General features: G+C 70.6%; 100 protein-coding genes, 1 tRNA gene, 1 pseudogene and 1 riboswitch (2 of these 103 running past the window's edge). Of the genes and pseudogenes, 50 read left to right on the top strand and 52 right to left on the bottom strand.

Annotated features, from left to right (window positions below; genetic code table 11):
- The 6 genes from AB0C46_RS03570 to AB0C46_RS03545 all read right to left on the bottom strand — a co-directional run.
- Positions 1 to 714 carry the 5' portion of a class I SAM-dependent methyltransferase gene (locus AB0C46_RS03570; RefSeq protein WP_362825382.1) on the bottom strand. Its footprint begins 45 nt before the window's first position, so only the first 714 of its 759 coding nucleotides appear in the window; its start codon is at positions 712 to 714; its stop codon lies beyond the left edge, outside the window.
- Positions 715 to 873: 159 nt separating this feature from the next.
- A complete protein-coding gene (locus AB0C46_RS03565; RefSeq protein ID WP_362825381.1) occupies positions 874 to 1,386 on the bottom strand; it encodes a GNAT family N-acetyltransferase in 513 nt (170 codons plus the stop codon).
- A 261-nt stretch (positions 1,387 to 1,647) separates the two neighbouring features.
- Entirely contained in the window at positions 1,648 to 2,124 is a 477-nt protein-coding gene (locus AB0C46_RS03560; RefSeq protein ID WP_362825379.1) for a peptidoglycan-binding protein, read from the bottom strand.
- A gap of 477 nt (positions 2,125 to 2,601) precedes the next feature.
- The gene (locus AB0C46_RS03555) at positions 2,602 to 2,940 is read right to left on the bottom strand and encodes a peptidase inhibitor family I36 protein (protein WP_362825378.1); all 339 of its coding nucleotides are present in this window, start codon (positions 2,938 to 2,940) and stop codon (positions 2,602 to 2,604) included.
- Between the two features lie 270 nt (positions 2,941 to 3,210).
- Positions 3,211 to 3,297, bottom strand: a tRNA-Ser gene (locus tag AB0C46_RS03550).
- A 52-nt stretch (positions 3,298 to 3,349) separates the two neighbouring features.
- Positions 3,350 to 4,822, bottom strand: a complete 1,473-nt coding sequence (locus AB0C46_RS03545; RefSeq protein WP_362825376.1) for a trypsin-like peptidase domain-containing protein — start codon at positions 4,820 to 4,822, stop codon at positions 3,350 to 3,352.
- A gap of 590 nt (positions 4,823 to 5,412) precedes the next feature.
- Between AB0C46_RS03545 and AB0C46_RS03540 the strand changes: the two genes are divergently transcribed.
- The 3 genes from AB0C46_RS03540 (at position 5,413) to AB0C46_RS03530 (ending at position 8,081) form a co-directional block, all read left to right on the top strand.
- A complete protein-coding gene (locus AB0C46_RS03540; RefSeq protein ID WP_362825375.1) occupies positions 5,413 to 6,258 on the top strand; it encodes a glycerophosphodiester phosphodiesterase in 846 nt (281 codons plus the stop codon).
- A gap of 140 nt (positions 6,259 to 6,398) precedes the next feature.
- Positions 6,399 to 6,998 carry an ATP-binding protein gene (locus AB0C46_RS03535; RefSeq protein ID WP_362825373.1) on the top strand — a complete coding sequence of 200 codons (600 nt, stop codon included), beginning with the start codon at positions 6,399 to 6,401 and terminating at the stop codon, positions 6,996 to 6,998.
- Between the two features lie 114 nt (positions 6,999 to 7,112).
- Positions 7,113 to 8,081, top strand: coding sequence for a DUF5926 family protein (locus tag AB0C46_RS03530; protein WP_362825372.1), 969 nt, complete (start codon positions 7,113 to 7,115; stop codon positions 8,079 to 8,081).
- Between the two features lie 250 nt (positions 8,082 to 8,331).
- Here the strand turns inward: AB0C46_RS03530 and AB0C46_RS03525 are convergent, their stop codons facing one another.
- Positions 8,332 to 8,943 carry a hypothetical protein gene (locus tag AB0C46_RS03525; RefSeq protein WP_362825370.1) on the bottom strand — a complete coding sequence of 204 codons (612 nt, stop codon included), beginning with the start codon at positions 8,941 to 8,943 and terminating at the stop codon, positions 8,332 to 8,334.
- Positions 8,944 to 9,148: 205 nt separating this feature from the next.
- Positions 9,149 to 9,898, bottom strand: coding sequence for a bifunctional DNA primase/polymerase (locus tag AB0C46_RS03520; RefSeq protein WP_362825368.1), 750 nt, complete (start codon positions 9,896 to 9,898; stop codon positions 9,149 to 9,151).
- Positions 9,899 to 10,620: 722 nt separating this feature from the next.
- Here AB0C46_RS03520 and AB0C46_RS03515 point away from each other — a divergent pair.
- On the top strand, positions 10,621 to 12,249 hold the full coding sequence (locus AB0C46_RS03515; RefSeq protein ID WP_362825366.1) for a PP2C family protein-serine/threonine phosphatase: 1,629 nt from the start codon (positions 10,621 to 10,623) through the stop codon (positions 12,247 to 12,249).
- Between the two features lie 255 nt (positions 12,250 to 12,504).
- A complete protein-coding gene (locus AB0C46_RS03510; protein WP_362825365.1) occupies positions 12,505 to 13,965 on the top strand; it encodes an aminopeptidase P family protein in 1,461 nt (486 codons plus the stop codon).
- Between the two features lie 34 nt (positions 13,966 to 13,999).
- Here AB0C46_RS03510 and AB0C46_RS03505 read toward each other — a convergent pair whose 3' ends face one another.
- Positions 14,000 to 14,647, bottom strand: a complete 648-nt coding sequence (locus tag AB0C46_RS03505; RefSeq protein ID WP_362825363.1) for a TetR/AcrR family transcriptional regulator C-terminal ligand-binding domain-containing protein — start codon at positions 14,645 to 14,647, stop codon at positions 14,000 to 14,002.
- Between the two features lie 324 nt (positions 14,648 to 14,971).
- Positions 14,972 to 15,469 (bottom strand): ATP-binding protein, encoded by a 498-nt coding sequence (locus AB0C46_RS03500; protein WP_362825361.1) that lies wholly within the window; start codon positions 15,467 to 15,469, stop codon positions 14,972 to 14,974.
- A gap of 245 nt (positions 15,470 to 15,714) precedes the next feature.
- On the opposite strand from AB0C46_RS03500, the gene AB0C46_RS03495 reads away from it, so the two are divergent.
- From AB0C46_RS03495 to AB0C46_RS03455, 9 genes are all read left to right on the top strand, one after another.
- A complete protein-coding gene (locus tag AB0C46_RS03495) occupies positions 15,715 to 16,557 on the top strand; it encodes a hypothetical protein (RefSeq protein WP_362825359.1) in 843 nt (280 codons plus the stop codon).
- Between the two features lie 145 nt (positions 16,558 to 16,702).
- Positions 16,703 to 17,491, top strand: coding sequence for a YcnI family protein (locus AB0C46_RS03490; protein ID WP_362825357.1), 789 nt, complete (start codon positions 16,703 to 16,705; stop codon positions 17,489 to 17,491).
- A 94-nt stretch (positions 17,492 to 17,585) separates the two neighbouring features.
- Positions 17,586 to 18,230 carry an SCO family protein gene (locus AB0C46_RS03485; protein ID WP_362825356.1) on the top strand — a complete coding sequence of 215 codons (645 nt, stop codon included), beginning with the start codon at positions 17,586 to 17,588 and terminating at the stop codon, positions 18,228 to 18,230.
- Positions 18,227 to 18,673, top strand: coding sequence for a copper chaperone PCu(A)C (locus AB0C46_RS03480; protein ID WP_362825354.1), 447 nt, complete (start codon positions 18,227 to 18,229; stop codon positions 18,671 to 18,673). The genes AB0C46_RS03485 and AB0C46_RS03480 overlap by 4 nt, the downstream gene beginning before the upstream one ends.
- A gap of 91 nt (positions 18,674 to 18,764) precedes the next feature.
- Positions 18,765 to 21,119, top strand: coding sequence for a copper resistance protein CopC (locus AB0C46_RS03475; protein ID WP_362825352.1), 2,355 nt, complete (start codon positions 18,765 to 18,767; stop codon positions 21,117 to 21,119).
- The gene (efeB, locus tag AB0C46_RS03470; protein ID WP_362825350.1) at positions 21,116 to 22,564 is read left to right on the top strand and encodes an iron uptake transporter deferrochelatase/peroxidase subunit; all 1,449 of its coding nucleotides are present in this window, start codon (positions 21,116 to 21,118) and stop codon (positions 22,562 to 22,564) included. The genes AB0C46_RS03475 and efeB overlap by 4 nt, the downstream gene beginning before the upstream one ends.
- 143 nt (positions 22,565 to 22,707) lie before the next feature.
- The gene (pheA, locus tag AB0C46_RS03465; RefSeq protein WP_362825348.1) at positions 22,708 to 23,634 is read left to right on the top strand and encodes a prephenate dehydratase; all 927 of its coding nucleotides are present in this window, start codon (positions 22,708 to 22,710) and stop codon (positions 23,632 to 23,634) included.
- 684 nt (positions 23,635 to 24,318) lie between these two features.
- On the top strand, positions 24,319 to 25,608 hold the full coding sequence (gene serS, locus AB0C46_RS03460; protein WP_362825346.1) for a serine--tRNA ligase: 1,290 nt from the start codon (positions 24,319 to 24,321) through the stop codon (positions 25,606 to 25,608).
- Positions 25,605 to 26,435 carry an HAD family hydrolase gene (locus AB0C46_RS03455; RefSeq protein ID WP_362825345.1) on the top strand — a complete coding sequence of 277 codons (831 nt, stop codon included), beginning with the start codon at positions 25,605 to 25,607 and terminating at the stop codon, positions 26,433 to 26,435. Before serS ends, AB0C46_RS03455 begins: the two co-directional genes overlap by 4 nt.
- On the opposite strand, the gene AB0C46_RS03450 is transcribed toward AB0C46_RS03455, so the two are convergent.
- Entirely contained in the window at positions 26,423 to 27,115 is a 693-nt protein-coding gene (locus tag AB0C46_RS03450) for a rhomboid-like protein (protein ID WP_362825791.1), read from the bottom strand. The genes AB0C46_RS03455 and AB0C46_RS03450 overlap by 13 nt on opposite strands.
- A 50-nt stretch (positions 27,116 to 27,165) precedes the next feature.
- The gene (locus tag AB0C46_RS03445) at positions 27,166 to 28,227 is read right to left on the bottom strand and encodes an AsnC family transcriptional regulator (RefSeq protein ID WP_362825343.1); all 1,062 of its coding nucleotides are present in this window, start codon (positions 28,225 to 28,227) and stop codon (positions 27,166 to 27,168) included.
- A 179-nt stretch (positions 28,228 to 28,406) separates the two neighbouring features.
- On the opposite strand from AB0C46_RS03445, the gene AB0C46_RS03440 reads away from it, so the two are divergent.
- Together AB0C46_RS03440 and AB0C46_RS03435 are read left to right on the top strand one after the other, a co-directional pair.
- The gene (locus AB0C46_RS03440) at positions 28,407 to 30,047 is read left to right on the top strand and encodes an MFS transporter (protein ID WP_362825342.1); all 1,641 of its coding nucleotides are present in this window, start codon (positions 28,407 to 28,409) and stop codon (positions 30,045 to 30,047) included.
- Positions 30,048 to 30,253: 206 nt separating this feature from the next.
- On the top strand, positions 30,254 to 31,195 hold the full coding sequence (locus tag AB0C46_RS03435) for a LysR family transcriptional regulator (RefSeq protein ID WP_362825341.1): 942 nt from the start codon (positions 30,254 to 30,256) through the stop codon (positions 31,193 to 31,195).
- Positions 31,196 to 31,438: 243 nt separating this feature from the next.
- On the opposite strand, the gene AB0C46_RS03430 is transcribed toward AB0C46_RS03435, so the two are convergent.
- Positions 31,439 to 32,359, bottom strand: coding sequence for a MerR family transcriptional regulator (locus AB0C46_RS03430; protein WP_362825340.1), 921 nt, complete (start codon positions 32,357 to 32,359; stop codon positions 31,439 to 31,441).
- A gap of 330 nt (positions 32,360 to 32,689) precedes the next feature.
- Here AB0C46_RS03430 and AB0C46_RS03425 point away from each other — a divergent pair, with 330 nt between their 5' ends.
- The 5 genes from AB0C46_RS03425 to mltG all read left to right on the top strand — a co-directional run bounded on the left by AB0C46_RS03425 (position 32,690) and on the right by mltG (position 38,073).
- Positions 32,690 to 33,004, top strand: coding sequence for an SAV_915 family protein (locus tag AB0C46_RS03425; protein ID WP_362825338.1), 315 nt, complete (start codon positions 32,690 to 32,692; stop codon positions 33,002 to 33,004).
- A gap of 16 nt (positions 33,005 to 33,020) precedes the next feature.
- Positions 33,021 to 34,424 (top strand): diaminopimelate decarboxylase, encoded by a 1,404-nt coding sequence (gene lysA / locus AB0C46_RS03420; protein WP_362825337.1) that lies wholly within the window; start codon positions 33,021 to 33,023, stop codon positions 34,422 to 34,424.
- Between the two features lie 308 nt (positions 34,425 to 34,732).
- Positions 34,733 to 35,443 carry a FadR/GntR family transcriptional regulator gene (locus AB0C46_RS03415; RefSeq protein ID WP_362825335.1) on the top strand — a complete coding sequence of 237 codons (711 nt, stop codon included), beginning with the start codon at positions 34,733 to 34,735 and terminating at the stop codon, positions 35,441 to 35,443.
- 179 nt (positions 35,444 to 35,622) lie between these two features.
- On the top strand, positions 35,623 to 36,894 hold the full coding sequence (locus AB0C46_RS03410; RefSeq protein WP_362825333.1) for an MFS transporter: 1,272 nt from the start codon (positions 35,623 to 35,625) through the stop codon (positions 36,892 to 36,894).
- 330 nt (positions 36,895 to 37,224) lie between these two features.
- Positions 37,225 to 38,073 carry an endolytic transglycosylase MltG gene (mltG, locus tag AB0C46_RS03405; RefSeq protein ID WP_362825332.1) on the top strand — a complete coding sequence of 283 codons (849 nt, stop codon included), beginning with the start codon at positions 37,225 to 37,227 and terminating at the stop codon, positions 38,071 to 38,073.
- A 92-nt stretch (positions 38,074 to 38,165) separates the two neighbouring features.
- Here mltG and AB0C46_RS03400 read toward each other — a convergent pair whose 3' ends face one another.
- From AB0C46_RS03400 to AB0C46_RS03385, 4 genes are all read right to left on the bottom strand, one after another.
- Entirely contained in the window at positions 38,166 to 38,885 is a 720-nt protein-coding gene (locus AB0C46_RS03400) for an ABC transporter permease subunit (protein WP_362825789.1), read from the bottom strand.
- A 79-nt stretch (positions 38,886 to 38,964) separates the two neighbouring features.
- Positions 38,965 to 39,876, bottom strand: a complete 912-nt coding sequence (locus AB0C46_RS03395) for an ABC transporter ATP-binding protein (protein ID WP_362825330.1) — start codon at positions 39,874 to 39,876, stop codon at positions 38,965 to 38,967.
- Between the two features lie 103 nt (positions 39,877 to 39,979).
- Complete coding sequence (locus AB0C46_RS03390; RefSeq protein WP_362825329.1) at positions 39,980 to 40,891, bottom strand: ABC transporter permease subunit; 912 nt, start codon at positions 40,889 to 40,891, stop codon at positions 39,980 to 39,982.
- 4 nt (positions 40,892 to 40,895) lie between these two features.
- Positions 40,896 to 41,951 carry an ABC transporter ATP-binding protein gene (locus tag AB0C46_RS03385; RefSeq protein WP_362825328.1) on the bottom strand — a complete coding sequence of 352 codons (1,056 nt, stop codon included), beginning with the start codon at positions 41,949 to 41,951 and terminating at the stop codon, positions 40,896 to 40,898.
- A 229-nt stretch (positions 41,952 to 42,180) separates the two neighbouring features.
- On the opposite strand from AB0C46_RS03385, the gene AB0C46_RS03380 reads away from it, so the two are divergent.
- From AB0C46_RS03380 to AB0C46_RS03370, 3 genes and pseudogenes are all read left to right on the top strand, one after another.
- Complete coding sequence (locus AB0C46_RS03380; protein ID WP_362825788.1) at positions 42,181 to 43,047, top strand: M24 family metallopeptidase; 867 nt, start codon at positions 42,181 to 42,183, stop codon at positions 43,045 to 43,047.
- A gap of 194 nt (positions 43,048 to 43,241) precedes the next feature.
- Entirely contained in the window at positions 43,242 to 45,002 is a 1,761-nt protein-coding gene (locus AB0C46_RS03375) for an SDR family oxidoreductase (RefSeq protein WP_362825326.1), read from the top strand.
- A 571-nt stretch (positions 45,003 to 45,573) separates the two neighbouring features.
- Positions 45,574 to 46,275: pseudogene (locus tag AB0C46_RS03370) on the top strand (MerR family transcriptional regulator); the annotation flags it as partial.
- A gap of 927 nt (positions 46,276 to 47,202) precedes the next feature.
- On the opposite strand, the gene AB0C46_RS03365 reads toward AB0C46_RS03370, so the two are convergent.
- Together AB0C46_RS03365 and AB0C46_RS03360 are read right to left on the bottom strand one after the other, a co-directional pair.
- On the bottom strand, positions 47,203 to 48,552 hold the full coding sequence (locus AB0C46_RS03365; RefSeq protein WP_362825325.1) for a carotenoid oxygenase family protein: 1,350 nt from the start codon (positions 48,550 to 48,552) through the stop codon (positions 47,203 to 47,205).
- Complete coding sequence (locus AB0C46_RS03360; RefSeq protein ID WP_362825324.1) at positions 48,549 to 49,139, bottom strand: hypothetical protein; 591 nt, start codon at positions 49,137 to 49,139, stop codon at positions 48,549 to 48,551. The genes AB0C46_RS03365 and AB0C46_RS03360 overlap by 4 nt, the downstream gene beginning before the upstream one ends.
- Positions 49,140 to 49,281: 142 nt before the next feature.
- Here AB0C46_RS03360 and AB0C46_RS03355 point away from each other — a divergent pair, with 142 nt between their 5' ends.
- Complete coding sequence (locus AB0C46_RS03355; RefSeq protein ID WP_362825323.1) at positions 49,282 to 49,890, top strand: PadR family transcriptional regulator; 609 nt, start codon at positions 49,282 to 49,284, stop codon at positions 49,888 to 49,890.
- Between the two features lie 96 nt (positions 49,891 to 49,986).
- Complete coding sequence (locus AB0C46_RS03350) at positions 49,987 to 50,529, top strand: RNA 2'-phosphotransferase (protein WP_362825321.1); 543 nt, start codon at positions 49,987 to 49,989, stop codon at positions 50,527 to 50,529.
- 30 nt (positions 50,530 to 50,559) lie between these two features.
- Here AB0C46_RS03350 and AB0C46_RS03345 read toward each other — a convergent pair whose 3' ends face one another.
- From AB0C46_RS03345 to AB0C46_RS03335, 3 genes are all read right to left on the bottom strand, one after another.
- Complete coding sequence (locus AB0C46_RS03345) at positions 50,560 to 51,123, bottom strand: hypothetical protein (RefSeq protein ID WP_362825320.1); 564 nt, start codon at positions 51,121 to 51,123, stop codon at positions 50,560 to 50,562.
- A 65-nt stretch (positions 51,124 to 51,188) separates the two neighbouring features.
- Positions 51,189 to 52,088 carry a zinc metalloprotease HtpX gene (gene htpX, locus AB0C46_RS03340; protein WP_362825319.1) on the bottom strand — a complete coding sequence of 300 codons (900 nt, stop codon included), beginning with the start codon at positions 52,086 to 52,088 and terminating at the stop codon, positions 51,189 to 51,191.
- Positions 52,089 to 52,380: 292 nt separating this feature from the next.
- Positions 52,381 to 53,280, bottom strand: a complete 900-nt coding sequence (locus AB0C46_RS03335; protein WP_362825318.1) for an LLM class flavin-dependent oxidoreductase — start codon at positions 53,278 to 53,280, stop codon at positions 52,381 to 52,383.
- Positions 53,281 to 53,436: 156 nt separating this feature from the next.
- Here AB0C46_RS03335 and AB0C46_RS03330 point away from each other — a divergent pair, with 156 nt between their 5' ends.
- Positions 53,437 to 54,366: a Cof-type HAD-IIB family hydrolase gene (locus AB0C46_RS03330; protein WP_362825317.1), complete on the top strand. Its 930-nt coding sequence runs from the start codon at positions 53,437 to 53,439 to the stop codon at positions 54,364 to 54,366.
- 112 nt (positions 54,367 to 54,478) lie between these two features.
- On the opposite strand, the gene AB0C46_RS03325 is transcribed toward AB0C46_RS03330, so the two are convergent.
- The 5 genes from AB0C46_RS03325 to hisC all read right to left on the bottom strand — a co-directional run bounded on the left by AB0C46_RS03325 (position 54,479) and on the right by hisC (position 63,963).
- Positions 54,479 to 56,158 carry a GAF domain-containing protein gene (locus tag AB0C46_RS03325; RefSeq protein WP_362825787.1) on the bottom strand — a complete coding sequence of 560 codons (1,680 nt, stop codon included), beginning with the start codon at positions 56,156 to 56,158 and terminating at the stop codon, positions 54,479 to 54,481.
- Positions 56,159 to 56,403: 245 nt separating this feature from the next.
- A complete protein-coding gene (gene cydD, locus AB0C46_RS03320; RefSeq protein ID WP_362825316.1) occupies positions 56,404 to 60,093 on the bottom strand; it encodes a thiol reductant ABC exporter subunit CydD in 3,690 nt (1,229 codons plus the stop codon).
- A gap of 40 nt (positions 60,094 to 60,133) precedes the next feature.
- The gene (gene cydB / locus AB0C46_RS03315; protein WP_362825315.1) at positions 60,134 to 61,135 is read right to left on the bottom strand and encodes a cytochrome d ubiquinol oxidase subunit II; all 1,002 of its coding nucleotides are present in this window, start codon (positions 61,133 to 61,135) and stop codon (positions 60,134 to 60,136) included.
- A 9-nt stretch (positions 61,136 to 61,144) separates the two neighbouring features.
- Positions 61,145 to 62,653, bottom strand: a complete 1,509-nt coding sequence (locus AB0C46_RS03310) for a cytochrome ubiquinol oxidase subunit I (RefSeq protein WP_362825313.1) — start codon at positions 62,651 to 62,653, stop codon at positions 61,145 to 61,147.
- 230 nt (positions 62,654 to 62,883) lie between these two features.
- The gene (gene hisC / locus AB0C46_RS03305) at positions 62,884 to 63,963 is read right to left on the bottom strand and encodes a histidinol-phosphate transaminase (RefSeq protein WP_362825311.1); all 1,080 of its coding nucleotides are present in this window, start codon (positions 63,961 to 63,963) and stop codon (positions 62,884 to 62,886) included.
- A gap of 402 nt (positions 63,964 to 64,365) precedes the next feature.
- Here hisC and AB0C46_RS03300 point away from each other — a divergent pair, with 402 nt between their 5' ends.
- From AB0C46_RS03300 to AB0C46_RS03290, 3 genes are all read left to right on the top strand, one after another.
- Entirely contained in the window at positions 64,366 to 65,466 is a 1,101-nt protein-coding gene (locus tag AB0C46_RS03300; protein ID WP_362825310.1) for a LacI family DNA-binding transcriptional regulator, read from the top strand.
- A gap of 263 nt (positions 65,467 to 65,729) precedes the next feature.
- Complete coding sequence (locus AB0C46_RS03295) at positions 65,730 to 66,833, top strand: metallophosphoesterase (protein WP_362825308.1); 1,104 nt, start codon at positions 65,730 to 65,732, stop codon at positions 66,831 to 66,833.
- 225 nt (positions 66,834 to 67,058) lie between these two features.
- Positions 67,059 to 67,949: a hypothetical protein gene (locus AB0C46_RS03290; protein WP_362825306.1), complete on the top strand. Its 891-nt coding sequence runs from the start codon at positions 67,059 to 67,061 to the stop codon at positions 67,947 to 67,949.
- Positions 67,950 to 68,149: 200 nt separating this feature from the next.
- On the opposite strand, the gene thiC is transcribed toward AB0C46_RS03290, so the two are convergent.
- Positions 68,150 to 69,928 (bottom strand): phosphomethylpyrimidine synthase ThiC, encoded by a 1,779-nt coding sequence (gene thiC, locus AB0C46_RS03285; protein ID WP_362825304.1) that lies wholly within the window; start codon positions 69,926 to 69,928, stop codon positions 68,150 to 68,152.
- A riboswitch (TPP riboswitch) is annotated at positions 69,922 to 70,078 on the bottom strand. Its footprint overlaps the gene before it by 7 nt.
- 70 nt (positions 70,079 to 70,148) lie before the next feature.
- Between thiC and AB0C46_RS03280 the strand changes: the two genes are divergently transcribed.
- Positions 70,149 to 71,573: a YibE/F family protein gene (locus AB0C46_RS03280; RefSeq protein WP_362825303.1), complete on the top strand. Its 1,425-nt coding sequence runs from the start codon at positions 70,149 to 70,151 to the stop codon at positions 71,571 to 71,573.
- 42 nt (positions 71,574 to 71,615) lie between these two features.
- Here AB0C46_RS03280 and AB0C46_RS03275 read toward each other — a convergent pair whose 3' ends face one another.
- From AB0C46_RS03275 to AB0C46_RS03260, 4 genes are all read right to left on the bottom strand, one after another.
- Positions 71,616 to 72,038: an SsgA family sporulation/cell division regulator gene (locus tag AB0C46_RS03275; protein ID WP_168480449.1), complete on the bottom strand. Its 423-nt coding sequence runs from the start codon at positions 72,036 to 72,038 to the stop codon at positions 71,616 to 71,618.
- 104 nt (positions 72,039 to 72,142) lie between these two features.
- Entirely contained in the window at positions 72,143 to 72,913 is a 771-nt protein-coding gene (locus AB0C46_RS03270) for an IclR family transcriptional regulator C-terminal domain-containing protein (RefSeq protein ID WP_362825785.1), read from the bottom strand.
- Positions 72,914 to 73,315: 402 nt separating this feature from the next.
- The gene (locus AB0C46_RS03265) at positions 73,316 to 73,540 is read right to left on the bottom strand and encodes a DUF5326 family protein (protein WP_362825301.1); all 225 of its coding nucleotides are present in this window, start codon (positions 73,538 to 73,540) and stop codon (positions 73,316 to 73,318) included.
- A 224-nt stretch (positions 73,541 to 73,764) separates the two neighbouring features.
- Complete coding sequence (locus AB0C46_RS03260) at positions 73,765 to 74,082, bottom strand: cupin domain-containing protein (RefSeq protein WP_362825300.1); 318 nt, start codon at positions 74,080 to 74,082, stop codon at positions 73,765 to 73,767.
- A gap of 48 nt (positions 74,083 to 74,130) precedes the next feature.
- On the opposite strand from AB0C46_RS03260, the gene AB0C46_RS03255 reads away from it, so the two are divergent.
- The 5 genes from AB0C46_RS03255 (at position 74,131) to AB0C46_RS03235 (ending at position 78,013) form a co-directional block, all read left to right on the top strand.
- Positions 74,131 to 74,508 carry a phage holin family protein gene (locus AB0C46_RS03255; RefSeq protein WP_362825299.1) on the top strand — a complete coding sequence of 126 codons (378 nt, stop codon included), beginning with the start codon at positions 74,131 to 74,133 and terminating at the stop codon, positions 74,506 to 74,508.
- Positions 74,509 to 74,511: 3 nt separating this feature from the next.
- Positions 74,512 to 75,153: a low molecular weight protein-tyrosine-phosphatase gene (locus tag AB0C46_RS03250; protein ID WP_362825297.1), complete on the top strand. Its 642-nt coding sequence runs from the start codon at positions 74,512 to 74,514 to the stop codon at positions 75,151 to 75,153.
- Positions 75,150 to 76,277 carry a cystathionine gamma-lyase gene (locus tag AB0C46_RS03245; RefSeq protein ID WP_362825296.1) on the top strand — a complete coding sequence of 376 codons (1,128 nt, stop codon included), beginning with the start codon at positions 75,150 to 75,152 and terminating at the stop codon, positions 76,275 to 76,277. The genes AB0C46_RS03250 and AB0C46_RS03245 overlap by 4 nt, the downstream gene beginning before the upstream one ends.
- A gap of 311 nt (positions 76,278 to 76,588) precedes the next feature.
- Positions 76,589 to 77,485: a LysR family transcriptional regulator gene (locus AB0C46_RS03240; protein ID WP_362825294.1), complete on the top strand. Its 897-nt coding sequence runs from the start codon at positions 76,589 to 76,591 to the stop codon at positions 77,483 to 77,485.
- Between the two features lie 48 nt (positions 77,486 to 77,533).
- On the top strand, positions 77,534 to 78,013 hold the full coding sequence (locus tag AB0C46_RS03235; protein ID WP_362825293.1) for an NUDIX hydrolase: 480 nt from the start codon (positions 77,534 to 77,536) through the stop codon (positions 78,011 to 78,013).
- Positions 78,014 to 78,058: 45 nt separating this feature from the next.
- Here AB0C46_RS03235 and AB0C46_RS03230 read toward each other — a convergent pair whose 3' ends face one another.
- The 3 genes from AB0C46_RS03230 to AB0C46_RS03220 all read right to left on the bottom strand — a co-directional run bounded on the left by AB0C46_RS03230 (position 78,059) and on the right by AB0C46_RS03220 (position 82,055).
- The gene (locus AB0C46_RS03230; protein ID WP_362825292.1) at positions 78,059 to 78,994 is read right to left on the bottom strand and encodes a pyridoxamine 5'-phosphate oxidase family protein; all 936 of its coding nucleotides are present in this window, start codon (positions 78,992 to 78,994) and stop codon (positions 78,059 to 78,061) included.
- Positions 78,995 to 79,043: 49 nt separating this feature from the next.
- Complete coding sequence (locus tag AB0C46_RS03225) at positions 79,044 to 80,969, bottom strand: globin domain-containing protein (RefSeq protein ID WP_362825291.1); 1,926 nt, start codon at positions 80,967 to 80,969, stop codon at positions 79,044 to 79,046.
- A gap of 450 nt (positions 80,970 to 81,419) precedes the next feature.
- Positions 81,420 to 82,055 carry an HAD-IB family phosphatase gene (locus AB0C46_RS03220; RefSeq protein ID WP_362825290.1) on the bottom strand — a complete coding sequence of 212 codons (636 nt, stop codon included), beginning with the start codon at positions 82,053 to 82,055 and terminating at the stop codon, positions 81,420 to 81,422.
- Between the two features lie 198 nt (positions 82,056 to 82,253).
- Between AB0C46_RS03220 and AB0C46_RS03215 the strand changes: the two genes are divergently transcribed.
- Positions 82,254 to 82,811: a DUF2269 domain-containing protein gene (locus AB0C46_RS03215; protein ID WP_362825289.1), complete on the top strand. Its 558-nt coding sequence runs from the start codon at positions 82,254 to 82,256 to the stop codon at positions 82,809 to 82,811.
- A gap of 30 nt (positions 82,812 to 82,841) precedes the next feature.
- On the opposite strand, the gene AB0C46_RS03210 is transcribed toward AB0C46_RS03215, so the two are convergent.
- Together AB0C46_RS03210 and AB0C46_RS03205 are read right to left on the bottom strand one after the other, a co-directional pair.
- Entirely contained in the window at positions 82,842 to 83,348 is a 507-nt protein-coding gene (locus AB0C46_RS03210; protein WP_362825288.1) for a heme-binding protein, read from the bottom strand.
- Positions 83,349 to 83,437: 89 nt separating this feature from the next.
- On the bottom strand, positions 83,438 to 84,658 hold the full coding sequence (locus AB0C46_RS03205) for an MFS transporter (protein ID WP_362825287.1): 1,221 nt from the start codon (positions 84,656 to 84,658) through the stop codon (positions 83,438 to 83,440).
- 133 nt (positions 84,659 to 84,791) lie between these two features.
- Here AB0C46_RS03205 and AB0C46_RS03200 point away from each other — a divergent pair, with 133 nt between their 5' ends.
- Both AB0C46_RS03200 and AB0C46_RS03195 read left to right on the top strand, forming a co-directional pair.
- Positions 84,792 to 85,328 carry a MarR family transcriptional regulator gene (locus AB0C46_RS03200; protein ID WP_362825285.1) on the top strand — a complete coding sequence of 179 codons (537 nt, stop codon included), beginning with the start codon at positions 84,792 to 84,794 and terminating at the stop codon, positions 85,326 to 85,328.
- Positions 85,329 to 85,423: 95 nt separating this feature from the next.
- On the top strand, positions 85,424 to 85,876 hold the full coding sequence (locus AB0C46_RS03195) for a GNAT family N-acetyltransferase (protein ID WP_362825284.1): 453 nt from the start codon (positions 85,424 to 85,426) through the stop codon (positions 85,874 to 85,876).
- Between the two features lie 32 nt (positions 85,877 to 85,908).
- Here the strand turns inward: AB0C46_RS03195 and AB0C46_RS03190 are convergent, their stop codons facing one another.
- Complete coding sequence (locus tag AB0C46_RS03190; RefSeq protein WP_362825282.1) at positions 85,909 to 86,655, bottom strand: helix-turn-helix domain-containing protein; 747 nt, start codon at positions 86,653 to 86,655, stop codon at positions 85,909 to 85,911.
- Positions 86,656 to 86,747: 92 nt separating this feature from the next.
- On the opposite strand from AB0C46_RS03190, the gene AB0C46_RS03185 reads away from it, so the two are divergent.
- Positions 86,748 to 87,644: an NmrA/HSCARG family protein gene (locus tag AB0C46_RS03185; RefSeq protein WP_362825281.1), complete on the top strand. Its 897-nt coding sequence runs from the start codon at positions 86,748 to 86,750 to the stop codon at positions 87,642 to 87,644.
- Positions 87,645 to 87,855: 211 nt separating this feature from the next.
- On the opposite strand, the gene AB0C46_RS03180 is transcribed toward AB0C46_RS03185, so the two are convergent.
- From AB0C46_RS03180 to AB0C46_RS03160, 5 genes are all read right to left on the bottom strand, one after another.
- On the bottom strand, positions 87,856 to 89,001 hold the full coding sequence (locus AB0C46_RS03180; protein ID WP_362825280.1) for an aminotransferase class V-fold PLP-dependent enzyme: 1,146 nt from the start codon (positions 88,999 to 89,001) through the stop codon (positions 87,856 to 87,858).
- A 92-nt stretch (positions 89,002 to 89,093) separates the two neighbouring features.
- Positions 89,094 to 90,542: a serine hydrolase domain-containing protein gene (locus AB0C46_RS03175; protein WP_362825279.1), complete on the bottom strand. Its 1,449-nt coding sequence runs from the start codon at positions 90,540 to 90,542 to the stop codon at positions 89,094 to 89,096.
- A gap of 50 nt (positions 90,543 to 90,592) precedes the next feature.
- A complete protein-coding gene (locus tag AB0C46_RS03170; protein WP_362825278.1) occupies positions 90,593 to 91,297 on the bottom strand; it encodes a tetratricopeptide repeat protein in 705 nt (234 codons plus the stop codon).
- Positions 91,298 to 91,341: 44 nt separating this feature from the next.
- Positions 91,342 to 92,568, bottom strand: a complete 1,227-nt coding sequence (locus tag AB0C46_RS03165) for a MerR family transcriptional regulator (protein ID WP_362825276.1) — start codon at positions 92,566 to 92,568, stop codon at positions 91,342 to 91,344.
- A gap of 91 nt (positions 92,569 to 92,659) precedes the next feature.
- A complete protein-coding gene (locus AB0C46_RS03160; RefSeq protein WP_362825274.1) occupies positions 92,660 to 93,634 on the bottom strand; it encodes a helix-turn-helix domain-containing protein in 975 nt (324 codons plus the stop codon).
- Between the two features lie 142 nt (positions 93,635 to 93,776).
- Here AB0C46_RS03160 and AB0C46_RS03155 point away from each other — a divergent pair, with 142 nt between their 5' ends.
- Entirely contained in the window at positions 93,777 to 94,742 is a 966-nt protein-coding gene (locus AB0C46_RS03155) for an NADP-dependent oxidoreductase (protein WP_362825273.1), read from the top strand.
- A gap of 96 nt (positions 94,743 to 94,838) precedes the next feature.
- On the opposite strand, the gene AB0C46_RS03150 is transcribed toward AB0C46_RS03155, so the two are convergent.
- Positions 94,839 to 95,378 (bottom strand): GNAT family N-acetyltransferase, encoded by a 540-nt coding sequence (locus AB0C46_RS03150; RefSeq protein ID WP_362825272.1) that lies wholly within the window; start codon positions 95,376 to 95,378, stop codon positions 94,839 to 94,841.
- Between the two features lie 59 nt (positions 95,379 to 95,437).
- On the bottom strand, positions 95,438 to 96,895 hold the full coding sequence (gene dnaB, locus AB0C46_RS03145) for a replicative DNA helicase (RefSeq protein WP_362825783.1): 1,458 nt from the start codon (positions 96,893 to 96,895) through the stop codon (positions 95,438 to 95,440).
- A 476-nt stretch (positions 96,896 to 97,371) separates the two neighbouring features.
- On the opposite strand from dnaB, the gene AB0C46_RS03140 reads away from it, so the two are divergent.
- A complete protein-coding gene (locus tag AB0C46_RS03140) occupies positions 97,372 to 98,709 on the top strand; it encodes an MATE family efflux transporter (protein WP_362825271.1) in 1,338 nt (445 codons plus the stop codon).
- Positions 98,710 to 98,774: 65 nt separating this feature from the next.
- Positions 98,775 to 99,620, top strand: coding sequence for a trypsin-like serine protease (locus tag AB0C46_RS03135; protein WP_362825269.1), 846 nt, complete (start codon positions 98,775 to 98,777; stop codon positions 99,618 to 99,620).
- Between the two features lie 79 nt (positions 99,621 to 99,699).
- On the opposite strand, the gene rplI is transcribed toward AB0C46_RS03135, so the two are convergent.
- The 4 genes from rplI to rpsF all read right to left on the bottom strand — a co-directional run bounded on the left by rplI (position 99,700) and on the right by rpsF (position 101,476).
- The gene (gene rplI / locus AB0C46_RS03130) at positions 99,700 to 100,146 is read right to left on the bottom strand and encodes a 50S ribosomal protein L9 (protein WP_327225632.1); all 447 of its coding nucleotides are present in this window, start codon (positions 100,144 to 100,146) and stop codon (positions 99,700 to 99,702) included.
- A gap of 18 nt (positions 100,147 to 100,164) precedes the next feature.
- Positions 100,165 to 100,401, bottom strand: coding sequence for a 30S ribosomal protein S18 (rpsR, locus tag AB0C46_RS03125; RefSeq protein WP_003978893.1), 237 nt, complete (start codon positions 100,399 to 100,401; stop codon positions 100,165 to 100,167).
- A gap of 111 nt (positions 100,402 to 100,512) precedes the next feature.
- Positions 100,513 to 101,103 (bottom strand): single-stranded DNA-binding protein, encoded by a 591-nt coding sequence (locus AB0C46_RS03120; RefSeq protein ID WP_362825268.1) that lies wholly within the window; start codon positions 101,101 to 101,103, stop codon positions 100,513 to 100,515.
- Positions 101,104 to 101,185: 82 nt separating this feature from the next.
- On the bottom strand, positions 101,186 to 101,476 hold the full coding sequence (gene rpsF / locus AB0C46_RS03115) for a 30S ribosomal protein S6 (RefSeq protein WP_006604399.1): 291 nt from the start codon (positions 101,474 to 101,476) through the stop codon (positions 101,186 to 101,188).
- A gap of 228 nt (positions 101,477 to 101,704) precedes the next feature.
- Between rpsF and AB0C46_RS03110 the strand changes: the two genes are divergently transcribed.
- The 3 genes from AB0C46_RS03110 (at position 101,705) to AB0C46_RS03100 (ending at position 104,356) form a co-directional block, all read left to right on the top strand.
- Entirely contained in the window at positions 101,705 to 102,019 is a 315-nt protein-coding gene (locus AB0C46_RS03110) for a hypothetical protein (RefSeq protein ID WP_362825266.1), read from the top strand.
- A gap of 123 nt (positions 102,020 to 102,142) precedes the next feature.
- The gene (locus tag AB0C46_RS03105) at positions 102,143 to 103,261 is read left to right on the top strand and encodes a peptidoglycan bridge formation glycyltransferase FemA/FemB family protein (RefSeq protein WP_362825265.1); all 1,119 of its coding nucleotides are present in this window, start codon (positions 102,143 to 102,145) and stop codon (positions 103,259 to 103,261) included.
- Positions 103,262 to 103,324: 63 nt separating this feature from the next.
- Positions 103,325 to 104,356: an alanine racemase gene (locus tag AB0C46_RS03100; RefSeq protein ID WP_362825263.1), complete on the top strand. Its 1,032-nt coding sequence runs from the start codon at positions 103,325 to 103,327 to the stop codon at positions 104,354 to 104,356.
- A 94-nt stretch (positions 104,357 to 104,450) separates the two neighbouring features.
- On the opposite strand, the gene AB0C46_RS03095 is transcribed toward AB0C46_RS03100, so the two are convergent.
- Positions 104,451 to 105,932 (bottom strand): glycosyltransferase 87 family protein, encoded by a 1,482-nt coding sequence (locus AB0C46_RS03095; RefSeq protein WP_362825261.1) that lies wholly within the window; start codon positions 105,930 to 105,932, stop codon positions 104,451 to 104,453.
- A gap of 120 nt (positions 105,933 to 106,052) precedes the next feature.
- Positions 106,053 to 108,482, bottom strand: coding sequence for a transglycosylase domain-containing protein (locus tag AB0C46_RS03090; RefSeq protein WP_362825781.1), 2,430 nt, complete (start codon positions 108,480 to 108,482; stop codon positions 106,053 to 106,055).
- Positions 108,483 to 109,074: 592 nt separating this feature from the next.
- Between AB0C46_RS03090 and AB0C46_RS03085 the strand changes: the two genes are divergently transcribed.
- The 4 genes from AB0C46_RS03085 to AB0C46_RS03070 all read left to right on the top strand — a co-directional run bounded on the left by AB0C46_RS03085 (position 109,075) and on the right by AB0C46_RS03070 (position 112,950).
- Entirely contained in the window at positions 109,075 to 109,755 is a 681-nt protein-coding gene (locus AB0C46_RS03085; protein WP_362825260.1) for a PadR family transcriptional regulator, read from the top strand.
- 46 nt (positions 109,756 to 109,801) lie between these two features.
- Positions 109,802 to 110,884, top strand: a complete 1,083-nt coding sequence (locus AB0C46_RS03080; protein WP_362825259.1) for an inositol-3-phosphate synthase — start codon at positions 109,802 to 109,804, stop codon at positions 110,882 to 110,884.
- Positions 110,885 to 110,963: 79 nt separating this feature from the next.
- Positions 110,964 to 112,223: an MFS transporter gene (locus AB0C46_RS03075; protein WP_362825258.1), complete on the top strand. Its 1,260-nt coding sequence runs from the start codon at positions 110,964 to 110,966 to the stop codon at positions 112,221 to 112,223.
- A 112-nt stretch (positions 112,224 to 112,335) separates the two neighbouring features.
- Positions 112,336 to 112,950, top strand: a complete 615-nt coding sequence (locus AB0C46_RS03070; RefSeq protein ID WP_362825256.1) for a hypothetical protein — start codon at positions 112,336 to 112,338, stop codon at positions 112,948 to 112,950.
- 89 nt (positions 112,951 to 113,039) lie between these two features.
- Here the strand turns inward: AB0C46_RS03070 and AB0C46_RS03065 are convergent, their stop codons facing one another.
- On the bottom strand, positions 113,040 to 113,808 hold the 3' portion of the coding sequence (locus tag AB0C46_RS03065) for a CCA tRNA nucleotidyltransferase (protein ID WP_362825254.1). The gene runs 707 nt beyond the window's last position; only the last 769 of its 1,476 coding nucleotides appear in the window; the start codon falls outside the window, past its right edge; it ends in the stop codon at positions 113,040 to 113,042.

Raw genomic sequence — 113,808 nt, 5'->3', positions numbered from 1 at the left:
AAAGGCCCCCTCCCTGCGAATCAGCTCGTCCAACTCCCGCAACCGGTCCCGGTATTGAGCAACCGTGAAGCCGGGGACCATCCACACCACCTTCCGCAGGAAGTAGATGACCGCCCCGATGTCGAAGAACTCGGTCCGCAGCGACTCCGCGCGCAGATCGACCACCTCAAGGCCCGCGGCCTCCGCCGCCCGGCGCGCATCCTCGGAATGACGGGCGCGCCGTATGTGCTCCGGCTGCGGCCCCAGGAAGTACTCCACCAGCTCGAACACACTGGCCGGACCGACCTGTTGGGAGAAGTAGGTGCCGCCGGGCCGCAGCACCCGGGCGATCTCCTCCCACCACACGGTCACCGGATGACGGCTCGTCACCAGGTCGAAGGCCTCATCGGCGAACGGCAGCGGCGGCTCGTCCGCATCGGCCACCACCACCGCGCCGAGCGGATGCAACAGCGCGGTGGCCTTGGCGACATTCGGCGGCCAGGACTCCGTGGCCACCATCACCGGCGGCAGCTTCGCCGCCCCGGCGAGCACCTCACCGCCGCCCGTCTGGATGTCCAGCGCCGCCGACGCGCGCGCCAAGCGCTCACCCATCGCCCGCTGATATCCCCACGAGGGCCGCTCCTCCGTGGCCCGCCCCGCCAGCCACGAGAAGTCCCACCCCTCGACCGATACGGCCTCGGCCTCGGCCACCAGCTCCTCAAATGATCGCGTCATACCAACACAATCACCGCACAAGGCCCTGCCTGGCCAACGATTTACGCCGCCCCTGCCGGGGGCCTGCCACCTGGCCCCTCGCTCGCTCGCGCCCCACCCCGCCTCGTCCCGCCCCGCGGTCACGGGGTCACGGGGTCACGGGGTCACGGGGTCACGCGGTCATCCTTCCCCGTCGGGCCCCACCGGGAAGGCGAACTCCGGCCGGTCCCACATCACCGCAGGTGGATTCGCCGGCACCGTTCCGACCGGCCGGGCTCCCATGCTGCGGTAGAAACCCTCGGCGGGCGGATGCGCCACCACCCGCACGCTGTCGAGTCCGGCGCGCCGCGCCTCGTCCCGCAGATGCGCGACCAGCCGGCGCCCGATGCCGTACCCCTGGGCCTGATCCGCCACAAACATCAGGTCCAGCTCGGCCGGCTCCACCATGAGCGCATAGAACCCCAGCACCCGCTCGGCCTCCCGCTCACCCGGGCCCGCACCGCCGGCACCGTCCTCCACGGCGACGAACACCCGATGCGCTTCGATGTAGTCCGGCCCCACTCGATAGCCCTCGACCATCGACGAATACCGGCCCTCGTAAGCGCGAGAATTCCGTACCAGCCGAGTGAGCCGCCCGGCATCCCGCCCCTCGGCCCGCCGGATCAGCACAGACCCACGCCGGGCCCCACCCATTCCCCCTGCCCGCCGCGCACCCACCGTGACCACTGCCCACTTTCCGCATCATGTCTGGAATTCAATTCCAGATTCCACCACCACTTTACCGTGCCACCCTGACAGTAATCTCCACCCCGACAGCAATCCCCCCGACACCAATCCCCACCCCGCGGCCGTCACATTGCCCGACAGCCGCACGGCAGGGATTCCACGCTATGCAAAAGCGGGTCGACCGGCATACCGGCTGGGACGGGCGGCATACCGGCGCACCGGCTTGCCTCACTCGCCGCCCCAGTCCTCCTCCGGGAACGGAACACGCAGCTGATCCCAGGACTTCCGCCCCGGCCAGCCGTCCGCATCCGAGCCCGAGTATCCCAGGGCGCTCTGGAAGGAGGCATAGGCCTGACGGTGCTTGTCATTCCACTTGGGCCCGGGGCCGCTGAACCCGTAAGGGGCGCCGCACCCTTCCTCCACGAGGCGCAGCCCCATCATCTGGATGATCGGGCTGGTCGGCAGGGTCTTGAACCATTCGCCCCCGGGGAACGGAACGAAGCTGGGATCGCCGGGCTGCGGCTCTCCCGTCGAGGCCTTTGCAACAATCAGCCGCTGCCCCACCTTGATAACGTTCGGATCCGAAATGCTGTTCCAGATCTGAAGCTGCTTCACAGTGGTATGGAAGCGAGAGGCGATACCGGAAAGCGTGTCACCGGCCACCACGATGTAGTACCTGTCCTGTGTTGTCTGTTGAGTGCTCATGACACTCACGCTAGAAGCGTTCCCAGGCACCCGCACGTTTTCCCCACGGCCGCCATTTACCGCACAACTCCCAACTTCACCGGGGTCATTTTACCGCCGAAACACACCACCTGCATGACAGAATCCCGACTCCCCCAGGACCACCGAACGAAAGGAAAGAATGCCTCAATAAAAAGTGGCCCAATAAACCAACTCGGACGGCTGACGAGCCGGGGACGCGGGACGCGGGGCGCGGGGCGCGGGGCGATGTTGCTCGCACCGCCCCCGAAGGGCCGAATCGGGGTGAGACGCCCCAAACGCAGAAGGGGCGCCCGATCCTCTCGGGCACCCCTTCTGACCAGCTAAGTCGCTGACCACTACTAACTCGACGTCAACCCCGCAGCGGTCGCCCCGGCAGATACACGGCCCCGGGTCGGGATGCGACGGCCGGGACTGTGTCTCGCTTTCTGCGGGTGCTGTGTAACTCCTAGCCGCAGGTCACGGGCCCAGGACCGCGATGGACTTGATCGTCGCCCCCGGCTTGGTCTGCCCCCAGTGGCCGGGCTTGATGTCGACCTGCTTGCCGTTGCAGGAGACGTCGCTGTACACCCGGATCTTCTTCTTGGTCTGGTTGGAGACGGTCTTGCCGCCCCACGGGTAGCAGCCCGGCGAGGGGTTCAGGCCGCTGGTGCTCTTCTTGCCGCCGAAGTCATTCTTCGACCACGTGCAGACCGAGCCCTTCCGGCAGACGGACGAGGCGGATGCGGTGTCGGTGGCGAGCAGCGGCAGCGTCGCGATGAGCGCAGCGCCGCCGAGTGCGATGAGCTTCGTCCTCAAGGGTGGTACTCCTGATTCCCCGATTTTGATCATGGTCAGAAACGAGCATCCCAGCGCTTAATCGCCACGGACAATCGTTTTTCAGCCAAGCTCCGCGACGCCGCGCCCGGCGCTACCGCAGCAACAACGGGAATGATCATCCGCTCCCACCTGGCCCGTACGTCCTGGCCCGTGCCGGGATACGGGCGAACCGAGGCGCGTCAGCGCACACAAAAGGGGCGCCCGATCCTCTCGGGCACCCCTTCTGACCAGCTAAGTCGCTGACCTCTGCGGAGGCTGTGGGATTTGAACCCACGGTGACGTTGCCGCCACGACAGTTTTCAAGACTGTTCCCTTAGGCCGCTCGGGCAAGCCTCCCCGCGGCACCTGTGCGCGGGGCGCGTGGGTGTCGCGGGATCAGACTAGCGCGTCACTTGTCGCCTGTGCGCTGGCCCAGGGTGACCTGGGTCGTCTGCTCCTTGCCGCCGCGCTTGTAGGTGAGGGTGACCTGGTCGCCGGGCTTGTGCTGCCAGATCTCGCTGATGAGGGTGGGGCCGCTGTCGATCACCGTGTCGTCGAGCTTGGTGATCTTGTCGCCGGGGCGGAGGCCTGCCTTGTCGGCGGGGCCGTTGGGGGCGACGGCCTTGGAGCCGTTGCCGCCGGTCTCGGCGATGGTCGCGCCGTCGCCGGCGTCCCGCAGGCTCACCTGGACGCCGATCTGGGGGTAGACCGGCTTGCCGGTCCTGATCAGGTCCTGGGCGACCCGCTTGGCCTGGTCGATGGGGATCGCGAAGCCCAGGCCGATGCTGCCGGACTGCTGGGACTCGCCGCCCAGACCGCCGCCGTTGCCCGCCGACTGGATCGCGGAGTTGATGCCGATGACATTGCCGGCGGCGTCCATCAGCGGGCCGCCGGAGTTACCGGGGTTTATCGACGCGTCCGTCTGCAGGGCGCTCATGTACGAGGCGCTGTTGCCGCCGCCGTCGCTGGAGGCCACCGGGCGGTCCTTGGCGCTGATGATGCCGGTGGTGACCGTGCCGGACAGGCCGAAGGGGGCGCCGATGGCGATCGTGGCGTCGCCGACCTGCACATGGGAGGACTTGCCGAGCGGGAGCGGGTTGAGCGGGGCGCCAGAGGCGTTCTTCAGCTTGATCACGGCGACGTCGTAGCCCTTGGCGTTGCCGACGACCTCGGCGTCGTACTTCTTGCCGTTGGAGAACGTCGCGGTGAGCTTGCCGCCGCCGGCCGCGCTGGCGACGACGTGGTTGTTGGTGAGGATGTGGCCCTGCTTGTCGTAGATGAAGCCGGTGCCGGTGCCGCCCTCGCCGGTGGCACCCTGCGCCTCGATCGTCACGACGCTCGGCAGCGCCTTCTGCGCTATCCCGGAGACGGAGGTGGGCTTGCGGTTCAGCGCGCCGGGGTCGCCGGACGCGGAGACCGTCGTCGAGGCGCTGTCGTTCTGGCCCGCGGCCCAGAAGCCGATGCCGCCGCCGACACCGCCGGCCACCAGCGCGGCCGCCAGGACGGCCACGATCAGGCCGCCGTTACGCCGCTTGGGCGCCGGGCTGCCGGTCACGCCCCAGGGGTCACCGCCGTACGGAGGCTGCTGGCCCCAGCCGCCGCCCGCTCCGGCGGCGCCATGACCGGTGCCCGGGTACGGGGGGATCTGGGCGGTGTGTTCGGTGGTGGGTTCGTCGCCGGGGTGGCCGAAGCCGGGCTGCGGAGGGTGTCCGGCGCCCGGGGCCGAGCCGACGGTCGGGGCGAAGCCCGGCGGCGGGGGCGGCGCGTACGGCGCGTCGGGAGCCTGGGCGCCGGAGGCGGACGCGGGGGCACTGTCCGGCTGCGGCCCGGTCGGCGGCTTGGCCTCCGACGGGACGGCGGCTCCCTCGTTCTCGGTGCTCACAGCTCTCTCCTCAGCTTCATGACTATCAGCGTCCACGGCCCTGGCAGGCTGCTTCCCTGCTGCCTCGGATCTCATCCATGACCAGATCCGGGGCGGGCCGCTTCTTCCGGGGCTTGCAATTCGGCCGGACCCTGGGGGTGCGTCCGGGTGGTGCGGTCCTTCTGGGTCCGGCGGGCCTCGCGGTCCGCCGGGGGGTGGTGCGGTTCTTCCGGCCCGGCGGGCCTCGGGCCCTCCGGGTCGTACAGCTCCTCGTGCCGGTGGACGGGCATCCCGGTACCAGGATTAAGGATCCCGGCGATACGGGCGAGTCCCGGTCCGCCGGTCCGGGGGCCGCCGGCCGTGGTCCGCAGGTCCCGTCCCGCACACCCCGGCCGTGCGCGAGCCCCGTCCGCAGGTCCGGTCCGGTGGGCCGGGCCGGGCGATACGGGCGAGTCTCCCCTCCACCCTTTCCCACGGCGCGTCAGGGCACCGTAAGCCGAGGCTGTGACTGTCCCCTCATCCTTTATGCCGGACAAAACCGGCGCAGCCCCTGTTCCGCGCCTTGGGTACGCACCCGGCGGCCCTTCAGCGGTGGATGGCACGATAACGCGGTGACCTATGTACGCCCCGCCGAGGACGCCCGTCCGGACCGTCCCGCCATTTCCGTCATCGCCCATCGCGGTGCCTCCGAGGACGCCCCGGAACACACCCTCGCGGCCTACCGCAAGGCGATCGAGGACGGGGCGGACGCCCTGGAGTGCGATGTCCGGCTGACCGCGGACGGGCATCTGGTCTGCGTACACGACCGGCGGGTGAACCGCACGTCCAACGGGCGCGGCTCGGTTTCCGCCCTGGAGCTCGCCGATCTCGCCATGCTCGACTTCGGCTCCTGGAAGGACGACGGGTTCGCGAACGAGGCGCCGGACCGGCAGCACGAGGACCCCGAGCGGACCTCCGTACTGACGCTGGAGCGGCTGCTGGAGCTGGTCGCCGACGCGGACCGCCGGGTCGAGCTGGCCATCGAGACCAAACATCCGACGCGCTGGGCCGGACAGGTGGAGGAGCGGCTGGTCGAGCTGCTGACCCGATTCGGGCACACGAATCCGGCCACGCGTACGGACTGGACCCCTTCGGTGCGGGTCATGAGCTTCTCGGCGCGCTCACTGCATCGCGTGCGGGCCGCGGCGCCCGACATTCCCGGCGTCTACCTGATGCAATTCCTCACCCCGCGGCACCGGGACGGCCGGCTCCCGCCCGGGGTCGGTATCGCGGGGCCCGGGATACGCATCCTCCGCTCGCACCCCGACTACGTCGCCAAGGCGCATCGCGCGGGCCATCGCGTCCATGTATGGACCGTCAATGACACCGCCGATGTCGAGCTCTGCCAGGAATTGGGCGTGGACGCGGTGATTACAAATCGCCCCAAGCAGGTACGAAACCAACTCGGCCTTACCTAGAGCCCATCACAGGGTGTGCACCGGCGCATTCGGCCCGTATTCGATTGTGTCCAATGCGTCACCATGTGCGGCTTGGCCGGTTTCCGGTCCAGTCCATTGGGGCATTCATCCCGTGGCGTGGGGCAAAGGAGGTCTCGGGGGTGGCGTTGGTGGTGGCACAAGAGGTGCCGACGTCGTCGATCATGGCCGTACCCCATGGTCCCGTGGGTGTGGGCATGGCCAGGCGACGCATGCGTGAAGAACTGTTGGCAAGTGGAGTTCAGGACACAGTCGTCGATGACGCGGTCCTCATTCTTTCGGAGCTGCTGAGCAATTCGTGTCGCCATGCGCGTCCGATATACGAAAACGGATCACCGGGCTCCGCAACGGCGGAGGCAAGGGACGCCCCCTCGGCATCCGTCCGGGCGTCCTGGCGTATCGACGCACAGGGCAGACTGACCGTCGCGGTCACGGACGGCGGCGGCCCGACCCGGCCACTTCCGGCCACTCCGTCGGTCACGGCGCGCGGCGGGCGCGGGCTGGCGATCATCCGCTCGCTCGCCAAGGACTGGGGCGTCCGCGACTCCGTAGTCGGCGAGGTCACGGTCTGGGCGGCGCTCTCGCTCCAGGGCGCATTCGCTACGCGCGTGGATCTGACGCCCGATCTGCCGCCCTCGCTCGCCGCGGGCACAGGAGTGAGCACGGTACGGCCGCTGACCCCGGGCTTCCCGGACTTCCCGGACTTCGACGATCTGACGTAGCGGCACGGCGGGACACGGCCCGGCTCACGACCGAGCGCGACGACGTACGCAATCCTCTAGGCTCGCGCCGAAACGCGTCCGTACGCCCAGGATCGACCAGGAGACACCGTCGCCATGGCCAAGAAGCGCCGTCCCCAGCCCCAGGCCGCAGCATCGCAGATCAAGGACGGCGAGGTGCCGGTCGTCGGCGCCCGTGAGCCCTGCCCGTGCGGCTCCGGCCGCCGGTACAAGGCCTGTCACGGGCGACAGGCGGCGCACGCCGCCACCGAGCTGGTGCAGCGCCCCTTCGAGGGCCTGCCCGGTGAGTGCGACTGGGTGGCGCTGCGCGAGCTGGTGCCCGCCGCCACCGCCGAGTTGACCCTGAAGGGCGGGCTGCCCGAGGGCGTGCCGTCCGTGACGCTGGCGACCGTGCTGCCGATGGCCTGGCCCGCGCTGCGCCGCGACAACGGCGCGGTGCTGCTCGGCCTGCAGAACGACACCGCCTCCGGCGACCTCAGCCGCGACCTCGCCGACACCCTGCAGCGCGCACTGACCGCCGAGCCGGGCACGCCGGTCGCCGCCGGGCGCCCGGCCCCCGACGGTCCGCGGCTGCAGGATCTGCTCGACCCGGACGCGGCTTTCGAGCCGGCCGTCCACACCGGCTTCGAGTTCTGGGTGGAGAACGCCGAGAACGCCACCGGCGAGGTCGCCGCCTCTTTGGAGCGGGCCAACGCGGCAGCCATTCCCACCGCCCGGATTCCCGGCCTGGAGGGCGCGTACTGGTGCGAGGCCCCGGAAAAGAACCACCTGCGCTGGGTCACCGGGTACCCCGAGGAGCAGCTGCTGGACGCGCTCGCCCGGCTGCACGCCGCGGGTGCCTCCTCGCTCGGTGAAGACACCCGTCTGGTGGGCTCGTTCCGCGCCCACGGTCTGGTCGTTCCGGTCTGGGACCTGCCCTCGTCGATGAGCGCCGAGGACGTCGCCAAGCCGGCCGCGGCGTTCGCCGAGCGGCTGGCCGAGGCGCTCGCGACGGACGCCCCGCTGACCCCCGAGGAGCGCCGGGCGCGCGGCGGGCTCACCAACCGCCAGGTCACCCTGAGCTGACCGGACCGCCCTCGACCGTGCGGAACGGATGCCTCCGGGGACCTCCGGCGTGACACCTGTCACAACTCCCCGTACCTGCCGGTAAATAGGCGTCCGGAATTCCACGATCGAATTTGCGAACTGCCGATCTCTTGTTACGGTTCTAGAAGCCCGGTCGCTGGTGCATCCCCCGTCGCCAGCGACCGGGCGCTTCCATGTCCGGAGCCGGGCGCTCCGCTCGGCCGGGCGGCCGTCAGCGCCCCCTGCACCGTCAGTGGTCCGAACCACTGCCTCCCGCGGACGAGTTGCTACCGGAGCGCAGCAGCAGCCGCTCCCCCGCCGCGTCGGAGAACTCCGCCACCGCACCGTACGGCCCGCCCCTGCGCACGGTCGCCCCGGTCGGCGTCTCGCACATGCCCGGCGCGTCGGCCGCCGACACCTCGCAGTGCACCTGGACGGTCGTGCCGTCCGGTCGCAGCAGCGTCAGTGCGGCGCGCAGCGGGGCGCCGGTGCGATTGCGGTAGTACGTCCGCCCCCAGGTCAGACCGTCGTCAGCGAGCACACAGGTCTGGGCCTCGATCCGCTGGGGAGCGGTGAGTTGGGGGCCGCAGCGGGAGGTGCGGCCGGAGAGGGGCGACAGGCCGGGGCGGGCGGGGGAGCCAGTGGAGGTCCGGGCACCGGCGGTGACGGGGCTCTTGCCCGGATTGGCGCCACTATCAGGCCTGATGACCCTTTCGGCCGCTGAGCTGTTTTCGGACGTGGCGGCCGTCCCGGAAGCCGTGAGGTCGGCCGGACCGGCCATTGCGGCGCCCAGCGGCACGACGATGGCGAGCGCCGCCACGCCGGTGAGCCCGGTCATGCGGAGTTTCTGCGCACGCTGCATGGGCCCCCACCTGGATTCAGATGCCGCTGACGACGGCTTGACGGTGGGCCGAACCTATCGGGCGGTGGGGGTGCGCCCGGGCACCCGGACGCTGGTTTCCCGTAGTTGTCCGGGCCGGTCACACCCGAACGGGTGATCCGCCCGCGCGTTGTTTCCGACCGCCCGCCGGCCGGGCGGGACGGGCGCCCGGACAGCTCCGCGGACGTCAGTACGCGAGCCGGCTGCCGCCGTCGGGAGTGCTGGTGCTCGCCATGACCAGTGCGTCCACGATCGTGCCCACCTTCGGCAGCCAGGGCGCGGCCGAGGATGGGGGCCCCCCCTTCTCGAACGAAGTGGAGAGCTTGGGGGAAGCCGGCGGCCGCTCCCAGCGGACCCGGCCCGCGGCGATCTGGGAGGGCGGGAGCACCACATAGCCGCCCTCGCCGTGGAACCGCAGCGAGCTGGGCACCCAGTCCTGGGAGTGCAGCAGCTCGCCCAACTCCGCGAGGTCGTACGGCGAGACGAGCAGCGACCAGCGGGTGGGCGTGGCCACCACGGGGCCAAGGCGCACGCCGAAGTGGTCCAGGGCCGCCAGGGCGCGGGCGCCGGCGACGGCGGGCAGGCTCACCGCGCAGGGCGCGCGGCCGCCGGTGGCCAGCACGATCGGGGCATCGGGGCGGTTCGTCCACCACCAACGCACCATCCGGGCATCGGTCGTGGCCGCCAGCAGGCCGGGGTCGAAGGGGTGCGCGCCGGGCACCACACATTCGGGGTCGGGGCAGCTGCACCGGCGGCCGGTCCGCTCGCCGAGGCCGAGCCGGGCGCCGGCCGGCTGGCGGCCGGCGGGCCTGATCCCCACACCGGGAAGTACGGGCCACTGCCACTCGGTGGCGCAGTGGAGCGCCGCACCGAGCAGCGCCGACCTTCCGCCGCGCCGGAACAGGAGCTTGCGTCGCCTTCCGAGGATCTCGCGCATGAGCGCTCGTTCCTTTCCGTTAACGCCGAGGGCTTTGTCCATCGCACTACATGGCACTTCTTGCCGGTTCGCCGTCGTTCGTGCCGTGCCGCTTCATGCCGTGGTGTGGCGTTTCCTGCGGCCCGGCCGGGCAGCCCGGGGTCGATCGCATCTCGATCACGCCACGTGGATCACTGGTCACCGCGTGTACAAGGCAGCGCATCACGCCGTACGCCGAGCGTGGAACATGGCGGGGGGTGGCGCGCGCCTGGCGATTGCGCCTCCGTGGTGCAGTCCCCGCCTCTTGGGGGTGCGTCGCGGTCGTCGCCGTATTAGACGCCGGTGTCCGCCGGAGAGTTCCGGTGCGGCCCCAACTGGCCCCGCACCTTTCCGAGTACGTACCCGCCACTGTGATGATGACGCGCTGTTGATCGCCGTCAGTCGACCTCAAATTGACGCTTGGGGGGCAATTTTCAGGCCAATCTCCGGACCTCGCTGACACCACAAACCCCATGGGTAGAGTGCTGGACATCACATCGTTGATGCGTGTACATGTGGAGGCATTGATAGCGGAGCAGCATGACATGGGGGTTTGCGATGCTATTGAGGAAATTGAGCGGCCAACCGCACCGCACAACATCACTCAACAAAATGCCGCACTCCCAATCAAAAAGCGGCCTGACCTGGGACATCACCCGGCGCAACGAGAGTCGCCGGCCATGACGGCCCCTCACGTACCGAAAGTGGCTGGAATCGAACCAGCTCTTCCCGCCCCCACTCACACTGTCGACCCGCATCTGGGGAAAACCCCCGCGGATCGCCCCTCCGACACCCTGTCCGGCACCCCGGGCGCCCCTCGGGACACCGCACTCGACACCGCGTCAGACACCGCCCCCGGCGCCGCCCCAGAGGTCTCCGTCGTCGATCAGCTCGCCGCCGTCCAGGACCGGCTGGCCGGCTGGATCTCCGACCTCAGCACCCTGCACGACCTGACCGAACAGCTCGCGCGCACCCGCACGTTGGAGGACGCCCTCCACGAGCTGCTGCGCGCCGGCGCCTCCCTGGTCGGCGCGCGGCGCGGTCTGGTCGTCCTCGCCCCGGCCGACGGCTTCGGCCCGGAGACCACTGTCGGGCTCGGGCTCGGCCACGCCGAGATCGGCACCATCGAGACCATCCCGCGCCGCGCCCTGTCGTACGCGCGGATACTGGACGGCCTCCCGGAGCCGGGCGCCGCCGGCGACGACACCCGGACCGGACCGCTCGACGACACCCGGCACGAGGCGCGCGGCGCGGGCCGTCCCCCCGGCCCGCGCGGCGCGGCGGCGGCCGGAGCGTGCACCGAGATCTCCGAACCGGACATCCCCGGTGAGAAGGACCTCGACCCGCGCCTGCGCGAGGTCGCGGCCCGGCTCGGGTACGCCGCCAGCTACGCGGTCCCGCTCGCCGCCGAACCCATCGGCAGGACCGGCGCCGCGGTCTGGCTCTACGACGAACCGGCCGAGCCCACCGAACGGCAGCGCCATCTCATCGGCCTCTACCGCGCGCACGCCGCCGAGCACCTGGCCCGCCTCCTCGAACTCCACCGCAGCCGGCAGGCCGTCCGGACCCTCCGCGAGGAGCTGCTGCCGCACCGGCTGCCGCGGATCCCCGGCGTCCGCCTCGCGGTGCGGCACCACAGCGGGCCGCGCGGTGGCGGTGACTGGTACGACGCGCTGCCGCTGCCCGACGGCGCCCTGGGCCTGGCCATCGGTTCGGTGACCGGCTCCGGGCCGAGCGCGGTGGCGGCCATGGGGCGGCTGCGGGCGTCCCTGCGCGCCTACGCCGTCATGGAGGGCGAGGATCCGGTCGCGGTCCTCTCCGACCTCGAACTGCTGCTGCGGCTGACCGAGCCGGCCCGCAGCGCCACCGCGCTGTTCGCCTTCACCGAGCCGCCGCCCGGCGCGCCGGGCGGGCCGCCCGCGCCCCCGATGCCGGGCGGTATCACCGATCCCTTCGCCCGCAAGGTCGTCCTGGCCGGGGCCGGCCACTGCCCGCCACTGATCCTCGGCGATCTGCGGACCGAGTACGTGGAGACCTCGCTGTCCGCGCCGCTGGGGATGCTGGCCTGCTGGGAGGCGCCGAGCGTGGAGATCGAGCCGGCCGGCGGCGAGACCCTGCTGCTCTACAGCGACGGGCTGCTGCACCGGACCGGTGAGCCCATGGACCGCGCCTTCGCCCGGCTGCACGCGGCCGCCGCGGGCGTCCCTCCGGCCGCCCGTCATGATCCGGAGGCGGTCGCCGACCACATCGTGCGCACGATGCTGCCGCAGGGCCTGAACGATCCGTTGTCGGAGGAGGACGTCGTGCTGCTCGTGGCGTACTTCGAGGAGTAGCCCCCGGTCCGGCGGCTCAGGGCCGGTCCGGCGGCCCCCGGCCCTGGTCGCAGGGCCGGCCCTGAGCACGCCCCACACGGCGGAGGGCCGGAAGCGGACGTTCCACCGCACGCCCCGCCTACACCGCCCGCCCGGACCCGCCGGTCGCCCTGCCTCCTATGGCCGGTGTGCCGGAGAGGTCACACCTTCTTGCCTCTGGACCGCTTTCGATCCGCACATACGATGGAATGCGGTTCAGTCTTTAAAGGAGGCATTGTGACCGACGAGCTCACGCCGGAGACCCCGGACGAGGACGAGCAGCCGATCAAGCAGCGCAAGAACGGCCTTTACCCGGGCGTCTCGGACGAGCTCGCGGAGAACATGAAGAGCGGCTGGGCCGACACCGAGCTGCGCGATCTGCAGCCGGTCGAGCAGGCCCCGAACGCCGCCCGGCGCCGGGCCGCGCTGTCCGCGCGCTTCCCCGGCGAGCGCCTGGTGATCCCGGCGGGCAACCTGAAGACCCGCTCCAACGACACCGAGTACCAGTTCCGCGCCTCGACGGAGTACGTCTACCTCACCGGCGACCAGACCGACGACAGCGTCCTGGTCCTGGAGCCGAAGGGCGACACACACCAGGCGACGATCCACCGGCTGCCCCGCTCCGACCGTGAGAACGGCGAGTTCTGGCTCAACGGCATGGGCGAGCTGTGGGTCGGCCGGCGCCACAGCCTGCACGAGGCCGAGGCGCTGCTCGGCGTCCCCTGCAAGGACGTCCGCGAGCTGGCCGACGCGCTCAAGGAGGCCACCGGCCCGGTCCGCGTGGTGCGCGGCCATGACGCCGGTATCGAGGCCGCGCTGACCGACAAGGTCACCGCCGAGCGCGATGAGGAACTGCGGGTGTTCCTCTCCGAAGCACGCGCGGTCAAGGACGAGTTCGAGATCGGCGAGCTGCAGAAGGCCGTCGACTCGACGGTGCGCGGCTTCGAGGACGTCGTGAAGGTCCTCGACAAGGCCGAGGCGACCAGCGAGCGCTACATCGAGGGCACGTTCTTCCTGCGCGCCCGCGTCGAGGGCAACGACATCGGCTACGGCTCGATCTGCGCCGCCGGCCCGCACGCCACCACCCTGCACTGGGTCCGTAACAACGGCGAGGTCCGCTCCGGCGATCTGCTGCTGCTGGACGCCGGTGTGGAGACCCACACCCTCTACACCGCGGACATCACCCGCACCCTGCCGATCAACGGCCGCTACTCCGACCTCCAGCGCACGATCTACGACGCGGTGTACGAGGCCCAGGAGGCGGGCATCGCGGCGGTCAAGCCGGGCGCGGCCTACCGCGACTTCCACGACGCGGCGCAGCGGGTGCTCGCCGAGAAGCTGGTCGAGTGGGGCCTGGTCGAGGGACCGGTCGAGCGGGTGCTGGACCTGGGGCTGCAGCGCCGCTGGACCCTGCACGGCACCGGCCACATGCTCGGCCTGGACGTCCACGACTGCGCCGCGGCCCGCACCGAGCACTATGTCAACGGCACGCTGGAGCCCGGCATGGTGCTGACCGTCGAGCCCGGACTGTACTTCCAGGCGGACGATCTGACGGTGCCGGAGGAGTACCGGGGCATCGGGGTCCGGATCGAGGACGACATCCTCGTGACGGACGACGGCAACCGGAATCTGTCGGCCGGGCTGCCGCGCCGGTCGGACGAGGTCGAGGCCTGGATGGCCGGGCTGCTCGGCACGTAGCACCGCAGGACACCGCGTCCGTCTCCCGGTGGCGTCAACCGCCGCCGGGAGACGTGTCGCTGGCGGGGCGGCCGTCCTTCCTCGTGTAGGCGCCCGCGCGGGCCGCCGCCCAGACGGCGGTGGCGGCGGACTCGGCGAGGTGCCCGTCGACGGGCCGGCGGGCAATCAGGATCCGGTAGTAGAAGGGCGCGCCGAGCGCCGACATCACTTCCTCCGGGTCGGTGTCCGCGGGCAGTTCGCCGCGGTCGACGGCCCGTTGCACCATCCGGCCGGCCAGCGTCAGCCGTTCGCCGAAGAAGGACCGCAGCACCGCCGCCGCCTGCGGGTCGCGCGCCGCGGCGGAGACCACCGCCTCGATCAGACAGGTCATCCGTGCCTCGGCGAAGAAGGCGGCTATGGAGTGGGCCAGCTCGCGCAGATCCTCGGGCAGGCTGCCGGAGTCCGGCAGCGGCACATCGGAGCTCAACTCGGTCAGCAGCTCGCACACCAGACCCTCGATGCAGCGCCAGCGGCGATAGAGCGTCGCCAGGTGAATTCCGGAGCGCTGCGCGACCTTCTCCATGGTCAGCCCGGCGAAGCCGACCTCGTCCAACTCCTCGAAGACAGCGGTCAATACGGCCTGTCGGGTGCGGGCCGTACGCCCGCCGGGCCGGGTCTCGCCCGGGGCATGGTGCGCTGTCATCACGACGGCTCCGTATTGCAGTGCGGGTTCACGCCAAGTATTGTCCGAGACAAGTTAACGCGAGCAACCTCGCGTTAATCCTGGTGCGCGCTGGTCTCGCAGGCACAGGGGACGCCGCGGGGGAGGTCCTCTCACCGCGAGACCGCGCTGCCCCTCTTCCCCAGTAGGCGATTTCCGGCCAATTATCCCACTGCCGAGGTTCGCCCGGATTGACACCTCATCTCCTGGCGCCCCGGGCATGGCTTCTCCGCGGTTCCGTCGACGAGCAGGAGCACGGCTGCCGGGCGGTCGCGCCGGTCCGGGAGGCGTGACGTCTGCCCCGCCTCACGACGCCATCGGCAGCGCCGCCCCCTCGCGCCACTTGAGGATCTTGTCGAAGCTGACCACCGCGCCGGGACGGCCTGTGCGGTTGCGGTAGCGGACGTGATCGGTGAGGGCCTCGATCAGAAAGAGCCCCCGGCCGTCCTCGGCAAACTCGGGAGCCTGCGCGGGGGTGGGCACGGGGGCCGGCGGGAGGGCGCGGTCCATGGCCGTATGGGGTGGGGCGGGGGGTGCCGGGCAGTGGCGGAAGCCGGGGCCCGAGTCGGTGACTTCGATACGACAGGTGTCGCCGTCGATGAAGGCGGTGACGCGGTAGTCCTCGGTGGCGGCGTCGCCCCCGTGCTCAACGGCGTTCGCGCAGGCTTCGGAGAGGGCCACCGACAGGTCGTAACAGATGTCCGGGTCCACGCCCGCTGTCTCCATCGTGCCCAGCAGCAGGCGACGGGCGAGCGGCACGCTCGCAGCCTCGCGCCGCAAATGGAGTGACCACCAGATGCTCATCGCTCCAGCCTCCTGGCCGCGGCTCGACATATCGATACCTATTGCCGCGCCGCAAGGTCCGTAAGCATGTCCGGGACGTGATACCGCTCATTCGGCGGATGCGAAGAGTGAGCGCATCGGTGTAGGTGCCGCGCTGCCCATGCGCCGTCGCGCGCCCGCCTGCGTCCTCGGACGCCCCACTGGGCGCCCCTTGACACCGACCTGCCGTCGGGGGTCCTTGGAACCAGTGGGATGATGGCGCGGCCATGACTCCACCGCCCGCCTCCACAGCGCGCGCAGCCGCCGATCTCCGGCTGTTGAGGGCCGCGGTTTTCACCGCGGTCTGCGTCGCGCTGTCCGCGGCCGGGCACATGCTCGCCTCGTGCGCCACCGTCCCGCTGTGGACGCTGGGCCTCGCCGCCGCCGCGGTGTTCGCGGTCGCAGCGCCGCTGGCCGGGCGGGAACGCTCGCTGCCGGGGATCGCCGTGGGGCTCGCCGTGGGACAGCTCGTCCTGCATGCCCTGTTCGCCTGGGGGCAGCAGCCGGTGCCCGCCGTGGCGCGGAGCGGATCCGGTGCCGGCGGGCTCTCTGACCAGGCCGCGATCAGCATGGCCCGGCATCTGATGTGCGGGCTCGGCACCGGCCGGATGGACGGGGCGCAGGCGCGCCGGGTGCTCGGCTCGGGTGGCTTCGACGCGGCCTCCGCCGCCGGGGTGGCCGCACCGGCGGCGCACGGTACGGCCGGTGGCACGGCCGCCGCCGACCCGGTGACGGTGCACGGCCTGCTGCCGTCACTGCCCATGCTGCTGGGGCATCTGCTGGCGGCGCTCGCCATCGGCTGGCTGTTGCGGCGGGGCGAGGTCGCGCTGTGGCGGCTGGTCCGGCTGTCGGCTCCGGGCGCGTACGAGTTGGCGATACGGACTCTGGTCGGTGCGGTGCGCGGGGCGCTCGTGCTGCTCCGGGCCCTGCTCATGGGCCTCGGCACGGCGCACGACGAGGCGCGGCGCGCCCCCGTTTCGTACGGGGATGACAAACCCGGCCCGAAGGACCTCGCACTCCACCACAGTGTCGTCAGGCGAGGGCCACCCACCCTGGCCCTCGCGGCCTGACATCGCGCGAAGCACGCTCCCACATGGGGGCCCCTCCCATGCCCTTGAGGCATGGGAGAGGGGTACGGGCTCGCGCGCTGTCGTCGCACGCGCGCCACCTACACCGTCACCAGCACTTTCCTCCTTCCTGTGGAGTGTTTTTCCGATGTCGAAGATCTCGAAGATGACGCAGATGCCGCAGCAGCAGTCGGACGTGTCGCGACCGCGGCGGCTCGCGCGACGGCTGCCGCTCGTGGGTGCCGCCGCGGTCGGCAGTGTGGTGCTGCTCGCAGCACCGGCCTTTGCGCACGTCAGCGTGCAGCCGGTGGGCGACGCCCCGAAGGGCGGCTATGCGACCGTCAACTTCAAGGTGCCCAATGAGAAGGACGACGCCTCGACGGTGAAGCTCGAGGTCACGCTGCCGACGGACCACCCGCTGGCGTCCGTCATGCCGCAGCCGGTGCCCGGCTGGAAGGTGGACGTCAAGAAGTCCAAGCTGGCCAAGCCGATCGACATGCACGGCGAGAAGATCAACGAGGCTCCCTCGAAGATCACCTGGACCGCGGAGGACAAGGGCGTCGAGGCCGGCCAGTTCCAGCAGTTCCCGGTCTCCGTCGGCATGCTGCCCGAGGACGCCGACCAGGTCGTCTTCAAGGCCCTCCAGACGTACGACGACAAGGAGGTCGTGCGCTGGATCGAGCCGACGAAGGATGGCGCCCCGGAGCCGGAGAGCCCCGCGCCGGTCCTCAAGCTCACCGCTGCCGAGGAGGACGGCCACGGCGCCGCCGGTGCGGACGCCAAGAGCGACGGCAAGAGCCGGCTCAAGAACACCGCGGCCACCGAGGACGCCTCCGCCGGCGACACCACGGCGCGCGTCCTGGGCGCCATCGGCATCGTCGTCGGCATCATCGGAGTCGGCTTCGGTGTGTTCGCCGGCCGGCGCCGCAGCGCCTGATCACGGACGGGCCGGCGCCCGACCCGCGCCGGCCCGGCGCCCTTTCCCGGACAAACGGGATTCAACTCACGGGATTTAACGGAATTTATCTGCAATGCGTAGAACGACTCTGCTCGCGTCCGCCCTCACGGCGGCCGCGGCCCTCAGCCTGACCGCCTGCGGCGAGGACGACAGCAAGCCCGCCGCCCAGGTTTCCGGCGGCACCGCCACCAAGTCGATCATCACGCTCGACAGCCCGATGGCGAAGCCGGACCTGGTCCTGACCGACACCCACGGCGCCAAGTACGACCTGCCGGAGAAGACCAAGGGCCACCCGACCCTGATCTACTTCGGCTACACCAACTGCCCCGACGTCTGCCCGCTGACGATGGCCAACATCGCGGTCGCGGTGAAGCAGCTGCCCAAGGCCCAGCAGAAGGATCTGCGGGTCGTCTTCGTCACCTCCGACCCGGAGCGCGACACCTCCGCCACCCTCAAGACGTGGCTCGGCGGCATCAACAAGGACTTCACCGGCCTGACCGGCAAGTTCGACACCATCCAGGCCGGTGCGCGCAGCGTGAACATCGGGATCGAGAAGCCGGTCAAGAAGAAGAACGGCGATGTCGTCTCCACCCATGGCGCGCAGGTTCTGCTGACCTCCCCCAAGGACGACAAGGTCCACTGGATGGCCATGCAGAAGGCCACCTCCGACGACTTCACCAAGGCACTTCCGAAGATCATCAAGGGGCAGAACCCGTGAACCGCCGCACCACTCTCGCCGCCGCCCTCACCCTCACGGCCGGTCTCACGCTGTCGGGCTGCGGCGGGGACAGCGCCCCGAAGCTGGAGGCCACCGACGCGTACATGCCGCAGCCGGTCACCCAGCAGATGGCCGGTGCGTACTTCACCGTCAAGAACAACGGCGACACCGCCGACAAGCTCACCTCGGTCACCAGCGACGTGGCCAAGCACATCTCGATCCACAAGACGGTGGGCAACAAGATGGAGCAGGTCGACTCCCTGGCCGTCCCGGCCAACGGCGCGCTCCGGCTCGGCAGCGGCGGCAACCACCTGATGTTCATGGGCCTGAAGCACAAGCCGGCCAAGAACGACGTCGTCACCGTCGAGCTGCACTTCGCCACCGCCGATCCGATCCAGTTGGCGATCCCGGTCAAGGCCGCCGACTACCAGCCGAAGCAGTAGCCGGAGAAACACCAGAGGTCCGCAGAAACCAGCAGCGGCCGGAAGCACAGCACGGCCGGTACAGACAACGGGAGTAAGGGGAGCGATCACTATGGTCACCACCGGGCTTCGGCCGCGACGGTCCGCCGTGCTGCGCCTGCTGGTCGTCGCGCTCGCGCTGGCCGGGACGCTGATCGGCGGGCTCGGCGGTGCCGCACCGGCCTCGGCGCATGCCGCGCTGACCGGCAGCACCCCCGCGCAGGGTTCGGTGGAGGACCGCGCCCCCGAGCAGGTGACGCTCACCTTCTCGGAGGGCGTCGCGATGGGCGACGACTCGATCCGGGTGCTGGATCCGCAGGGCAAGCGGGTGGACGACGAGAAGCTGCGCAATCTGAGCAGCAACCGCGTCGTCAAATACGGCGCGGGGCTGCCGCCGGGGCTGCGCGACGGTACCTACACCGTCGCCTGGCAGGCGGTCTCCGCCGACAGCCACCCCGTGTCCGGTGCCTTCACCTTCTCGGTCGGCGCCCCCTCCAAGACCACCGCCCCGGTACCCCAACAGGAGGCCGGTGGCGGTCTGGTGGGCACGCTGTACGGCATCGCCCGCTATCTCGCCTACGCCGGTTTCGTGCTGCTGGCCGGCGGCGCCGCCTTCGTGGTGGCCTGCCGGCCCGCCGCGGCCCTCGTACGGTCCGTGCAGCGGCTGGTCGTCTACGGCTGGGCGCTGCTGGCCGGCACCACCGTGGTGATGCTGCTGCTGCGCACCCCGTACACCGGGTCCGGCGAGCTCGCCGATGTCTTTGACCTCGGCGGCCTCCAGCAGGTCCTGATCACCAAACCCGGCGCGGCGCTGGTCTCCCGGCTGCTGCTGCTCGCCGCCGCGGCGCTGTTCGTGGCGGTGCTCTTCGGGGCGTATGCGCGGGCGCAGGAACCGGCGGGGGCGGCCGAGGCGGGGGGCGAGCGTGGTGCGGCGGGTGCGGCGGACGAGCGCGGCGAGCCGGGTGTGGCGGGCGAGCGTGGTGCGTCGGATGTGGCGGGAGGAGGTGCCGCGGACGCCGAGGAGCCGGCCGTGGACGCCGCCGAACCGGCCGTGGACGCTGCCGAGCAGACCAGGCGGCGCAAGGACCTCACCTTCGGGCTCGCCTTCGGCGGAGTGATCGTCGCCACCGGGCTCGCCGCGACCTGGGCGATGGCCGAACACGCCTCGACCGGGCTGCAGACCGCCGTCGCGATGCCGGTCGATGTCCTGCATCTGCTGGCGGTCGCCGCCTGGCTCGGCGGGCTGGCGGCGCTGGTCGTGTCCTTGTACTGGGGCCCGCCCGTCGAGCGGAGCGCCGTCCGCCGCTTCTCGCGGCTCGCCTTCGGCTCCGTGCTGGTGCTGGTGGCCACCGGCCTCTACCAGTCCTGGCGGCAGGTCGGCACCTGGAGCGCGCTGGCCGACACGACGTACGGACGTCTGCTGCTGGTCAAGGTGGCGCTGGTCGTGGTGCTCGTCGGGATCGCCTGGGTATCGCGACAGTGGACGGGGCGGCTGGCGGAGGTACCGGCAGCGGAACTCCGGGCGCCGGAGGAAGCGGAGCAGGAAGCCGGGAAGGCAGTCGAGAAGGCAGCTGGGAAGGCAGCGGAGAAGGACGCGGAGGAGCAGAGGGAGAAGGCGGCCGTCGGTGCCTCGGCCGCCGCTGCCACCGCGGGCCCGGCCCCGGAGAGCGGCCCGGCCCGGGAGAACCGCCCCGCCCAGGAGAGCGGCTCCTCCCCCGTTCCCGACGGCCCCGACGCCCCCGACGACGCACCCGCCACCAACGGCGCCCCCGCTGCCGCAAACAGTGCTGCCGCAGACAGTGCTGCCGACGACGGTGCTGCCGACGACGGCGACACCCCCGCGCCCGACCCCGCCCGCGCCGCCCAACTCGCCCGGCAGCAGGCCGCGTTGCGTACCGCCCGGACCAAGCGGCAGCGGGACGCCGACCCGGAGCGGCTGGGATTGCGCCGGTCCGTGCTGGCCGAGGCGTCGGTCGCGGTCGTTCTGCTCGTGATCACCACGGCGCTGACCGCCACCGAGCCGGCCCGTACCGAGGCGGCGGTCAAGGCCACTTCGGGCGGGCAGTCCGCCGAGGCCGGCCGGCCGCAGGTACTGACCATCCCGTTCGACACCGGCGGCCCGCGCGGCAAGGGCACTGCCCGCGTGAACCTCGCCCCCGGGCGCAGCGGCAGCGCCAACACCCTGCAGCTGCGGATCTCCGACCCCTCGGGCAAGGCCATGGACGTCCCCGAGGTGAAGGTCTCCTTCACGGAGAAGGCCAAGAAGCTCGGGCCGCTGTCGGTCACCACCCGGCACACCGGCAAGGGCCAGTGGCGCGCGAGCGGGGTCCAGCTGCCGGTCCCCGGACAGTGGCAGCTGTCGCTGGTCGTACGGACCTCCGACATCGACCAGGTGACCGAGATCAAGAACGTGAAGATCGGCTCATGAGCAAGCAGACCTCCCGTAAGCAGACCTCCCGTAAGCAGACCCCTCGTAAGCAGACCCCTCGTAAGCAGGCCCCTCGTCAGCAGACCGCTGCACAGCAGGCCACCGGCGGGAAGAATCCCGGCGCGCGCCCCGGCGCCGGGTCCGCCGGAGCGGACGGCGGGCGCATACCCGCCCCGGCCGCCGCCCCGGCACCGGAAGCGGACGGGTCCCCCGCCAAGGAGCTCTCCCGCCGCCGGCTGCTCGGCACCGCCGGCGCGGCGGGTGCGGCCGGGCTGGTCGTCGGCGGGGCCGGGGGCGCCGTCGGGGTCTCCGCGGCGCAGGGCGACGCCCCCAAGGCTCTGACCACCATCGGCTCCACCCGGGTTCCGTTCCGGCCGGCGGGCGCCAAGCACCAGGCGGGGATCACCACCCCGTTGCAGGCCAAGGGGCATCTGGTCGCCTTCGACCTGGCACCGGGCAGCGACCGCAAGGCCGCGGCCGCGCTGCTGCGCCGCTGGTCGCGGACGGCCGAGGAGCTGATGGCCGGACGGACCCCGGACGGCGACACGGGGGTCGCCCTCGACGCGGGCCCGTCCTCGCTGACCGTCACCTTCGGCTTCGGCCACAGCTTCTTCGGGCGTACGGGCCTGACGAAGCACCGCCCCGTGGAGCTCGACCCGCTGCCCGACTTCTCCGCCGACGCACTGGACCCCGGGCGCAGCAACGGCGATCTGTGGATCCAGATCGGCGCCGATGACGCACTGGTCGCCTTCCACGCGCTGCGCGCGCTCCAGAAGGACGCGGCCGGCCGGGCGCGGCTGCGCTGGCAGATGAACGGCTTCCACCGCACACCGGGCGCCACCGCACACCCGATGACCACCCGCAATCTGATGGGCCAGATCGACGGCACCAACAACCCCAAGCCGTCGGACCAGGACTTCGACGAGCGGATCTTCGTGGGGCGGGACGCCGGCCAGGCGTGGATGCGCGGCGGCTCGTATGCCGTGGTGCGCCGGATCCGGATGCTGCTGGACGACTGGGAGAAGCGTTCCCGGCACGAGCAGGAGAAGGTCATCGGGCGCCGCAAGGACAACGGGGCGCCGCTGACCGGCGGTTCCGAGAGCACCCCGATGCGGCTGGACGAGAACGGCCCGGACGGGCTGCCGGTCATCCCGGCCAACGCGCACGCCCGGATCGCGGCGCCGGAAGCCAATCAGGGCGCGGCGATGCTGCGCCGGCCGTTCTCCTACCACGACGGGTTCCGGGAGGACGGCACCCCGGACGCCGGGCTGCTGTTCATCTGCTGGCAGGCGGATCCGCTGCGCGCGTTCACCCAGATCCAGCGGAAGCTGGACCGCGGGGACGCGCTGTCGCGGTTCCTGCGGCACGAGGCGAGCGGACTGTTCGCGGTGCCGCCGGCCGCGGAGCCGGGCGACTACGTGGGCCGGCCGCTGCTGGAGGGCTGAGGAACCGGGCCGTCCGGGGACGGCCGCCGGGGATCACCCCTCCAGGGAAGTCCGGCCCGGGTCCCGGGAGGGCTGGGTATCGTGGCAGGACAGGGAGAAGATCGGCGGGGTGCCCCCGCAGTTACGCGAGGGAGTCCTTATCCATGTCGGCCAGCCGCTATACCTATCTGGGACCCGAGGGCACATTCACCGAGGCCGCGCTGCGCACACTGCCCGAGGCGGCGACCCGCGAGCTGAGCCCGATGGTGTCGGTGCCCGCCGCCCTGGACGCGGTGCGTGCCGGTGAGGCCGCCGCGGCACTGGTGCCGATCGAGAACTCCGTCGAGGGCGGAGTGACCACCACCCTCGACGAACTGGCTTCCGGCGAGCCGCTGATGATCTACCGCGAGGTGCTGCTGCCGATCGCCTTCGCGCTGCTGGTGCGCCCCGGTACGGCGATCGGCGACGTGAAGACGGTGACCGGGCACCCGGTCGCCCAGCCGCAGGTGCGCAAGTGGCTGGCCGCGCAACTCCCGGAAGCCGTATGGGAGTCGGCGGCCTCGAACGCCGATGGCGCGCGGCTGGTGCAGGAGGGCCGCTACGACGGCGCGTTCGCGGGCGAGTTCGCGGCGGCGACGTACGGTCTCACGCCGCTGGTCACCGACATCCATGACGCACAGAACGCGGCCACCCGCTTCGTGCTGGTGGGCCGCCCGGCCCGGCCCGCCGCACCCACCGGCGCGGACAAGACCTCGGTCGTGCTGTGGCTGCGCGAGGACCACCCCGGTGCGCTGCTCGAACTGCTGCAGGAGTACGCGGTGCGCGGGGTGAACATGATGCGCATCGAGTCCCGGCCGACCGGCGAGGGCATCGGCCGCTACTGCTTCTCCGTGGACTGCGAGGGGCACCTCACCGACCGGCGGGTCAGCGAGGTGCTGATGGGCCTCAGGCGGGTCTGCCGGGAGGTGCGGTTCCTCGGCTCGTATCCGCGGGCGGACGAGGTGACGGCGAGCGTGCGGCCGGAGATGACCGACCCGGCGTTCGCCGAGGCGTCGGACTGGCTGGCGCGCTGCATGGACGGGCGGGGCTGAGCGGGATCGGGGCCTTCCGCGGACGGGCCGGCGACCGCTGCGGAACTGCACGACCTGCGGCTTTGGAAGGCCGCCGGGTTATCCACAAAGTTATCCACAGGGCCAGTTCTCGACCTGTGGGTAAGTCGACATGCGAGTCGGACACAGTCGACATATCGCCCTACTGACCCCACACCATTCCACAGCACCGCACGTCGGGCACCGTCAGCACAATTCAGGTGATCAATCCTTTAGGGCGAGGCAATCCCACACGAAAGAGTGCGTGAACGGGGTTTGGACAGGGAATCCATAGCCGAGCATTTCGGGAGCGGAATGATCACCTCCGACTTCCACAGATCTCACACACAGCCTGTGGATAAGAATCCCGAATCCCCCAGCCCCTGTGGACAACTGGGCGCTTCCGGGGGATAACCCGGGGCCCACACCCCGCCCCGACAGCCACCCCGACACCCGCTCAACTCCCGCCGCCCACCCCGTGGATCACGGGCACGGACGCCACGAGAGCCCGCCGACGGACGCCGGAAGGAGCGCTCGCCGGCCACCCCGCGCCAGGGAATGCACGGGAATTCCCCACCGCCTTTCGTCCCCCACCCCTAAGGGAATAAACAACCCCAAAACGGGCAAAACGACTTCCCGGGGAATATGGCGTGGAGTGGCGGGGCGCGGCCCCGGTAGCCTGGGGGGGTGATTGACCTTCGCCTGCTCCGTGAGGACCCCGACCGTGTGCGCGCGTCCCAGCGCGCCCGTGGAGAGGACGTCGCACTCGTCGACGCGCTTCTCTCCGCCGACGAGCGGCGCAGGTCGTCCAGCGTCCGCTTCGACGAGCTGCGTGCCGAGCAGAAGTCGCTCGGCAAGCTCATCCCCAAGGCCGCCGGCGACGAGAAGGCCGCGCTGCTGAAGAAGGCCGGTGAGCTGTCCGCCGCCGTCAAGGCCGCCGACGCCGCGCAGGACGAGGCCAAGGAAGAGACGCAGCAGCTGCTGCGGAAGCTCGGCAACCTCGTCCACCCCGACGTCCCGGTGGGCGGCGAGGAGGACTTCCGGGTCCTCGAAACGCACGGCACGATCCGTGACTTCACCGCCGAAGGCTTCGAGCCCAAGGACCACCTGGAGATCGGCGAGCTGCTCGGCGCCATCGACGTCGAGCGCGGCGCCAAGGTGTCCGGCTCCCGCTTCTACTACCTCACGGGCGTCGGCGCGCTGCTGGAGCTCGCGCTGGTCAACGCCGCCATCGCGCAGGCCACCGCGGCCGGTTTCACGCCGATGCTGACCCCCGCCCTGGTGCGCCCGCGCGCCATGGAGGGCACGGGCTTCCTCGGCCAGGCCGCGGAGAACGTCTACCACCTGGAGAAGGACGACTACTACCTGGTCGGCACCTCCGAGGTCCCGCTCGCCGCGTACCACATGGACGAGATCCTCGACGCGGGCAAGCTGCCGCTGCGCTATGCCGGCTTCTCGCCGTGCTTCCGCCGCGAGGCCGGCACCTACGGCAAGGACACCCGCGGCATCTTCCGGGTCCACCAGTTCGACAAGGTCGAGATGTTCTCCTATGTCGCGCCGGAGGACGCCCAGGCCGAGCACCAGCGGCTGCTGGACTGGGAGAAGCAGTGGCTGACCGGTCTGGAGCTGCCCTTCCAGGTGATCGATGTCGCCACCGGTGACCTCGGCGCCTCCGCCTCCCGCAAGTTCGACTGCGAGGCGTGGATCCCGACCCAGGGCAAGTACCGCGAGCTGACCTCGGCCTCGAACTGCGACGAGTTCCAGGCGCGCCGCCTCTCGGTCCGGATGCGGGAGAACGTCGACGGCAAGCAGAAGGTCTCGCCGCTCGCGACCCTCAACGGCACGCTCTGCGCCGTACCGCGCACGATCGTGGCGATCTTCGAGAACCACCAGCAGGCGGACGGCTCCGTGCGCGTCCCCGAGGTGCTCCGCCCCTACCTGGGCGGCCGGGAGATCCTGGAGCCCGTCGCCAAGTGAGCACACCCGCTCCGGCCGCGGACACCCCGCTGCCCTACAAGCTCATCGCGACAGATCTCGACGGGACGCTGCTGCGCTCCGACGCGACCGTCTCCGAACGCACCCGCCAGGCGCTCGCCGCGGCCACCGCGGCGGGTGCGGCGCATATCGTCGTCACCGGCCGGGCCGTGCCCTGGACCCGGCACATCCTCGACGCCCTGGACTACAAGGGCCTCGCGGTGTGCGGACAGGGCGGTCAGGTCTACCACGCCGGTGAGCACCGGCTGCTGACGTCGGTGACGCTGGACCGCCAGCTGGCCGGTCTCGCGCTGTCCAAGATCGAGGCGGAGATCGGTCCGCTGCTGCTGGCGGCGAGCCGGGACGGTCTGGAGGGCGAGGTGCTGGTCGGCCCCGGCTATCGCGTCCAGGAAGGCCCGCTGCCGAACGTCATGATCGACGACCCCGGCGAGCTGTGGGCGGCCCCGCTCAACAAGGTCTACATCCAGCACCCGGCCCTCGACGACGATGCGCTGGCGCTGGCCGCGCGTCAGGTCGCCGGGGACCTGGTGGGCGTGACGGTGGCCGGCGAGGGCATCGTCGAACTGCTGCCGCTGGGGCTGTCGAAGGCCACCGGGCTGTCGCTGGCCGCCCGCCGGCTGGGCCTCACCGCCAAGGAGACCCTGGCCTTCGGCGATATGCCCAACGACATCCCGATGTTCGCCTGGGCCGCACACGGTGTGGCGATGGCCAACGCCCATGACGAGCTGAAGGCCGTCGCGGATGAGTTCACCGCCTCCCACGAGGACGACGGTGTCGCAGTGGTGCTGGAGCGGCTCTACCTCTCCTGACGGCTTTCCGGATCGCGCCCCGGCGGTGGCTCCGCGGCCGGTCCGGCCGGGTCGTGGCCGTGCTCCTGCTGCGGCTCCCGCCCCTCGGCGGCCGCCGGGGTCAGCGGCCAGGCCGCAAAGCCCATGGTCAGCGCGATGGCATGGCCGAAGTCGGTGAAGGTCGCACCGGTCAGCAGCGGAATGCCGAAGAAGATCAGCACCGCGGCGAGCCAGCCGTAGCGCCAGGGCGGCCGCAGCCGGTACATCAGCACCCCGGCGGCGGCCGCCAGCCCGTACGAGACCCCGATGTCCACGACATGGGTCATCGAACGCGGCAGGCGGTGCCCCTCGATGGCCAGCAGGACGAGCTCCTGGCTGGCGAGGGTGGCGGCAATATCTGCCCCGCCGACGGTCAGCAGCCAGCGCCCGGTCCCCGTCCAGCGCTCCACGTTGGCGTGCAGCAGCTCGAACAGCACCGCGTAGAGCAGGAAGGACGAGGGGCGCTCGATCCAGAAGCCGCTGATGAGCAGCGACGGCAGTGGATGCTCGTTCAGCTCGTGGATGTTGCTGCTGGTGCGGTGGACCAGGAATTGCCCCAGCCCCTCGGAGGCGGAGGCGATGACCAGGCTGGTGATGCCGATGACCAGCAGCCAGATATGGGTGCCGGGGCTGCTGCGTACCCAGTCCTTCACCCAGGTCAGGGGGTTGCCGGTGCACGGCCGACGGCCGCCGCGCGGCGGCTGCGGCGGCCTCACCGGCGGCGCCCCGGGGCGGCGTGGCCGGCGCCGAACAGCGGCCCCGGCCCCTTGATGTGCCGGATGCGGGGCGCGCTCTCCATCGCCCGTACGCCGGGCAGCGCCGCCACCCGGGTCGTCAGATAGGTATAGACCGCGCCGACGTTCCGGCAGAGCACCGAGGCGAAGAGGTTGTGCGGCCCGGTGGTGGCGCAGGCGTGGGCGACTTGCGGGTGTGCCGCCATCGCCTCGCCGGCGGCGGCGAGGCGGGCGGGCTCTACGGACAGCCAGAGGGCCACCATCACGCCGTACCCGAACTGCCGCAGGTCGTAGTCGACGTCGTAGTACAGGACTCCGTTCGCCCGCAGTTCCGCCAGGCGGCGGCGGACGGTGGTGGGCGACCAGCCGGTGGCGGCGGCGAGTTCGGCCAGCGGGGCGCGGCCGTCCCGGGCGAGGGCGTCGAAGAGCCGGCGGTCGGCGTCGGTGAGGGTGACGGGGGCGGCGGCCGGGTCCGGCTGCGGCGGGCTCAGCCGGGCGATCTGCTCATCGCTCAGCGCGCCGGACTTGCTGATCAGGCCCTGGGGGCCGCCGTAGAACTGGTGCAGCCGGCAGTGCGCGGTCACGCCGATGACGCTCGGGGTGCGGGGCAGCTTCTGCAGCAGCAGCATCTCGCTGTGCTCGCTGCTCGCCGCGCGGCACACCGCGGTGATCTCGGTGCCGCCGGACATCAGGCCGACCCAGGAGGTGTCCGGGCGGCGGGCCAGCGCCTCGGCGACGGCGACCGCGGCGTCCGGGGTGCACTGGACCCGTACCAGCCATTCCACCTCGCCCAGCGCCTGGGCATCGGGCAGGCCCAGCACCTTGAGGGTGCCGTGGGTGCGGTGCCGGGTGTAGCGCCGGGCGACGGTCTGGTCGGAGACCCCGAGCACGGCGGCGATCCGGCTGAACGGCGCCCGGCCGTCGAGCTGCAGCGCCTGGATCAGCCGGTGATCGAGGGCGTCGAGGCCGGTCGGGCTGCCGGGGACCTCACCGGCGCCGCTCCCCCGGTCCGCCGCCTCGGGCTTCCCGTCGGATTTCACCGTTCGAGGCTAACGCGTGTCGGATTGCGCCGCCGGGCGCGTGATGGCTGGGGGCGCGGACGGTGCGCACCGCACCGTGGCGTCGGCAATACACCTCGACGGCCGGAGGACCGGCGGACCGGGCCGGCCTTTCGGGCGGCGCCGGACCCGCCGCAACCGGCCGCTGCGAACGGGAGGAAATGATCATGCAGAGCGCACCCGAGAAGGGGACCGCGGCGGGCGGCCGGGCGCCGGGCGCGGGCGGGGAGCCGGGCCGGGGTCCGGCCGGGAAGTGGTGGCCGCTGGCCGCCATCACCCTCGGCAACTTCCTGTTGCTGGTCGATGTGACGATCGTGAACACCGCGCTGCCCCGGATAGCCGACGGCCTGGGCGCCACCTTCACCTCGCTCCAGTGGGTGCTGGACATCTATGCGCTGGCGCTGGCCGCGCTGCTGATGGTGGCGGGTTCGGCCGCGGACCTCTTCGGGCGGCGCCGGCTGTATGTGGCCGGGCTGACGCTGTTCGCGCTCGCCTCGCTGGTCTGCGGTCTGGCCCCGGACGCGGGCGTCCTGGTCGCGGCCCGCGCCGTGCAGGGCGTGGGCGCGGCGGCGATGTTCGCCACCAACACCCCGCTGCTGATGGCCGCTTACCAGGGCCGGGACCGGGGCGTGGCGTTCGGTGTCTGGGGCGGCGCCAGCGGCGCCGCGGCCGCGATCGGCCCCGTACTGGGCGGCCTGCTCACCGAGTATGTGGACTGGCGGGCGATCTTCCTGGTCAATCTGCCGCTGACCGCCGTCGCGGTGTGGATCACGCTGCGCCGGGTGCCCGAGTCGCACGGCGACCTCCCCGGTCCTCGAACGCACTCGGCCGGGGGCACCCCCCTCGCCCGGATCGACTGGCCGGGTGCCGCGTCCTTCACGGTCTGCGCGGGCGCGCTGACGTACGGGCTGATGCGCGGCGGCGAGCAGGGCTGGACGGAGCCCGGGACGCTCGCCGCGCTCGGCGGCGCGGCGCTCGCGCTGCTGGTGTTCCTCGTCGTCGAACGGCGGGTGCAGCGGCCGCTGCTGGACCTGGGGCTGCTGCGCCGCCCGTCGTTCGCGGTGCTGATGGCGGCGGCGCTGCTGCTGCAGGCCGCGGCGTTCCCGTATCTCACCTTCGTGGGGCTGTGGGTGCAGAACATCCTCGGCCTGAGCCCGGTGCAGGCGGGCCTCGCGGTGACGCCGATGGCGTTGACGTCCCTGCTGGTCGGCGCGCTGGGCGGTCGGCTGCTCCAGCGGATGGCACCCCAACTCCCGGTCGGTATCGGCCTGTTGCTGGTGGGCTCCGGGGTGCTGCTGGAGTACGCGCTGCTGGACGACGGGTCCGGGTGGGCGGCGCTGGTCCCCGGGCTCGCGGTGAGCGGGCTGGGTATCGGGGCGGCGATGCCGGTCCTGGTCTCGGCGGCGCTCGGCGCGGCGCCCCCGCAGCGGGCGGGGATGGCGAGCGGTGCCGTGAACACCTTCCGCCAGCTGGGCTTCGCACTGGGCATCGCGGCCCTCGGCACGGTCTTCGCCGACGCGCTGCACGACGTCCGGCCCGGCGCCTCCCGTACGGCGGTCGCCGCCGCCCATGTCTCCGGGCTGACCGACATCCTGTTGATCTCCGGGACGGTGGCACTGGCGGGCGGGCTGCTGGTCCTGGCCGTCGTACGGCGCGGGGCGGGCGGCGACGGGGCTGGGGCTGGTGGTGGTGCCAGTGCCGGGGCCAGTGCCGGGGCTGGGGCCAGTGCCGGGGCCAGTGGCCGCCCGGCGGCACAGGTGGCGGCGGCTCCGGCGCGGGCGGGTGTGCCGGGCGGGGCGTAGGAGGCGGCAACGGCCGGGGGACGTCGCCGCGTCGGCGGATGGCAGGGCATTCGGGTCGGCACCCGGAACCGTACGGCCGTACGCGGTTCCGGGTTGCCGCCCTGGGCCCTGTGACGATCTTCGCCGCGCCCCCACACCCAAGTCAATCCTCTGATCTCCTTCCAAATCCCTTAGCTATAGCTTGGGTTGGCGGCTACCGTGAGCCGGTGACCCTCGACGACCTGCGCGCCTTCGTGGCCGTGTGCGAGGCGGGCAACCTCAGCGCCGTCGCCCGCGATCTCGGCTGTACCCAGTCGGCCGTCAGCCAGCGCATCAAACGCGTCGAACGTGCGGCGGGCATCGGCCTGTTGGAACGCCGGCCACGCGGAGTGGCCCCGACCCAGGCGGGCCGGATCCTGCACCGTGCGGTGGCGGACGGTCTCAGCGGGCTGGATCTGGCGCTGCGCCGGCTGGCCGATCTGCGCGCGGGCGACGGCGGCACGGTCCGGGTGGCCACCGGCGCCACGACCGTGCGGCACTTCATGTCCGACGCGGTGGTGGCCTTCCGCACCCGCCATCCCCGCGTCAACCTGGAGTTCCAGACCGAGAGTTCCAGCCGCCGCTGCTTCGAGGCGGTCGCGGACGGCAGCTCCGAACTTGCCTGGATCACCATCGGCCCACCGGGGCACGGTATCGAGCAGCATCCGGTGATCCGCCTGCCGTGGGTGCTCGCCGTACGCGCCGATGACCCGCTGGCGGACCGGGAGTGCATCGAGCCCGGGGAGCTGGCCGGCATCCGGCACATCCGGCTGCCGGAGAACTCCACCTCCCGGATGCGCCTCGACGGCCACCTCGGCGGCCATCGGGACACCGGGCCCGTGCCGCCCCCGAGCACCACCAGCGTCGCCGACTGGGACACCGCCCTGCTGCTGGCCGAACTCGGCGTCGGCCCGGCGGTCGTTCCCCAGCTCCCGGGCCTGCCGGCCACCACCCAGCCGGCCCTGCGGCTGGTCCCGATCGCCGGTCTGCCCCCACTGGCCACCGGCTGGGCGGTCCGCCGCTGGGCGGCGCTGAGCCCGGCGGCGGTGGCGTTCGCGGAGACGGTCACCGCCTGTCTGGGCGGGACGGCGACGGCGACGGCGACGGCCGGGGAGGGCAGCATGCGCTGAGGCGGGTGGCGGGCTGGCGTGGCGCGGCTGGGGCGGGTGGCGGGCCGGCGTGACGCGCTGAGGCCGGTGGCGGGCCGGCGCCGCGGCCTGGTGTCCGGCCTGGCGTCACGCGCTGAGGAGGGTGGCGGGCCGGTGCGACGGGCTGGCGTCACGCAGTGAGGCCGGTGGCGGGCCGCCGCCGCCGCGCCCCTGGCGCCCGGCCAGGCGTGATGCCGTGTGTCCGGCCTGGTCACGGGCCCGGCGTCAGGCCCTGACCACTGGCTCCTGGATCTCCGTGACCCACTTCTCCTGATCCGGCGGGCACTCCAGGTACAGCTCGCGGGCGTACCCGGCGGAGCGATAGCCGTTGGCGTCGATCCAGTGCGCAAGGTTCTGCGCGGTCGGCAGAATCCGGCTCATCGGGCCGCGGTGCACCACCGTGGCGGCGCTGTCCAGGCCGGGGAGGGTGACGACATCGAAGCCGAGGCCGGTGGCGGTGGGGGTCCCGGGGCGGCCGGAGGCACCGCCGGCCGTGGCACAGGCCGTGGCCAGCGCCTCCTCGGTGATCACCATCCCCGCGTGCACGACGATGGCGTCCTTCCCGTCGCTCCCTCCGCCCGGCCGCTCGCTCCCCTCGCCCGACTCCGGTACGTCCTCGTAGTACGCCAGGCCCGTCCCCGCCGGTGTCACCCCCGCCGTCTCCAGCAGCCGGCACAGCTCGGCGTAGAGCGGCGTGATCACCGGGCCGATGTCCTCGGGCCCGTAACTGGCGGCGATCCCGCGCAGCTCCGCGAGCAGTACCGTCCCGGTGGGCTTGACCACCACATCGTCGGCAGACATGCGTCCCTCACTCTCGATCGTCCGGAGCCTCGTCTCGACCTGCGCCAGCCGCGCACCCGCTGCCGTCAGCGCCGCTGCCAGCTCCGCCCGCCGCAGCCGCAGCATGCCGCGCAGCTCCGGCACGCTCACCTCCTCGGCCAGGATCGCCCCCACCTGCTGGAGGCTGAATCCGAGGTCCTTGAGCGCGATGATGCGGTTGAGCCGGGCGAGCTGGGCCGCTTCGTAGAAGCGGTAGCCGCTGACGGGGTCGGTACGGGCCGGGCGCAGCAGCCCGATCGCGTCGTAATGGCGCAGCATGCGGGCCGACACACGGCCGTACTGGGCGAAATCTCCGATGCTGAACATGACGCCTTCCAGTGGAGTCCTTTCCACAGTGTCAAGGTCAAGCGCGGCGGTCCACGGACGATGGACCGGGTGGCGGTCGGGCCCGGGCCCTGCCCGCGGGGTTGGGCGGCTGATGCTGCGGCCCGCCGTCGCCCTCCGCACCCCGCGTGACCACCGCCGCACAATCGGCCACCGGGCGGCAGCATCGCGTCAAGTAGCGTCCGCAACCCGTCAATGACGCGTCAGCGACCGACGGGGTGCCCCGCGCGCCGGGCATAGCGTCAGAGCCGAGCCCCGGCGTACGCGTTTCCCACCGGTCCGGGGCCGATGTTCTGTCCGAGGAGCAACGCCGTGTCCCACCTTCTGTACGCGGAAGATCCCGAGCCTGCCGAACCTGTCCCGGCCGGGCCGCTGTTCGTCCCCGTCCGGTCGGGCCCCGCGGGCTGCACGGCCCGCCTGTTCCGCACTCCGCTCGGCGGCCGTACCGCCGTCGCCTTCACCTCGCCCCAGCGACTGGCCGCGGCCCTCGGCGGCGGCCAGCCCTGGATCCGGCTCTCCGAGCCGGCGCTGCGGGCGCTGGCCGAACCCGTCGGAGCGACGGTCCTGACCGTCGATCCCCGGTGCGTCCCCGATATTCCCCGTGGTCACCACCTACGGGCAGCTTGAGAGAGGGGCGACCGCGATGAGCCACCGCACTCTGCCCCCGGCCGGCCGCGACACCGGTGCCCCTTCGCCGGCCACCACCATGGCGCCCCCGCCGCGTACCGCCGCCCGGCCGCCGTCCGGCAGCGCGCCGCGGTCCATCTGGCCCGCGTCCGCGGCGCCGGCCGGCCGGGACGACGTCGCCGTCGGCGGTGTCCCGCTCACCGAGCTGGCCGACCGCTTCGGCACCCCCGCCTACGTCCTGGACGAGGACGAAGTACGCCAGCGCTGCCGCGCCTACCTACGGGCCTTCCCCGGCACCGACGTCTACTACGCGGCCAAGGCGTTCCTGTGCCGCGCGATGGTGCGCTGGGTGCAGGAGGAGGGGCTCGGGCTGGACGTCTGCTCCGCCGGAGAGCTGGAGCTGGCCGTCACCACCGGCTTCCCGCCCGAGCGGATCGTGCTGCACGGCAACGCCAAGAGCCCGGCCGACCTGCGGGCCGCGCTGCGGCTGGGCGTCGGCCGGATCGCCATCGACAGCACCTCGGAGATCGCCCGGCTGGCCGCCGCGGTCCCGGCGGGCAGCCGCCAGAAGGTACTGATCCGGGTCGTGCCGGGGATCGCCGCCGGCGGCCACGCCAAGATCCGTACCGGGACCGACGACCAGAAGTTCGGCCTGTCGATCGCCGACGGCTCCGCACAGCACGCCATCGCCCGGGTACTCAGCCAGCCGCGCCTCGAACTGGTCGGCCTGCACTGCCACTTGGGCTCGCAGATCACCACCGTCAAGCCCTACCTTTCGGCTGTGCGACGGCTGATCGGCCTGCTGGCCCGGATCCGGGAGCACCACGGCATCACGCTGCCCGAGCTGGACCTCGGCGGCGGCCACGGCGTCGCCTACCGCCCCGGCGAGCCCGCGCTCGACCTCGCCTCCCTGGCCACCAAGATCCGCGCCGAACTGGCCGGCGGCTGCGCGGCGGCCGGTCTGCCGGTGCCACGGCTCGCCGTCGAACCGGGCCGCGCCATCGCGGGCCCGGCCGGGGTCGTCCTCTACCGGGTGCTGTCCGTCAAACGGACCGGCGCCCACACCTTCGTGGCGGTGGACGGCGGGATGAGCGACAACCCGCGGCCCGCGCTGTACGGGGTGCGCTATGCGCCACGGCTGGTCGGCCGCGCCTCGGCCGCCGCTCCGGAACCCGTCACCGTCGTCGGGCGGCACTGCGAGGCCGGCGATGTCCTCGCCGCCGACGCCCTCCTTCCCGGCGACATCCGCCCCGGCGATCTGCTGGCCGTCCCCGTCGCCGGCGCGTACCACCTCTCGATGGCCTCCGGCTACAACCTCGTCGGCCGGCCGCCGGTCATCGCCGTCACCGAAGGGCATGCCCGCCTTCTCGTACGGCGCGAATCCCTCGCGGACATCCAGGAGCGGGACATCGGGCTGTGAGTGCGGGGTGAGGGGGATGAGGGGGCCGTCGCTGCAGCCGATGGGGTATGGCGACGGCCCCTCCCTTCGACGGTGATGGTCCCTCGACGGCGAGGACCCGTCGACGGCGATGACCCTTCGTCGGTGATGCCCCGTCGGCTGCGATGCCCCGTCGATGCCGACGGCCCCGCCCCCTCGGCCCGTCCGTTGCTGTCGGCATTTCCGTGTACGATGAATCGATCGATCAGTTGTAGGATGACTGGGCAACTGGCACTGGACGCAACAGGTCTGGCCTTCGGGCTCATCGACGCGGTCGGAACGGAATGGACATGGCACTGCAGGCGGCCGGGCGGCACTCTCTCGTGGACACCGTCGTCGACGCCCTGCGGTCCCAACTCACGGCCGGGGAGTGGAAGGTGGGGTCCCGGATCCCCACCGAGCATGCGCTCGCCGAGCAGCTCCAGGTCGGCCGTAACACCGTTCGCGAGGCGGTGCGGGTCCTCGTCCACGCCGGGATGCTGCGCGCGCGGCAGGGCGAGGGCACCTTCGTCGTCTCCACCACGGACCCGGGCGACATCATGCGCGGCGTCCAGCGGGCCGGTGTCCGCGACGTACTGGAGCTGCGGATCGCGCTGGAGGCGGAGGCCGCCCGGCTGGCCGCGCTGCGCCACCGGCCCGACGATCTGGAACGGATGCGGACCGCCCTGGACGCCCTGGCCGAGCTGGCGGACGCGGAGGGACGGCCCGACTCGGGCAGTCTGGAGCTCTACGCCGATCATGACGTCTCGTTCCACAAAGCCGTCGTCGAAGCCGCGCACAACACCGCGCTGACGGCGACCTACGACTGGTTCAGCAGCTCGGTGCGGGAGGCGCTGGTCAGCTCGCTCGACGACCAGGCGATGCCGAAGGTCGTGCACGGCGATCACCGTGCGGTCATGGACGCGATCGCGGCGGGCGACCCGGAAGCCGCGGAGCGGGCCACCCGCGCACTGCTGGACAAACCGAAGCGGGCCGTGGAGGCCCTGCTGGCCGCCCGCTGAGGACCGTTGCTCCGCACGTCCTCAAGTCCATTCCTCAAGTCCTTTGCTCAAGTCCTTTGCTCAAGTTCTTTGCTCAAGTTCTTTGCTCGCTTTCTCTCCTCACATCCTTTCCTCGCTTTCTTCTCTCAGCTCTCCCTCTCCGTCCTTCCCGATCACCACTCTTGACGAGGTATGCGCGCATGGCAGGGCCCAGGTCCGAAGCACCCTTGATCGACGCCGAGGAGGATCTGGTCGCGGCACCGCCGGTCGCCGCGGCCCGCCGCCGGCTGCGGGCCCACCCGGCGCTGATCATGGCCGGGATCGTGCTTGCCGCGCTCAATATGCGGACGGCGCTGGCCGGGGTCTCACCGCTGCTCGGTGAGATCGGGGCGCACTTCCGTCTGACCGCGACCGCCAGCAGCCTGGTGACGACCATCCCGCTGATCTTCATGGGCCTCGGCTCGATCGTCGCGCCGAAGCTGGCGCGCCGCTGGGGCACCGAGACGGTGCTCTGTGCGGCACTGGTGTCGCTGTGCGGCGGCATCGTGCTGCGGATCGCGCCGCCGGTGGTCGCGCTGTTCGCCGGGGGTGCGGTGGTGGGGGCCTCCATAGCCCTGCTGAATGTGCTGATGCCGGGCCTGATCAAGCGGGACTTCCCGGAGCGGGCCGCGGGCATGACGGCGCTGTACTCGACCGCGATGATCCTGGGGGCGACCGTCTCCGCCGCATCCGCGGTGCCGATGGAGCATGTGCTCGGCGGCTGGCAGGGGGCGCTGGTCTCGTGGGCGCTGCTGGCCGCCGTCGCCGCCGTCGTCTGGATTCCGCAGACGCTCATGGCCCGCCGCGGCACACGCCAGGGCGCGGCCGCGGCCACCGCCGTGCACCTCGCCGAGGACGGGCCGCGGCTGAGCCGCTCCCCGCTGGCCTGGCAGGTCACCCTCTTCATGGGCTCGCAGTCGCTGATCGCGTATGTGTCCATCGCCTGGATGCCGACGATCTTCACCGACCACGGCATGGACAAGGGCGAGGCGGGCCTGGTCTTCGCCTTCAGCACGCTGCTGCAGATGGCCGGTTCGTTCGTGGTGCCGATGCTGGCGGGCCGGATGCGGCGGCAGCGGCTGCTGGGGGTGGCCGTGTCCGCGCTGATGGCCTGCGGCATCACCGGTCTGCTGGTGGCACCGGTGGCCGGTGCCTGGCTGTGGGCCACGCTCCTCGGCATCGGGCAGGGCGGCGCGCTGGGCCTGGCCCTGACAATGATGGTCCTGCGCTCGGGCGACGCCCACACCGCCGCCCGCCTCTCCAGCATGGCCCAGACCGGCGGCTACCTCCTGGCCGCCGCCGGCCCCCTGGTCCTCGGCGCCGTCCACCAGGCCACCGACGGCTGGACCGTCCCCCTCCTACTGCTGCTCACCGTCTGCGCCGGCCTGGCCCTGCTGGGCATGGGCGCGGGACGGGACCGGCGGATCGGCTGACGGGCGGATCGGCTGAGGGGCGCGTCAGCTGAGGGGCGCGTCAGCTGAGCGGTGGGGCGGCTGGTCGTGGGTGGTCGGCTGACGGGCGGGCCCGGCGAGTCCGGCAGGTCCAGCAGGTCCAGCAGGTCCGGCGGGCGGCAACGCCACAGGCAGCAACGCCGCAGATGGCAACGCCAAGGCAGCAACGCCGCAGGTGGCCCGGGGCGTGGCGAGGTGGCCGGGCATGGCGAAGTGGCCGGGCCATGGCCAGGTGGTGAAAGATCTTCGCGGTCGGCAACGATCCGGGGACGGCCACCCCGTGTCCCTGCGGCCTCGCCTACCGTGCTGCCCATGAGCGATGCTCCGCACACCGTTCGCCGGCCAGGACCGCGGCTCTCCCGCACCGGCCGGCTCCTTCTTGTGGCCGTGCTGGGGGTCCTGGTCGTCCTCGCCGTCCTGCTGCTGCCGCGCTTGCTGCGCGGGCCGCAGCCCGAACAGACGCTGACCGTCCCGGAAGGGCAGCGGGCCACCCAGATCTACGCCGCCGCCGACAAGGCCCTGCACGTGCCCGCCGGGTCCACCGCGAAGGCCGCCAAGCGCGCGCATCTCCCGCTGCCGGCCGCGGCGAAGGGCAACCCGGAGGGCTACCTCTTCCCGGCGACCTATCCGATCAGCTCGGACACCACCCCGGCGTCGTTGCTCTCCTACATGGTCAAGACCGCCAACCAGCGCCTCGCCGCCGACGGCATCGCCTCCTACCGGACGGTCCTGATCGCCAGCATCGTGCAGGCCGAGGCGGACCGGCCGGCCGATATGGGCAAGGTCGCCCGGGTCATCGACAACCGGCTGGCGCACCATATGCCGCTGCAGATGGACTCGACGATCAACTACGCGCTGGGCCGCAGCACGCTCCACACCAGCCACGCCGACACCAGGACCAAGACCCCGTACAACACCTACCGGCACCAGGGCCTGCCGCCGACGCCGATCGACAATCCCGGTGCCGACGCGTTGAAGGCGGCCGGGGCGCCGCCCGCCGGCGACTGGCTCTACTTCGTCACCGTCAAACCGGGCGACACCCGCTTCACCGCCGACTACCAGGAGCATCTGCGCAACGTGCGGGAGTTCAACGAGCGGCAGCAGAACGCCGGGAGTGGCGGCGGGAGTGGTGCGAGTGGCGGGGGCGGAGGCGGGGCTTAAGGGGGCCTGCGCGAGGGGCCGGACGGGAGCCCTGGGCCGGTGGGGCTCAGGGCGGCCGTGCGGCCACCCGTTGCCCCGCCGCCCGGACGTCCTTACTCCTCGCCCGCCAGGGTGAGCGCCTTCAGACGACGGGCGGCATACCAGGTGGCGGCGACCGTGAGCCCCACCAACAGGCAGAGCGCGAGCGGCAGTTGGACCTCGGAGGTGAGCGCACCCTCCGCGGCCGTCTTCTGGCCGACCGCCAGCGCCCACTGCTGGATGCTGAGGGTCTTCGCGCCCGGGATGAGCGTCCCCACGAACGCCTCCCAGATCAGGGCGTAGACCAGGCCGAACACCACGGCATGCCGGGAGACCGTGCCGAAGAGCAGGAAGAGGGCGCTGTACGCGACCGATGCGACGGCCGCGGCCACCGCGTATCCCACGGCCATCTGCTGGCTGTTGCCGTTGAGGAGGAAGCCGGCGAGCAGGACGGGGAGGGCGGAGAAGGCGACCGTGACGCCTATCGCGACCAGGAGCTTGGTGAAGATGATCGTCGGCCGGGACACCGGCTTGGCCAGGAGGTAGACCACCGAGCCGTCGTCGATCTCCGGGCCGATCGCGCCCGTACCGGCGATGACGCCGATCAGCGGCACCATCGTGGCCAGCGCGAAGCCGCCCAGGATGCCGCCGGCGGTGGCATCGTCGGCGCCGGCCAGCACGCGGACGGCCACCGCGAGCACCACCAGCAGGGCGGGCAGCGCGAAGAGGATCATGGCCCGCCGCCGGCCGAGCAGGGCGCGGTAGGTGAGCCGGGCGACGGTCGGGTGGAACAGCGAGACCTTGGGCGCGCCGGGGGGCGCGGCCGGGGCCGTCGGAGTGGTCGTGGACATGCGTCAGGGCTCCTTTCAGGCCTCAGGCCGCTACGAGGTAGGAGAAGACGGATTCCAGCGACTCGTCGGAGGGCGAGACCGTCAGAAGGCGGATGCCGTGGTCGCGGGCGACCCGCGGCAGGAGTTCGGTGAAGCGGCCGAAGTCGACCGCCTGGATGCGCAGCGCGCCCTCGGTGAGGTCCACCTCGATACCGGCCGTCGAGGGGTCGGCGATCAGCGCAGCGGCCAGCGCCCGGTCGTTGTCGGACCGGACCAGATAGCGGTGCGGGCGGTCCGTCATCAGTCGGCGGATCTTGCGGAAGTCACCGGACGCGGCATGCCGTCCCGCCACCACCACCTCGATGTGCGCGGCGAGTTGCTCGACCTCTTCGAGGATGTGCGAGGAGAACAGGACCGTACGGCCCTCGTCGCCCATCCGCCGCAGCAGCTCCATCAGCTGCATCCGCTGGCGCGGGTCCATCCCGTTGAATGGCTCGTCCAGCAGCAGCACCGACGGGTCGTGGACCAGCGCGGACGCCATCTTCACGCGCTGCCGCATGCCCTTGCTGTACGTCGAGATCTTGCGGTTCTGGGCGTACTCCATCTCGACGGTGGCCAGCGCCCTGGCCGCCTCCGCCCGGCCGAGGCCGTGCAACTCGGCGTTGGCGAGCACGAATTCGCGCCCCGTGAGGAAGTCGTACATCGCCTCGCGCTCCGGGACGATGCCGATGTGGCGGTAGATGCCGGCGTTGCGCCAGATCGTCGTCCCGTCGAGGGTGACGGAGCCGTTGGAGGGCGCGAGGAAGCCGCCCATCATGTTGATGAGGGTGGACTTGCCGGCGCCGTTGGGGCCCAGCAGGCCGGTCACGCCGGGGCCGATGGTCATGGTGATGTCGTTGACGGCAACGACATTGCCGAACCAGCGTGAGACATGGTCGATGTGGAGAGTCGTCATGGGCGCGGCCCAGTCCTTCGGAGGGTGGTGGCGGGCGACAGACAGCAGGCGCAGGGGCGCAGCCCATTCCTGGGAAGGGTGGTGGTGGGTGACGGGTGGGCGGTCACAGGCCGGCCTTTCGGTAGCGGCGCGTCAGGAGGGCGTAGCAGCCGACGATGACGGCCAGCGTCGCGAGGAGATAGACGAATCCGGCGCCGGTGGTCGGAGCCAGGCCGTTGGGGAAGGAGCTGCTGCCGCCGAGGAACGTCGACTGCACCCCGTCGATCAGCGTGATGGGGGAGAACAGCCCCAGCCACCCGACGGCGGATTCGTTGCCCTGGACGAAGGCGATGTTCTGGACCGCGCTCACCGCGCCGTACGGAATGGTGAGGACGGCGATCACGGCGGCGACACCGAAGCCGCGGCGCGGGGTGGCCGCGGAGACGACCAGGCCTATCCCGGCGAACAGCAGTGAGAGCAGCGCCACGGAGACCAGTCCCTGCCCCAGGCCCTTGGTCTGGTCGAGGAAGTCCAGCTTCGCCAGCAGCGCCCCGACGTAGAGGATCAGCAGCGGTACGCCGCTGAGGATGAACAGGGCGGCGGCCATGGCCGCGAACTTCGACACCACGTAGTCGACCCGCTCGATGGGCCGGGAGAAATACAGCGGTACGGACTTGAACCGCAGATCGCGGGAGACCGACTGCGGGGCCTGCGCGGCCAGATACAGGCCGATGACGGCCTGGAGGTAGACGGCGTAGCGGGAGTAGCCGACCGGGAGGGCAGCGGCCTTGGTGACCACCGCCACCGCCACCATGATCGCGGCGGGCAGGCACATCGTGACGAAGAGCAGCAGCGGCAGCACCTTGCTCTTGGCCGAACGGCCCAGGCCGTAGGCGCCGCGCAGGCTCTGCGAGAAGAGCGACCGGCGGGCGTAGGCGCGGCCCAGGCGGGGGCCGTCGTAGTGGCGGTAGCCGATGTTGTGGATATAGGCGCCGCCCGGCGCGGCGGAGGGGGACGTCGGGTGCGCGGACGTCATGGGCTCAGGCGACATCGTGGGCGCCTCCGTCCTGGGTGGCATACGGGGCGCTCGGGGCGCCTGCGGTGGCGGGGGCGGCCTGCGCCGCATCCGCGTCGCGGAAGACCTCGGCGATCTGGTGACGGCGCTGTTCCATCCGGACCAGGCCGAGCCCGAGTCCGGCGACGGTGTCCCGCACCAGGTCGTACGTCTCCTCACCGGCCGCCTCGACATACAGAAGGCGGCCGGAGGCGGGGAGGCCCTCGGAACCAGCCGCGCGGGTGGTCACCGCGGCTCCGGCCGCGGCCAGCGCCGCACGCAGCGCCCCGGTGCCGTCCGGATGGGCGTCGGTGTCCGTGACCTCGACCGCCAGCGAGGCCGTGACCTGCGTGAACTCATCGGTCGAGGAGGACCGCAGCAGTTTGCCGCCATCGATGACGACGACATGGTCACAGGTGCGCTCCAGCTCACCGAGAAGGTGGGAGGTCACCAGGACGGAGATCCCGAAGTCACTGTGAACCCGCCGGATCAGGCCGAGCATCTCGTCCCGCCCGGCCGGGTCGAGGCCGTTGGTGGGCTCGTCGAGGAACACCAGCTGTGGGTCGTGGACCAGCGCCTGGGCCAGCTTCACCCGCTGCTTCATACCCGTCGAGTAGCCGCCGATGGGGCGGTAGCGCTCCTCGTAGAGGCCGACATGGCGCAGGGTGTCCGCGGTGCGCTCGCGGGCGGCGGTCGGCGGCAGCCCGGAGATCCGGGCCATGTGCACCACGAACTCGGTGGCGGAGACGTCCGGCGGCAGGCAGTCGTGCTCGGGCATGTAGCCGACCCGCTCACGGATGGTGCCGCCGTCCTTGGTCACGTCCAGGCCGAGGACATGCGCGGTCCCCTCGGTCGCCGGGGCCAGCCCGAGAAGGATCTTGATCAGGGTGGACTTTCCGGCACCATTGGCACCCACCAGGCCCGTTACGCCGGGGGCGATGTCAACGGAGAGCCGGTCCAAGGCGGTCACCCGCGGGAACCGCTTGCTCAGGCTTTCGGTCACGATCACAGTCACGTCATCGACCGTAGTGGTGTCCGCCACACCGGTCGTCAACCCAAACGATGGGATGCGTCTCCCCCTGCGGTATTACGTGCCCGTAGGGGTCTCCTGCTGTGAGCTGCCCCGGCGTAAGGGTTGCCGGTGCATGGATGCGGATCTCTCGTGCAGATTTGCGGACCCCTTGACGCAGCCGCTGGCCATTGTCACATTCATCAGTGTCAAGTTACGGGCACGTACCGCGATGAAACTGCTCACGGACGGACGGTTGGCGATGGCCTCAGTCACCTCAGCGAGCTCACCAGGAGCGGGAGAACTCAGCGCCGGGCTAAGGGGGTTCAGAGAAGTCCAGCGGCTCGCCTATGCCTGCGCGGAAGCCGTGGCCGCCCAGCTCAAGCCCGGGGTGACCGAGCGCGCGGCGGCGCGGATGCAGCGCGAGTGGCTGCGCGAGCGCGGGGTGCGGGACTGGTTCCACCTGCCGTTCGCCTGGTTCGGCGACCGCACCGCCTTCGTCAACTTCCGGGTGCCGCTGCAGTTCTTCCCCACCCATCGTGAGCTGGAGCCGGGGATGGCCTTCATCCTCGACATGGCCCCCGTCCACAACGGCTACACGGCCGACATCGGCTACTCCGGCTGCTTGGGTCTCAACCCCGTGCACGACCGGCTGCTCGCCGACCTCGAAGCGCACCGGGAGCTGATCCTGCGCGAGGTGCGCGAGCGACGCCCGCTGCGGACGATCTACGACGACGTCGACCGGCTGATGGTGCGGCAGGGCTACGCCAACCGCCACCGTGCCTACCCCTTCGGCGTCATCGCGCACAAGATCAACCGGGTCCGGCAGCGCCGCTGGTCCCCCACTCTCTTCGGGTTCGGCACCCAGTCCCTCAGGGGCCTGGCCTCCGACGCACTGCACGGGCACCGTGACGGCTGGTCCCCGCTGTGGAGCCCGCACAGCTTCTCCGACCACCCGCCGCAGCCAGGACTGTGGGCGGTCGAACCCCACCTCGGATTCCGGGGAACGGGCGCGAAGTTCGAGGAGATCCTCGTCGTCACGGACTCCAAGGACCCACAGGAAAGCGCCTTTTGGCTGGACGACGATCTGCCGCATGTGCGGCGCTGGCAGGAGGAGAAGGCCGCATGAACATGGGACGTGGACGTGGAAATGGACGTGGAAATGGACGGGGACGGGGAACGGGTAGCGGACAGGGAAGGGGAAGCGGGCGGGGCTCGGGGCGGGGGAAGGTCCAGCGGCCCGGGTCCGGGGCCGGCGTCCAGAGCGGGTCCGGCGTCGGGGGCGGGGCTGAGGCCGGGGCCGGGGGCGGGGCCGGCAGCGGTGTGGGGCTCGCCGGTGCGCGGGAGCGCTGGGTGCGTACCGGTGGCATCGAGCTGTGCGTCGCCGAGCTGGGCGACCCGGTGCAGCCCACGGTGCTGCTGGTGCACGGCTATCCGGACAGCAAGGAGGTGTGGTCCGAGGTCGCCCGCGGTCTGGCCGGCCGGTTCCATGTGGTGCTCTACGACGTCCGGGGCTGCGGCCGGTCCACCGCCCCACAGCCACTGCGGGGCGGCTTCACCCTGGAGAAGCTGACGGACGACTTCCTGGCCGTCGCCGACGCCGTCAGCCCCGACCGCCCGGTTCATCTGGTCGGCCATGACTGGGGCTCCGTGCAGGGCTGGGAGTTCGCCACGGTGCCGCGCACGGAGGGCCGGATCGCCTCTTTCACCTCCATGTCGGGCCCGTCCCTGGACCACTTCGGCCACTGGATCAAGAAGCGGACGGTGCGCCCCACCCCCCGGCGCGCCGCCCAGCTCCTCAACCAGAGCGCCAAGTCCTGGTACATCTACCTGCTGCACACCCCCGTACTGCCCGAGCTGGCGTGGAAGGGACCGCTCGGCAAGCGCTGGCCGAAGATCCTGCAGCGGGTGGAGAAGGTGCCGGGCGGTGACTACCCGACCGCTTCGCTGCCGACCGACGCCGCCCATGGCGCCTGGCTCTACCGCGACAATGTGATCCCCCGGCTCCGCCGCCCGCGCGCCGACGCCTATGCGCACTGTCCGGTCCAGCTCATCACCCCCACCGGCGACGCCTTCCTCTCGCCGCGGCTGTACGACGACCTGGAGCAGTGGGCGCCCCAGCTGGTACGCCGCACCCTCCCGGCCAAGCACTGGGTGCCACGCACCCGCCCCGACCAACTCGTCTCCTGGATCGGCGAGTTCATCACCGCCAAGGAGGAGGGGGACCCGGCGAGGCGGGTCGTGGCGTCCGGCCCCTATGCCGACCGGTTCGGCGGGCAGCTGGTACTGGTGACCGGCGCGGCCGGCGGCATCGGCCGGGCGACGGCGTTCGCCTTCGCGGAGGCCGGCGCGCGGATCATCGCCGTCGACCGGGACGCCGAGGGCGCGGCACGGACCGCCGATATGTCCCGGCTGATCGGTGCACCACAGGCCTGGGCGGAGGTCGTCGATGTCTCGGACGAGACGGCGATGGAGAAGCTCGCCGACAAGGTCCATGCGGAGTACGGCACCGTCGATGTGCTGGTGAACAACGCCGGCATCGGCCTGTCCGGCTCCTTTCTCCAGACCGGCACCGAGGACTGGAAGAAGGTCCTGGACGTCAACCTGTGGGGTGTTATCCATGGCTGCCGGGTCTTCGGCAGGCGCATGGCGGACCGCGGACAGGACGGCCATATCGTCAACATCGCCTCGGCCGCGGCCTTCCAGCCGTCGAAGATGCTGCCCGCGTACAGCACCTCCAAGGCAGCCGTCCTGATGCTCAGCGAGTGTCTGCGCGCCGAACTGGCAGGTCAGGGCATCGGCGTCTCGGCCATCTGCCCCGGGCTGGTCAACACCGGTATCACCACCACCGCCCGCTTCACCGGAGTCTCGGCCGACGAGGAGAAGCGCCGCCAGGCCAAGGCCGCGCGGATGTACGGGCTGCGCAACTACCCGCCGGAGAAGGTCGCCGACGCCCTCCTGCGTGCCGTGGTCCGCAACCAGGCGGTGGTACCGGTCACCCCCGAAGCACGCGGCGCCCATCTGCTCTCCCGCTTCGCCCCACGCGCCCTACGCGCCCTCGCCCGCTTCGAGCCGCGGCTGTAGCGGGAGCGTGGGCGCCGCACGCGGGCACCCGTCCGGACGCCTTTCGCCGCCTCCGTCGCCGCCGCCATCCTGAGTCTCCGCCGCCTTATGGCGTGGCCCGGGGTGGGCGAAGGGGCGTCGGGCGCCCCGGGGTTGGACCTTCCCCGGGTCCGGCCGGGGAAGGGCGGAGAGGAGAAGGGACCTCCCGGTCCTGGTCCTGGTCCTGGACTCGGTCACCCGGGGCCCGGCCATCCCCAGGCCCCGGCCTCCGGGTACGGCCACCGGGTGCGGCGAATCCCCGCTGTCGAGGGCGGTCGTACCATCCCTCGCAGGAAGGGTCGCTGCGCACGACCGTCGCCCACCTGGCGTCCTCCCCGGCCGAACAGGCCGCGGCGAGTGCGGTGGGCAACACGGCCGTCTCGTAGCGCGCGGCCATCTCGTAAGGAGCACCACAGTGACCGAGCAGCCACCAACGGTCGAGTCCCACACGGCCGGGTCCCACACGGCCGGGTCCCACACCGCCAAGTCCCACACGGCCGGGTCCCACACCGCCAAGTCCCACACGGCCGAGTCCCGCACCGCGGAGTACCGCATCGAGGACCTGGCTCACCTCAGCGGCGCCACGGTCCGCACGATCCGCGCCTATCAGGACCGTGGACTGCTTCCCCGCCCGGAACGCCGCGGCCGGGCCAATGTCTACGGCACCGCCCATCTGGCCCGGCTGCGCCAGATCGCCGATCTGCTCGACCGTGGCTACACCCTCGCCAGCATCAAGGAACTCCTCGAGGCCTGGGACGCGGGCCGTGACCTCGGCGGGGTCCTGGGCCTGGTCGCCGAGATCGACGGGCCGTGGACCGACGAGGAGGCGTCCCGCATCAGCCGTACGGACCTGAATGCCGCCTTCGGGGGCAGCCCCGATGAGACAGCGCTCTCCGAGGCCGTCGAACTGGGCGTCCTGGAACGCATCCCTGGCCGGGACGACGAGTTCCTCGTCCCCAGCCCGCAGGAACTCGCCGTCGCCGCCGAACTGCACTCCGCCGGTGTCCCGCTGACGGCGATCTCCGGTCATCTGCGGGAGGTGCGCGGCCAGGTCGAGCACATCGCCGCGCGCTTCCTGGACTTCACCACCGAGCATGTCTTCCAGCAGTTCCTGGACCACCCGCCCACCGAGGCCGAGGCCGCAGAGGCCGCCACCCTCGTACGCCGGCTGCGGCCCCTGGCCCAGCAGACCATCGACGCCGAACTCGCCCGCGCCATGCGCACCCTGGCCACCCGCTACCTGCGCCAGCACCTCAGCGAGGCCCTGCCGGCAGAGGCACGGAGACCGGCCGGTGGGACGGCCGGAGATGGGGCCGAGGCAGGGCACAGCGCCGGGCGCGGGCCCGTCCGGGTGGGGGCCGGGGCAGAGGCCGGGACCGGAGCAGAGGGCAGTGTCGAGGCCGGCGCAAACGGCGGTAGTAAGGCCGGTGTTGAAGCCGGTGCGGTGGTGCCCCCGGTGGACGGCGCCTCGCGTGGGCCCGACCAGGCGGGGACCGGAAGCGTCCCCGCGCCTCGGGCCGCCCCCGGACTGCCGACCGCTCCGCCGGCCGCCGCTGGGCCGGTCGCGGACCCCCGTACCGCGGCCGCCCCAGCGGCTGTACCGGAGACGGTGCTGCTCCCCGCCGAGGCCGTGCATGCCGTGCGGGCTCTGGTCGGCGCGGAGCACGCGGCTGCCTTTATCGCCGCCGCCGCACACCGGGAGGTGCAGGCCCGCACGATGGACGCCCTGGTGGCGGGCGGCAACGGCGGCGGCATTGCGTCGGCGGGTTCCGCAGGTTCCGCAGGCACCCCCGACGACACCGACCGCCCCCACCGCCCCCACCGCCCCGACGGCAAACCCGAGGCCGCGGCCCGGGCCGGAGACCAGACCGCCGAACAGGCCAATGGCGGGGCCCAGGACCGAGCCACAGGCCGAACCGAGGACCGGGCCGATGGCCGGGCCCAGGACCGAGCCGAGGACCAGACCGCCGAACAGTCCGCAGGCCGAGCCGAGGACCAGGCCACCGGAGGCAGCGCCCGAGACCGCCGAGACCGCCGGGACGGACGCTGACCCGGTCGCGGCGCAGGCCCCCCACGAGACCCGTACCGTCCCGGCAGAACCCACCCCGCCTTTGTGCGACACAGTCTTCAGTTACCAAGGATCAGGCGGTGCGCGGCCCCCTTGCCGCGCCCTCCCACTGCGTCAACGGGTTGGATCCGGCAGCCAGTTGCCGTGGAATCCGTACGGCACACGCTGCGGGAGATGGACCGTGGCGACCGGGTCGGCCGATATGTCCTCCGAGTCGAGTACGACGAGATCGCTGGTGTCGGTGGATGCGTCGTGGACGTAGGTGATCAGCCAGCCCGGACCCCCCGGGCGGTCGTCCGCCGGGGCGAAGACCGCCTCGCCCGGGGTACGCCCCGGACCGAAGTCGTGCCGGACGGCCTCGCCGGTCCGCAGGTCGTAGCGGAGCAGGGCGCCGGGTATCGGGCCGGTGCCCGGAAGCTCGCCGACGGTGGCATGACCAAAGCGGGCCGGCTGCCCGGTAAGGCGGTCATCCACCCTGGGGAACTCGCAGAACTGGTCGTCGAGTTGCTCCTCGGCGACCGTGCCCGTCGCCAGATCGATCGTCCAGCGCCAGAGGTGGGCCGGGGTCCTGTCGCCGTAATCGGCATAGCGGGAGACATGGAGAACGATCCGCTGGTCGCCCTCGTCATGGGCGTTCAGGGCGTGGAAGACATAGCAGGGGTCGATGGGCAGCCAGCGGACGTCGCCGTAGGGGTCATCGCGACGCAGCACGCCGAGCCGGGCGCCGTACTCCGGGTTCCAGTGATACGGCATACCGGGGCGGCTGCGGTCGAAGACGACCGGAAGGTCCATGAAGATGACATGGCCGGCGGTCAGATGGAAGTCATGCATCATCGTGTGCCCCGGAACATCGATGGGGCGGCTGATCACCAACTCCCCCGCGGCGTCGGCACGGTGGTAGGTCAGATAGGGCGGAGTGGGGCCCCCGTATCCGAAGAAATGCAGCTCGCCGGTGGTGGGGCAGGTCTTGGGGTGGGCGGTCATGGCCGTGGTGAGCCGGCCGCCGAAGTCATGGACGCCGATGGTCTCCAGCTCATGACCGGGGCGGCAGTCGATTTCATAGGGGAACGACGACTCGACCAGGGCGAGGGTGCGCCCGGCGTGCCGGACGACATGGGTGTTGGCCACGCCCGCCGCGAGATTGCGGCGGCCCTGCGCGTCCACCGCACGCGCGCCCTCGGTGAAGGTGGTGGTGCGGACCCAGCGGTTGCGGTAGGAGACGGCCCGGCCGCCCTCCAGACGCAGGCCGTGGACCATACCGTCGCCGAAGAACCAGTGGGGAGTGGCGGCGTCCCGCGGGTTGGGGCCGTTGCGCAGGAACCAGCCGCTGAGTTCGGGCGGGATCGTGCCCGTGACCGGCAGGTCGTAGGCGGTCAGCTCTTCCTTCACCGGGGCGAAGTTGCCGGCCATGTGCGGTGCGGGAGCGTCGGATGCGGATGCGGATGTCGGGGGTGCGGCGGTCATGAGGCCAGGCCTCCTTGGATGTCGGCCCGCGCGCCGGAATTCTCCATGAAACGGGCACGGGCCCGCTCCGGATAGGCGGTGGTGAAGCGGGCGGGAAGGACGAATCCGGCGAGCTGAATGAGGATCGAGAAGGCCACGTTCCCCCCATGGGCGGAGACGGCTGTCTGGGCGAGCGCGGCGAGGGTGAAGGACAGCGCCCACGCGGCCGTGAGTATGACGTTGATGCGGCGGAACAGCGGGGTGTGCCAGACCTCCGGCGGAGCCATCCGCCGCGCGATCCCCATCGTGAAGGGCCGTCGCACGGCGATCGACACCCAGGCGATGAGCGCCAGCCACCCCATCGACAGGGCGCTGCCGTACATCTTGAGACCGCTGTCGGGGCGGGCAAAGGCCAGCACGCCGAGGGCCGCGAAGAACATGATGGTGCCGTACTCCAGCAGGCGCAGGTCGAGCGAGAGCCCCGCGGCGCGGTCGGCGATGAGCAGCGCGACGGCTGCCACCAGACCGGCGAGCGCACCCCACTGCCAGCCGGCCGAGGAGACCCCCGCAAAGACCAGCCACGGGATGAAGCCCCGCAGATAGTTCATGATTCCCCCTCTTCGCTCGCGGCCCGCACAACTCACCGCCTGGACGGGTCACTTGCGCCGCGGCGCGACATTCCAATCTCGACATGTCGAACATAGAAGCTCCACCTTTGACATGTCAACAGTGGAAGGTAAAGTGCCGGTCATGAGCCTGAGACATGCCGTGCTGGGCCTGCTGGCCGAATCCCCTGCGAGCGGCTACGACCTGATGAAGCTGTTCAACGCGTCGCTCGCCAGCGTCTGGCCCGCCACACAGAGCCAGGTCTACGGCGAGCTCACCAAACTCACGACCGCCGGCCTGCTCGAGGTCGCCGCCCACGGCCCCCGCGGCCGCAAGGAATACGCGATCACCGAGGACGGCCTGGCGGAGCTGCGCCACTGGCTCACCGACGTCGAGCCCAGCGGCCCCCAGCGCCATGACGGCCTGCTGCGCGTCTTCTTCCTCGGCATCGTCACACCACTTGAGGCGCAGACGTTCCTCCTGCATCAGGCCGAGCGCGCCGCGCGGGCCCGCACCACGCTGGAGCACCTCGAAGAGACCGCCGAGTGGGACGAGGAAATGATCTCGGTCTACGGGCGGATCGCGCTGGAGTACGGCCTGCGGATCTCGGCGATGCAGGAGGAATGGGCCCGTTGGGCAGCCGAAGAGGTGACCAGCGCGAAGGCACGGAAGGCGAGCGAGCTCGCGCGCGGGCAGCACAAGGGGCCGGACGAGGGGCCGCACGAGGAAGGCCGGGCGGGCGAAGGGAAGTGACGCGCCGGGTGACCGTGGGGCTCGCAGGGCTCCCACAGCCACCCGGCGGCCGGGAATTCAGATGCCGCCGCACGCGCCGCGCGGCACTCTTGAGACATGAACGACCAGCGCTCCGTGCGCATCTCGAAGTATCTGGCGAAGCATCTGCGCCATGAACCGGAGCGGATCGGGATCACCCTCGACGCCCAGGGCTGGGTGCCCGTGGCAGAGCTCATGACAGCGGCTGCGCGGCACGGATTCCCTTTCACCCGGGCAGAGTTGGCGGCCGTGGTCGCCGGCAACGACAAACAGCGCTACGCCATCGACGGCGACCGGATCCGCGCCAGCCAGGGCCATTCGGTACCGGTCGACCTCGATCTGCCGCCGGCCGTGCCCCCCGCTCATCTCTTCCACGGCACGGTGGCCCGCAGTGTGGCCGCCATCCGGGAGGAGGGGCTGCGGCCGATGTCGCGGCATGCCGTCCATCTCTCCCCCGACCGCGAGACCGCGACCCGGGTGGGCGCGCGACGCGGCAAGCCCGTCGTCCTGACGGTCGACGCGGGCGCCATGCACCGCGCCGGGCATGTCTTCCGGGTCAGCGCCAACGGAGTCTGGCTCACCGGCCGTGTACCGGCCCAGTTCCTGCGTTTCCCGGGCTGAGACCACCACACCCGTAGGGCCCGGCCCGGCTCAGAGCCCCGGCGCGCCCCACACCGGGAACCACCGCGCCAGGTCCTTCTCAATCGTCAGATCGTCCCCGAGCGTCGCCCGGACCTGCAGTTCGACCGGGCTGTCGCGCTTCTCGCCGCCGTCCCGCTGCGGCGCGAAGGGATAGAACGTGCCCCGCTTGTAGAGGTAGACCAGCGCCAGCGACCGCTGCTGATCATCACGGAAGCCGACCAGCGAGCACAGCAGCTGCGGGCCGAAGCCCGCCTCCTCCAGGGACGTGTTGACCGCGTGCAGGTCGTTGACCAGGCCCGCCACATCCTCCGGCGGATGCCGTACGAGCAGCCAGGTATAGCCGTGGGCGTCCTGGGTGAACTCCACGGAGCCGTCCAGCAGGGACCGTGCCTCCTCCTGGATACGTGAGAACGCCCCGCCCTCGACGCTCGCGAAGCACACCGACCCCCGTCCGGTGGGTACAAAACCGGCCGCGGCCTGAAGGGTCACCGCGGCGGACGGCAGCGCGAAGAGCTGGTCGAGGTCGGGGCGGACCGGCTTGCTGCGGCCGAGAATGGCGTCCAGAAATCCCATGCGCTGCTTACTCCTTGATCGTCACGGCCGGCCGGTCAGAAGCCGGGCCCCGCGTGCACCGTGCCTCACGCCCGCCCCAGCTCTGTCGCGATCCGGGCCAGCTGGTCCAGCCGCTGTTCCAGCGTCGGGTGCGAGGACAGCAGCCTGCTGAAGCTCTCCTTGTTGAACGCGGGCGCGAAGTAGAAGGCGTTGAACGGCTGGGCCTTGCGCAGATCTTCGGTCGGGATCCTCGCGATCTGGCCGGTGACCTTGGTCAGCGCGGCGGCCAGTGCCGACGGCCGGCCGGTCAGCAAGGCGGCGGCCCGGTCGGCGGACAGCTCGCGGTAACGGGACAGCAGCCGGGTCAGGAGGAAGCTGATCGCGTAGACGACCACGCTCACGGCGGTCACGATGAGCACGGCGATGGCCGTGTTCTGGTCCCGGTTGCTGCGGCCGATACCGCTCCACAGCGCGGCCCGGGTGATGATCCCGGCCAGTACGCCGAGGAAGGAGGCGATGGTCATCACGGCGACATCGCGGTGCGCGACATGCGAGAGCTCGTGGGCCAGCACCCCCTCCAGCTCCGCCGGCTCCAGCCGCCGGAGCAGCCCCGTGGTGGCGCACACCAGCGAGTTCTTCTGACCGCGGCCGGTGGCGAACGCGTTCGGCACATCCGACTCGGCGATCGCGACCCGCGGCTTGGGCATATCGGCCAGCGCACACAGCCGGTCGACGGCGCCGTGCAGTTCGGGCGCCTGCTCCGGGGTGACCTCGCGCGCGCCCATGCTGAATGCCGCGATCCGGTCGCTGAACCAGAACTGCGCGACGAACAGGGCACCGGCGATCACCAGCACCACCACCCAGGCACCCTTGAGCAGCACCACCAGCACGCCGACGACCACGACGTACAGCAGTCCGATGAAGAACATCGTCGTGACCATGCGCGAGGTCAGCCCGCGGTCCGGGGCGAATCGGGTCTGTGCCATGGCTCCTCCACAAACGCCGCACTTCGCGCAGTGCGCCGGACCGCTCACGCGCCGCTTTCGCATCGCGCGCCGCGTGCCGCACACTGCGCCACTGTCCCGATTCTCCCTCTTCAGGGCTATATGCGGGGTAAAGCCCAGGCCAGGGAACGGCCGGGTGCGTCGGGCGCACGGGAGCAGTCGGGCACACGGGAGCAGTCGGGCACACAGGAGCAGTGGGGCACGGGGGAGCAGCGAGGCGCACGGGAACAACGAGGCGCACCCGCCCCGTATGGAGCGCCGGGCCGGGACCCGTCTACCGGGCAGCCAGTTGTGCAAGCCCCTCCGTGGCGATCCGCTCGAAGACCGCGGCATCGGTCGCGAAGAGTGAATCGGCGATCGGCCAGTGGAGGACCAGTTCGTCGATGCCCAGCTCGGCGTGGTGACCGGCGAAGTCGACGAACGCGTCCACGGAGTCCAGCGGACGGTCCGGGGTGAAGCCGGTCAGCATGATCTTCTGCAGGTCGGCGACCTCGCGGCCTTGGTCGGCACAGGCCTTCCCCAGCCGCTCGAGCTGCCCCCGGATCGCCTCACGCGACTCGGCCGGTGTGCCGCCCCCGTTCGACACCTTGGGATCGCCGGTCGTCACCCAGGCCTGGCCGTACCGGGCGGCCAGCGTCAGCCCGCGCGGGCCGGTGGCCGCCACCGCGAACGGCAGCCGCGGCCGCTGCACACATCCGGGAATGTTGCGCACCTCGTGCGCGGAGTAGTGCTCGCCCTCGTGGGAGACGACGTCCTGGCTCAGCAGCCGGTCCAGCAGCGAGACGAACTCGGCGAAGTGGTCGGCCCGTTCCCGCGGCGCCCAGGGCTCCTGGCCCAGCGCGGTGGCGTCGAAGCCATTGCCGCCGGCGCCGACGCCCAGGGTGATCCGGCCGTCGCTGATGTCGTCGAGCGAGATCAGTTCCTTGGCGAGGGTGACCGGGTGCCGGAAGTTCGGCGAGGTGACGAGGGTGCCCAGCCGCATCCGGGAGGTCACGGCCGCGGCGGCGGTCAGCGTCGGCAGGGCGCCGAACCAGGTCTGGTCGCGGAAGCTCCGCCACGAGAGGTGGTCATAGGTGTACGCGGCGTGGAAGCCCAGCTCCTCGGCGCGCTGCCACACCTCCCGTCCGCCTTCGGACCAGCGGCGGACGGGGAGTATCACGGTGCTCAGTCGCATACTCCGAGCCTACGGCCGTCCGAAGGGTCCGGATGATGCGCCTCGGCCTCCCGGACGGCTGCGCCGCCTGCCCATACGCCATCGGCCCGGCGGCGCGCGGGCTCATGCGCGCAACCCACCGCACGCCTGTGCACGGCGGTACGCGAAGATGACCCCGTGACTGATGCCTCCGCCCCACCGTCCGGGGCGCCCGAAACGGCCGTTGTGCCCCGGCTGATCGCCACCGATCTCGACGGCACGCTGCTGCACGACGACAAGACGGTCTCCGACCGCACGATCGCCGCGCTCGACGCCGCGGAGCGGGCCGGCCTTGAGGTGTTCTTCGTCACCGGACGCCCGGCCCGCTGGATGGGCGTGGTCAGCGACCATGTGCACGGTCACGGCCTGGCGATCTGCGCCAACGGCGCGGCCGTCGTCGATCTGCACCGCGGCGGCCGGATCGTCGAGGTCAGCCCCCTGGAGCGGACCGCCGCGCGCCGGGTCGTGGACGCGCTGCGCAGCGCCGCGCCCGGCACCTCGTTCGCGGTCGAGCGCACCGGCGGCATCCACTACGAGCCGCAGTACCCGCCCCTTCTCCTCGACCCGGCCGCGGTCGTCGCACCGGCGGAGAAGCTGCTCGCCGACGACTTCATCCCGCCGCTGGGCCCGGAGGAGACCGAGCCGGACGGCCCGGCCGGCGGCCCGGATCGCCCCGCCTTCCCCGACCAGCCCGTGATCAAGCTGCTCGCGCACCACCCCGAGCTGGACCCCGACGCCTTCCTCACCCTGGCCCGTACGGCCGCCGGCGATCTCGCGACCTTCACCCGGTCCAGCCCCACCGCCCTGCTGGAGATCAGCGGGCCCGGCGTGAGCAAGGCCGGCACCCTCGCCCGCTGCTGTGCGGAGCGCGGTATCGCGCCGGAAGAGGTCGTCGCCTTCGGGGACATGCCGAACGACATAGCGATGCTGTCCTGGGCCGGCACCTCATACGCCATGGCCAACGCGCACCCGGATGTGCTGGCCGCCACGACGCGCCGTACCGCGTCCAACAACGACGACGGCGTCGCGGCCGTCATCGAGCGGATCCTGCAGGACGGCCACCTCTAGGTCCGCCTGCGCAGCGTCCCGTCGGCCCGCCTGCGCAGCGTCCCGTAGGTCCGCCTCCGCAGCATCCCGCCCGGCCGGCGACGCCGTCGGCCCAGGTCCCCGTGCCGCCGCCTCACAGCGGCGCCTCCCACCGCACCGTCGTGCCCGTGCCGCCCTCGCCGAGCCCTACGCCGTACGTGCTGGAGCCGCCCAGCGTCTCCGCCCGGTTGGCGAGGTTCTTCAGGCCGCTGCGGCGGCCGCCGTCCGGAATGCCGATGCCGTCGTCGGCGACGGTCAGACGGACGCCGTCGGTGCCGTCCGGGAGCCGGATCGTGGCATCGACGACGACCTCGATCCGGGAGGCCTGGGCGTGCCGGAAGGCGTTCGACAGCGCCTCACGCAGCGCGGCGATCAGGTTCTTGCCGGTCAGCTCGCCGACCCGGGAGTCGACCGGGCCGACGAAACTGGCCGACGGCTGGAAGCCGAGCGGTACGGCGGCGGTGCCGATCTCGCGCAGGACCCGGGTCCGCAGCCCGGACGGCGCCTCAGCCGGGCCCTGTTGGAGGGCGAAGATCGCGGTCCGGATCTCCTGGATGGTCACGTCCAGCTCGTCGACGGCCTTGCCGACGCCCTGGGCCACCTCCGGCACGATGGTCCTGCGCTGGGCGCTCTCCAGCATCATGCCCGTCGCGAAGAGCCGTTGGATGACGAGATCGTGCAGGTCACGGGCGATCCGGTCGCGGTCCTCGTAGACGGCGAGCCGCTCGCGGTCGCGCTGGGCGTCGGCCAGCACCAGCGCCAGCGCGGCCTGCGCCGCGAACTGGGTGGCCAGCGTCCGCTCGGCACCGGTGAACGGGCGGGCACCCCGGGCCCGCGGTGTCGCGAGGGTGCCCAGCACCCGGCTGCCGCTCTTGAGCGGCAGCATCATGCTGGGCCCGAAGCGCTGCGCGATGTCGGTGACCATACGCGGATCGGTGGCCGAGTCGTCCACGAACACCGGCTCCCCGGTGAGGAGTTGTTCGACCACCGGACTGTCGGGCGGAATCTGCGTCCCCATGATCCCGGCGGGTTCGTCCGCCGACACCGCGACGATCTCCAGACCGCCCTCCCCATCGGGCAGCAGCACGATGCCGGCCGCCGAGTCCGCCAGCTTCCGGGCCTGCTCGGCGACCACCGCGAGCGCATCATCGACATCGCTGCCGGCCAGGAGTTCGGTGGTCACCGCCACGGAGCCGTCGATCCACCGCTCCCGCTGCCGGGTCGCCGCATGCAGCCGGGCATTGCCGATCGCGATCCCGGCCTCGGTGGCCAGCACCCGCACCATGTGCAGGTCCTCCTCGCTGAACACCCCGCCCTCGCGCTTCTCCGTCAGATAGAGGTTGCCGAAGATGTCGCCCTGGACGCGGATCGGCACCCCGAGGAACGTCCGCATCGGCGGGTGCCCCGGCGGGAAACCGGCCGAGCGGGCGTCCTTCGTGAGGTCGTCGAGGCGCAGCGGCTTGGGATCGTGGATGAGCGCGCCCAGCAGTCCCTTGTGGCCGTCGGGCAGCGCGCCGATCCGCTCGTGCTGTTGCGCGGTCACGCCGTACGTCACGAAGTCCGACAGCCCCTCGCGGGCCTCGTCGATGATCCCGATCGCCGCATAGCGGGCGTCGGCGAGCTCGGCGGCGGTCTCCACGATCCGGTCGAGGGTGATGTGCAGATCGAGCCCCGCGCCGACCGTGCGCATCGCTTCCAGCAGCTGCGGCACCCGGGCGGTCAGCTCGGAGGACAGCCCCCGCAGACTGCGGGTCGCCTCGGTGGCGGCGTCCATGGGGTCGGGGGCCGCGCCCGGGCCACCGCTCCCGTTGTCCCTGGGGTCTGAGGGTGATGGTCCTGCCGTGGCTGCCATGCCATGAGCCTAATAAGGGCAGTTTTCCGAGGAAAGTCCAGGTTTGCGGGAGCGGTGACCAGCCGGCCCCGCTGTATGCCACCGGCCGGGCCGCCGCGGGGTGCGTACGGCGGCGACGCCCCGCGCCACCGGCCGTCCCCGGCGCTACGCCACCGACTGCCCCTGCCCTACGCCACCGGCTGGGCCTCGACGCACGCCGCGTCCACCGCCCGCTCACGCTCCAGCATCCGCCGGAACGGGCCGTCGGCCGCGGCCAGCTCCGGATAGCTCCCGCGCTGCACGGCCCGCCCGCGGTCCAGGACCAGCACCTCGTCGACCGCATCGAGACCGGTGAGCCGGTGGGTGATCAGGACCGTCGTACGGCCCTCGGTCGCGGTCAGCAGATCGGCGGTCAGGGCGTCGGCGGTGGCCAGGTCGAGATGCTCGGCGGGCTCGTCCAGGACGAGCACCGGGAAGTCCGCGAGCAGCGCACGGGCCAGGGCCAGTCGCTGCCGCTGGCCACCGGACAGCCGGGCGCCGCGCTCCCCGACCATGGTGTCCAAGCCGGCGGGCAGCCCCCGCACCCAGTCCGCGAGCCTGGCCCGGCCGAGCGCGTCCCACAGGTCCTGGTCGGCGTCGCCCGCGGCACCCCGCCGGTCCGGGCGGGCGAGCCTGAGGTTCTCCCGCAGCGAGCTGTCGAAGAGGTGCGCGTCCTGCGCACACAGCCCCACCAGCCGCCGGACCGCGTCACCGGCCATCTCCCGGGCCGCCGTGCCGCCCAGCGTGTACGTGCCCGACTCCTCGTCCAGGAAGCGCAGCAGCACCTGCGCCAGCGTGGTCTTCCCGGAACCGGACGCGCCGACGACGGCGAGCCGGTGCCCGGCCCTCAGGGTGAAGCCGACGCCGTCCAGTGCCGGCCGGTCCTGTCCGGGGTGGCGCGCGGTCAACTCCCGTACGGCCAGCGGGAACGGCGTCGCGGGAGCGGCGGCCGGGGTGGCCGGCTCGTGCACCGGCTCCGGAGCGTCCAGCACCTCGAAGACCCGCTCGGCGGCGTGCCGGGTGCGCCGGCGGTACTGGACGGCGAGCGGCAGTCCGGTCACCGCCTCGAACGCGGCCAGCGGAGTCAGCACGACGACGGCCAGCGCCACCCCCGTCAACCGGCCCGCGTGCACCGCCTGAACGCCGGCCACCGCCGACGCCGCGACCGTCAGCCCGCACAGCAGCGCCGACAGCCCGGCGCCGGTCCCGGCCACGGCGGCCGAGCGGGAGGCGATCCGGGTCAGCTCCCGGTCCGCACACCGCACCGATTCCGTACGGGCACCCAGGGCGCCGGCCACCGTCAACTCGGCGGTACCGGTGAGCACATCGACGACCCGGGTGGCGAGCCGTCCGCGGGCCGGCGCCAGCCGGCGCTCCGCACGGCGGGCCAGCGCACCGGAGAGCACCGGCACCCCCGCCCCCGTGAGCAACAGCCCGACGGCGAGGATCGCACCGGCCTCCGGCAACAGCCACCCGGTGAAACCGACCGCGCCCGCGACGACCAGCACCGCCGCACCGACGGGCAGCAGCCAGCGCAGAAAGTAGTCCTGCACCGCATCGACATCGGCCACCAGCCGCGACAGCAGATCGCCACGGCTGCGCTCCCTGAGCCCGGCCGGCGCCAGCCGCTCCAGCCGCCGGAAAACGGCGACGCGTACGTCGGCGAGCATCCGGAACACCGCGTCATGCGCGACCAGCCGCTCGGCGTACCGGAAAACCGCCCGACCGATGCCGAACGCCCTGGTCGCGGTCACCGCCACCATCAGATACAGCACCGGCGGCTGCTGCGCCGCGCGCGAGATCAGCCAGCCGGAGGTCGCCATCAGGCCCACCGCGCTGCCCAGCGCAAGGCTCCCGAGCAGCAGCGCCCACGCGAACTGCGCCCGGTGGGCACGGGCCAGCCGCCGCAGCCGGGTGAGCGCCGACCCGCGGTCGGCGGCAGGGGCGGATTCCGGCGTGGCTTCGGCCGCGGGGTCAGCGGTCGCGGGCCCGGCGGATCCTCCGTCCCCGGAAGCCGAGCCCCCGGCCGTCTCCGGGCGCACCGCCGCCGACGCCTCCGCTCCGGCGCGCCGCATCCCGCTCGACGCTCCGATCGGCGTGGCCCCGGCCGCCGGTTCCGGCAGCCGCACCACCCGGTCCGCCACCGCCAGCAGCGCCGGCCGGTGGACCACGAGCAGGACCGTACGGCCGGCCGCGAGCCGGCGGACCGCGGCCACGATGGCCTCCTCGGTGGCGCCGTCCAGGTTCGCGGTGGGCTCGTCCAGGAGCAGGATCGGCCGGTCGGCGAGGAAGGCGCGGGCGAGCGCGAGGCGCTGGCGCTGGCCGGCGGAGAGCCCCGCGCCGGACTCACCGAGCCGGGTCGCCGTACCGTCCGGGAGCGCGTCGACGAAGTCCAGCGCGCCCGCGTCGCCCAGGGCGGTGCGCACGGCGGCGTCATCCGCGTCCGGCCGCGCCAGCCGTACGTTCTCGGCGATGGTGCCGGCGAACAGATGCGGGTGCTGCGGCACCCAGGCGATCTGCTGCCGCCAGCTCTCGGGGGAGAGGGACGCGATATCGCGACCGTCGGCCAGGGCCCGGCCCTCGGACGGTTCGGTGAAGCCGAGCAGCACGCTCAGCAGGGTGGACTTGCCGGCGCCGGAGGGCCCGACCAGCGCGACGGTCTCGCCGGGCCGGACCTCGAACGAGGTCGCGGGGAGCGAATCGGTGGTCCGCCCGGGGTGGCGGACCACCAGTTCCTCGACGGCCAGCGCGGTGCCCCGGGGCGCGGGTGCGGTGCCGGGCGTCCGCAGCGGGGTCTCCAGTACGGCGAAGATCTCTTCCGCGGCCGAGAGCCCCTCGGCCGCGGCGTGGTACTGCGCACCGACCTGCCGCAGCGGCAGATACGCCTCGGGCGCCAGCACCAGCACCATCAGGCCGGTGTAGAGGTCGAGTTCACCGTGCACCAGCCGCATACCGATGCCGACCGCGACCAGCGCGACGGAGATGGTGGCGAGAAGTTCGAGCGCGAAGGAGGAGAGAAAGGCGATCCGCAGAGTGCGCAGCGTCGCCCGGCGGTATTCACCGGTGATGGCCCTGATGGAGGCGGCCTGGGCCTTGGCCCGGCCGAAGACCTTGAGGGTGGGCAGGCCCTCGACGACATCGAGGAAGTGGCCCGACAGCCGGGCGAGCAGCCGCCATTGGCGGTCCATCCGCGACTGTGTGGCCCAGCCGATCAGGATCATGAACAGCGGGATCAGCGGAAGGGTGAGCACGATCGTGAGCGCCGAGATCCAGTCGCCGGTGACGATCCGGGCCAGCACCGCGAGGGGAACGACGACCGCCAGCCCCAGCTGCGGCAGATAGCGGGCGAAGTAGTCGTCCAGGGCGTCGATGCCCCGGGTGGCGAGGGCCGTGAGCTCGCCGGTGCGCATCTCCAGGGTGCCCGCACCGGCAGCGGCGCCCGCACCTGCCGCCTCCGTGCCGTACGCCTCCGGGACCTGCGCGCCGCCGTCCGTGCGGCCGATCACCGCGCCGGGCCCCAGCCGCGCCGCCCGCTCGATCAGCCGCATCCGCAGCTCGGACTTGACCGCCGCGCCGGCGCGGTGTGCGGCCAGCTCGGTGAGCCAGGAGACCAGGCCGCGTCCGACGGAGACCGCGGCGAGCAGTGCCAGGGGCGTGGCCAGGGCGCCGACCGCGAGGTCGTGCTGGAACGCACCGACCACGACCTCCGCGATCAGCATCGCCTGGCCGACGACCAGGCCCGCTCCGGCAAGCCCGAGCACCACCACCGCGATCAGGAAACCGCGGGTGGCGTGGGCGTAGCGGAGCAGACGCGGGTCGACGGGTTTCACGTGAAACATTCCATCCTGCTGAGGCCGCCCCGAGGGGCGACGGGCTCAACTAGTGGGCATCGGCAAGGTGTTGGGTGCCGATGCGCTTACGGAACACCCAGTACGTCCACCCCTGGTAGAGCATCACGAGCGGTGTGGCGAAGGCGGCACCCCACGTCATGATCTTCAGGGTGTAGGGGCTGGAGGAGGCGTTGCTGACCGTGAGGTTCCAGCTCTCGTTCAGCGTGGACGGCATGACGTTCGGGAAGAGCGTCAGGAACAGCATCACGACCGCGGCCACGATGGTGAGGCCGGAGAACGCGAACGCCCAGCCCTCACGCCCGAGCCGGTTGGCCCCGAGCGCCGCGACCAGCGCGACCACCGCCACCATCATGGCGACCAGGCTGGTGCCGTCACCGTTGTCGGCCTGGGTCCAGCCGAGGAAGCCGACCGCGAGCACGGCGGCGACCGGTCCGAGGACGGCCGCCCTCCTGCGCGCCCGCTCCCGGATGTCGCCCACCGTCTTGAGCGAGGCGAACACCGCACCGTGGAAGGTGAACAGCGTGAGCGTGACCAGGCCGCCCAGGATCGCGTACGGGTTCAGCAGGTCGAGGACGCTGCCCACATATTCCTTGTGGGCGTCGATCTTGACGCCGTGCACGAGGTTGCCGAACACCACGCCCCACAGCACAGCGGGCAGCAGGGAAGTCCAGAAGATCGTGTTTTCCCAGTTCCGCTGCCAGCGCTCCCCGGTCCGCTTGACGCGGTACTCAAAGGCGACACCACGCAGGATCAGACAGATGAGGATCAGCAGCAGCGGCAGATAGAAGCCGGAGAAGAGGGTGGCGTACCACTCGGGGAAGGCGGCGAAGGTCGCACCGGCCGCACTGATCAGCCAGACCTCGTTGCCGTCCCAGACCGGCCCGATGGTGTTGATCAGTACCCGCTTCTCCTGCCGGTCACGGGCGAGGAGCTTGGTGAGGACGCCGATTCCGAAGTCGAATCCTTCGAGGAAGAAGTACCCGGTCCAGAGAACGGCGATAAGGACGAACCAGACGTCGTGGAGTTGCACAGTCGCCTCCTAGTACGAGAAGGCCATCGGCCGGTCGGCGTCCGTGCTGTCGCCGCCGATCTTGGTGGGCGGGTTGAGGTCGGAGTCGGTGAGCTCCGGGGGGCCGACCTTGACGTACTTCACCAGCAGCTTGACCTCGACCACGGCGAGGATCGCGTAGAGCGTGGTGAAGACGATCATCGAGGTGAGTACCTCGCCCTGCGAGACGCCCGGGGACACCGCGTCCGAGGTGCGCAGCACGCCGTAGACGGCCCAGGGCTGGCGGCCCATCTCGGTGAAGATCCAGCCCCAGGAGTTCGCGATGAGCGGGAAGCCGAGGGTGACGAAGGCGAGCGACCAGTACCACTTGCTCAGCCGGGCACCGAGCTCCTTGTTCCTGGTGAGCACGAGACGGGGTGGTTCCTCGTCCCCCGTACGCAGCCCCGGCGCCAGCCAGAACTTCTTACGGGTGAGCCACAGCCCGGCGAGTCCGATGGCGAACGACGACATCCCGAAGCCGATCATCCAACGGAAGCCCCAGTAAGCGACCGGGATGTTGGGCCGGTAGTCACCGGGCCCGAACTTCTGCTGCTCGGCCCTGTTGACGTCGTTGATGCCGGGGACCGGCGAGGTGAAGTCGTTATGGGCGAGGAAGGAGAGCAGACCGGGAACCTCGATGGCGACCTTGTTGTGGCCCTTGTCGACGTCCCCGTAGGCGAAGACCGAGAACGGCGCCGGCTTTTCGGTTTCCCACAGCGCCTCGGCGGCAGCCATCTTCATCGGCTGCTGCTTGAACATGACCTTGCCGAGCGAGTCACCGCTGACCGCGGTGAGGATGCCGGCGATGACCAGCGTGATCAGCCCGAGCCGCAGCGACGTCCGCATGACCTTGATGTGCTTCTTGCGCATCAGGTGGAAGGCGGAGATGCCGACCATGAACGCGGCGCCGGTCAGGAAGGCCGCGGTCAGCGTGTGGAAGACGACGACCAGGGTAGTGTCCTGGGTCAGCACCTTCCAGAAGTCGGTCAGCTCGGCACGGCCGTTCGCGGCGTTGTACTTGTAGCCGACCGGGTGCTGCATCCAGGAGTTCGCCGCCAGGATGAAGTACGACGAGAGGATCGTGCCGATCGAGACCATCCACATGCAGAAGCAGTGGATCTTCTTCGGCAGCTTGTCCCAGCCGAAGATCCACAGGCCGATGAAGGTGGACTCGAAGAAGAACGCGATGAGCGCCTCGAAGGCCAGCGGAGCACCGAAGACGTCGCCGACGAACCGCGAGTAGTCGGACCAGTTCATACCGAACTGGAACTCCTGGACGATGCCGGTGACGACACCCATCGCGATATTGATCAGAAACAGCTTGCCCCAGAACTTGGTGGCCTTGAGGTACTTCTCCTTACCCGTGCGTACCCATGCGGTCTCGAGTCCGGCCACCAGGGCGGCGAGGGAGATCGTCAGGGGGACGAACAGGAAGTGGTAGACGGTCGTGATGCCGAATTGCCATCGCGCCAGAGTCTCTGGCGCCAACGCCAGTTCCATGTCGTGCTCCTTACGTCGCCGTGTGGCACCACGGCAATGCCCCTTATGCACCCAATAAAGGGCACATAACGGATGGGCTTGTGAACGCGTTCACATTCACAAGGAATTATCTCCTATGACTTTTCGGCCAATCCCTGGGGGGTACGTGACCGCAGTCACGTCGGCCCGAAAACGCCCCGAGGCCGCGGGTCGGCAGACCCACGGCCTCGGTACGGCGTCCTGACGACGGCCTACAGCGCCTTACGGAACTCCTCCGCGGCCTGCAGGAACAGATCCATCGCCGGGCTCTCGCCGATCGTCACCCGCACCCCCTCACCGGGGAACGGCCGCACCACCACCCCGGCCCGCTCGCAGGCCGCGGCAAAGTCGGCCGTACGGTCCCCCAGCCGCAGCCAGACGAAGTTGGCCTGCGATTCCGGGACCGTCCAGCCCTGCCCGAGCAGACCGTCCACCACCCGCGCCCGCTCGGCCACCAGGGCATCGACCCGCTCCAGCAGCGCCGCCTCGCTGCGCAGCGACGCCACCGCCGCCTCCTGCGCGAGCTGGCTGACCCCGAAGGGCACCGCCGTCTTGCGCAGCGCCGCGGCCACCGGCTCATGCGCCACCGCGAAGCCGACCCGCAGCCCCGCCAGGCCGTACGCCTTGGAGAAGGTCCGCAGCACACACACGTTGGGGCGGTCGTGGTAGAGATCGATACCGTCCGGTACCTCGGCGTCCCGGATGAACTCGCGATAGGCCTCGTCCAGCACCACCAGCACATCGCCCGGCACCCGGTCCAGGAAGGACTCCAGCTCCGCACGGCGTACGACGGTGCCGGTGGGGTTGTTGGGGTTGCAGACGAAGATCAACCGGGTCCGGTCGGTGATCGCGGCAAGCATCGCCTCCAGGTCGTGCACCTCGCCCGAGGTCAGCGGGACCTGCACGGCCGTGGCGCCGGAGACCTGGGTGATGATCGGGTACGCCTCGAACGAGCGCCAGGCGTAGATCACTTCATCACCGGGCCCGGCCGTCGCCTGGACCAGCTGCTGGGCCACCCCGACCGACCCGGTGCCCGTCGCCAGATGCTCCACCGGCACCGAGAACCGCTCGGACAGCTCCGCCATCAGGCCCGTGCAGGCCATGTCCGGGTAGCGGTTGACGGCCCCGGCAGCGGTCACCGTGCTCTCCAGGACGCCCGGCAGCGGCGGATAGGGGTTCTCGTTGGAGGACAGCTTGTATGTGACGGGGCCGCCGACCGCCGCCGGCCGACCCGGCTTGTAGGTGGGGACGCCGTCCAGCGCAGCACGCAGCTTCGGGGTCTTCTCGCTCACCGCAGGTCCTCCTCGACCGTCCGCTCATCTCCAATACTGCACACCTTATGAGGATTGACCCGTTCGGCGGCAGCCCCGACCCGGCGGCAGCACCTCTCCACTCTCCGGACGGCCCTCCGGAGAGCCCCGCGCAAAACCCCCTGGGAGCGCTCCCCGAACCGGCGCGCGCCGGTGGCTTACGCCGTGGCGCGCATCCCCCGTCAAGGTGACTTGAGACCACTTCGGGACCGGAACCGATCGACAGGTGAAGGCGGAAAATCTCCCGCATAATGATCACTATTCACGTCAACTCCCTTTATTTTGCAGGGAATTGATGATTGATCACCGTGCAGAAACGTGCCTTTCCACAGCCGTTGGTGGCCCCCCGTGAATGCGCCTCACGAGCCCTACTATCGGCTCGCCATGACAGCAGCAGGGAAGCACCAGGTGAGCCGGTCGACCGGTCGCCGGCTGGGGCGGGCGGGCATCCGGGACGTGGCCGCCGCAGCCGGTGTGTCGATCACGACTGTCTCCGACGCGCTCAACGGCAAGGGCCGGCTTCCGGATGCCACCCGTAGCCATGTCCGCGAGGTGGCCGACCGGCTGGGCTACCGCCCGTCCGCAGCCGCCCGCACCCTCCGTACCGGTAAGTCAGGGCTCCTCGGCCTGACCGTGACCACGTACGGGGACGAACCCTTCACCTTCACCGAATTCGCCTATTTCGCGGAGATGGCCAGAGCCGCCACCTCCGCGGCCCTGGCCCGCGGCTATGCGCTGGTCATCCTCCCGGCGACCTCCCGCCACGACGTGTGGTCCAACGTCGCCCTCGACGGCACCGTCGTCATCGACCCCGCCGACGGCGACCCCGTCGTCACCGAACTCGTCCGGCACGGCATCCCCGTCGTCTCCGACGGCCGCCCCGGCGGCGCACTGCCCGTCACCGGCTGGGTCGACAACGATCACGAGGCGGCCGTCCTCGGTCTGCTCGACCATCTCGCCGACGCCGGCGCCCGCCGCATCGGACTCCTCACGGGCAACACCACCGACACCTACACCCGGCTGTCCACCACCGCCTATCTGCGCTGGTGCGAACGGGTCGGCCAGGATCCGGTGTACGAGTCCTACCCGGCACACGACCCGTGCGCGGGGGCCGTCGCCGCCGACCGGCTGCTGGCCCGCCCGGACCGCCCGGACGCCGTCTACGGGCTCTTCGACCCCAACGGCACGGACCTGCTCGCCGCCGCCCGGCGCTACGGCCTGCGGGTGCCGGAGGACCTGCTGCTGGTCTGCTGCAGCGAGTCCACCCTCTACGCCGCCACCGAACCTCCGATCACCACGCTGTCCCTCAAACCGCGCCGCATCGGCACCGCCGTCATCCAGATCCTCATCGACGCCATCGAAGGGCTGGACCACGGCCGGCCCATCGAACAGGTGATACCTACCGATCTCATCGTCCGTGCCTCGTCCCAACGACGGTCACCGAGAACGACCGTCAGCCCGCCACGGGGACCGGCCGGCGACTGAGGGTGCTCCCACATACGGACGACCGGGCGTTCTCTTCCACGAGGAAAAAACAGGGCGATCCCGGGACAAATCAGCCGCGAACGCCGGGCTCCGGCGGATTGACCACCCCCGGGTGCGTCACAACCCGCGACCAGCATTCCTATGATGGGCGCACGACACCGCGGACCGCCGTCGACCAGGCAAAGGTCCGAGAGGTGCACGGCGGCGCGACGGTGGAGGGGTCGATGACTCAGGGGGCCAGTCTGGGACCCATGGTGCGAACCATGGCGGGAGAAACTCCGGCGCCTGCTCCGCCGCCCGGAGTGCCTTCCGGCACGCCCGCCGGGTCCCCCGCGCCGCCTGTCGGCCCGCCGCTCCATCTGCCCGCCGGTGCCCCTGCCGCGCCGCCGGCCGCGCCCCCCGTGGCGCCGCCGGCCGAGCTGCCCGAGGAGTACACCCCGACCGCGCGTGACCTCCCGGTCATCGCCCCCGGCCGTACGGACACCCTGATCGACCGCCCGGCGGTCGTCCCGGTGCCCGAACCGGCCACGGACCCCGACGCGCCCGAGGGCATGGGCCCGCTGTACGTCGTCGGCGATGTGCACGGCTACTACGACGAGCTGCGCGAGGCGCTGGCCGCCGAGGGCCTGATCGACGCCGACGGCAACTGGGCGGCGGGCAACGCCCGGCTCTGGTTCCTCGGCGACTTCACGGACCGCGGCCCGGACGGGATCGGCGTCATCGACCTCGTCATGCAGCTCTCCGCGGAGGCCGCAGCGGCCGGCGGCTACTGCAAGGCCCTGATGGGCAACCACGAGCTCCTGCTGCTGGGCGCCAAGCGGTTCGGCGACACCCCCGTACAGTCCGGCGCCGGCACCGCGTCCTTCCAGGCCGCCTGGCTCCTCAACGGCGGCCAGAAGACCGATATGGACCGCCTGGAGGACCACCACCTCCAGTGGATGGCCCGGCTGGACGCCGTGATGGAGGAGGACGGGCATCTGCTCGTGCACTCCGACACCACCGCCTACCTCGAATACGGCGACTCCATCGAGGCCGTCAACGACACCGTCCACGACGTGCTCACCCGCAGCGACGCCGACGAAGTCTGGGATCTGTTCCGGAAGTTCACCAAGCGCTTCGCCTTCCGCGACGAAGCCGGCTCGGAAGCCGTCCGGGAACTCCTCGATGCCTACGGCGGCGACCGCGTCGTCCACGGCCACAGCCCGATCCCGTATCTGCTGGGCGAGGTCGGCACGGAGGACGGCGAGAGCGACGGCGTCGCGGTCGACGGTCCGCATGTCTACGCCGACGGTCTGGCCATCGCCATGGACGGCGGCATCACGATGGCCGGAAAGCTATTGGTCGTTCAACTTCCCTTGGCTGGCTGAGGGTTGTACGGGTAGTCGTACGCCAGGCCGGCCGACGGGCGGTCAGGACGAAAACGGGGGACGGCACCGGCGGAAACCGGTCGGTGCATTACTCAATTTCCGCAAACTCTCTGTCACCCCGCGCCGGAGTCGCTCTACCATCGGGGCTATCCGTAGCAGGCTCTCCTCCGTTTCCGCCCACTGCCCGGCCAACGCCGGCCGTACGGCCCTACGGAGCATCGGGGGATGCACATGAACAGCGCTCCGCACCTGCTGAACGAGGACCGCGCGGAATTTGCGCGGATCCTCGATGAGGCGCTGCGTACCGCCCCATACCGCGCGGACGGCCTGACCGCCGCCGCGGGAGACCCTCTCCACACCGAGCAGTTGCGCACGATGGCACTCAGCGCGACCACCGCCATCGCTGCCTGCGCCGCGGCCGAATACCAACGCTATGTGCAGCTCCGCGCCGCATTGCGCGCGCCGGCGCCCACCGCGTCCGTCGCCGATACGGGCGGCGAGGAGCAGAACGCGGCCGATGACGGGAGACCAGGACCGGACAGCGACGCGGTCATCGACGAGGCCGAAAGCACCGGCGCCGGGCTGACCGCCATGATCGCCGTGCTCGCCCCTGTGCTCGCCGGCATCGCCGCGGTCCTGTTCCTCCTCATCGGGTATGTGCTGCGCGCCCTCAGCCCCGACAAATCCCTGGCCCAGCCGCTGATCAGCGTCGGCTGGATCTTCGCGGCGCTGACCGCGGCGGGCACCCTGGTCGCCATGGCCGGTCTGGTCATCACGGCGGTGCGCAACGGCGCGTCCGCCCAGGTCGCCGGAGCCGAGGGATCGGCCGAGGCACTGGACCAGGCCCGCGAGGCCTGGCGCCGCGCCCTTCTGGAGCGCGGTCTGCTGCCGTTTCTCCGAGCGGCTCTCGCCGACCCCACAGCCACCCCGGACGACGACCCGGCCCGCTACGTCCCGCGCCGCACCACGTCCCCCGAGAGCCGCATCCCGACCCTCGGCTACACCCGCCCCGAGTTCACCAGCCCCGACAGCGGCGCCTCGGGATCCCGCCCGCGCTACTCCAGCCCGGACTTCACCAGCCCCGATTACGGCGGGCCGGATCATCACCCGGATTAGGGCGGGCCGGACCACCACCCCGATGAGGGCGGGCCGGACCATCACGGCTCCATGGAGCTCCTGTCCCTGCGGTGCCGACCATCATCCCGCTCTGCTCGTGATCGCCCGGACAGTCCCTCGGCGCCCCCTAGGACGGTGGTACGCAGCAGACGAGTGTGGTGGAGGCACCGCCGGAGCCCCCACCACACGCCGTCAGCCGATCAGTCCGCCAACGGCAGGTACACCCGGTTCCCCGCCGCCGCGAACTCCTTCGACTTCTCGGCCATTCCGGCCTCGGGGTCGAGTGCCAGGTCGCCGCCGTGTTCGCGGCGGATGTCCTGGCTGATCTTCATCGAGCAAAACTTCGGGCCGCACATCGAGCAGAAGTGGGCCGTCTTCGCCGGTTCGGCGGGCAGCGTCTCGTCATGGAAGGCGCGAGCCGTGTCCGGGTCGAGGGCCAGGTTGAACTGATCCTCCCAGCGGAACTCGAAACGGGCGTCGGAGAGCGCGTCGTCCCATTCCTGAGCGCCCGGGTGGCCCTTGGCCAGGTCCGCCGCATGGGCCGCGATCTTGTACGTGATGACGCCGGTCTTGACGTCGTCGCGGTCCGGCAGGCCCAGGTGCTCCTTGGGCGTGACGTAACAGAGCATCGCGGTGCCCCACCAGGCGATCATCGCCGCGCCGATACCGGAGGTGATGTGGTCGTAGGCGGGCGCGATGTCGGTGGTCAGCGGGCCGAGCGTGTAGAACGGGGCCTCTTCGCAGATCTCCTGCTGGAGGTCGATGTTCTCCTTGATCTTGTGCATCGGGACATGTCCCGGGCCCTCGATCATGGTCTGTACGCCGTGCCGCTTGGCGATGGTGTTCAGCTCGCCGAGCGTCCGCAGCTCCGCGAACTGCGCCTCGTCGTTGGCGTCCGCGATGGAGCCGGGGCGCAGACCGTCACCGAGCGAGTAGGTGACGTCGTAGGAGGCGAGGATCTCGCAGAGCTCCTCGAAGTGCGTGTAGAGGAACGACTCCTGGTGGTGTGCCAGGCACCAGGCGGCCATGATCGAACCGCCGCGGGAGACGATGCCGGTCTTGCGGCGGGCCGTGAGGGGCACATAGCGGAGCAGCACCCCGGCGTGCACCGTCATGTAGTCGACGCCCTGTTCGGCCTGCTCGATGACGGTGTCCTTGTAGATCTCCCAGGTCAGCTCCTCGGCCTTGCCGTCGACCTTCTCCAGCGCCTGGTAGAGGGGGACGGTGCCGATGGGGACGGGGGAGTTGCGCAGCACCCACTCGCGGGTGGTGTGGATATTGCGGCCGGTGGACAGATCCATCACCGTGTCGGCGCCCCAACGGGTCGCCCAGGTCATCTTCTCCACCTCCTCCTCGATGGAGGAAGTGACCGCCGAATTGCCGATGTTGGCGTTCACCTTCACCAGGAAGTTCTTGCCGATGATCATCGGCTCGATCTCCGGGTGGTTGATGTTGGCCGGCAGCACCGCACGGCCGGCCGCGATCTCGTCGCGGACGAACTCGGGCGTGACCTTCTCGCGGAGGGCGACGTACTCCATCTCCGCGGTGATCTCGCCACGCTGGGCGTAGGCGAGCTGGGTGACCGCGGCGCCGTCACGGCCGCGGCGCGGCTGCCGGGGACGGCCGGGGAAGACCGCGTCGAGGTTCTTGAGTCCGCCGCGCGGCGAGGTGTGCTTGAGGCCGTCGTCCTCGGGCCGCATGGGGCGGCCCGCGTACTCCTCGGTGTCGCCGCGGCCGATGATCCAGTTCTCCCGCAGCGGCGTCAGGCCACGGCGGACGTCGGTTTCGATATTGGGGTCGGTGTACGGCCCTGACGTGTCGTAGAGCGTCACGTCCTTGCCGTTGGTGAGGTGCACCCGCCGGACCGGCACCCGAAGGTCCGGGCGCGATCCGGAGACATAGCCCTTGTGCCAGCCGATCTGCGGCTTTTCGCCACCGTTGGCACCCTTTTCGGGCGTGCGTGCATCCTGCAGAGTCATGAGACCCAACTCCCTACGCCGGCATTACCCGGTAACAGGTTCGGCGGTCGACGCAGCGGCTTCCGTCCGCCGGCGTTTCACGTGAAACGCCGCTGGGACGGAGGTCAGCGCCCTCTCAGCCCGGTGCTCCGAGCTCCCGCGATTGCAAAGTGCCACCACGGTAGCGGCCGATGTGGCGCGGTGAACAGTGGGCCCCTTGAGTTCTTGCGATGATCGGGCGGTGTCCCCTCACGAGTCCCACCATCACTCCGCGCCGCACTCCCATGCGCACGGCCATGGTCCTGCCGCGCCCGTCTCCCGACATCTGCGCAAGGTCATCGCGGCGGTACTGATCCCGTTCGCGGCCGCGGTGGCGGTCGGCCTGGTCGTGCTCTGGCCGGGCGGTGCACCGCCCCACAAACCGTCAGGGGTCGGCTTCGACCAGCCCACGGAGACGGCCAGAGTGGTCAAAGTGGTGGAGGTGAACTGTGCGGATGTCCATGCCGAACAGCAGCCCCAGCCCCCGTCGCCGACGGGGCAGCCACCGACCGGGGGAGCGGACAAGGGCAAGCCCTGCCAGCAGGCGACGATCGAAGTCACCACCGGGGAGAACAAGGGGCGCACCTTCCAGACGGTGGTGACACCGGACGCGCTGCGCCACTACACCACCGGCCAGGAGGTGGTGGTGGCGTACTCCCCCAAGGCGCCGAAGGATCTGCAGTACTCGGTCAGCGATGTCGACCGGTCGCTCCCGATGTGGCTGTTGGCCGCGATCTTCGCCTTCGCCGTGGTGATCGTCGGCCGGCTGCGCGGCCTACTCGCCCTGGTGGCGCTGGCGGCCAGCTTTGTGGTCCTGACGCTGTTCATCCTTCCGGCGATCCTGCAGGGCTCCAATCCACTGGTGGTGGCGGTGGTCGGCGGCAGCGCGATCATGCTGATCGCGCTGTACCTGTGCCATGGGCTGACGGCCCGTACCTCCGTGGCCGTGCTCGGCACGCTCGCCTCACTGCTGCTGATCGGGCTGCTCGGCTCGGTATTCATCGGCTGGGCGCTGCTGACCGGCAATACTGACGACACGACCGGGCTGGTGCACGGTCTGTACCCGGATATCGAGATCCGCGGTCTGCTGCTGGCGGGGATCATCATCGGCTCGCTGGGCGTGCTCGACGATGTGACGGTGACCCAGACCGCCGCGGTCTGGGAGCTCAAGGAGGCGGACCCGTCGGCCGGCTGGCGCAAGCTGTACGGCGCCGCGATGCGGATCGGCCGGGATCACATTGCGTCCGTCGTCAACACCCTTGTGCTGGCCTACGCGGGCGCCGCACTGCCGCTGCTTTTGCTGTTCTCGATCGCACAGAGCAGCGTCGGCACGGTCGCTTCGAGCGAGGTGGTTGCGGAGGAGATCGTCCGTACGCTCGTGGGCAGCATCGGACTGGTCGCCGCGGTGCCGCTGACCACCCTGCTGGCCGCGCTGGTCGTCTCGGCGGACCGGAAGCAGCAGAAGGAGCAGAGCGCGCCGACGGACGTCTTCACGGAAGCCGGACAGGGAGCCGGGACCGGAACCGGGGCGGGGTCCGGGGCCGGGGTTACCGGCGGCGTGCCGGCGAGCCCCACGGGTGGCCGGCCGGGACGACGTGGGGGACGCGGCAAGCGACGTAAGCAGTAAGGACGGGAAGGCCGGCGCGGGGGAGGGCCGACGGGGGCCGGGTCAGCCGGCCGGGGCCTCCGTGAGGATCTGGTCCAGTACGGCCTCCAGGGTGTCGCAGACCTCTTCCTTACCCAGCGGCACCAGCCGGTCCGTACGGTCCAGGAAGGCGACCAGCGGCGCCGCACTCACCCGGAACAGCGCACGCTCGGCGCCGACTTGAAGGCTGATGAGGACATCGCTGAGGTGCTCGGGGGAGGCCGGCTCGATACGCACATCGCCCTCACCGGACGGCCGGCTCAGCCCGTCCAGCAGCAGCTCCCGGCCGAATGCCCAGGTCACCGGCGCATCGCCGGGCAGGTCGAAGGTGAGGCGGACGGCGTACGGATCGGCGCTGGCGAAGTCCAGCTCCACCGGAATCCGGAACGCAAGCTCCTCCGAGACGACGAAGCTCATGATCACTTCTGCCTGAACTGTGTCGGTCATCAACCACTGCCCCGCACTTGATCGGAGATGGCCGGGAAACAACCCCCGTAGCCCTATTGGCGCCATCGTCTGCCACGTGCCAGCAGATCACAAGGAGTGAGTTTTCAGATACTGATAGAGAAGGCGAGTGTCGTTAGTGTCGCCTCCGCCATTTTCCGTAGTCGGTCTGTAACGGACCGCAATCGACGCAGTTCGTCCACGGGCAGGGAAACCGCCAGCGTCGCGACGGCCGCCCCGACCTGGACGGGGATGGCGGAGCACACCGTGCCCAGGGCATATTCCTGCCGCTCGTAAGCGACTTGGCGACGACGCACCGTATCCAAACGATGCAGCAAATCGTCCTCAGTTCGCACGGAAAAGGGCGTTATCGACTGGACGGGATGGCGTGCCAGATGCTCCTTCCTCGTTGTCTCGTCAAGCTGCGCGAGCAGGCATTGCCCGATGGCATGGGCATGGGCGGTGGTTCGGAAGTCGACCCACTCCACGACCGGTGGCCGCGCCGGGTCGTCGGTCACCGCCACCACCTCCACTTCACCCTCCCGGTAGACAGCGAAGTAGACGGCGGCGCCCAGTACCTGGCCCGCCAGGGCCAGCGCCTCGGAGATATGGGCCCGTTGCCGGCGCCTGGCCCCCGCCCCGCCGATGGCCTCGGCCGCCTCGCCGAGGACGAAGACACCGTTCTCACGCTGGAGATAGCCCTCGTGCGTCAGGGTCCGCAGCAGGTGGTAGGTCGTCGGCAGCGGCAGCCCGGCTTCTCTCGCCAGCTGCTTGGCGGGCGCGCCGTCGGCATGCGCGCCCACCGCCTCCAGTAGCCGGAGCGCCCGCTGTACCGATCCGATCAAGGTGGGGTGGGAGGTGGATTCGCCGTTCACGATTGCCAACGCCAACCCCCAGGTCCGCTCGCAATGGGGCACGGGGCCCCGGCCGCGGGACCAACTCCCGCGACCGCGCGCGTCTTCCAGGCACCCACGAGGACGCCCGGACCGGGCTCTTCTCACCCGGGATTTTCCGGAACGCCACCGTCCGGAAGACGCCTGCGATCGGCACTCTAACTCGGCGGAGGGAGCCAGAAGGCCCGAAGTCGCCGGGAGTTACCCCGTCCGCGCACCGCTGAGCGGGACTGTGCGGGCCGGGTTCGACAGCTGACCCCACTGCGTCGCGATGAGGTGTGCCGGGGGTGCTTTGCGGGGTGACCGTCCGGCGGCCAGCGCCGAGCGGGAGCGAGCCCCGGCGACCGCCGGCGATCGGGCACCGGCGGCGGCCTCCTCGGCTGTGGCCTACCAGTCACTCTTCGACGAGGAAGAGGACGAGCCGCTGACCCTGCGGACGAGGTAGATGACTCCGGCGATCAGGGCCGCCGCGATGAGGACCTTGAACAGCACGCCGATCAGGAAGCCGAGTGCGGTGGCAATCAGTCCACCGAAGACGACGATCACGATGACGGGCACCACGACCCAGGTGACCCACCACGGAAGCCCTGCGAATATCCCCTTACCGGCCACTGCTCTCCCCTGCTCTCTGTCTCTCGCGCTGTCGTTGTCCGTACCGCGCTATCTGTCTGCCGCGCTGGATCGCGCCGATGGCACCGTCCGCGTGCTGCGTGTCTGCCGCCCCGCGCCTCAGGTTTCCCTTCACCCACGATGCTAGGACGCGGACCACGGCCGTGGGGGCTTCGCAGCCCCGGTCCTCCCCTGACCCTTCCCCTACGGGTCCCGGAGCCCGGCCCTTAGCTCTCAGGAGGAGAGAAGACCACCATCACCCGGAGGTCCTCGCTGATGTGGTGGAACTTGTGGGGCACCCCGGCCGGCACATAGACCACGCTGCCCCGTGCCACCGACTGCGTCTCCTGCCCGACGGTGATCGCCGCCCGGCCGCTGACCACGAGATACACCTCGTCCTGCGCGTGCGGCTGCTGGGGATCGATGCTGCCTGCATCCAGCGCATACAGACCGACCGACATGTTGCGCTCCCGTAGGAACTGCAGATACGCACCGTCGTTCGCGGCCCGCTCCGCTTCCAGCTCATCCAGTCGGAAAGCCTTCATGCCGTTCGCACCCCTCGATGATTCAGACTCGTCTGCGACGATCTCACCATGAAGCATTTTCTGGTCAAGACGATCGCCAATGCCGCGGCGCTTGCCGTGGCCATCTGGCTGCTCAAGGACATCACGCTCACCGGTGAGAACACCGGCCGCCAAGTACTGACACTGATCCTCGTCGCGCTGATCTTCGGGCTGGTCAATTTCCTGGTCAAGCCCGTGGTGAAGCTGCTCTCCTTCCCCCTGTTCATCCTCACGCTCGGCCTGATCACGCTGGTCGTGAACGCGCTGATGCTGCTGCTGACCTCCTGGCTCGCCGGCAAGGCCGATCTCGCCTTCCATGTGGGCGGCTTCTGGACGGCACTGCTCGGCGGCGTGATCATCTCGATAGTCGCCTGGGCGATGCATGTGATCCTTCCCGACGAGGACTGACCCTTGACCGCTCCCTTCCGTATCTGCTTCGTCTGCACCGGCAACATCTGCCGGTCGCCGATGGCGGAGTCCGTCTTCCGCGCCCGCCTCGCGGAGGCCGGGCTCGACGGCCTGGTCGAGGTGGACAGCGCGGGGACCGGCGGCTGGCACGAGGGCGATGGAGCCGACCCGCGCACGGTCGCCGTACTGCGCGCGGGCGGTTATGCACACGCTCACACCGCCCACCAGTTCCATGCCTCCTGGTTCGACCACCTCGACCTGGTCATCGCGCTCGACTCCGGCCATCTGCGCGAGCTGCGCCGCCTCGCCCCCACCGCACAGGACGCCGCCAAGGTCCACCTGCTGCGTGCGTACGGGGCGGGCGCGGCGGCGGGCGCGATGGCGGACAGTGGCTCGGGCCCGGTGTCCGTCCCCTCCTCCGACCTCGATCCCTCCGACGATCTCGACGTACCCGATCCGTACTACGGCGGCTTCGAGGGCTTCGAGGAGTGCCTGACGATGGTCGAGACGGCAAGCGAAGGCCTGCTGACCGCGGTCCGCGCCGCGCTGCCGGCCCGTACCGTCGTCCCGGCCCGCGCCCCCGAGCCCGACATCCGGCGCGCAGCCCGGGAACCGCATCAGCCACCGGAGAAGGAGAGCGCATGACGGGCGACGGCACCCGCGCCGTACGAGCCGGGCTCCCGGAGCCCGAGGCCTATGAGCCGGCCCTTCCCGGGCCGGTGTTCGCGGCCCACTACCACCTCCCCGGCGATGCCGTCGGCCCCTACACCTACGGCCGCGATGCCAACCCGACGTGGACCCGTCTGGAACAGGCCATCGGCGAGCTCGAATCGCCGGACGAGCACGCCCATACCGTCGCCTTCGCTTCCGGGATGGCGGCGATCACCGCGGTCCTCTTCTCGCAGCTGCGCTCCGGCGACGCGGTGGTGCTCCCCAGCGACGGCTATCAGCTGCTGCCTGCCGTGCGCACGCGACTGGAGAGCTATGGCATCGAGGTCCGGACGGCGCCGACCGCACACGACGCACAGCTCGATGCGCTGGACGGCGCCCGGCTGCTGTGGATCGAGACGCCTTCCAACCCCGGCCTCGATGTCTGCGACATCCAGCGGCTGGCCGACGCGGCGCACCGCCGGGGCGCGCTGGTCGCCGTCGACAACACCCTCGCCACCCCGCTCGGCCAGCGCCCGCTCGACCTCGGCGCGGACTTCTCGGTGGCCAGCGGCACCAAGGGCCTGACCGGCCATGGCGATGTCCTGCTGGGCTACGCCAGCACCCGCGATGCCGCGCTCGCCGATTCCGTACGGCTGTGGCGCAAGACCGTGGGCGCCATCCCCGGTCCCATGGAGAGCTGGCTCGCGCATCGCTCACTCGCCACTCTCGCGCTGCGCGTGCGGCAGCAGTCGGCCGGTGCGCTGGCGCTGGCCACGGCGCTGGCCGACCGACCGGAGGTCACCGGCCTGCGCCACCCCGGACTGCGGTCCGATCCGTCCCACGAGCTCGCCGCCCGGCAGATGCGCCCGGGCCGCTTCGGCTCCGTGGTGTCCTTCGTGCTGCCCGACACGTCCTTCGCGGAGCAGTTCCTGGCCGCGCTGACCTTGGTGGACGACGCGACGAGCTTCGGGGGCGTACGGTCCAGCGCGGAGCGGCGGGCCCGTTGGGGCGGAGACGCGGTACCGGAGGGGTTCATCCGCTTCTCGGTCGGTGTCGAGGAGCCGGAGGATCTGGTCGCGGATGTTCTCCGGGCGCTGGATGCGGCGGCACGGAACTGACCGGACAACCGGCATCAACCGGGACCATCGGAACGAGTCGAACAAGCGGAGCGCGCCGCCATGTCCGGCACGCCTGAAGGTGTAAGGACGGCCGGCAGGGCATCCCCCCTCGTCGCCCTGCCGGCCTGCGGCTCCACATGGCCCCGAGTCCACGCGTTTCACGTGAAACCAGATGTTCCACGTGAAACCCAACCGCTCGAACAAGGCTAGTTGACTGAGCGTCAGTGTCCAATCACGCTAGCGACACAGCCCTATCGACAAATTTATAGTTGGCCCGCGACCAGGCTTCCGAGGGGCGCTGGAGGTACGCGATGGATCTGGCTCTGCTGCGCACCTTCGTCACCGTGCACCGAGCCGGCTCCTTCACCCGCGCCGCGGCGTTACTCGGCCTCTCCCAGCCCGCGGTGACCAGCCAGATCCGGGCGCTGGAACGCCAGTTGGGCCGCCCGCTCTTCCTCCGGTACGCCCGCGGAGTCACCCCCACCACCATCGGCGACGAGCTCGCCCACAAGGTGGCCCCGCACCTGGACGCACTCACCGAGATCACCGAGGCAGGCCTGGACCGGGACTCCGTCACCCGTACCCTCCATCTCGCCGGCCCCCCGGAGTTCCTTGCCGAGCGCGCGCTCCCGGCACTGACCCCGCTGATATCCCAGGGCCTGTCCCTCCGCACCGCCTTCGGGTCCGCGGAGAAGATGCTGACCGGTCTGGCGGCCGGTCACCACGATCTGACCGTCACCACGACCCGGCCGCGCGGCGGGCTGCTCTCCGCCACCCCGCTGTGTGACGAGGAGCATGTGCTGGTCGCCGCACCGCACTGGGCGGCCCAGTTGGGCGGCCCCGGGGTACTGCAGGCCGGCGGCGTCCGTCTGCTGGACCCCGTACCGATCGTCGAGGTGCACGAAAGTCTGCCGCTGATCACCCGCTACTGGTCCGCGGTCTTCGACGCGAAGCCCACGGGCTCCGCCGCCGTGATCGCCGGCGATCTGCGGGCGGTGCTGTCCTGCGTCACGGCCGGCGCGGGGCTCGCCGTGCTGCCCCGCTATCTGTGCGCCGACGCGCTGGCCGGCGGCCACGTCATCACTCTGCTCGACCCGCCGGTACCCCCGCTGCGGACCTACTTCCTGGCCGTACGGGCCGGGACGCTCGGCCTGCCGCATATCGCGCGGGCGCATGAATGGCTGCTGCGCAGCGCTGTCGACTGGTGACCGAGGGGCGAGGGTTTCACCAGGCCGTGACTGCGGCATCTGTCCCCTATGAACGAACGGCCAGTCGTCAAACGCACCGCCCGCGCGATCCTGCTCGACGGCGCGGACCTCGTTCTGATCAAGCGCACCAAGCCGGGCCGGGCCCCGTACTGGATCACTCCCGGCGGCGGTGTCGAGCCCGAGGACGCCACCGTCATCGACGCCCTCCACCGTGAACTGGACGAAGAGCTGGGCGCGAAGATCAAGGACGTGGTGCCGGTCTTCGTGGACACCGTCGAGCACTTCAGCGACGGCGGGGTGGACGGCGTGAAGGTCCAGCACTTCTTCGTCTGCCGGCTCGACTCGATGGACCTCTCCCGCCGGCACGGCCCCGAGGTCGAGGAGCCCTGCGGGGACTACGAAATCGTGCGGGTGCCCTTCACCCGCGTCGGAATCGCCTCCGTCGAGGTCGTACCGCTGTCGCTGCGGCACTACCTGGACGGCAACATCGAGGGCGTGCGGGCCATGCACGCCCCCGACCTGGGCTGAGCGGACCGCCGAGCCACCGCGGTGGCCGCTGCCGCAGGCGCCGCGTCAGCCGTCGCGCCGGTCGAACCATCCGCGGAATCCGGCCTCGTCCTCGGCGGGGCGACGGGGCCGGGCGCGGGCGAGCACCCGCTCGACCCGGTCGAGGAACTCCGCGTTCAGCTCCTCCACGAAATCCCCCCGGCCGGAGGCACCGGGCCCGGCGCCACACGCGGGCTCGGCTCGTGCGGCACGGGACATGCCGACCTGCGCGGGGTCGCCGCCGTACACCGGAGCCGCGCCCTGGTAGGCCGCATCGCCCGTGTCCTCGTGGAGTCCGCCCCGAAGGTGCTCGTTCGTGCGCTCCGTGCGCCGGAACGGCGGCCGCTCACTCGCCTCGGCCGCCGCGCCGAAGAAGTCGCCGCCCTTGCGCTTGACGTCGTCGGTGCCCCATGCCCGCGCCCCACGCTGCTGCGCCGGGACCTTCTGCAGATGCGGAATGTGCTTGGCGCAGTGGATGTACGCCTCTTCGACCTCGACCGTGACCCACAGCTGAGCGCGCCGCCCGGGGACCGGGTCGACCGGCAGACCGGCGTACTGCGCCCGCATCTCCTCGTCCATGACGACCCGCGCGCGGCCGTTGAGGTGCAGCCCGATGCGGTCCCGGGTGAAGTCGATCATCAGGATGCCCAGGCGCGGATTCTCCGAGATGTTGCCGATGGACGCCATGACACCGTTGCCACGGTATTCCGGATACGCCAGCGTCCGGTCGTCGAGCACCCGGACGAACCCCGGCGGGCCGGCCCGGAACGTCGAGTCGCATTCGCCGTGCCGGTCGGCCGTGGCCAGGAAGAACATCTCCTGCCGGGCCACGAACTCCTGCATACGGACGTTGAGATGGTCCAGGACCTGATCCCCGTAGAAACGGTCGGCGCGCTCGGTCGTACCGAGTCTCTGCTGCACCAGGTGCTCGCCGTCGCTCCCGGGGCGTTCCTGCCGTGGCATACCCCACCCCTCCCCTGTCGGACCGTATTCGCCCTGCGCTGCCAAGACGTCAATCTCCTGCCGAGACCAGCTCTTCTATGGAGTCGTGCCGTATGCGGTCGGTCGGGATGCCGACTCCCACCAAAGCGTCCACGCCGCTGCGGATCAACCCTGGCGGCCCGGAAAGGTAGGCGTCGTACTCCCGGAATGGTCCGTATTGACGTACTGCGTCCGGAAGTTGTCCGGTTTCGCTGCTCGTCCCGCCACGCGCCGCCGGTCCGGTGGCGACGACCGGGCGGACGGAGAGCCAGCGGTGGGCCTGTTCCAGGCGCAGCATGGTGTCGAGGTCATAGAGATCCTGGTCGCTGCGGGCGCCGTAGAAGACCTCGACGGGACGCCGGACACCGTGTTCCGCGACATCCTCGACCAGCGCCTTGATGGGCGCGATGCCGGTGCCGCCGCCGACGCACAGCAGACCGCTGCGCGTGGTGTGGTCAACGGTCATCGTGCCGCCGGGGGCACCGAGCCGGATGACATCGCCGGGGCGGGCGCGATGGACCATGGCGTTGGAGACCCAGCCGGCCGGGACCGCCTTGACATGGAACGAGAGCAGTCCGTCGGAGCGGGGCGCGGAGGCGAAGGAGTAGTGCCGCCAGATACGCGGCCACCAGGGGGTTTCCACGCTGGTGTACTGCCCGGCGAGGAACGGGTAGGGCTGGTCGGGGCGGACCGTGACCACCGCGATATCGGGCGTACGCAGCTCGTGCGAGACGACCTCGGCCTGCCACCAGGCAGGAGCCACCGCCTCGTCCTCGGCGGCCGCGTCGATCATGATCTGGGAGATCGCGGTGTAGGCGCGCACCCAGGCTGCCTGGGTCTCCGGCCCCCAACTGGACGTCGCATAGCGCGAGAGGGCGCTGAGCAGGCATTCGCCGACCGCCGGGTAGTGGTCGGGCTGGGTGCCGTATTTGCGGTGTCCGCGGCCGAGGTTCGCGAGGTACGCGGTGAGCACATCGGCGTCGTCGACATGCTGGGCCGCGGTGAGCAGCGCCTTGAAGAGCCGGTCGCGCTGGGTGTCCATCGAGGCGGGGAACAGCGCCCGCAGGTCGGGGTACTGGACGAAGAGCAGCGCGTAGAAGTACGAGGTGACCTTGTCGGCCACGGGCTCGATTTCCGCCATGGTGCGACGGATGAGAATCGCGTCGGGAGAGGCGGGGCTCGCGGATGAGGCCGAAGCGGTCACGGCGTCGAGCGAGGGCTCCGGTGCGGGAGCGGCGGGACGGGTCTTGGGGGTGAAGGCGGACGGCGCGGGGGCGGCGCTCTGGGCGGACGGCGCCGGGGCCGCGCTCCGGGCGGACGGTGCCGGGGCCGCGCTCCGGGCAGGCGGTGCCGGGGCCACGCTCTGGGCAGGCGGTGCCGGAGCCGCGCTTCCCGCGGGTGCTCCCGCGGCGCGCGCCGATTCGTGTACGGGCTCGGGCTCCCGGCCACGGGCGGACTCGCGCTCCCAGGCCGGCTGGGTGGCCGGGAACGGCTGATGTTGCCAGGAGGGCTCGGCCTCGCGGTGCGCTGGCGCGTAGGCCGGGGCGGCGTAGCCGGAGGCGGCCGCGGACTGCTCGGTGTAGGCGGATGCGGTGGGCGCTCCGCCCGCCCCGTGCCACGAGGGCGGAACCTGCGACGGCTCCGTCTCGCGCTCACGCTCGGCGGCGGTGCCTACCGGCCGGATCGGATTGACCGGCCGACTGGGTATCTGTTCCCGGTCGTTCCGCTCGTCTCTCTCGTTCCGCTCAGTGTGGTCTCTGTGGTCACCGCGGTCGGGGTGTGCACTCCGGTCGTCCGGTTCGGCCCGGCCGTCCTGGCCTTGTTGCCGCTCCTGGCTGTTTTGCCGCTCCTGTTGTTCTCCGGAGGACTTCTTCGCCGGCGGAGTGAACCAACCCCAATCGCCACTGCTCCCGCCGGAAGAGCCGTTATCGGCCGACGTAGTGGTCGGAGCGTCCATGGTCTGCCTCGCCTCGAACGTCTTTCGGTCGTCTTCGCACTTCCGTGGATCGGAACTGCCCGGAATTCCCCCGCCCTGCCCCGGAATTCTTCATCGCCTCAAGTGATCCCGGCAACATCCTCCAAAGCGGACAAATCTCACTTCCCTGCGACAAGGTGGAACAGATGCCGCGTCAGCAGCATGCCACCCCTGCTCACCACAGTGGACAAATAGTCGGAAGTCCGGGTGTCGCGGGCCACTTCGCCGCTAGGCTGACGAGCTTTACCCACCCTTCGCGGACCTACGGAATCCCTTACTCCGCCAAGCCGGACTCGACCATACCGGCAGTAGTTGAAACCACAAGTCCTGATCTTGGAACACTCCGTGCGGCCCTTCCGATAACAGTGATCCTCCCCACAGAGTGCATTTTCAGCGCACACAGCGGACGAATCCTCCGCGGAAAGTGCCGAATTACTGGCCAGTACGCACCAGCTCGTATGCCTCGCGCAGATCACCTCCCGCATACGCATATGAGGCCAGGTCGCTGACATGGTGATCCGCATTCACGGCCACCGACTGCGGAACCGCCCCGAACAGTTCGGTGTCCGACAGGGAGTCGCCGTACGCCACGCAGTCGGCCCGGGTCAGCCCGTACTGCACACAGAGTTCATCCGCGATACGGACCTTCGCCGCCGAGGTGAGGATGCCGGCCGGCTCCACCGCCTGCCGGATCGGCACCGCCGGCCAGCGGGAACCGTGCGCCGCGTCGGCGCCCCAGGCCAGCAGTCGTTCGACGAAGAAGGCTGGGGACAGGGAAATCACCGCGCACCGTTCGCCACGTGCCCGGATATCTGCCCAGACCTCCCGGATTCCGGTCAGCCAGGGGGCACCGTCGAAGGCCGCGGCGACCTGAAGTTCGGTCAGCTCGGCGGACCACAGCTCGCATGCCCGCTGGGCGAACTGCACAGGTGTCAGCTCACCCGCCGCAAATCTGCGTTCCAGCTCGCCGATCTCCCGGTCCAGCCCGAGCTGCCGGGAGATCTCGATGGCGGCCGCGGACCCGTAGAGCAGGGTCCCGTCCATGTCGAACAGATGCAGCTTGCTCATGGCCCGGAGCCTAGGGCGCCCGGTGGCGGGAAGCACGGGTGGGAGGGGGGTATGGGTGCAACCGGGTTCTTACGACCCCAAATCCGACGAGAAGAGCACCTCTCGGCTCCGTAGCTCGGGTAGGTACTCATGGCCGCGTACGCGCGGATACTCCCGCCGGCAGATGTACCGCGCGGCCCGCGGCGGGAACGTGACGGTATGCAGCAACTCAGCCGCCCCGCCCGCCGGGCCGTCCTCGTCCTTCATGTCGCCGTATCCGTCAGCTGGCTCGGTCTCACCCTCGGGCTGCTCACGCTCGGCATCACCGGCTACACCACCGGCTCCCCCGAGATGGCGACGGTCGCCTACCGGGCAATGAAGATCTTCGGTGACTGGCTGGTCCTGCCCGTCGCCTTCGCCTCGCTGGTCACCGGGCTGGTGCTGTCCCTGGGCACCGCCTGGGGGCTGGCCCGGCACCGCTGGGTCCTCGTGAAGTTCTGGCTCACGCTCCTCACCGTGCTGCTGTCGGTCTTCTCACTCCGGCCCGGCATCAACCACCTCGCCGCAGAGGCCGCCGCGGGCACCCCGGCCCCCGACATCAGCCTCGCCGTCGCACCGGCGGTCGCCACGGCCACCTATCTCTTCATCACCGCGATCTCCGTCCTCAAGCCCTGGGGGCCGACCGCACGCGGCAGCCGACTGCGCGAGGCACAGTCGGCCGAGGCCCGCGCCGTCCGGTCACGAAGGAGCGGCATCAAGGGCGCGGGCGTCCGTTAGGTGGAGACACCCCCCTGGGGCCGTCCGGAGTCAGCCGAGGTCGGACTCCGCTATCGCTGCGGTGACGATCCGGTGGTCCTGCTCGGGGGCGCCGCCGCCGAAGCCGAGCGCGCCGATCAGCCGGCCGTCCCGGTGGAGCGGCACACCGCCCGCGATGAAGAGCAGCGGCCGGTCCAGCGCCGTGGGCAGCGTGTGGAAGAGCCCGTCGGGCCGTACGAGGTCGACGAGGTCGGCGGTCGGCGCGTCCAACTGCAGGGCGGTGTAGGCCTTGCGGGTGCTGGTCTCCCCGGAGATCAGCACGGCTGTGTCGTCCCGGCGGAAGCCGAGCAGCTGACCGCCCGCATCCAGAACGGTGATGCTGCCCCGCACCCCGAGGCCGTCGGCGGCACGGACGGCGGCCTCGATCAGGGCATCGGCCTCGCGGGTGGTGAGGGGGCGGACGGTGGGGGTGGCAGAGGTGGTGGGGGTGGTGGGGGTGGTGGAAGTGGCAGAGGTAGTTGAGGTGGCGGAAGTGGCAGAGGTGGTGGGGGTGCTCATGAGGGTGGTCCTTGGGGTGTAGTGACGCCGGTCGCGCTGGTGGTGCGCCAAGCGCCGGTGATACGGAAGGTGCGGTACGGACGCGGCCGTCAGCCGTGTGCCGCCGGTACGGGCTCGTCGGCGACCACGGTGGGTCCGCCGGCGGCCACCACCTGGCCACGGCCCGTCTGACGCCGCTCCAGGGCGGAGGCGAATATCGCCACCCCGAGCGCCGCGACGGTCATCAGCGCACCGACCCAGTTGGGAGCGGTGTAGCCCAGGCCGGCCGAGATGACGATCCCGCCGAGCCAAGCGGCCAGCGCATTGCCGAAGTTGAAGGCGGCGATATTGCCGGCCGAGGCGAGGGTGGGCGCCGAGGCCGCCTGGTCCATCACCCGCTTCTGCAGCGGCGGCACGGTGGCGAAGCCGAAGATGCCGATCAGCGCGATGGTGACGGTGGCGGCGATCTTGTCGTGCGCGGTAAAGGTGAACGCGGCCAGCGAGAGCGCCAGACCGGTCAGCGACACATACAGCATCGGCATCATGGCGCGGTCGGTGAACCGGCCGGAGACCAGGTTTCCGCCGACCATGCCGAGACCGAAGATGGCCGTCAGCCAGATCACGGAGGACGGTGCGAAGCCGGTGACCTCGGTCATCATCGAGGCGAGGTAGGTGACGGCCGCGAAGACGCCGCCGAAGCCCAGGATCGTCATCAGCATCGCGAGGCCGACCTGCGGGTTGCGGAACACCGCGAGTTCGCTGCCTAGAGGAGAGGCCGCCTTCGCCCGCTGTGCGGGGATCAGCTTGACGATTCCCAGCAGGCCGATCACGCCGAGCGCGGTGATGGCATAGAAGGTGGTGCGCCAGTCGAAGTGCTGGCTGAGCATGGTGCCGGCCGGTACGCCCACGACATTGGCGACGGTCAGACCGCTGAACATGAGCGAGATGGCGGTGGCGCGCTTCTGGGGTGCGACGAGGTCGGCGGCCACCAGCGCGCCGATGCCGAAGAACGCACCATGCGTGAACGCCGCCACGATCCGCCCGGCCAGCATGATCCCGAAGTTGGGCGCGACGGCCGTGAGCAGATTGCCCACGATGAACAGGCCCATCAGCAGCATCAGCATCTGCTTGCGGGTGAAGCGCGTGCCGAGAGCGGTCATCAGCGGCGCCCCGACGACCACGCCGAGGGCATAGAGAGTGGTCGCGTATCCGGCGAGGGGGATGGAGACACCGAAGCCGGCCGCCATGTCGGGCAGCAGGCCCATGACCGCGAACTCGGTCGTTCCGATCCCAAAGGCACCGATGGCGAGAGCCAGGAGTGCGAGAGGCATGACGGATCCCTTCACATCATTGCGTCCGTCTCTTACGAGCGTCCACAATAATTGCAGACGCGCATTAATTGCAAGCGCCGTATATTTCGGAGGTGGCCTATCCTGGTTCATGCGCCCCATGAGGAGGTCTTCGATGACGCAGCAGACACGGGAAGCGCCGGAGACGCCGGAGACGGCGGAGACGGCGATCCCGCAGCCGGCAGCGGCCGCGCCCGGCTGCCCGCCTGCCGAGCCCCCCGGGCTGGCGCAGGGCTGGTGCGCCCTGTCCGCACTGCACGGCCGTATCGAGTCGCACATCGAGCGCGCACTCCAGGCCGCTCACGACCTCAGCGTCCGGGAGTTCTCAGTTCTCAATGTGCTCAGTGAGCAGCACGACGGGCCGGGCGGTCATCTGCGGATGCACCAGGTCGCGGACTCCGTCGTCCTCAGCCAGAGCGCCACGACCCGCCTGGTCACCCGGCTCGAGGACCGCGGGCTCCTCTCGCGCTACCTGTGCCCCGACGACCGGCGCGGCATCTACACCAACGTGACGCCCGATGGCCTCGCGCTCCTGGTGGAGGCACGCCCCACCCACAACGGCGCACTGCGCGAAGCCCTCAAAGACGCCGCGCAGCGTCCCGAGCTGGCTCCACTGGTCACCGCCGTCGAGACCCTCGCGCCGCCGGAGTGACACGGACGGGCAGCTGAGGGACGGGCGTACGGCGGTGCGGGCGGCAGGTCCGCCTGCCTGCCGCCCCCGTGATCACACGGCATAAGGTCGCGCCCATGAGCGATATCGAGATACGCCCCGCGACCGAATCCGATCTTCCCGCCATCGTCGCGATGCTCGCCGACGACCCCCTGGGCGCGACCCGCGAGTCACCGGACGATCTGACCTCGTACCGCGCCGCGTTCGAGGCGCTGGCCGCCGACCCGCAGCAGCACCTGGTCGTGGCGGTCCGCGCGGGGCGGACGGTCGGCACGCTCCAGCTCACCGTCATCCCCGGCCTGTCCCGGCGCGGCGCCACCCGTTCGATCATCGAGGGCGTACGGATCCACCGCGACGAGCGCGGCGGGGGTCTCGGCACGCAGCTCATCGAGTGGGCGGTCGCGGAGTCCCGCACGCTCGGCTGCCAGATGGTGCAGCTCACCTCGGACGCGACCCGGATCGACGCGCACCGGTTCTACGAGCGCCTCGGTTTCGAAGCCTCGCACCTGGGCTTCAAGCTTCCGCTCTGAGGAGCGGGCCGGCCGGCACCCGGCCGGCTTGATCATGTCTGGCGCGTACGCTCCCGCGTTCGGTGCGCCTTCTGCCGGCAGGCACCACTGCAGTAGCGCGCGGGCCGGCCCGTGCGCGCCGCCGCGATCGCCACACCGCACACCCCACACCGCGATTCGTTACGTTTCGCGGACTCCACTTCCAGTTCCGTTACGGCGCGCTCCGTCCGCAGGGCATCACACATCAGCGCCGTCATCCGCCCCGGAGCCCCGCCCCCGGAGCCGGTTCCCGGCCCGGCCCGCTCCATCGAAAGACAGCCGACCAGCAGCGCCCTGAGATCCGATATCCCGACGTCCTGCCGCACGGCGCCCGCCTCCTGGGCCCTCCTGAGCAGGACTTCCAGCGCATCATCGAAGTCCTGCCCGACACCGGGCGACGGCTCGAAGCGCCCCGCGCCGGCCGCCTCCAGCGCGTCACACAGCGCCTTGTTCCGTGACGCGAGACGTACCACCGAGGACAGAAAGCGAAAGAAGACCGCACCGGGATCGGGAACGTCGGCCAAGTCCCTGGCGGTGTCGGTGAAAAGCTCGATCCGGTCCACGATCGTCGCCCTGAACAGGGCTTCCTTGGACGGGAAGTGACGATAGACGGTCCCGGCACCGACCCCCGCACGGCGCGCGATCTCGCCGAGCGGCACCCCCAACCCCTGCTCCTCGAAGGCGAATCGGGCCGCCTGGAGCACCAGCGCACGATTGCGCCGCGCATCCGCCCTGGAGGGCGTCACCTCACCGTCGGTCACTACCGGGCCTCCTGAGAAACGTTTGACACCGGGTCGGGCGCTCCGCAATTCTAACCGGGTCAATCGTTCCGATTCTACGGGAGGGTTCCAGCATGATCGTTAATGGCTTAATCGTCGCGGTGGCCGGATCCACGGGCCAGCAGGGCGGTGCGGTGGCCCGCCGGCTGCTGGCGGACGGCTGGACCGTACGGGCACTCACCCGCGATCCGACGAGCCCCAGAGCTCGCGCCCTGGCCGACGCCGGCGCGGACGTACGCGCCGTAGACATCGCCGACCCCGCAGCACTGAAGCCCGCGATCGACGGCGCATACGGCGTCTTCAGCGTCCAGCCTGCCTCCGGGGCCCCGGGTACGCCACCGGACTACTCCTGGCAGCACGAGATCGCGGCCGGCCGCAATGTCGCCGACGCGGCCGCCGACGCGGGCGTACGACACCTCGTCCATTCCTCCACCAATAGCACCCAACTCCGGTCCGGTATACGGATTTTGGAGAACAAATGGGCCATCGAGGAGCACATCCGCGGGCTCGGGATATCCGCCACCGTGCTCCGCCCCACCTCGTTCATGGAGAACTACCTCCACCCGGTATGGGGCCTCCAGGACGGCACCCTCACCACCGCCCTCGCACCCGGCATCCCCCAGCAGCTCATCGCGCTGTCCGACATCGGCGCCCTGACCGCGCTCGCCCTCACCGCACCGGACCGACTCGCCGGACAGGCCCTGGAGCTGGCCGGCGACGCCCTCACGCCCCCGCAGATCGCCGAGGCCATCAGCCGCGCCACCGGTCGTGCGGTGCCCTATGTCCGAATGCCGATGGAGACGCTCCGCGAGCTCAGCCCGGATGCCGCCGAGGGCCATCAGTGGCTGAACGACCGCCGGGCCCGCGGCGCGGACATCGACGCACTGCGTGCCCTCCACCCGGACCTGATGTCCTTCGACACATGGCTGAAGCGCGAGGGCGCGGGGCAGTTGGAGCGACTGCTCAGCTGACGTCATTCGCCGGGCGCCGCCGACTCTCTCGGATATCCCGGCAGACGCGTGTGTCACGCACAACGCAGCATCGCGTCATGGCCAACAGGGCCCGCGCACAAGGGTGTTTCACGTGAAACGACGCCGCTTCCCGGCATACGCGTGGGGTCGTGTTTCACGTGAAACACGACCCCACGCCGACAACGCGCCTACAGCCAGGCGCTCGCTCGGCTCAGCCGGCGACCACCACGTCCCACGCCGCGCCCGCCGCCTGGGCCGCGCTCTCGGCGTCCACGGACACGCCCAGAGCACGCAGCCCGCCCGCCAGCGCCACCAGGGAGGCCGTGACCACCGCCCGGTCGGCGGCGCGGCCATAGTGGTTCACCCGGATCATCTCCTTGGCCAGCGCGCCCGCCGCGGCCTGCACCGGCACGGCTGCGTCCAGCGCGACCGCGGCGGCCACGATCTCCCGGGCGTCCACTCCCCCGGGCGCCCGGAGGGTCGTGGCGACCGGCGCCGCGTCCTCCTCGCGCACGACATACGGAGTGAGCCCGCCCAGCGCCCGCACACCAGCCCTGGTCGCCGCGGCCGCCGCCCGGTGCCGGGTGAGGACCGCCTGCAGCCCCTCGGCCTCCAGACGGTCCGCGGCCTGCTCCAGCGCGAGCATCTCCAACTGCGCCGGAGCGTGCGGAAGTGCGGTGCGTCCGCCGTCGATCCAGCGCTCCTTCCAGTCCAGCAGCGAGAGGTACGAGCGCCGCGGAGCCTGCTCATTGGCGGCGATCCGCTCCCAGGCACGGGTGCTGACCGACGCCACCGACACCCCGGCAGGCCCGGCCATCGCCTTCTGCCCGCCGATCACACAGAGGTCCACGCCCCACTCGTCGGTGAGCAGCGGCTCGGCACCCACCGAGGCGACCGCGTCCAGCATCAGCAGCGCGCCGTGCTCCCGCACCACCGCGCCGATCTCGGCCACGGGGTTGGTGTTACCGGTGGCCGCTTCGGCGTGCACCAGGCTCACGAAGTCGATCTCGGGGCGCTCGCGCAACGCCTCCGCCACCTGCTGCGGGGCGACCGCACCCGTGAACGGCGCGGTGAGGGTGACCACCTCGGCGCCGCAGGAGCGCAGCCAGCCACCGAAGGTCTCGCCGTACGGACCGGTGATGATGTTGAGCGCGGTGCTGCCGGGCCGCACGGCCGAGCGGATGCAGGCCTCCAGGGGCAGCAGTGCCTCGCCCTGCATCGCCACGACATCGCAACGGGTACGCATCAGCGCCCCGACCTTGTCCTCGATCCGCGCGAAGCGGGCCGCGGTGAGCGGCGGCAGATAGAGCAGGTCCGGAGTGGCGGAGTTCGCGGTCGGGTCAGACACAGCAGTCACAGGGCCTTCCAGCGCTAGCGAGCCGACTCGGCGCGGCTCCTGACATCTGGATCGACTGTACGTCCGCCCGCCACGCCCCCGCCGTACGGGCCTCAGACCCGCCAACCCTCCGGATCCACCCCGCCGGGCACCGGCGCCGAGGGCTCGTACGGCCCGCGGGTGAACACAAAGGTGCCGAGATCCAGATGGCTGACCGCACCGTCCCGGTCCCGCCTCACCCGCAGCGTCTCGCCCGCGTAGTAGCCGTCGAGCCCGGTCCAGGTGCCGTCCGTCTCGGCCCGGAACCGCGAGGAGCGCCCCGCCCCGGACAGCGGGGTGAGCTCCAGCCCACGCCCGGCCCGCAGCCGCAGCGCATGGGGGTTCGCGCCCCAGTACCAGGGCCCGGTCAGCGCCAGCAGCTCCGGATCCAGCGGCCCGGTCAGCGGACGCCAGGGCTCGGGGATCCGGGGCTCGTGCGCGAGGACGATCCCGGCGAGATCGGCGGCGAGGGCCCCGACCGCCGGGCCCGAGGTGCAGTTGGTGAGGACGACGCCGGCCACGTCCTCCTCGGTATCGGCCCACAGCGCCGCCAGGAATCCGGGCATCGAGCCCTGGTGCCCGGCCAGCAGCCGCCCCTCCCGCCGCAGGAGCTGCACTCCCAGCCCGTACCCCGCATCCCACGCGCCGCTCTCCGGGGGCACGGCCGGGGTCCGCATCTCTGCCAGACTCGCCGCACCGAGCACCCGCCCGTCGCCCTTCAGCAGGAACGCCGCCCAGCGGCACAGGTCCTGGAGCGTCGACCACAATTGCCCCGCCGGGCCCATCAAGCCGGTGTCCTCGGCCGGCTCCGGCAGCAGCGCGTCGGCCCACGGGTGCACCGCCCAGCCACTCGCGTACGGCCCCTCGGGCCGCAGCGTCGTACGGTCCATGCCCAGCGGTTCCAGCACCTCGCGCCGCAGCACCTCGCCCCACGGGACACCGCACCGCAGCTCTTCGACCAGCGCCCCGAGCAGCGCATAGCCGGCGTTGGAGTAATGGTGCCGCCGGCCGGCCGGAAGCCGCTGCGGGCGCTCGTCGAAGAGATCGGCCGGCTCGGGCCGCAGCTCGCCCGCGGTCCGCTCCCACCACGGCCCGCGCGCCTCGGCCGCCAACCCCGCACTGTGGGAGAGCAGTTGCGCGACCGTCGCGTCCGGTACCGGAGTGCCCGCCAGATGCCTGCCGACGGGGTCCTCCAGCCGCAGCAGGCCCTCGTCCCGCAGCCTCAGCACCAGCACGGCGACAAAGGTCTTGGTGAGCGAACCGATCCGGTACTGCAGATCGCCGTGCGGTACCTCCCCCGCCACCGAGCCCCGGGCCCCCGTCCACACCGCCCGTCCGTCGCGGACGACCGCACCCGTCATCGACGGCGCCCGCCCCTCGGCCTGCCCGACCGCCAGCCGGCGCAGCAACGCCCGCCGTGTCTGCGGCAGCAGCTCCACGAACTCATCGGGTGTACCGACCGCGCCCGGCCTATGGCCGACGGGCTCGGGACGGGGAGACTCCGTGGACTGTGCGATGGTCATGGCGCTCCTCAACAGCGGATCCGACTCGGCCGGGCCCCATCCTCGCCGTATCACCGGAGCGCTGCCGACCCGATCACCGCACCCAGTTCGGCCTGCTCGTCGTCCGGCAGCCGGCGTGCCGCATGCACCATGTGCAGCGCGGACCGCAGCCGCACCCGGTCCGCGGCCGTGCCGAGGTATCCGAGGTAGGCGGGGAGCGCCAGCCCCAGCGCCAGGAGATCGCCCCGCGCACACCACCGCGACACCAGCTCCCGCACCCGCCCGTCGACCGCCTCGTCGAGGCTCCGCGGCACTCCCGCCGCACCGGCGTCGCCCTCCCCCGCGGAATCGTCACGCGTACCGGCCGTGTCCCGCAGCCCCGCCGCGATCGCGAAGCGGTTCCAGTCGCCGTACTGGCCCTCGGGGGCCTGCTCCACCCGCTCTGCGGCGCGCAGGAAATACGTGTGCGCCAGGGCCGGCCGGCCGAGCTGCCGGCAGGCCTGCCCCAAGTTCAGAAACAGCGACGCGTAGAACCCGGCCACCCGCTCGTCCCCCACCCGGTCGGCGCGGTCCAGGCACTCCTGGTTCCAACGGAGCGTCTCTTCGGGCGAGTTCTGGTGCCGGGCGAGATAGTGCGCGGCGATGCATGCCTCATAGTCGTCCGCAGCACTGCCCCAGGCCTGCTGGAAGAGTGCGCGCGCCGCATCGGCCCGTCCCTCCGCCTCGGCCTGCATCCCCGCCACGCACAGTTGCACCACAGGCAGTTCCGGATCCACCGGTCCGCTCCCCTCATCCATCCTCAGTGATCGGTCCGGTGACGTCAGCCGTCGGTGCGCTCGGCATCGGCGCCGTCCGCCCCGGCGCCCTCGCGCACCGGCATCACCAATGTCGTGAAACTTCCCTGGTCGGCGGAGCGGACCAGGACGGGCCGGTCCGGCGCAGCGATCTCCAGCAGCACATCCGGCCCCACCCCGGCCTCCAGCGCAGGCACCAGTACGGCCGGATCGAAGGCGATCCGCAGCCCCGGCCCGGTGCGCACCACCTGCATCCGGACGGGCTCCCGTCCCCCGCCCGTCACCTCCAGCGCCGGACCGGCCACGAGGTCCCCCGGGTCTCCCACCGGGACCGGAGCCGCCGAGCCGCCCGCGTCCGCCACATCCCCCTGCCCCGCACCGACCGACAGCGACACCGGCCCCGCGCGCCCGGTCACCGCGTCCCGCAGCCCCACCCGGTCGGCGATCACCCGATGCCGCCCCGCCGCCAGGCCCTCCAGCATCAGCCGGTAGTCCGGGAATCCGCCGGGATCCTCACCGCCGCTCCGCCCCTGCCCGGCGCTCTCCGGCACCTCCCGGCAGTCCGCCCCGCTCCGCAGCCTGACCCCCGCCGCTTCTCCCGCGCACTCGATATCGACCGTCACCTGCCGTACGGCCCACTCCGCCAGGCTCCGCGCCGTGTCCGCGGCGATCAGCACCCGGCACGGACCGCCCTCGAACCCGTCCGGCCGCAGCACCCGCACCGCCAGCCGATAGCGGTCCGTCGCCACCCAGCGCACCTCGCCGTCGACGAGTTCGAGCAGTACACAGCCCAGCACCGGAAACTCCTCCCGGGCCGCCCCGGTCGCGGCCGCGGGCGCCACCTGCCGTACCGCACTGGCAAGTTCGGCGCCGCCCACCCGTGCCCGTGCCCAGCTCCCGCGGTCCGCCGGGGTGCCGGACGCCTCCCGCAGGAGTCCCTCCACCACGGCCCGCGCCTCGTCCGCCGTCCGCCGTGTGCGCTCCAGGTGGGCCCGCAGTACGCCATGCGCCGCGTCCTCGGGCCCGTCCAGCACCACCGCAACATCCACCAGCGGCAGCCCCGCCGCACGCAACTGCCGCAGCTTCACCGCCCGCGGCGTCTGTGCCGCCCCGTAGCGGCGGTACCCCGTCACGGCATCCACCCGCGCCGGCCGCAGCAGCCCGCAGTCGTCGTAGAACCGCAGGGCACTCGGCGCGAGCCCCACCCGGCGCGCGAAGACGCCGATGGTCAACAGCTGTTCGGTGTCGTCCATGGACGCGATTGTGGAGCTTCAACCAACCTGAAGGTCAACGCCGGAGAGGCGGCCCCGAGCTGCGCATACGGGCCCGCCGGGCGGCGCCGCTTCAGGCGGTCAGCGCCGCGGCGCTGCGGAACGTCCGCCGGTAGGCCAGCGGTGACACCCCCACCGCACTGTGCAGATGCTGGCGCAGGGAGGTCCCGGTGCCGAAGCCCGCGTGATGGGCGACGAGGTCGACCGGCCAGTCCGTGGACTCCAGCAGATGCCGGGCGTGCTCGATGCGCTGTCCGGCGAGCCACTGACCGGGGCTCATACCGACCTCGTCGCGGAAACGCCGGGTGAGGGTGCGCACGCTGACCCGGGCGTGCGCGGCGAGGTCGGTCAGACTGAGGGGCTCGCCGAGACGCTCCAGGGCCCAGGCGCGGGTGGCTGCGGTGCCGCCCGCCGAGGTTTCCGGCACGGGCTGCCGGATGAACTGGGCCTGTCCGCCGTCCCGCCAGGGCGGCACCACACACAAGCGGGCCACCTCATTGGCGACCGCGCTGCCGTGGTCACGGCGCACGATGTGCACACACAGATCGACACCGGCGGCCGCGCCGGCCGAGGTGAGGACATCGCCGTCGTCGACGAACAGCACATTGGGGTCGACGCGGACGGTCGTGAAGAGACGCTGCAGCTGAGTGGCCTCCTGCCAGTGAGTGGTGGCCGGCCGGTGATCGAGCAGCCCGGCCGCGGCCAGGACGAAGGAGCCGGTGCAGATGGCCACCATCCGGGTACCGGGCCGGACCCCCTCCAGCGCCGCCCGCAGGTCATCGGGCAGCCGGCCACCCTCGCGGAGCGCGGCCGGCGCGTGGGACGGCGGGATGATGACGGTGTCGACGTGCGCGAGTACGGAGGCGTCCTCGGCGACCGCGATGTCGTAGTCGGCCTCGGTGCGCACCGGGCGCCCGTCCAGGCTGCACGTGACGACGGAGTAGAGCGGCGCACCGGCGGCGCTGCACGCGGCACCGAAGATCCGCGCGGGAATCCCCAGCTCGAAGGGGACGACCCCGTCCAGGGCGAGAACACCGACGCGATGCATGACCCGATTCTTTCAAACGTTGGCCATCTGGACACCTCCGGGCTCCCGGCCGCCGCGGAAAGCTGGCAGCACCTCGGGAAACGCGGCCGCCAGGCGGCGCGTACGCCCACTCCCAGCCACAGGCACCTACGAAGGAGACACCATGTCCGAGAGCGGGGCCCCGCAGATGCGGGCCGTCAGCCAGGACACCGCCGGAGGCCCTGAGGTCCTCAAGGTGATCACGACCGACCGGCCGGTGCCCGGCCCCACGGAGATCCTGGTCCGGGTGCATGCCGCGGGCGTCAACCCGATCGACTGGAAGACGCGGGACGGCGGCCGGTTCCTCACCGGCAGCGAACCGCCGTTCGTCCTGGGCTTCGATGTCTCCGGTGTGGTCGAGGCGGTCGGCGCCGGCGTGACCCTCTTCGCACCGGGCGACGAGGTCTTCGGCATGCCGCGCTTCCCGCACCCTGCCGGTGCCTACGCCGAGTACGTCACCGGTCCGGCGCGCCACTTCGCCCACCTGCCCGCGGGCCTGGACCACGTCCAGGGCGCCGCCCTTCCGCTGGCGGCGCTGACCGCCTGGCAGGCCCTGGTCGACACCGCGCAGGTACAGCCCGGCGCACGGGTGCTGATCCATGCCGCGGCGGGCGGCGTCGGCCATCTCGCGGTGCAGATCGCCAAGTCCCGCGGGGCGTATGTGATCGGCACCGCCCGGCGGGCCAAGCATGACTTCCTGCGCGGTCTGGGCGCCGATGAACTCATCGACTACACGGAGCAGGACTTCGCGACGGCGGTACGCGACGTCGACGTCGTTCTCGACACCATCGGCGGCGACTACGGCGCCCGCTCGTTGCGCACCCTGCGTCCCGGCGGCTCGCTGGTCTCGGTCCTGCCGCTGGACGACGCCTTCCCCGCCGACCGGGCGCGCGAGGCGCGGATACGCGCGGCGTTCCTCCTCGTCGAGCCCGACCGGGCCGGCCTGCAAGGCGTCGCGGACCTGGTGAACACCGGAAAACTGCAGGTCAACGTCGACACGGTCGTCCCCCTCGAAGACGCCGCGAAGGCCCACGCCCTCGGCGAGACCGGCCGCACCACCGGCAAGATCGTCCTCACGGTCGCGCCATGACCGCGGTCACTGCTCCGAGGCCCTTCCGCTAGCCGAGACCGGTCGGCCCCCTTCCTGGGGCGTCGACCGGAGCCATGCGGTCAGCACCCCGCACGCTCACTGACCGAGGCGGAGGCCCTGGCGGTCGACGGAATACATCGCCTGGGGTGCGTCGAACTCCATGAAGCTGTCGATGTGGCTCATGCCGATGGCTTCAAGGAGCCGACACGAGCGGACGTTGGCCTCTTGGGTGACCGCGATGACCGACGGGTTGTCCGAGACGACGGACGCCAAGGCCCAGTCGACGACGGCGGCCACCGCTTCACGGGCGTATCCGCGTCCCCAGTACTCGGGCAGGAACCCGTAGGACACTTCCCGACGGCCGTCGAAGCGGGATTCCGGATCAATCGATACCGATCCGACCACGGTCGCCTCGTCGCGGGTGGTCACGCTGAACACGTGGGGTCGGCTCGCGAAGTGCTGCTGGTACACCGCGAGCTTCGGTTCTTCAACCGGCCCGCCGAGGAAACGCCGGACCTCAGGGTCCGTCGAGAGCCGGGTGAACTCCTCCACGTCAGCGGATTCCGCTGGACGCAACAGGAGCCGGGCCGTGCTGATGTCGGCGGGCCAGGGATCCTTGGAAGGTAACGAAGACATCCACGGAGCTTCGCAGCCAGGAGACGTTCGGTCCCACCGTTGGCCCTAAATCCGGCCACTCACGTCTGCGCCATGTCCACGAAGCGGGAATAGTGGCCCTGGAACGCCACCGTGATCGTGGCCGTGGGGCCGTTACGGTGCTTGGCCACGATCAGATCGGCCTCGCCGGCCCGCGGGGACTCCTTCTCGTAGGCGTCCTCGCGGTGCAGCAGGATGACCATGTCCGCGTCCTGCTCGATCGAACCGGACTCACGGAGGTCGGAGACCATCGGCTTCTTGTCCGTGCGCTGCTCGGGGCCACGGTTCAGCTGGGAGAGCGCGATGACGGGGAGTTCCAGCTCCTTCGCCAGCAGCTTGAGGTTTCGGGACATGTCCGAGACCTCCTGCTGACGGCTCTCGGCGCGCTTCGAACCGCCGGACTGCATCAGCTGGAGATAGTCGATGACGACCAGTTTGAGGTCATTGCGCTGCTTGAGCCGGCGGCACTTCGCGCGGATCTCCATCATCGACAGGTTCGGCGAATCGTCGATGTACAGCGGCGCGGCCGAGACGTCCGGCATCCGGCGCGCCAGCCGCGTCCAGTCCTCGTCCGTCATGCTGCCGGAGCGCATGTGATGCAGCGCGACCCGCGCCTCGGCCGACAACAGACGCATCGCGATCTCGTTGCGCCCCATTTCCAGCGAGAAGATCACGCTCGGCAGATTGCTCTTGATCGAGCAGGCCCGCGCGAAGTCCAGCGCAAGGGTGGACTTACCCATGGCGGGACGGGCCGCGATCACGATCATCTGGCCCGGGTGCAGACCGTTCGTCAGGGAATCCAGGTCGGTGAAGCCCGTCGGCACACCCGTCATCTGGCCCTGGCGGGAGCCGATCGCCTCGATCTCGTCGAGGGCGCCCTCCATGATGTCGCCGAGCGGAAGGTAGTCCTCGCTGGTCCGCTGCTCCGTAACGGCGTAGATCTCCGCCTGGGCGCTGTTGACGATCTCGTCGACATCGCCGTCCGCGGCGTATCCCATCTGCGTGATACGCGTGCCGGCCTCGACCAGGCGGCGCAGCACGGCACGCTCATGGACGATCTCGGCGTAATACTCGGCGTTCGCGGCGGTCGGTACGGACTGGACGAGGGTGTGCAGATACGAGGCGCCGCCGACCCGCGCGATCTCGCCGCGCTTGGTGAGCTCAGCGGCGATGGTGATCGGGTCGGCCGGCTCGCCCTTGGCGTACAGGTCGAGAATCGCCTGGAAGACCAGCTCATGGGCGGGACGGTAGAAATCTTCGCCCTTGAGGACCTCGACGACGTCCGCGATGGCGTCCTTGGACAGCAGCATGCCGCCGAGCACGGACTGCTCGGCGTCCAGATCCTGCGGAGGGACCCGCTCGAAGCCGCCGGCCCAGGAGCCGCCGTCGTCGTCACGCTCCTGCCGGTCGCCGCGGCCGCGGCCCTTGCCCTCACCCCGTCGGGAGCGGGCGGCCGGCAGCAGGTCGCTGGGACCGGAGTCCGCCCAGGGGTCTTCCATGGGCTCGGGAATGCTCACCCCGGCACCTCCTCCCGTCCGCGACGCGGACCTTGCTGTGCTGTTCTTTCTTACGGCACAGCTCTGACAATCGAGACGCCCGACTCCGGTTACGGCGCGTCGAGTTCGGACGATTTCTCAGGCCGGAACAGGCGGCGGGTGCCGGACCACGGTAGGCCCGTGGGCACCGTCCGCCAATCTGGTTATCCACAGGCCATGTGGATGACTGGCCTACAGCTGTGGAGAAGTCCCCGGATCCTGTGCACGGCCCGGGGGAAACTTCTGTGGACAAGCACACAATCACCCCACCCTCAAGCCTCTGACCTGCACTTTCCTCATCCATAGCCTGTGGGGGAGAAAAACTTCTGCCAGCCGTGCAAGATCGCAACAAACGGCACAGGGGAGACGACTCCGCACAGCGGAAAGTAAGGACTGCAAGGGGTTTGCATCTCTTACCTGTGGAAGATTAGATTGCGCGTATGACCCTGGCTCCCGCGTCACCACGCCGCACCGGCCGCCGCCACGACCGCGAGATCATCGCCCTCGCGCTGCCCGCGTTCGGCTCACTGGTCGCGGAACCTCTCTTCGTCATGGTCGACAGCGCCGTCATCGGCCACCTCGGCACTCCCCAGCTCGCCGGCCTCGGCATCGCGGCCTCCCTGCTGACCACGGCCGTCGCCGTCTTCGTCTTCCTCGCCTATGCCACCACCGCCGCGGTCGCCCGCCGGGTCGGCGCCGGCGACCTGCCCGCCGCCATCCGCCAGGGCATGGACGGCATCTGGCTCGCCCTGCTGCTCGGCGCCGCCGTCATCACGGCGGTGCTGCCCACCGCCCCGTGGCTCGTCGAGCTCTTCGGCGCATCCGGCACCGCCGCCCCGTACGCCACGACCTACCTCCGTATCAGCGCGCTCGGCATCCCCGCCATGCTCGTCGTGCTGGCCGCCACCGGCGTACTCCGCGGCCTCCAGGACACCAGGACCCCGCTCTACGTCGCCATCGGCGGCTTCTCCGCCAACGCCGCGCTCAACATCGGCCTGGTCTACGGCGCCGGCCTCGGCATCGCGGGCTCCGCCTGGGGCACGGTCGTCGCCCAATGCGGCATGGCCGCGGTCTACCTCGTCGTGGTCGTCCGCGGCGCGCGACGGCACGGGGCCTCGCTGCGTCCCGACGCCGCGGGAATCCGTGCCTCGGCCCAGGCCGGCGTGCCGCTGCTGGTCCGTACGCTCTCGCTGCGCGCTGTGCTGATGATCGCCACCGCCGTCGCCGCCCGGCTCGGCGACGCCGAGATCGCCGCCCACCAGATCGTGCTCACGCTGTGGTCCCTGCTGGCCTTCGCGCTGGACGCGATTGCCATCGCCGGGCAGGCCATCATAGGCCGCTGTCTCGGCGCGGGGGACCGCGACGGCGCCAGGGCCGCCTGCCGCCGCATGGTGCAGTGGGGCATCGCCTCGGGCCTGGTCCTCGGTGTGCTGGTCGCGGTCGCCCGCCCGCTGTTCATCCCCCTGTTCACCACCGACCCGGCCGTGCAGGGCCCGCTGCTCACCACGCTCCTGGTCGTGGCCGTGACCCAGCCGGTCTCCGGCATCGTCTTCATCCTCGACGGCGTGCTGATGGGGGCGGGGGACGGCCCCTATCTCGCCTGGGCCATGGTCGTGACGCTGGCCCTGTTCGCACCGCTGGCGCTGGCCGTCCCGCTGCTCGGCGGCGGACTGGGCGCTCTGTGGTGGGCGATGGCCGTGATGATGACCCTGCGGATGCTGACCCTGTGGCTGCGTACCCGCTCGGGCCGGTGGATTGTGACCGGAGCCTCTCGTTGAAGCCTCTCCCGTAATACGCAGCGCATGTCAATAATGACCCTGTGCGCTCGCTTGCCAGGAATTCCGTGCTGCCCCTGACGTTTGTCGTCATCGTGGCTGCTGCTGTGGTGGGGTACGCCACGGAGGAAGCCGACACGACCAGCAGCAGCGGTGACGGCCGCAGCAGCTTCGGCAAATCCGGTGAGGCGGGCCAGGACCCCCAGGACCAGGATCCCGCCGCGACGGCCCCGGCCGATAACGGAAATGCGTACACGCCGCGCCGGACCGAGCAGAACGCCCGGGTCGGTGCGGTCTTCGAGAAGGACGACACCGGCGACCACTTCTGCACCGCGAGCGTGGTGCAGAGTCCGGGCCGGAACATGCTCATCACCGCAGCGCACTGCGCCTTCGACAGCGACGGCAAGAGCCCGGTGAACGACCTGGTCTTCGCCCCCGACTACCGCGACGGAGTTGAGCCCGCCGGCCTGTGGAAGGTCAAGAAGGTGGTCCTCGACGACCGCTGGGCCAAGTTCAACGACGAAGATCTCGATGTCGCCTTCCTCGTCCTCGACAAGAAGAAGGGCAAGGAGATCCAGGACGTGCTGGGCGGAAACACCCTCGGTATCGACCGTGGCTACGAGAACGAGGTCAAGATCACCGGCTACCCCACCAGCCGCGACACCCCGATCTCCTGCCAGAACCGCACCACGAGGTACAGCGACACCCAGCTGCGCATCCGGTGCACCGACTTCGAGGGCGGTACGAGCGGCAGCCCCTGGCTCGCCGACTACGACCCCAAGAGCCACACCGGCACGGTCATCGGCGTCCTGGGCGGCCACGAAGGCGGCGGCGACCAGGACGATGTCTCCTACGCCGCATACTTCGACGACGACATCGCCGCACTCTACAAGCGCGCCCAGGACGAGGACTGAAGCGGTCCGTCCGCGCTCCGCACACGGCGAAGGGCCGCACCCCGGTGACGGGATGCGGCCCTTCGGCGTGGTACTGCGATTACGCGGCGACGACCTCGACGCCGAGCTTCGCCACGACCTCGGCGTGCAGACGCACGGAGATCTGGTGCGCGCCCAGGGTCTTGATCGGCGAACCGAGCTCGACACGACGCTTGTCGACGTCCGGACCACCGGCAGCCTTGATCGCCGAGGCGATGTCGGCCGGGGTGACGGAGCCGAACAGGCGGCCCGCGTCGCCGGCACGGACGGCCAGCTTCACGTTGACGCCCTCGAGCCGGCCCTTGATCTCGGTGGCCTGCTCGATCGTGGCGATCTCGCGGATCTTGCGACCGCGACGGATCTGCTCGACGTCCTTCTCGCCACCCTTGGTCCAGCGGATCGCGAAACCACGCGGGACCAGGTAGTTACGGGCGTACCCGTCCTTGACGTCAACGACGTCGCCGGCGGTGCCGAGGCCGGAGACCTCGTGGGTGAGGATGATCTTCATGATTCGGTCACCCTTCCCTTATCGCGCGGTGGACGTGTAGGGCAGCAGCGCCATCTCACGGCTGTTCTTCACAGCCGTGGCGACGTCACGCTGGTGCTGAGTGCAGTTGCCGGTGACCCGGCGGGCACGGATCTTGCCGCGGTCGGAGATGAACTTCCGCAGCAGGTTCGTGTCCTTGTAGTCGACGTAGGAGATCTTCTCCTTGCAGAACACGCAAACCTTCTTCTTAGGCTTGCGAGCAGGCGGCTTCGCCATTATCTCTCTCCAATGAGTTCAAGAAGTTTGTGCTGACGCCCTCAAGGCCCCTGGCCGTTTCACGGCGCTGTTTCACGTGAAACAGCGCGGAGTCGGGCCAGCTGTACGGACCTAGAAGGGCGGCTCGTCCGAGTAGCCACCGCCGGAGCTACCGCCCCAGCCACCGCCGCCACCGCCACCCTGCTGGCCACCGCCGGCCGGGCCGCTGGTCGCCCACGGGTCGTCGGCAGGAGCACCGCCGCCCTGCTGGCCGCCGCCGGGGCCGCCGCCCCAGCCGCCGCCACCCTGGCCGCCGCCCTGCTGACCGCCGCCGAAGCCGCCGCCCTGGCCACCACGACCGCTGGTCTTGGTGATCTTGGCCGTGGCGTTCTTGAGGCTCGCGCCCACTTCCTCGACGTCGAGCTCGTAGACCGTGCGCTTCACGCCCTCGCGGTCCTCGTACGACCGCTGCTTGAGACGGCCCTGGACGACCACGCGGGTACCCCGCGTAAGGGACTCGGCGACGTTTTCCGCCGCCTGACGCCACACCGAGCAGGTCAGGAACAGGCTCTCGCCGTCCTTCCACTCATTGGTCTGACGGTCGAAGGTGCGGGGAGTGGACGCGACGCGGAACTTCGCGACCGCCGCACCGGACGGGGTGAAGCGCAGCTCGGGGTCGTCGACAAGATTGCCGACAACCGTGATGACGGTCTCGCCTGCCATTAGGGGAACCTCTCGGCGGGTGTGCTGCTGGCTGCTGGTGTTGCTGCTACTCGAACCCGGTTACCGCTGGACGCTGACGCGTTCAGTGGGTCTCGGGACGGAGGACCTTGGTCCGGAGGACCGACTCGTTCAGGTTCATCTGACGGTCGAGCTCCTTGACGACTGCAGGCTCGGCCTGCAGGTCGATGACCGAGTAGATGCCCTCGGGCTTCTTCTTGATCTCGTACGAGAGACGACGACGGCCCCAGGTGTCGACCTTCTCGACCTTTCCGTTGCCCTCACGGACGACGGAGAGGAAGTTCTCGATCAGCGGGGAGACAGCGCGCTCCTCGAGATCGGGGTCGAGGATGACCATCACCTCGTAGTGACGCATGTAGAACCCACCTCCTTTGGACTCAGCGGCCACGGTCGTTCCGTGGCAGGAGGGTCGTATGCGTTCTGCACCGAGCCCGTCCGGAGCTCCGGACAGACATAGGCGCAGACCGTACAGAGTACCTGCCTGATGCCTTCCGGTTGAAATCCGTCCGCCCCACCCCTCAATCTGGAACACAACGGGTGTGAGCGGCGTTACAGTGCGCCGCCCTGTCATCGGAGGTGCCGCATGGCACAGGCACGGACCCAGCGCAGTCTGCTGTCGCTTCTCAACAGTGACGGCAAGGACCATCCCGTCGAGAACACCTTCGCCATCGTGACTGTGGTGCTCGGCGCGATCGCCGTCTTCACCACGCTCTCTCCCAGCCTGCACCTGGTCAGTTCCTGGGCCGGTCTGATCGGAATCGGCACCGGCATGTGGGGCCAGTTCATCTCGTCGACGACCGGCGAGCGCTTCCTGTTGATCATCGGACTCGGCGCAGCGGCCGTCGGCTTCTACCTCGGCCTGGCACACGGCGGCCTCTTCGGCGGTCTCATCGGCTGACCGATGCGGCATACGGGGCCCCAGCCCGTATGGCCCAGACGGGGCGCTCCACGGTCACAGTAGGCTTCGGCGCGAGAGCCGGAGCCCCGACCATGGGGACACACCTGCCGAGGAGCGCCCCGCATGAGCCTGACCCTGAGGACCATCAGCCGAGAGCAGCATCTGGCATATATCCAGAGTCTGCCCGCGGCCAGCCACATGCAGGTCCCCGCCTGGGCGGACGTCAAGGCCGAATGGCGTTCGGAGAGCCTGGGCTGGTTCGACCCGAGCGGCGAGATGGTCGGCGCCGGGCTGGTCCTGTACCGCCAGGTGCCCAAGGTCAAGCGCTACCTCGCGTACCTCCCCGAGGGCCCGGTCATCAACTGGTACGCGCCGAATCTGGAGGGCTGGCTGCAGCCGATGCTCGCGCATCTCAAGCAGCACGGTGCCTTCACCGTGAAGATGGGCCCGCCGGTCATCATCCGGCGCTGGGACTCCCCGGCGATCAAGGCCGGCATCCAGAACCCGGACGTCAAGCGGCTGCGGGACGTCGAGGCGACCCACATCGAGCCGCGCGCCTTCGAGGTCGCCGACAAGCTGCGCCGCATGGGCTGGCAGCAGGGCGAGGACGGCGGCGCCGGCTTCGCCGACGTACAGCCCCGTTATGTCTTCCAGGTGCCGCTGGCCAACCGTTCGCTGGAAGAGGTCCACAAGGGCTTCAACCAGCTGTGGCGCCGCAACATCAAGAAGGCCGAAAAGGCCGGTGTCGAGGTGGTCCAGGGCGGCTACGACGACCTGGCCGAGTGGCAGCGTCTCTACGAGATCACCGCGGTGCGTGACCACTTCCGGCCGCGTCCGCTCAGCTACTTCCAGCGCATGTGGACGGCCCTCAACGCCGAGGACCCCGACCGCATGCGGCTGTACTTCGCCCGCCATGACGGCGTGAACCTGTCGGCCGCGACGATGCTCGTCGTCGGCGGGCATGTCTGGTACTCCTACGGGGCCTCGGACAACATCGGCCGCGAGGTCCGGCCCTCCAACGCGATGCAGTGGAAGATGCTGCAGGACTCCTACGCGCTCGGCGCCACGGTCTACGACCTCCGCGGCATCAGCGACTCGCTCGACGAAAACGACCACCTCTTCGGCCTGATCCAGTTCAAGGTCGGCACGGGTGGGCAGGCAGCGGAGTACCTCGGTGAGTGGGACTTCCCGCTCAACAAGCTTCTGCACAAGGCGTTCGACCTCTACATGGCGCGCCGCTGACGGCTCCACCGCACCGTTCGTCACCCTGAGACACCAGCCACGAGAAAGGTTCCGGGCCCGGCCATGGCGCTCACCCTCTACGTCGACACCGCGCGCTGGCGGGCGCATCAGCAGAGCGTTCTCCAGCAGTTCCCCGGGCTGGTCCCGGTCTGCAAAGGCAACGGCTACGGCTTCGGCCATGAGCGCCTCGCCGACGAGGCAACCCGCCTCGGTGCCGATATCCTCGCGGTCGGGACGACCTACGAAGCAGCCCGCATCAAGGACTTCTTCAGCGGCGATCTGCTCGTCCTGACGCCGTTCCGCCACGGCGAGGAGCCGGTACCGCTGCCCGACCGGGCGATCCGCTCGGTGTCGTCGGTCGAGGGCGTGGGGGGCCTGGTCGGTGCCCGGGTCGTCATCGAGGTCATGAGCAGCATGAAGCGCCATGGCGTCAAGCCGGAGGACCTGCCGAAGCTGGCCGCGGCCATCGAGGACGTCCGGCTCGAAGGTTTCGCGATCCACCTGCCGCTGGACCGCACCGACGGCTCCGACGCGGTCGAAGAGGTCATCGGCTGGATGGACCAGCTCCGCGCCGCCCGCCTCCCGCTGCACACCATGTTCGTCAGCCACCTCAAGGCCGATGAACTGGCCCGTCTCCAGCAGCAGTTCCCCCAGACGCGCTTTCGCGCGCGGATCGGTACCCGGCTGTGGCTCGGCGACCATGAGGCGACCGAGTACCGCGGTTCGGTGCTCGATGTCACCCGGATCGCCAAGGGCGAGCGCTTCGGCTACCGCCAGCAGAAGGCGGCCTCCGACGGCTACTTGGTCGTGGTGGCGGGCGGCACCTCGCACGGTGTCGGCCTGGAGTCGCCCAAGGCACTGCACGGTGTGATGCCGCGCGCCAAGGGCGTGGCCCGGGCCGGGCTGGCCACCGTGAACCGCAATCTCGCGCCGTATGTGTGGGCCGGGAAGCAGCGCTGGTTCGCGGAGCCCCCGCACATGCAGGTGTCGATCCTGTTCGTGCCGGGGGATGCCCCGCAGCCACAGGTCGGCGAGGAGCTAGTGGCCCATCTGCGGCACACCACCACGCAGTTCGACCGCCTCGTGGACCGCTGAGCCGGCCGAGCCACGGCACAGACACACCAAGGGCCCGGTGCCGCAGACCTCCTCTGCGGCACCGGGCCCGGTGCGTGGACGGCCGGGGCCGGGCTCAGTCCCGTACGGCGCCCCAGCGCACCTGGGGCGTTGTCTGGAACTGCACCGCGTGCCGGGGCCGGTGGTGGGCCCGTCCGAGCACGAACGCATCGGGGCTGCGGTCCAGGACTCCGCCCGAGGGGTCGTCGTCCCCGTCCCTGCGGACCACATCGCGCTCCGGCAGCAGAATGTCCCGTACGACCAGGGCGCACAGGTAGAGAGTGCCCAAGAGGTGCAGCACGATGGCGAGTTGGTAGCCCTCCGTCGGCAGCCCTTGGTGCTTGTCGCCGCTGCCTGTGTAGGCGAGGTACAGCCAGATCCCCAGGAAGTACATGACCTCGCAGGCCTGCCAGATCAGGAAGTCCCGCCAACGCGGCCGGGCCAGCGCGGCGAGCGGGGTCAGCCACAGGACGTACTGCGGCGAGTAGACCTTGTTGGTGAGGATGAACAGCGCGACGACGAGGAACGCGAGCTGTGCGAAGCGCGGCCGGCGCGGTGCGTAAAGAGTCAGCAGGCCGATGGCGCCACAGCCCACGATCATCAGCAGCGTGGCGTAGGCATTGGCGTTCTCCAGGGGGTTCCCGGTGCGCTGCGAGATCAGGAGCCAGATCGAACCGAAGTCGATGGGCCGTTCCTGGCTGAACGTGTAGAACTTCGCCCAGCCCTCCCGGATGTGGAAGCCCGCGGCATCGTGCGTGATCATCACCGGCAGGTTCACCACGAGCCAGGACGCGACGGTACCGGCCAGCGCCTTCCGGTAGGCCCGCCAGGCGCCCGCGCGCCAGCACAGCACCAGCAGCGGGCCCAGCAGCAGCACCGGGTACAGCTTCGCCGCGGTGGCCAGCCCGATGAGGATGCCGGCCGCCAGCGGGCGGCTGCGTGACCACATCAGCATCCCGGCGGCCGTCAGGGCGATCGCCAGCAGATCCCAGTTGATGGTGGCGGTGAGGGCGACGGCAGGCGCCAGGGCAACGAGCAGGCCGTCCCAGGGACGGCGGCGGTGGGTGCGGGCCACGCACACCGCGATGACAGCGGCGCAGATCATCAGCATGCCGGCGTTGACCAGCCAGTAGATCTGCTCGCGGTGCTGGATTCCCCCGGCGTGCGGAGTCATCCAGGAGGCGACCTCCATGAAGACGCCGGTGAGCACGGGGTACTCGAGATACTCCATCTCGCCGGGCAGCCGGTCGAAATACGGGATCAGGCCATTGGCAAAGCCCCGCCCCGCATAGAGATGGGGGATGTCGGAGTAGCAGGCGTGCGTGTACTGGCTCGTGGCGCCGAAGAACCAGCCGCCGTTGTAGCAGGGCAGCTTCTGCACCATGCCGAGCGCGAACATGCCGATGGCGACGAGCGCGATGATCCGCACCGGCGTCAGCCAGTGCGTCCCGAGCAGTACGCGTCGCCCGATCGGCCCCCCGATCAGCTCGCTGCCGGCCGCCGCCACCTCGTCCCGCTTCGTCGGCCGTACCGGATCGTCCCGTCGCACGCTCGTCATGGCCCCATCCTGCCGTACGCCCGCGGGCAGAGAACGGCGAAGCCCCCGCCCGGGCAAACCGGGCGAGGGCTTCGTTGCTCCATGTTTCACGTGAAACATTCAGCGTTTCACGTGACACGGTCAGCCGTTCGGGCCTCCGAGCCAGCCTCCACCGTCTGTCGGATCCGACGGTTCAGGCGTCGGACTTGTCCCTCCGGTGTCACCGCCGGGTCCGCCCGTGCCATTTCCGTTGCCCCCGCTATTACCCGCTCCACCGCTGTTCCGGCAGTTCAGATCCCAGGGGGAACAGCTGTCTGTCGGGGTCGGGCTCGGCGAGTTCGTCGGGGGAGCGGACTCGCTGGGAGACTCCGACGGCGTGCTCGACGGCGTGTCCGACGGCGTGGGAGACGGCGTCGGCGTCGGCATGCCTTCCTGGTCCAGCCGCTGCCCGAGGGGCGTGGCCGGCGGGAAGGACTCCGGGGTGACGCCCTTCATCGCCTGCAGCATGTACTCGGTCCACACCTCGGTGGGCAGGGCACCACCGTGGATCGAGTCAAAGCCACCGACACCGTTCATGGACAGCTGGCGCGGATTCCCCGCGTCCTCACGGAACATCGTGATGGCCGTCGACAGCTGCTTGGTGTAGCCGACGAACCAGGCCGACTTGTTCTCGTCGGTGGTGCCGGTCTTGCCCGCAGCCGGCATGTTCAGCCGCTTGGCTTCCTTCGCCGTGCCGTTGTCGATGACGTTTTCCAGCACCTTGGTCACGTTGTTGGCGATGTTGGGCTCCATCGCCGTTGCGCTCGCGGGCTTCTCGAAGCCGTCCAGATCCTGGCCCTTGTACGTCACCTGCGTCACTGAATACGGCTCCACCTTCGTGCCGGACTGAGCGAACGTGGCATAGGCATCGGCCATACGAATCGCACTCGGTGTGGAGGTGCCCAGTGCGAAGGACGGGTTCAGGTTCTTGTCGAAGCTGGCCTCCGAGATACCCGTGGCCTGCGCCATGTCCCGGACCTTGTTCATCCCGACATCCATACCGAGCTGCACGAACGGAGTGTTGACGGACTGCTCCATCGCCTTGGTCAACGGGATATAGCCCCAGGGGTGGTTGCTCTCGTTCTCCTGATAGAAGAACGAGCCGTCCCTCCTCCGGACGAACCCTCCCTCGGCGTTCTTCACCCTGACGTGGTCGTCACCGTTGTACCGGCTGTCCTGCCTGACCGGCACCCCGTTGCTTTCGGCCGTTCCGTACTTCATCGCCGCCGCGAGCACGAACGGCTTCCAGGTCGAGCCGACCGGTACACCGAAGGTGTCCGCGTTGTTGCTGAAGTGCCCCTTGTCGTAGCCCTCACCGCCGTACAGGGCGACGATCTTGCCGTCTCCCGGCACCACTGAGGCACCACCGAACTGCACGAATTTGTCCTTCGCGCGCTTTTCGGGGTTGATGTACCGCTTATTGACCTGCTTGACCGCAGTCTCGAGCTGTTCGGTCTTCTTCGAGCTGAAGGTCGTGTGGATCGTGTAGCCGCCCTTGTCGAACTGGGCCTCGCTGAGACCCGAGTTCTTCAGCACGTACTTCTTCGCGGTGTCCATCATGTAGCCGATCTGACCGCCCTTGTTGGCCACCGGCTTCGGCAGATGCGGCGTGGGGAAGTGCCCCCGGAACTTGTCCCGCTGCGCCTTGGTCAGGAGGTTGTTCTCGACCTCCCGGTCAAGAATCCAGGACCACCGCGCCTTGGCGCGCTGGGTGTTCGCCGCCCGCGTGGCTCCCGGGCTGGTACCGCCTGCGGGGTCGTACAGGTCCGCACCCTTGAGCACGGTGGCCAGGAAGGCGCTCTGGTTCGCGTCCAGCTTTTCGGCGTCCACTCCGTAGTACGCCTGAGCCGCCGCCTGGATCCCGTACGCCCCGCGGCCGTAGTAACTGGTGTTCAGATACCCCTGAAGGATCTGGTCCTTGCTCTTCGACCAGCCGACCTTGATCGCGATGAACAGTTCCTTGAACTTGCGGTCAATGGTCTGTTCCTGGCTCAGCATCGCGTTCTTCACGTACTGCTGGGTGATGGTCGATCCGCCCTGGGTCTCGCCGCCCTTGGCCATGTTGACCAACGCACGTGCGATGCCCATCGGGTCCACACCCGAGTCCGTCCGGAAAGACGCGTTCTCCGCGGCGATCGCCGCTTTCTGCATCTCGAGCGGAATCTCGTTGATCGTGACGTTCTGCCGGTTTGTCTTACCGTCACGCGCCATGACCTTGCCGTCGGCCCAGAGGTAGACGTTGTTCTGCGACCTGGCGGCGGCACTCTCGCTGGGCACGTTCACCAGGGCCAGCGCGACGCCGGAGGCACCCACGATCAGCCCTATGAATCCGACGCACAGGGTAGTGACCTGCTTCCACGACGGCACGAAGCGCCGCCAGCCGACCCGGTTGGCCCGCGGGTAGTCGATGAGACGCTTCTTGGCAGGCTTCCCGCCGCCGCGACCGCGTCCGCGGCCTCCCTCGGGCCCACCGCCGCCACCGCCCCGACGGCCACCGCCGCCACGCCCCCCGGCACCCTCACCGGAGGCCATCGCAGCGGCATCGGACGACCGCCGCCGGCCACCACGCTGGGCGGCTCTACGGGCGTCGGCACGCCCACCCTGCCGCGGCTCGTGGCCGGACGGCTCGGAGTGGGCGGCCGGACCGGCAGCGGAGCCACGGGAAGGGGCGGCACGGCGCCCTGGTGGCTGCTGTGCGGCGCGTCGGGCCGCGGCACGTCCGCCACTCTGCGGCTGTGGCGGTTTGCGACGGTGCTCGCTCATGGAACGAATACTCCTCGGGCAGGCGCGCTATCTCGTCGCCTGAAGGCGGCAGTTGTCTTCAGGTCCCCCCGATGCACGACCCGCTCCTGAGGCGCGAGCCGCACTACACCGAGGACGAGGACGCCAGATATCGGCCCACGGTTCCCGGCAGTCTGCATGCCGCACAGACTACGCACGGCCAAAACCTGCCCAGTGTTGAAATTCACTCCAAATCAGTCAGGTTGATGAGAACGATTCGGTGATGTGATGCCGTTCACCGTGCCTCCTCTTGTTCCGCCCAGGTGGCCGTTCTATCGTCTGGATGTATCGAGTCGATACATCAGCACGACATAAAGAGCGCACCGGACCAAGGAGGCGGAGGATGAGCAGACGTTCCGGCGTCCTCGAGTTCGCTGTCCTCGGCCTGCTCCGTGAGTCCCCGATGCACGGCTATGAGCTGCGAAAACGGCTCAACACCTCGCTCGGGGTCTTCCGTGCGTTCAGCTACGGCACGCTCTACCCCTGCCTCAAGGCGCTGGTCGCGAGCGGCTGGCTGATCGAGGAGTCGGACGGCGCCCAGGAGGGCGTCCCCGCCGCGGCTCTGACAGGGCGCCGAGCCAAGATCGTCTACCGTTTGACCTCAGCGGGCAAAGAACACTTCGAGGAACTGCTCGCCCACTCCGGGCCGGATGCGTGGGAGGACGAGCACTTCGGCGTCCGCTTCGCCTTCTTCGGCCAGACCTCGCGGGACGTACGGATGCGCGTGCTGGAAGGCCGCCGCAGCCGGCTGGAGGAGCGCCTCGAGAGGATGCGTACCTCCCTGGCCAGGTCCCGCGAGCGGCTGGACGACTACACCCTCGAACTGCAGCGGCACGGCATGGAATCCGTGGAGCGAGAAGTCCGTTGGCTGAACGAGCTCATCGAGAGTGAGCGCACCGGGCGCGATCAGCGCCCAACGGGGTCCGCAGCGCAGGACAAGAAGAACCAGTCAGGAGATACGGGCGGCCTGCCCCGGCACCGGGGTGGTTCCCGGCCGGATCCGTCCGATGACACCACCACTTGAGGCTCTGCTGTGCAGGTCCTCATCGAGAACACAGGGAGCAACCGGAATGGGTTCGGTTCGCGTAGCCATCGTCGGCGTGGGCAACTGCGCCGCCTCGCTGGTACAGGGCGTCGAGTACTACAAGGACGCCGACCCGAAGAGCCGCGTGCCCGGCCTCATGCACGTGCAGTTCGGCGACTACCACGTGCGTGACATCGAGTTCGTGGCTGCCTTCGACGTCGACGCCAAGAAGGTCGGGCTCGACCTCGCGGATGCCATCGGCGCCAGCGAGAACAACACCATCAAGATCTGCGACGTGCCGAACGCCGGCGTGCAGGTCCAGCGCGGTCACACCCTCGACGGCCTCGGCCTGTACTACCGCCAGACGATCGAGGAGTCCCCCGAGGCCCCGGTCGACATCGTCCAGGTCCTCAAGGACACGCAGGCCGACGTGCTGGTCTGCTACCTCCCTGTCGGCTCCGAGGACGCCGCCAAGTACTACGCCCAGTGCGCCCTCGAAGCCAAGGTCGCGTTCGTCAACGCGCTCCCGGTCTTCATCGCCGGCACCAAGGAGTGGGCGGACAAGTTCACCGAGGCCGGTGTCCCGATCGTCGGTGACGACATCAAGTCGCAGGTCGGCGCCACCATCACGCACCGTGTGATGGCCAAGCTCTTCGAGGACCGGGGTGTCATCCTGGACCGCACGATGCAGCTGAACGTCGGCGGCAACATGGACTTCAAGAACATGCTCGAGCGTGAGCGCCTGGAGTCCAAGAAGATCTCCAAGACCCAGGCCGTCACCTCCCAGATCCGGGACCGTGAGCTGGGCGAGGACAACGTCCACATCGGCCCCTCCGACTACGTGGCCTGGCTGGACGACCGCAAGTGGGCCTACGTCCGCCTCGAGGGCCGCGCCTTCGGTGACGTCCCGCTGAACCTGGAGTACAAGCTCGAGGTCTGGGACTCCCCGAACTCCGCGGGTGTCATCATCGACGCCCTGCGCGCGGCGAAGATCGCCAAGGACCGGGGCATCGGTGGCCCGATCCTCTCCGCGTCCTCGTACTTCATGAAGTCGCCGCCGGTGCAGTACTTCGACGACGAGGCACGGGAGAACGTCGAGAAGTTCATCAGCGGCGACGTCGAGCGCTGAGCCGCCCGACGCACCCTCCCCTCCGCAGGCCCCCGGGCATTCCACCCGGGGGCCTGCGGGCTGTGTGAGGCTGTGCCTCATGCATGCTGTGCGCGCCCTTCGCGTATTACTCCGGCTACGCGACTTCCGCTCGCTCCTTGCCGCACGGCTCCTGTCCCAGGCGGCCGACGGGGTATTCCAGGTCGCGCTCGCCACCTTCGTCGTCTTCTCGCCCGAGAAGCAGACGTCGCCCGCGGCCATCGCCTCCGCCATGGCGATCCTGCTGCTCCCGTACTCCCTCCTCGGACCGTTCGCCGGCGTGCTGCTCGACCGCTGGCGGCGCCGTCAGGTCCTGCTGTACGGCAATCTGCTGCGCGCCCTGCTGGCCCTGGCCACCGCGACGCTGATCGTGTCGAAGGCCCCCGACTGGCTCTTCTACGCCTCGGCCCTCGCCGTGACCGCCGTGAACCGCTTCGTCCTGGCCGGGCTCTCGGCCGCGCTCCCGCGCGTGGTCGACGGCGAGGAGCAGCTGGTCATGGCCAACTCCCTTACCCCTACGGCCGGCACGCTCGCAGCGACAGCGGGCGGCGGGCTCGCCTTCGCCCTCCGGCTGGCCGGCTCGGATGTGGACGCCTTCATCGTGCTGCTCGCCGCGGCCTTCTATTTGTGCTCGGCCCTGACCGCTCTGCGCATGGCTCCACAGCTGCTCGGACCCGACCCCGCACGCCTCCAACCGCACCTGCGGGAAGCCCTGTTGAGCACCGTGCGCGGGCTGGTGGAAGGGCTGCGCCATCTCGCCGAGCTGCGCACCCCCGCCCGCGCACTGATCGCGATGGCCTTGATGCGTTTCTGCTACGGGGCCCTGACGGTCATGGTGCTGATGCTGTGCCGGTACTCCTGGGCCGCGACCGAGTCCGAGGGCCTGGCGCTGCTCGGGATCACCGTCGGAGTGTCTGGAGCGGGCTTCTTCTCGGCCGCAATCGTCACGCCCTGGGCGGTCGCACGGCTCACCGCGTTCGGCTGGATCGCAGGCTGCGCGGCACTGGGCGCGGTCCTGGTGCCGTCTCTCGGGCTGTTCTTCACGCCGGGCCCGATGCTGGCCGCCGCGTTCGTGCTCGGCCTGAGCACCCAAGGAACCAAGATCTCCACGGACACGATCGTCCAGTCGACGGTCGATGACGCCTTCCGCGGCCGGTCCTTCGCCATCTACGACGTGCTCTTCAATGTCGCCTTCGTCGGCGCTGCCGCAGTCGCGGCCCTCATGCTGCCTCCGGACGGACGGTCCGCCACCCTGCTCGGCACGGTAACCGTGCTCTATGCGCTGGTCGCCGCCACAATGGTCCGCTCGGGGCGCGGATAGGCGTCGTCCTCCCGCCGCGCAGCCCCCTGGGCCCTGAAACGAGGCGCACCCGGACCAGATACCTTACGGGCGTCCTACACGAGCCTGTACACATCAATTTCGGGGGATTCCCATGACCACGCCGCCTCAGGGCCAGAATCCGTACGGTCAGGCGCCGTACGGACAGCAGCCGTACGGACAGCAGCCATACGGACAGCAGCCATACGGACAGCCGCCATACGGCCAGAGTCCGTATCCGCAGGCGCCGCAAGCACCGCAGGCGCCCTATGGCCAGCCCCAGGGCTACGCCTACCCCCCGCCGCCGCAGGCTCCGTACGGACAGCAGCCGCCGGCGGGCTACCCGATGGCTCCTCAGCAGCCCATGCACGGCGGAGCTCCCGTGCCTCCGCCACAGCCCGCCAAACGCCGGTCCGCCAAGTCGATCCTGAGGGTCATCGGGCTGGTCATCGCGGTGGTCTTCTTCGCGGTCATCTGGATCACCAGCCTGAACGACGCGGAGAACGCCGAGGCCGGCGACTGTGTGCAGAAGTCCAGCAGCTCACTCGATGACGGGCTCAAGGTGGTGGACTGCAGTAGCTCTGAAGCCCAGTACAAGGTGAGCAAGGTGCACAACGACACCACGGACCCGACGGTGTGCGCCGAGGGAGAGTCGGCCTATACCAAGAGCGTGCACCGTCGCAGGAGTGGCGACACCCGCATGGTGCTCTGCCTGACCCAGGTGAAGTAGCGCACACCGAACACACCGGAAGAAAGAGGAGCGGTGTTTCACGTGAAACACCGCTCCTTGTTTCACGTGAAACACCGCCCGTTTCCCGCTCAGCTCTGAGCGGCCCACCACTCCTTCAGCGCAGCGACCGCCGCCTCACGCTCCATGGGCCCGTGCTCCAGCCGGAGCTCCAGCATCTGCTGGTACGCCTTGCCGACCTCGGGCCCCGGGCGGATGCCCAGAATCTGCATGATGTCGTTGCCGTCCAGGTCCGGGCGGATCGCTTCCAGCTCTTCCTGCTCCTGCAGCCGCGCGATGCGCTCCTCGAGCCCGCCATAGGCGCGCGACAGGGCACTGGCCTTGCGCTTGTTGCGGGTGGTGCAGTCCGAGCGCGTGAGCTTGTGCAGCCGCTCCAGCTGCGGGCCGGCGTCCCGCACATACCGGCGGACCGCCGAGTCCGTCCACTCGCCCGTCCCATAGCCGTGGAAGCGCAGATGCAGCTCCACCAGCCGTGAGACGTCCTTGACCAGGTCATTGGAGTACTTCAGAGCGGTCATCCGCTTCTTGGTCATCTTCGCGCCCACCACCTCGTGGTGGTGGAAGGAGACCCGGCCGTCCTTCTCGAAGCGCCGCGTCCGGGGCTTGCCGATGTCGTGGAGGAGTGCCGCCAGCCGCAGCACGAGATCGGGCCCTTTCTCTTCGAGGTCGATCGCCTGCTCCAGCACCGTCAGCGAGTGCTCGTAGACGTCCTTGTGACGGTGATGCTCGTCACTTTCCAGCCGCAGCGCGGGGAGCTCGGGCAGGACATGGTCCGCCAGCCCCGATTCGACGAGCAGCCGCAGCCCCTCGCGCGGGTGCGGCGCCAGGATCAGCTTGTTC

The sequence above is a fragment of the Streptomyces sp. NPDC048637 genome (genome assembly GCF_040650675.1).
Classification (GTDB): Bacteria; Actinomycetota; Actinomycetes; order Streptomycetales; family Streptomycetaceae; genus Streptomyces.
The sequence above is the reverse complement of the archived record's forward strand: the minus strand, read 5'-3'. Positions and strand labels throughout refer to the sequence as shown.

Bases quoted from the DNA above. Each gene is read 5' to 3' on its own strand.
- AB0C46_RS03565 (WP_362825381.1), bottom strand. From the start codon at position 1,386: ATGGGTGGGGCCCGGCGTGGGTCTGTGCTGATCCGGCGGGCCGAGGGG.
- AB0C46_RS03560 (WP_362825379.1), bottom strand. From the start codon at position 2,124: ATGAGCACTCAACAGACAACACAGGACAGGTACTACATCGTGGTGGCC.
- AB0C46_RS03530 (WP_362825372.1), top strand. From the start codon at position 7,113: ATGGCCAAGAAGCGCCGTCCCCAGCCCCAGGCCGCAGCATCGCAGATC.
- AB0C46_RS03525 (WP_362825370.1), bottom strand. From the start codon at position 8,943: ATGCAGCGTGCGCAGAAACTCCGCATGACCGGGCTCACCGGCGTGGCG.
- AB0C46_RS03520 (WP_362825368.1), bottom strand. From the start codon at position 9,898: ATGCGCGAGATCCTCGGAAGGCGACGCAAGCTCCTGTTCCGGCGCGGC.
- AB0C46_RS03505 (WP_362825363.1), bottom strand. From the start codon at position 14,647: ATGACAGCGCACCATGCCCCGGGCGAGACCCGGCCCGGCGGGCGTACG.
- AB0C46_RS03500 (WP_362825361.1), bottom strand. From the start codon at position 15,469: ATGAGCATCTGGTGGTCACTCCATTTGCGGCGCGAGGCTGCGAGCGTG.
- AB0C46_RS03495 (WP_362825359.1), top strand. From the start codon at position 15,715: ATGACTCCACCGCCCGCCTCCACAGCGCGCGCAGCCGCCGATCTCCGG.
- AB0C46_RS03490 (WP_362825357.1), top strand. From the start codon at position 16,703: ATGTCGAAGATCTCGAAGATGACGCAGATGCCGCAGCAGCAGTCGGAC.
- AB0C46_RS03485 (WP_362825356.1), top strand. From the start codon at position 17,586: ATGCGTAGAACGACTCTGCTCGCGTCCGCCCTCACGGCGGCCGCGGCC.
- AB0C46_RS03475 (WP_362825352.1), top strand. From the start codon at position 18,765: ATGGTCACCACCGGGCTTCGGCCGCGACGGTCCGCCGTGCTGCGCCTG.
- efeB (WP_362825350.1), top strand. From the start codon at position 21,116: ATGAGCAAGCAGACCTCCCGTAAGCAGACCTCCCGTAAGCAGACCCCT.
- pheA (WP_362825348.1), top strand. From the start codon at position 22,708: ATGTCGGCCAGCCGCTATACCTATCTGGGACCCGAGGGCACATTCACC.
- AB0C46_RS03440 (WP_362825342.1), top strand. From the start codon at position 28,407: ATGATCATGCAGAGCGCACCCGAGAAGGGGACCGCGGCGGGCGGCCGG.
- AB0C46_RS03430 (WP_362825340.1), bottom strand. From the start codon at position 32,359: ATGTTCAGCATCGGAGATTTCGCCCAGTACGGCCGTGTGTCGGCCCGC.
- lysA (WP_362825337.1), top strand. From the start codon at position 33,021: ATGAGCCACCGCACTCTGCCCCCGGCCGGCCGCGACACCGGTGCCCCT.
- AB0C46_RS03415 (WP_362825335.1), top strand. From the start codon at position 34,733: ATGGCACTGCAGGCGGCCGGGCGGCACTCTCTCGTGGACACCGTCGTC.
- AB0C46_RS03410 (WP_362825333.1), top strand. From the start codon at position 35,623: ATGGCAGGGCCCAGGTCCGAAGCACCCTTGATCGACGCCGAGGAGGAT.
- mltG (WP_362825332.1), top strand. From the start codon at position 37,225: ATGAGCGATGCTCCGCACACCGTTCGCCGGCCAGGACCGCGGCTCTCC.
- AB0C46_RS03395 (WP_362825330.1), bottom strand. From the start codon at position 39,876: ATGACGACTCTCCACATCGACCATGTCTCACGCTGGTTCGGCAATGTC.
- AB0C46_RS03390 (WP_362825329.1), bottom strand. From the start codon at position 40,891: ATGACGTCCGCGCACCCGACGTCCCCCTCCGCCGCGCCGGGCGGCGCC.
- AB0C46_RS03380 (WP_362825788.1), top strand. From the start codon at position 42,181: ATGGCCTCAGTCACCTCAGCGAGCTCACCAGGAGCGGGAGAACTCAGC.
- AB0C46_RS03365 (WP_362825325.1), bottom strand. From the start codon at position 48,552: ATGACCGCCGCACCCCCGACATCCGCATCCGCATCCGACGCTCCCGCA.
- AB0C46_RS03360 (WP_362825324.1), bottom strand. From the start codon at position 49,139: ATGAACTATCTGCGGGGCTTCATCCCGTGGCTGGTCTTTGCGGGGGTC.
- AB0C46_RS03355 (WP_362825323.1), top strand. From the start codon at position 49,282: ATGAGCCTGAGACATGCCGTGCTGGGCCTGCTGGCCGAATCCCCTGCG.
- AB0C46_RS03350 (WP_362825321.1), top strand. From the start codon at position 49,987: ATGAACGACCAGCGCTCCGTGCGCATCTCGAAGTATCTGGCGAAGCAT.
- AB0C46_RS03345 (WP_362825320.1), bottom strand. From the start codon at position 51,123: ATGGGATTTCTGGACGCCATTCTCGGCCGCAGCAAGCCGGTCCGCCCC.
- htpX (WP_362825319.1), bottom strand. From the start codon at position 52,088: ATGGCACAGACCCGATTCGCCCCGGACCGCGGGCTGACCTCGCGCATG.
- AB0C46_RS03335 (WP_362825318.1), bottom strand. From the start codon at position 53,280: ATGCGACTGAGCACCGTGATACTCCCCGTCCGCCGCTGGTCCGAAGGC.
- AB0C46_RS03325 (WP_362825787.1), bottom strand. From the start codon at position 56,158: ATGGACGCCGCCACCGAGGCGACCCGCAGTCTGCGGGGGCTGTCCTCC.
- cydD (WP_362825316.1), bottom strand. From the start codon at position 60,093: ATGTTTCACGTGAAACCCGTCGACCCGCGTCTGCTCCGCTACGCCCAC.
- AB0C46_RS03310 (WP_362825313.1), bottom strand. From the start codon at position 62,653: ATGGAACTGGCGTTGGCGCCAGAGACTCTGGCGCGATGGCAATTCGGC.
- AB0C46_RS03300 (WP_362825310.1), top strand. From the start codon at position 64,366: ATGACAGCAGCAGGGAAGCACCAGGTGAGCCGGTCGACCGGTCGCCGG.
- AB0C46_RS03295 (WP_362825308.1), top strand. From the start codon at position 65,730: ATGGCGGGAGAAACTCCGGCGCCTGCTCCGCCGCCCGGAGTGCCTTCC.
- AB0C46_RS03290 (WP_362825306.1), top strand. From the start codon at position 67,059: ATGCACATGAACAGCGCTCCGCACCTGCTGAACGAGGACCGCGCGGAA.
- thiC (WP_362825304.1), bottom strand. From the start codon at position 69,928: ATGACTCTGCAGGATGCACGCACGCCCGAAAAGGGTGCCAACGGTGGC.
- AB0C46_RS03275 (WP_168480449.1), bottom strand. From the start codon at position 72,038: ATGACCGACACAGTTCAGGCAGAAGTGATCATGAGCTTCGTCGTCTCG.
- AB0C46_RS03260 (WP_362825300.1), bottom strand. From the start codon at position 74,082: ATGAAGGCTTTCCGACTGGATGAGCTGGAAGCGGAGCGGGCCGCGAAC.
- AB0C46_RS03255 (WP_362825299.1), top strand. From the start codon at position 74,131: ATGAAGCATTTTCTGGTCAAGACGATCGCCAATGCCGCGGCGCTTGCC.
- AB0C46_RS03245 (WP_362825296.1), top strand. From the start codon at position 75,150: ATGACGGGCGACGGCACCCGCGCCGTACGAGCCGGGCTCCCGGAGCCC.
- AB0C46_RS03240 (WP_362825294.1), top strand. From the start codon at position 76,589: ATGGATCTGGCTCTGCTGCGCACCTTCGTCACCGTGCACCGAGCCGGC.
- AB0C46_RS03235 (WP_362825293.1), top strand. From the start codon at position 77,534: ATGAACGAACGGCCAGTCGTCAAACGCACCGCCCGCGCGATCCTGCTC.
- AB0C46_RS03230 (WP_362825292.1), bottom strand. From the start codon at position 78,994: ATGCCACGGCAGGAACGCCCCGGGAGCGACGGCGAGCACCTGGTGCAG.
- AB0C46_RS03225 (WP_362825291.1), bottom strand. From the start codon at position 80,969: ATGGACGCTCCGACCACTACGTCGGCCGATAACGGCTCTTCCGGCGGG.
- AB0C46_RS03220 (WP_362825290.1), bottom strand. From the start codon at position 82,055: ATGAGCAAGCTGCATCTGTTCGACATGGACGGGACCCTGCTCTACGGG.
- AB0C46_RS03215 (WP_362825289.1), top strand. From the start codon at position 82,254: ATGCAGCAACTCAGCCGCCCCGCCCGCCGGGCCGTCCTCGTCCTTCAT.
- AB0C46_RS03210 (WP_362825288.1), bottom strand. From the start codon at position 83,348: ATGAGCACCCCCACCACCTCTGCCACTTCCGCCACCTCAACTACCTCT.
- AB0C46_RS03205 (WP_362825287.1), bottom strand. From the start codon at position 84,658: ATGCCTCTCGCACTCCTGGCTCTCGCCATCGGTGCCTTTGGGATCGGA.
- AB0C46_RS03200 (WP_362825285.1), top strand. From the start codon at position 84,792: ATGACGCAGCAGACACGGGAAGCGCCGGAGACGCCGGAGACGGCGGAG.
- AB0C46_RS03195 (WP_362825284.1), top strand. From the start codon at position 85,424: ATGAGCGATATCGAGATACGCCCCGCGACCGAATCCGATCTTCCCGCC.
- AB0C46_RS03185 (WP_362825281.1), top strand. From the start codon at position 86,748: ATGATCGTTAATGGCTTAATCGTCGCGGTGGCCGGATCCACGGGCCAG.
- AB0C46_RS03175 (WP_362825279.1), bottom strand. From the start codon at position 90,542: ATGACCATCGCACAGTCCACGGAGTCTCCCCGTCCCGAGCCCGTCGGC.
- AB0C46_RS03165 (WP_362825276.1), bottom strand. From the start codon at position 92,568: ATGGACGACACCGAACAGCTGTTGACCATCGGCGTCTTCGCGCGCCGG.
- AB0C46_RS03160 (WP_362825274.1), bottom strand. From the start codon at position 93,634: ATGCATCGCGTCGGTGTTCTCGCCCTGGACGGGGTCGTCCCCTTCGAG.
- AB0C46_RS03155 (WP_362825273.1), top strand. From the start codon at position 93,777: ATGTCCGAGAGCGGGGCCCCGCAGATGCGGGCCGTCAGCCAGGACACC.
- AB0C46_RS03150 (WP_362825272.1), bottom strand. From the start codon at position 95,378: ATGTCTTCGTTACCTTCCAAGGATCCCTGGCCCGCCGACATCAGCACG.
- dnaB (WP_362825783.1), bottom strand. From the start codon at position 96,895: ATGGAAGACCCCTGGGCGGACTCCGGTCCCAGCGACCTGCTGCCGGCC.
- AB0C46_RS03140 (WP_362825271.1), top strand. From the start codon at position 97,372: ATGACCCTGGCTCCCGCGTCACCACGCCGCACCGGCCGCCGCCACGAC.
- rplI (WP_327225632.1), bottom strand. From the start codon at position 100,146: ATGAAGATCATCCTCACCCACGAGGTCTCCGGCCTCGGCACCGCCGGC.
- rpsR (WP_003978893.1), bottom strand. From the start codon at position 100,401: ATGGCGAAGCCGCCTGCTCGCAAGCCTAAGAAGAAGGTTTGCGTGTTC.
- AB0C46_RS03120 (WP_362825268.1), bottom strand. From the start codon at position 101,103: ATGGCAGGCGAGACCGTCATCACGGTTGTCGGCAATCTTGTCGACGAC.
- rpsF (WP_006604399.1), bottom strand. From the start codon at position 101,476: ATGCGTCACTACGAGGTGATGGTCATCCTCGACCCCGATCTCGAGGAG.
- AB0C46_RS03110 (WP_362825266.1), top strand. From the start codon at position 101,705: ATGGCACAGGCACGGACCCAGCGCAGTCTGCTGTCGCTTCTCAACAGT.
- AB0C46_RS03105 (WP_362825265.1), top strand. From the start codon at position 102,143: ATGAGCCTGACCCTGAGGACCATCAGCCGAGAGCAGCATCTGGCATAT.
- AB0C46_RS03100 (WP_362825263.1), top strand. From the start codon at position 103,325: ATGGCGCTCACCCTCTACGTCGACACCGCGCGCTGGCGGGCGCATCAG.
- AB0C46_RS03095 (WP_362825261.1), bottom strand. From the start codon at position 105,932: ATGACGAGCGTGCGACGGGACGATCCGGTACGGCCGACGAAGCGGGAC.
- AB0C46_RS03090 (WP_362825781.1), bottom strand. From the start codon at position 108,482: ATGGCCTCCGGTGAGGGTGCCGGGGGGCGTGGCGGCGGTGGCCGTCGG.
- AB0C46_RS03085 (WP_362825260.1), top strand. From the start codon at position 109,075: ATGAGCAGACGTTCCGGCGTCCTCGAGTTCGCTGTCCTCGGCCTGCTC.
- AB0C46_RS03080 (WP_362825259.1), top strand. From the start codon at position 109,802: ATGGGTTCGGTTCGCGTAGCCATCGTCGGCGTGGGCAACTGCGCCGCC.
- AB0C46_RS03075 (WP_362825258.1), top strand. From the start codon at position 110,964: ATGCATGCTGTGCGCGCCCTTCGCGTATTACTCCGGCTACGCGACTTC.
- AB0C46_RS03070 (WP_362825256.1), top strand. From the start codon at position 112,336: ATGACCACGCCGCCTCAGGGCCAGAATCCGTACGGTCAGGCGCCGTAC.